The 97,414-nt window shown below is 70.8% G+C and carries 111 protein-coding genes and 2 pseudogenes (1 of these 113 only partly in view); 74 read left to right on the forward strand and 39 right to left on the reverse strand.

The window, feature by feature from the left end; genetic code table 11:
- Positions 1-1,983, forward strand: the 3' portion of a protein-coding gene (locus MRBLMG1_RS32135; RefSeq protein WP_367827677.1) for a DNA-directed RNA polymerase subunit beta'. It extends 1,917 nt beyond the left edge of the window; the window shows 1,983 of its 3,900 coding nt (coding positions 1,918-3,900); its start codon lies beyond the left edge, outside the window; its stop codon occupies positions 1,981-1,983.
- A gap of 77 nt (positions 1,984-2,060) precedes the next feature.
- On the opposite strand, the gene MRBLMG1_RS32140 is transcribed toward MRBLMG1_RS32135, so the two are convergent.
- From MRBLMG1_RS32140 to MRBLMG1_RS32205, 14 genes are all read right to left on the reverse strand, one after another.
- Positions 2,061-2,324, reverse strand: a complete 264-nt coding sequence (locus tag MRBLMG1_RS32140) for a hypothetical protein (RefSeq protein ID WP_056651295.1) — start codon at positions 2,322-2,324, stop codon at positions 2,061-2,063.
- Positions 2,311-2,544, reverse strand: a complete 234-nt coding sequence (locus MRBLMG1_RS32145) for a hypothetical protein (protein ID WP_367827678.1) — start codon at positions 2,542-2,544, stop codon at positions 2,311-2,313. The genes MRBLMG1_RS32140 and MRBLMG1_RS32145 overlap by 14 nt, the downstream gene beginning before the upstream one ends.
- 22 nt (positions 2,545-2,566) lie before the next feature.
- The gene (locus MRBLMG1_RS32150; RefSeq protein WP_367827679.1) at positions 2,567-3,478 is read right to left on the reverse strand and encodes a peptidoglycan-binding protein; all 912 of its coding nucleotides are present in this window, start codon (positions 3,476-3,478) and stop codon (positions 2,567-2,569) included.
- A gap of 63 nt (positions 3,479-3,541) precedes the next feature.
- Positions 3,542-3,937 carry an ATP-binding protein gene (locus MRBLMG1_RS32155; RefSeq protein WP_367827680.1) on the reverse strand — a complete coding sequence of 132 codons (396 nt, stop codon included), beginning with the start codon at positions 3,935-3,937 and terminating at the stop codon, positions 3,542-3,544.
- 43 nt (positions 3,938-3,980) lie between these two features.
- Complete coding sequence (locus tag MRBLMG1_RS32160) at positions 3,981-4,565, reverse strand: hypothetical protein (RefSeq protein ID WP_367827681.1); 585 nt, start codon at positions 4,563-4,565, stop codon at positions 3,981-3,983.
- Positions 4,565-5,671, reverse strand: a complete 1,107-nt coding sequence (locus tag MRBLMG1_RS32165; RefSeq protein ID WP_367827682.1) for a hypothetical protein — start codon at positions 5,669-5,671, stop codon at positions 4,565-4,567. The genes MRBLMG1_RS32160 and MRBLMG1_RS32165 overlap by 1 nt, the downstream gene beginning before the upstream one ends.
- Positions 5,672-5,682: 11 nt before the next feature.
- Complete coding sequence (locus MRBLMG1_RS32170; RefSeq protein WP_367827683.1) at positions 5,683-6,819, reverse strand: hypothetical protein; 1,137 nt, start codon at positions 6,817-6,819, stop codon at positions 5,683-5,685.
- A gap of 32 nt (positions 6,820-6,851) precedes the next feature.
- Positions 6,852-8,042, reverse strand: a complete 1,191-nt coding sequence (locus MRBLMG1_RS32175; protein ID WP_367827684.1) for a hypothetical protein — start codon at positions 8,040-8,042, stop codon at positions 6,852-6,854.
- Between the two features lie 64 nt (positions 8,043-8,106).
- Positions 8,107-9,303, reverse strand: a complete 1,197-nt coding sequence (locus tag MRBLMG1_RS32180) for a hypothetical protein (protein ID WP_367827685.1) — start codon at positions 9,301-9,303, stop codon at positions 8,107-8,109.
- A gap of 118 nt (positions 9,304-9,421) precedes the next feature.
- Positions 9,422-10,345, reverse strand: coding sequence for a phage distal tail protein (locus MRBLMG1_RS32185; protein WP_367827686.1), 924 nt, complete (start codon positions 10,343-10,345; stop codon positions 9,422-9,424).
- Between the two features lie 66 nt (positions 10,346-10,411).
- Positions 10,412-11,662 carry a tape-measure protein gene (locus MRBLMG1_RS32190; RefSeq protein ID WP_367827687.1) on the reverse strand — a complete coding sequence of 417 codons (1,251 nt, stop codon included), beginning with the start codon at positions 11,660-11,662 and terminating at the stop codon, positions 10,412-10,414.
- Positions 11,659-12,870: a phage tail protein gene (locus MRBLMG1_RS32195; protein WP_367827688.1), complete on the reverse strand. Its 1,212-nt coding sequence runs from the start codon at positions 12,868-12,870 to the stop codon at positions 11,659-11,661. Before MRBLMG1_RS32195 ends, MRBLMG1_RS32190 begins: the two co-directional genes overlap by 4 nt.
- Before the next feature lie 28 nt (positions 12,871-12,898).
- Complete coding sequence (locus tag MRBLMG1_RS32200; RefSeq protein WP_367827689.1) at positions 12,899-13,975, reverse strand: hypothetical protein; 1,077 nt, start codon at positions 13,973-13,975, stop codon at positions 12,899-12,901.
- 92 nt (positions 13,976-14,067) lie between these two features.
- Positions 14,068-14,280 (reverse strand): hypothetical protein, encoded by a 213-nt coding sequence (locus MRBLMG1_RS32205; RefSeq protein WP_367827690.1) that lies wholly within the window; start codon positions 14,278-14,280, stop codon positions 14,068-14,070.
- A 304-nt stretch (positions 14,281-14,584) separates the two neighbouring features.
- Here MRBLMG1_RS32205 and MRBLMG1_RS32210 point away from each other — a divergent pair, with 304 nt between their 5' ends.
- Positions 14,585-15,466: a hypothetical protein gene (locus tag MRBLMG1_RS32210; RefSeq protein ID WP_367827691.1), complete on the forward strand. Its 882-nt coding sequence runs from the start codon at positions 14,585-14,587 to the stop codon at positions 15,464-15,466.
- A gap of 27 nt (positions 15,467-15,493) precedes the next feature.
- Here MRBLMG1_RS32210 and MRBLMG1_RS32215 read toward each other — a convergent pair whose 3' ends face one another.
- The 4 genes from MRBLMG1_RS32215 to MRBLMG1_RS32230 all read right to left on the reverse strand — a co-directional run bounded on the left by MRBLMG1_RS32215 (position 15,494) and on the right by MRBLMG1_RS32230 (position 17,590).
- Positions 15,494-15,805, reverse strand: coding sequence for a hypothetical protein (locus MRBLMG1_RS32215; RefSeq protein ID WP_367827692.1), 312 nt, complete (start codon positions 15,803-15,805; stop codon positions 15,494-15,496).
- A 113-nt stretch (positions 15,806-15,918) separates the two neighbouring features.
- Entirely contained in the window at positions 15,919-16,209 is a 291-nt protein-coding gene (locus MRBLMG1_RS32220; RefSeq protein ID WP_367827693.1) for a hypothetical protein, read from the reverse strand.
- A gap of 88 nt (positions 16,210-16,297) precedes the next feature.
- Entirely contained in the window at positions 16,298-16,909 is a 612-nt protein-coding gene (locus MRBLMG1_RS32225; protein ID WP_367827694.1) for a phage tail protein, read from the reverse strand.
- A gap of 270 nt (positions 16,910-17,179) precedes the next feature.
- Positions 17,180-17,590, reverse strand: coding sequence for a hypothetical protein (locus MRBLMG1_RS32230; RefSeq protein ID WP_367827695.1), 411 nt, complete (start codon positions 17,588-17,590; stop codon positions 17,180-17,182).
- A 377-nt stretch (positions 17,591-17,967) separates the two neighbouring features.
- Here MRBLMG1_RS32230 and MRBLMG1_RS32235 point away from each other — a divergent pair, with 377 nt between their 5' ends.
- The gene (locus MRBLMG1_RS32235; RefSeq protein ID WP_367827696.1) at positions 17,968-18,795 is read left to right on the forward strand and encodes a hypothetical protein; all 828 of its coding nucleotides are present in this window, start codon (positions 17,968-17,970) and stop codon (positions 18,793-18,795) included.
- A gap of 55 nt (positions 18,796-18,850) precedes the next feature.
- Here MRBLMG1_RS32235 and MRBLMG1_RS32240 read toward each other — a convergent pair whose 3' ends face one another.
- The 3 genes from MRBLMG1_RS32240 to MRBLMG1_RS32250 are packed head-to-tail and all read right to left on the reverse strand — an operon-like array spanning position 18,851 to position 20,122.
- Complete coding sequence (locus MRBLMG1_RS32240) at positions 18,851-19,063, reverse strand: hypothetical protein (protein WP_017239567.1); 213 nt, start codon at positions 19,061-19,063, stop codon at positions 18,851-18,853.
- Positions 19,057-19,854, reverse strand: coding sequence for a hypothetical protein (locus MRBLMG1_RS32245; protein WP_367827698.1), 798 nt, complete (start codon positions 19,852-19,854; stop codon positions 19,057-19,059). Before MRBLMG1_RS32245 ends, MRBLMG1_RS32240 begins: the two co-directional genes overlap by 7 nt.
- Complete coding sequence (locus MRBLMG1_RS32250; protein WP_367827699.1) at positions 19,847-20,122, reverse strand: WhiB family transcriptional regulator; 276 nt, start codon at positions 20,120-20,122, stop codon at positions 19,847-19,849. Before MRBLMG1_RS32250 ends, MRBLMG1_RS32245 begins: the two co-directional genes overlap by 8 nt.
- 255 nt (positions 20,123-20,377) lie before the next feature.
- Here MRBLMG1_RS32250 and MRBLMG1_RS32255 point away from each other — a divergent pair, with 255 nt between their 5' ends.
- The 5 genes from MRBLMG1_RS32255 to tuf all read left to right on the forward strand — a co-directional run bounded on the left by MRBLMG1_RS32255 (position 20,378) and on the right by tuf (position 25,475).
- Positions 20,378-20,827, forward strand: coding sequence for a helix-turn-helix domain-containing protein (locus MRBLMG1_RS32255; protein WP_367827700.1), 450 nt, complete (start codon positions 20,378-20,380; stop codon positions 20,825-20,827).
- Between the two features lie 289 nt (positions 20,828-21,116).
- The gene (rpsL, locus tag MRBLMG1_RS32260) at positions 21,117-21,488 is read left to right on the forward strand and encodes a 30S ribosomal protein S12 (protein ID WP_003948652.1); all 372 of its coding nucleotides are present in this window, start codon (positions 21,117-21,119) and stop codon (positions 21,486-21,488) included.
- A gap of 2 nt (positions 21,489-21,490) precedes the next feature.
- Complete coding sequence (rpsG, locus tag MRBLMG1_RS32265; protein WP_351213415.1) at positions 21,491-21,961, forward strand: 30S ribosomal protein S7; 471 nt, start codon at positions 21,491-21,493, stop codon at positions 21,959-21,961.
- 39 nt (positions 21,962-22,000) lie between these two features.
- Positions 22,001-24,130: an elongation factor G gene (gene fusA / locus MRBLMG1_RS32270; RefSeq protein WP_367827701.1), complete on the forward strand. Its 2,130-nt coding sequence runs from the start codon at positions 22,001-22,003 to the stop codon at positions 24,128-24,130.
- A 151-nt stretch (positions 24,131-24,281) separates the two neighbouring features.
- Positions 24,282-25,475 (forward strand): elongation factor Tu, encoded by a 1,194-nt coding sequence (gene tuf, locus MRBLMG1_RS32275; RefSeq protein WP_026058274.1) that lies wholly within the window; start codon positions 24,282-24,284, stop codon positions 25,473-25,475.
- 116 nt (positions 25,476-25,591) lie between these two features.
- Here tuf and MRBLMG1_RS32280 read toward each other — a convergent pair whose 3' ends face one another.
- Positions 25,592-27,661 (reverse strand): PIG-L family deacetylase, encoded by a 2,070-nt coding sequence (locus tag MRBLMG1_RS32280; RefSeq protein ID WP_414721689.1) that lies wholly within the window; start codon positions 27,659-27,661, stop codon positions 25,592-25,594.
- Positions 27,662-27,847: 186 nt separating this feature from the next.
- On the opposite strand from MRBLMG1_RS32280, the gene MRBLMG1_RS32285 reads away from it, so the two are divergent.
- The 33 genes from MRBLMG1_RS32285 (at position 27,848) to truA (ending at position 47,069) form a co-directional block, all read left to right on the forward strand.
- Positions 27,848-28,210: a YciI family protein gene (locus MRBLMG1_RS32285; RefSeq protein ID WP_367827703.1), complete on the forward strand. Its 363-nt coding sequence runs from the start codon at positions 27,848-27,850 to the stop codon at positions 28,208-28,210.
- The gene (locus MRBLMG1_RS32290; protein ID WP_367827704.1) at positions 28,207-29,448 is read left to right on the forward strand and encodes an RNA polymerase sigma factor; all 1,242 of its coding nucleotides are present in this window, start codon (positions 28,207-28,209) and stop codon (positions 29,446-29,448) included. Before MRBLMG1_RS32285 ends, MRBLMG1_RS32290 begins: the two co-directional genes overlap by 4 nt.
- 442 nt (positions 29,449-29,890) lie before the next feature.
- Positions 29,891-30,199, forward strand: a complete 309-nt coding sequence (gene rpsJ, locus MRBLMG1_RS32295; RefSeq protein ID WP_003948644.1) for a 30S ribosomal protein S10 — start codon at positions 29,891-29,893, stop codon at positions 30,197-30,199.
- An 11-nt stretch (positions 30,200-30,210) separates the two neighbouring features.
- Positions 30,211-30,855, forward strand: coding sequence for a 50S ribosomal protein L3 (gene rplC, locus MRBLMG1_RS32300; RefSeq protein ID WP_017239574.1), 645 nt, complete (start codon positions 30,211-30,213; stop codon positions 30,853-30,855).
- Between the two features lie 7 nt (positions 30,856-30,862).
- Positions 30,863-31,513 (forward strand): 50S ribosomal protein L4, encoded by a 651-nt coding sequence (gene rplD, locus MRBLMG1_RS32305; protein WP_367827705.1) that lies wholly within the window; start codon positions 30,863-30,865, stop codon positions 31,511-31,513.
- Positions 31,513-31,836 (forward strand): 50S ribosomal protein L23, encoded by a 324-nt coding sequence (rplW, locus tag MRBLMG1_RS32310; protein WP_015035575.1) that lies wholly within the window; start codon positions 31,513-31,515, stop codon positions 31,834-31,836. Before rplD ends, rplW begins: the two co-directional genes overlap by 1 nt.
- A gap of 40 nt (positions 31,837-31,876) precedes the next feature.
- Entirely contained in the window at positions 31,877-32,713 is an 837-nt protein-coding gene (gene rplB, locus MRBLMG1_RS32315; RefSeq protein ID WP_017239576.1) for a 50S ribosomal protein L2, read from the forward strand.
- A 12-nt stretch (positions 32,714-32,725) separates the two neighbouring features.
- Positions 32,726-33,007: a 30S ribosomal protein S19 gene (rpsS, locus tag MRBLMG1_RS32320; protein WP_015035577.1), complete on the forward strand. Its 282-nt coding sequence runs from the start codon at positions 32,726-32,728 to the stop codon at positions 33,005-33,007.
- Positions 33,008-33,049: 42 nt separating this feature from the next.
- Positions 33,050-33,397 (forward strand): 50S ribosomal protein L22, encoded by a 348-nt coding sequence (gene rplV / locus MRBLMG1_RS32325; RefSeq protein ID WP_004571827.1) that lies wholly within the window; start codon positions 33,050-33,052, stop codon positions 33,395-33,397.
- A complete protein-coding gene (gene rpsC, locus MRBLMG1_RS32330) occupies positions 33,397-34,245 on the forward strand; it encodes a 30S ribosomal protein S3 (protein ID WP_033201982.1) in 849 nt (282 codons plus the stop codon). The genes rplV and rpsC overlap by 1 nt, the downstream gene beginning before the upstream one ends.
- 5 nt (positions 34,246-34,250) lie before the next feature.
- Positions 34,251-34,670: a 50S ribosomal protein L16 gene (gene rplP / locus MRBLMG1_RS32335; protein ID WP_017239579.1), complete on the forward strand. Its 420-nt coding sequence runs from the start codon at positions 34,251-34,253 to the stop codon at positions 34,668-34,670.
- Positions 34,670-34,894, forward strand: a complete 225-nt coding sequence (gene rpmC / locus MRBLMG1_RS32340; protein ID WP_017239580.1) for a 50S ribosomal protein L29 — start codon at positions 34,670-34,672, stop codon at positions 34,892-34,894. The genes rplP and rpmC overlap by 1 nt, the downstream gene beginning before the upstream one ends.
- A complete protein-coding gene (gene rpsQ, locus MRBLMG1_RS32345) occupies positions 34,894-35,175 on the forward strand; it encodes a 30S ribosomal protein S17 (protein ID WP_015035582.1) in 282 nt (93 codons plus the stop codon). Before rpmC ends, rpsQ begins: the two co-directional genes overlap by 1 nt.
- A 100-nt stretch (positions 35,176-35,275) precedes the next feature.
- On the forward strand, positions 35,276-35,644 hold the full coding sequence (rplN, locus tag MRBLMG1_RS32350) for a 50S ribosomal protein L14 (RefSeq protein WP_003956455.1): 369 nt from the start codon (positions 35,276-35,278) through the stop codon (positions 35,642-35,644).
- Between the two features lie 2 nt (positions 35,645-35,646).
- Positions 35,647-35,958 carry a 50S ribosomal protein L24 gene (gene rplX, locus MRBLMG1_RS32355; RefSeq protein ID WP_015035583.1) on the forward strand — a complete coding sequence of 104 codons (312 nt, stop codon included), beginning with the start codon at positions 35,647-35,649 and terminating at the stop codon, positions 35,956-35,958.
- Positions 35,955-36,512 carry a 50S ribosomal protein L5 gene (gene rplE, locus MRBLMG1_RS32360; protein ID WP_026058276.1) on the forward strand — a complete coding sequence of 186 codons (558 nt, stop codon included), beginning with the start codon at positions 35,955-35,957 and terminating at the stop codon, positions 36,510-36,512. The genes rplX and rplE overlap by 4 nt, the downstream gene beginning before the upstream one ends.
- A gap of 5 nt (positions 36,513-36,517) precedes the next feature.
- Positions 36,518-36,703 carry a type Z 30S ribosomal protein S14 gene (locus MRBLMG1_RS32365; RefSeq protein ID WP_003948630.1) on the forward strand — a complete coding sequence of 62 codons (186 nt, stop codon included), beginning with the start codon at positions 36,518-36,520 and terminating at the stop codon, positions 36,701-36,703.
- Positions 36,704-36,911: 208 nt separating this feature from the next.
- Entirely contained in the window at positions 36,912-37,310 is a 399-nt protein-coding gene (rpsH, locus tag MRBLMG1_RS32370; protein WP_015035585.1) for a 30S ribosomal protein S8, read from the forward strand.
- Between the two features lie 21 nt (positions 37,311-37,331).
- Entirely contained in the window at positions 37,332-37,871 is a 540-nt protein-coding gene (gene rplF, locus MRBLMG1_RS32375) for a 50S ribosomal protein L6 (protein ID WP_367827706.1), read from the forward strand.
- 3 nt (positions 37,872-37,874) lie between these two features.
- The gene (gene rplR, locus MRBLMG1_RS32380; RefSeq protein WP_033201980.1) at positions 37,875-38,258 is read left to right on the forward strand and encodes a 50S ribosomal protein L18; all 384 of its coding nucleotides are present in this window, start codon (positions 37,875-37,877) and stop codon (positions 38,256-38,258) included.
- A 45-nt stretch (positions 38,259-38,303) separates the two neighbouring features.
- Complete coding sequence (rpsE, locus tag MRBLMG1_RS32385; RefSeq protein ID WP_017239585.1) at positions 38,304-38,906, forward strand: 30S ribosomal protein S5; 603 nt, start codon at positions 38,304-38,306, stop codon at positions 38,904-38,906.
- Positions 38,906-39,088 carry a 50S ribosomal protein L30 gene (gene rpmD, locus MRBLMG1_RS32390; protein ID WP_015035589.1) on the forward strand — a complete coding sequence of 61 codons (183 nt, stop codon included), beginning with the start codon at positions 38,906-38,908 and terminating at the stop codon, positions 39,086-39,088. The genes rpsE and rpmD overlap by 1 nt, the downstream gene beginning before the upstream one ends.
- A 1-nt stretch (position 39,089) precedes the next feature.
- Complete coding sequence (gene rplO, locus MRBLMG1_RS32395; protein WP_030318646.1) at positions 39,090-39,545, forward strand: 50S ribosomal protein L15; 456 nt, start codon at positions 39,090-39,092, stop codon at positions 39,543-39,545.
- Positions 39,546-39,758: 213 nt separating this feature from the next.
- The gene (secY, locus tag MRBLMG1_RS32400) at positions 39,759-41,078 is read left to right on the forward strand and encodes a preprotein translocase subunit SecY (RefSeq protein ID WP_367827707.1); all 1,320 of its coding nucleotides are present in this window, start codon (positions 39,759-39,761) and stop codon (positions 41,076-41,078) included.
- Positions 41,078-41,725 carry an adenylate kinase gene (locus tag MRBLMG1_RS32405; protein ID WP_367827708.1) on the forward strand — a complete coding sequence of 216 codons (648 nt, stop codon included), beginning with the start codon at positions 41,078-41,080 and terminating at the stop codon, positions 41,723-41,725. The genes secY and MRBLMG1_RS32405 overlap by 1 nt, the downstream gene beginning before the upstream one ends.
- Positions 41,726-41,822: 97 nt before the next feature.
- Positions 41,823-42,674: a type I methionyl aminopeptidase gene (gene map / locus MRBLMG1_RS32410; RefSeq protein ID WP_367827709.1), complete on the forward strand. Its 852-nt coding sequence runs from the start codon at positions 41,823-41,825 to the stop codon at positions 42,672-42,674.
- A gap of 213 nt (positions 42,675-42,887) precedes the next feature.
- Positions 42,888-43,109, forward strand: coding sequence for a translation initiation factor IF-1 (gene infA, locus MRBLMG1_RS32415; protein WP_003956442.1), 222 nt, complete (start codon positions 42,888-42,890; stop codon positions 43,107-43,109).
- A gap of 63 nt (positions 43,110-43,172) precedes the next feature.
- Positions 43,173-43,286 carry a 50S ribosomal protein L36 gene (gene rpmJ / locus MRBLMG1_RS32420; RefSeq protein WP_003956441.1) on the forward strand — a complete coding sequence of 38 codons (114 nt, stop codon included), beginning with the start codon at positions 43,173-43,175 and terminating at the stop codon, positions 43,284-43,286.
- 203 nt (positions 43,287-43,489) lie between these two features.
- On the forward strand, positions 43,490-43,870 hold the full coding sequence (gene rpsM / locus MRBLMG1_RS32425) for a 30S ribosomal protein S13 (protein ID WP_017239590.1): 381 nt from the start codon (positions 43,490-43,492) through the stop codon (positions 43,868-43,870).
- 66 nt (positions 43,871-43,936) lie between these two features.
- Positions 43,937-44,341 carry a 30S ribosomal protein S11 gene (gene rpsK, locus MRBLMG1_RS32430; protein WP_003956432.1) on the forward strand — a complete coding sequence of 135 codons (405 nt, stop codon included), beginning with the start codon at positions 43,937-43,939 and terminating at the stop codon, positions 44,339-44,341.
- Between the two features lie 128 nt (positions 44,342-44,469).
- Positions 44,470-45,492, forward strand: a complete 1,023-nt coding sequence (locus tag MRBLMG1_RS32435; protein WP_003966937.1) for a DNA-directed RNA polymerase subunit alpha — start codon at positions 44,470-44,472, stop codon at positions 45,490-45,492.
- 172 nt (positions 45,493-45,664) lie between these two features.
- Positions 45,665-46,129 carry a 50S ribosomal protein L17 gene (rplQ, locus tag MRBLMG1_RS32440; RefSeq protein WP_017239591.1) on the forward strand — a complete coding sequence of 155 codons (465 nt, stop codon included), beginning with the start codon at positions 45,665-45,667 and terminating at the stop codon, positions 46,127-46,129.
- Positions 46,130-46,211: 82 nt separating this feature from the next.
- On the forward strand, positions 46,212-47,069 hold the full coding sequence (gene truA / locus MRBLMG1_RS32445) for a tRNA pseudouridine(38-40) synthase TruA (protein ID WP_367827710.1): 858 nt from the start codon (positions 46,212-46,214) through the stop codon (positions 47,067-47,069).
- Here truA and MRBLMG1_RS32450 read toward each other — a convergent pair.
- A complete protein-coding gene (locus MRBLMG1_RS32450; protein ID WP_367827711.1) occupies positions 47,040-48,056 on the reverse strand; it encodes a hypothetical protein in 1,017 nt (338 codons plus the stop codon). The genes truA and MRBLMG1_RS32450 overlap by 30 nt on opposite strands.
- 56 nt (positions 48,057-48,112) lie before the next feature.
- On the opposite strand from MRBLMG1_RS32450, the gene MRBLMG1_RS32455 reads away from it, so the two are divergent.
- From MRBLMG1_RS32455 to glmM, 4 genes are all read left to right on the forward strand, one after another.
- A complete protein-coding gene (locus MRBLMG1_RS32455) occupies positions 48,113-49,735 on the forward strand; it encodes an ABC-F family ATP-binding cassette domain-containing protein (protein ID WP_414721690.1) in 1,623 nt (540 codons plus the stop codon).
- Between the two features lie 294 nt (positions 49,736-50,029).
- Positions 50,030-50,473, forward strand: a complete 444-nt coding sequence (gene rplM, locus MRBLMG1_RS32460) for a 50S ribosomal protein L13 (protein WP_189511777.1) — start codon at positions 50,030-50,032, stop codon at positions 50,471-50,473.
- 44 nt (positions 50,474-50,517) lie between these two features.
- Positions 50,518-51,030 (forward strand): 30S ribosomal protein S9, encoded by a 513-nt coding sequence (gene rpsI, locus MRBLMG1_RS32465; RefSeq protein ID WP_015035601.1) that lies wholly within the window; start codon positions 50,518-50,520, stop codon positions 51,028-51,030.
- Positions 51,031-51,145: 115 nt separating this feature from the next.
- A complete protein-coding gene (gene glmM, locus MRBLMG1_RS32470) occupies positions 51,146-52,504 on the forward strand; it encodes a phosphoglucosamine mutase (RefSeq protein ID WP_367827713.1) in 1,359 nt (452 codons plus the stop codon).
- 207 nt (positions 52,505-52,711) lie between these two features.
- Here glmM and MRBLMG1_RS32475 read toward each other — a convergent pair whose 3' ends face one another.
- Positions 52,712-53,662 (reverse strand): DUF389 domain-containing protein, encoded by a 951-nt coding sequence (locus tag MRBLMG1_RS32475; RefSeq protein WP_367827714.1) that lies wholly within the window; start codon positions 53,660-53,662, stop codon positions 52,712-52,714.
- Between the two features lie 18 nt (positions 53,663-53,680).
- A complete protein-coding gene (coaA, locus tag MRBLMG1_RS32480; RefSeq protein WP_367827715.1) occupies positions 53,681-54,703 on the reverse strand; it encodes a type I pantothenate kinase in 1,023 nt (340 codons plus the stop codon).
- A 185-nt stretch (positions 54,704-54,888) separates the two neighbouring features.
- Here coaA and MRBLMG1_RS32485 point away from each other — a divergent pair, with 185 nt between their 5' ends.
- Complete coding sequence (locus tag MRBLMG1_RS32485; protein ID WP_367827716.1) at positions 54,889-55,659, forward strand: hypothetical protein; 771 nt, start codon at positions 54,889-54,891, stop codon at positions 55,657-55,659.
- Here the strand turns inward: MRBLMG1_RS32485 and MRBLMG1_RS32490 are convergent.
- Positions 55,620-55,907, reverse strand: a complete 288-nt coding sequence (locus MRBLMG1_RS32490; protein WP_367827717.1) for a hypothetical protein — start codon at positions 55,905-55,907, stop codon at positions 55,620-55,622. The genes MRBLMG1_RS32485 and MRBLMG1_RS32490 overlap by 40 nt on opposite strands.
- Positions 55,908-55,918: 11 nt before the next feature.
- Here MRBLMG1_RS32490 and glmS point away from each other — a divergent pair, with 11 nt between their 5' ends.
- The 8 genes from glmS (at position 55,919) to MRBLMG1_RS32530 (ending at position 65,155) form a co-directional block, all read left to right on the forward strand.
- On the forward strand, positions 55,919-57,766 hold the full coding sequence (glmS, locus tag MRBLMG1_RS32495) for a glutamine--fructose-6-phosphate transaminase (isomerizing) (protein WP_367827718.1): 1,848 nt from the start codon (positions 55,919-55,921) through the stop codon (positions 57,764-57,766).
- 8 nt (positions 57,767-57,774) lie between these two features.
- The gene (locus MRBLMG1_RS32500; protein WP_367827719.1) at positions 57,775-58,143 is read left to right on the forward strand and encodes a holo-ACP synthase; all 369 of its coding nucleotides are present in this window, start codon (positions 57,775-57,777) and stop codon (positions 58,141-58,143) included.
- A 416-nt stretch (positions 58,144-58,559) separates the two neighbouring features.
- Positions 58,560-60,002 (forward strand): NAD(P)H-hydrate dehydratase, encoded by a 1,443-nt coding sequence (locus MRBLMG1_RS32505; RefSeq protein WP_367827720.1) that lies wholly within the window; start codon positions 58,560-58,562, stop codon positions 60,000-60,002.
- 1,163 nt (positions 60,003-61,165) lie between these two features.
- Positions 61,166-61,984 (forward strand): L,D-transpeptidase, encoded by an 819-nt coding sequence (locus MRBLMG1_RS32510; RefSeq protein ID WP_367827760.1) that lies wholly within the window; start codon positions 61,166-61,168, stop codon positions 61,982-61,984.
- A gap of 20 nt (positions 61,985-62,004) precedes the next feature.
- Positions 62,005-63,153: an alanine racemase gene (gene alr, locus MRBLMG1_RS32515; protein WP_367827721.1), complete on the forward strand. Its 1,149-nt coding sequence runs from the start codon at positions 62,005-62,007 to the stop codon at positions 63,151-63,153.
- Positions 63,154-63,164: 11 nt separating this feature from the next.
- Positions 63,165-64,358, forward strand: coding sequence for an alpha/beta fold hydrolase (locus MRBLMG1_RS32520; RefSeq protein ID WP_367827722.1), 1,194 nt, complete (start codon positions 63,165-63,167; stop codon positions 64,356-64,358).
- Between the two features lie 10 nt (positions 64,359-64,368).
- A complete protein-coding gene (gene tsaE / locus MRBLMG1_RS32525) occupies positions 64,369-64,869 on the forward strand; it encodes a tRNA (adenosine(37)-N6)-threonylcarbamoyltransferase complex ATPase subunit type 1 TsaE (RefSeq protein ID WP_367827723.1) in 501 nt (166 codons plus the stop codon).
- A gap of 124 nt (positions 64,870-64,993) precedes the next feature.
- Positions 64,994-65,155, forward strand: coding sequence for a hypothetical protein (locus MRBLMG1_RS32530; RefSeq protein WP_367827724.1), 162 nt, complete (start codon positions 64,994-64,996; stop codon positions 65,153-65,155).
- Positions 65,156-65,294: 139 nt separating this feature from the next.
- On the opposite strand, the gene MRBLMG1_RS32535 is transcribed toward MRBLMG1_RS32530, so the two are convergent.
- Complete coding sequence (locus MRBLMG1_RS32535; RefSeq protein ID WP_367827761.1) at positions 65,295-65,837, reverse strand: L,D-transpeptidase; 543 nt, start codon at positions 65,835-65,837, stop codon at positions 65,295-65,297.
- A gap of 166 nt (positions 65,838-66,003) precedes the next feature.
- On the opposite strand from MRBLMG1_RS32535, the gene tsaB reads away from it, so the two are divergent.
- The 8 genes from tsaB (at position 66,004) to MRBLMG1_RS32575 (ending at position 72,028) form a co-directional block, all read left to right on the forward strand.
- Complete coding sequence (gene tsaB, locus MRBLMG1_RS32540; protein ID WP_367827725.1) at positions 66,004-66,660, forward strand: tRNA (adenosine(37)-N6)-threonylcarbamoyltransferase complex dimerization subunit type 1 TsaB; 657 nt, start codon at positions 66,004-66,006, stop codon at positions 66,658-66,660.
- Positions 66,661-66,692: 32 nt separating this feature from the next.
- Positions 66,693-67,157, forward strand: coding sequence for a ribosomal protein S18-alanine N-acetyltransferase (rimI, locus tag MRBLMG1_RS32545; RefSeq protein WP_367827762.1), 465 nt, complete (start codon positions 66,693-66,695; stop codon positions 67,155-67,157).
- A complete protein-coding gene (tsaD, locus tag MRBLMG1_RS32550; protein ID WP_367827726.1) occupies positions 67,157-68,266 on the forward strand; it encodes a tRNA (adenosine(37)-N6)-threonylcarbamoyltransferase complex transferase subunit TsaD in 1,110 nt (369 codons plus the stop codon). The genes rimI and tsaD overlap by 1 nt, the downstream gene beginning before the upstream one ends.
- On the forward strand, positions 68,263-68,517 hold the full coding sequence (locus tag MRBLMG1_RS32555) for a hypothetical protein (RefSeq protein WP_367827727.1): 255 nt from the start codon (positions 68,263-68,265) through the stop codon (positions 68,515-68,517). The genes tsaD and MRBLMG1_RS32555 overlap by 4 nt, the downstream gene beginning before the upstream one ends.
- Before the next feature lie 57 nt (positions 68,518-68,574).
- A complete protein-coding gene (locus MRBLMG1_RS32560; protein ID WP_367827728.1) occupies positions 68,575-69,444 on the forward strand; it encodes a polysaccharide deacetylase family protein in 870 nt (289 codons plus the stop codon).
- 99 nt (positions 69,445-69,543) lie between these two features.
- A complete protein-coding gene (locus tag MRBLMG1_RS32565) occupies positions 69,544-69,909 on the forward strand; it encodes a YciI family protein (RefSeq protein WP_367827729.1) in 366 nt (121 codons plus the stop codon).
- A 61-nt stretch (positions 69,910-69,970) separates the two neighbouring features.
- The gene (locus MRBLMG1_RS32570; RefSeq protein WP_414721692.1) at positions 69,971-71,212 is read left to right on the forward strand and encodes an RNA polymerase sigma factor; all 1,242 of its coding nucleotides are present in this window, start codon (positions 69,971-69,973) and stop codon (positions 71,210-71,212) included.
- A 147-nt stretch (positions 71,213-71,359) separates the two neighbouring features.
- Positions 71,360-72,028 carry a hypothetical protein gene (locus MRBLMG1_RS32575; RefSeq protein ID WP_367827732.1) on the forward strand — a complete coding sequence of 223 codons (669 nt, stop codon included), beginning with the start codon at positions 71,360-71,362 and terminating at the stop codon, positions 72,026-72,028.
- Here MRBLMG1_RS32575 and MRBLMG1_RS32580 read toward each other — a convergent pair.
- The gene (locus tag MRBLMG1_RS32580) at positions 71,967-73,157 is read right to left on the reverse strand and encodes a class I SAM-dependent methyltransferase (protein ID WP_367827733.1); all 1,191 of its coding nucleotides are present in this window, start codon (positions 73,155-73,157) and stop codon (positions 71,967-71,969) included. The genes MRBLMG1_RS32575 and MRBLMG1_RS32580 overlap by 62 nt on opposite strands.
- 130 nt (positions 73,158-73,287) lie before the next feature.
- Here MRBLMG1_RS32580 and MRBLMG1_RS32585 point away from each other — a divergent pair, with 130 nt between their 5' ends.
- From MRBLMG1_RS32585 to groL, 4 genes are all read left to right on the forward strand, one after another.
- Positions 73,288-74,211, forward strand: coding sequence for a polysaccharide deacetylase family protein (locus tag MRBLMG1_RS32585; RefSeq protein ID WP_367827734.1), 924 nt, complete (start codon positions 73,288-73,290; stop codon positions 74,209-74,211).
- A complete protein-coding gene (locus MRBLMG1_RS32590) occupies positions 74,208-74,561 on the forward strand; it encodes a hypothetical protein (protein WP_367827735.1) in 354 nt (117 codons plus the stop codon). Before MRBLMG1_RS32585 ends, MRBLMG1_RS32590 begins: the two co-directional genes overlap by 4 nt.
- Positions 74,562-74,707: 146 nt before the next feature.
- On the forward strand, positions 74,708-75,016 hold the full coding sequence (gene groES, locus MRBLMG1_RS32595; protein ID WP_015035628.1) for a co-chaperone GroES: 309 nt from the start codon (positions 74,708-74,710) through the stop codon (positions 75,014-75,016).
- Between the two features lie 139 nt (positions 75,017-75,155).
- The gene (gene groL, locus MRBLMG1_RS32600; RefSeq protein WP_367827736.1) at positions 75,156-76,784 is read left to right on the forward strand and encodes a chaperonin GroEL; all 1,629 of its coding nucleotides are present in this window, start codon (positions 75,156-75,158) and stop codon (positions 76,782-76,784) included.
- Positions 76,785-76,871: 87 nt separating this feature from the next.
- Here groL and MRBLMG1_RS32605 read toward each other — a convergent pair whose 3' ends face one another.
- From MRBLMG1_RS32605 to MRBLMG1_RS32630, 6 genes are all read right to left on the reverse strand, one after another.
- On the reverse strand, positions 76,872-77,570 hold the full coding sequence (locus MRBLMG1_RS32605; protein ID WP_367827737.1) for an ester cyclase: 699 nt from the start codon (positions 77,568-77,570) through the stop codon (positions 76,872-76,874).
- Positions 77,571-77,656: 86 nt separating this feature from the next.
- Complete coding sequence (locus MRBLMG1_RS32610; protein ID WP_367827738.1) at positions 77,657-78,676, reverse strand: hydroxyacid dehydrogenase; 1,020 nt, start codon at positions 78,674-78,676, stop codon at positions 77,657-77,659.
- An 18-nt stretch (positions 78,677-78,694) separates the two neighbouring features.
- Positions 78,695-79,546 carry a carbohydrate ABC transporter permease gene (locus MRBLMG1_RS32615; protein WP_367827739.1) on the reverse strand — a complete coding sequence of 284 codons (852 nt, stop codon included), beginning with the start codon at positions 79,544-79,546 and terminating at the stop codon, positions 78,695-78,697.
- The gene (locus tag MRBLMG1_RS32620; RefSeq protein ID WP_367827740.1) at positions 79,543-80,499 is read right to left on the reverse strand and encodes a carbohydrate ABC transporter permease; all 957 of its coding nucleotides are present in this window, start codon (positions 80,497-80,499) and stop codon (positions 79,543-79,545) included. Before MRBLMG1_RS32620 ends, MRBLMG1_RS32615 begins: the two co-directional genes overlap by 4 nt.
- Before the next feature lie 4 nt (positions 80,500-80,503).
- Positions 80,504-81,820: an ABC transporter substrate-binding protein gene (locus tag MRBLMG1_RS32625; RefSeq protein ID WP_367827741.1), complete on the reverse strand. Its 1,317-nt coding sequence runs from the start codon at positions 81,818-81,820 to the stop codon at positions 80,504-80,506.
- Between the two features lie 165 nt (positions 81,821-81,985).
- Positions 81,986-83,074, reverse strand: a complete 1,089-nt coding sequence (locus tag MRBLMG1_RS32630) for a substrate-binding domain-containing protein (RefSeq protein ID WP_367827742.1) — start codon at positions 83,072-83,074, stop codon at positions 81,986-81,988.
- A gap of 164 nt (positions 83,075-83,238) precedes the next feature.
- On the opposite strand from MRBLMG1_RS32630, the gene MRBLMG1_RS32635 reads away from it, so the two are divergent.
- A complete protein-coding gene (locus MRBLMG1_RS32635; protein ID WP_367827743.1) occupies positions 83,239-85,125 on the forward strand; it encodes a DUF2264 domain-containing protein in 1,887 nt (628 codons plus the stop codon).
- Positions 85,126-85,130: 5 nt separating this feature from the next.
- Here MRBLMG1_RS32635 and MRBLMG1_RS32640 read toward each other — a convergent pair whose 3' ends face one another.
- Positions 85,131-85,904 carry an SDR family NAD(P)-dependent oxidoreductase gene (locus tag MRBLMG1_RS32640; protein ID WP_367827744.1) on the reverse strand — a complete coding sequence of 258 codons (774 nt, stop codon included), beginning with the start codon at positions 85,902-85,904 and terminating at the stop codon, positions 85,131-85,133.
- A 29-nt stretch (positions 85,905-85,933) separates the two neighbouring features.
- Positions 85,934-86,656 (reverse strand): MOSC domain-containing protein, encoded by a 723-nt coding sequence (locus MRBLMG1_RS32645; protein WP_367827745.1) that lies wholly within the window; start codon positions 86,654-86,656, stop codon positions 85,934-85,936.
- An 81-nt stretch (positions 86,657-86,737) separates the two neighbouring features.
- Between MRBLMG1_RS32645 and MRBLMG1_RS32650 the strand changes: the two genes are divergently transcribed.
- Positions 86,738-87,631 carry a LysR family transcriptional regulator gene (locus MRBLMG1_RS32650; protein WP_367827746.1) on the forward strand — a complete coding sequence of 298 codons (894 nt, stop codon included), beginning with the start codon at positions 86,738-86,740 and terminating at the stop codon, positions 87,629-87,631.
- Between the two features lie 138 nt (positions 87,632-87,769).
- Here the strand turns inward: MRBLMG1_RS32650 and MRBLMG1_RS32655 are convergent.
- Positions 87,770-88,099 (reverse strand): annotated as a pseudogene (locus MRBLMG1_RS32655) (WhiB family transcriptional regulator); the annotation flags it as partial.
- A 436-nt stretch (positions 88,100-88,535) separates the two neighbouring features.
- Here MRBLMG1_RS32655 and MRBLMG1_RS32660 point away from each other — a divergent pair.
- The 4 genes from MRBLMG1_RS32660 (at position 88,536) to MRBLMG1_RS32675 (ending at position 92,868) form a co-directional block, all read left to right on the forward strand.
- A complete protein-coding gene (locus tag MRBLMG1_RS32660) occupies positions 88,536-89,147 on the forward strand; it encodes a response regulator transcription factor (RefSeq protein ID WP_003948568.1) in 612 nt (203 codons plus the stop codon).
- Between the two features lie 244 nt (positions 89,148-89,391).
- Positions 89,392-89,994, forward strand: coding sequence for a sigma-70 family RNA polymerase sigma factor (locus tag MRBLMG1_RS32665; protein ID WP_026058283.1), 603 nt, complete (start codon positions 89,392-89,394; stop codon positions 89,992-89,994).
- A 140-nt stretch (positions 89,995-90,134) separates the two neighbouring features.
- Positions 90,135-91,637, forward strand: coding sequence for an IMP dehydrogenase (gene guaB, locus MRBLMG1_RS32670; protein ID WP_367827747.1), 1,503 nt, complete (start codon positions 90,135-90,137; stop codon positions 91,635-91,637).
- 106 nt (positions 91,638-91,743) lie between these two features.
- Entirely contained in the window at positions 91,744-92,868 is a 1,125-nt protein-coding gene (locus MRBLMG1_RS32675; protein WP_367827748.1) for a GuaB3 family IMP dehydrogenase-related protein, read from the forward strand.
- A gap of 67 nt (positions 92,869-92,935) precedes the next feature.
- Here MRBLMG1_RS32675 and MRBLMG1_RS32680 read toward each other — a convergent pair whose 3' ends face one another.
- Both MRBLMG1_RS32680 and MRBLMG1_RS32685 read right to left on the reverse strand, forming a co-directional pair.
- A complete protein-coding gene (locus MRBLMG1_RS32680) occupies positions 92,936-93,427 on the reverse strand; it encodes a hypothetical protein (RefSeq protein ID WP_367827749.1) in 492 nt (163 codons plus the stop codon).
- Positions 93,428-93,672: 245 nt separating this feature from the next.
- Positions 93,673-94,914: a nucleotide sugar dehydrogenase gene (locus MRBLMG1_RS32685; RefSeq protein WP_367827750.1), complete on the reverse strand. Its 1,242-nt coding sequence runs from the start codon at positions 94,912-94,914 to the stop codon at positions 93,673-93,675.
- Positions 94,915-95,180: 266 nt separating this feature from the next.
- Here MRBLMG1_RS32685 and MRBLMG1_RS32690 point away from each other — a divergent pair, with 266 nt between their 5' ends.
- Both MRBLMG1_RS32690 and MRBLMG1_RS32695 read left to right on the forward strand, forming a co-directional pair.
- Positions 95,181-96,887: a glycerol-3-phosphate dehydrogenase/oxidase gene (locus MRBLMG1_RS32690; RefSeq protein WP_367827751.1), complete on the forward strand. Its 1,707-nt coding sequence runs from the start codon at positions 95,181-95,183 to the stop codon at positions 96,885-96,887.
- A gap of 233 nt (positions 96,888-97,120) precedes the next feature.
- Positions 97,121-97,414 (forward strand): annotated as a pseudogene (locus MRBLMG1_RS32695) (serine/threonine protein kinase); the annotation flags it as partial.

Raw genomic sequence — 97,414 nt, forward strand, 5'->3', positions numbered from 1 at the left:
GTTCCCCCGGTCACCGAGGAGGGCGAGCCGGAGTGGCAGCAGGGTGACTCGTTCCGTCTGCGGACGACCCTGGGCCGCGCGCTCTTCAACGAGCTGCTGCCCGAGGACTACCCGTTCGTCGACTACTCCGTCGGCAAGAAGCAGCTCTCCGAGATCGTCAACGACCTCGCCGAGCGCTACCCCAAGGTCATCGTGGCGGCGACGCTCGACAACCTGAAGGCGGCCGGCTTCTACTGGGCGACCCGTTCCGGCGTCACCGTGGCCATCTCCGACGTCGTCGTTCCCGAGGCGAAGAAGGAGATCGTCAAGGGCTACGAGGCGCAGGACGAGAAGGTCCAGAAGCAGTACGAGCGCGGTCTCATCACCAAGGAAGAGCGCACGCAGGAGCTCATCGCGATCTGGACCAAGGCGACCAACGAGGTTGCCGAGGCGATGAACGCGAACTTCCCGCGGACGAACCCGATCTTCATGATGGTCGACTCGGGTGCCCGAGGAAACATGATGCAGATGCGTCAGATCGCGGGTATGCGTGGTCTGGTGTCGAACGCCAAGAACGAGACGATCCCGCGTCCCATCAAGGCGTCGTTCCGCGAGGGCCTCACCGTCCTCGAGTACTTCATCTCCACGCACGGTGCCCGTAAGGGTCTGGCTGACACCGCCCTGCGTACCGCCGACTCGGGTTACCTGACCCGTCGTCTGGTGGACGTCTCGCAGGACGTCATCATCCGCGAGGAGGACTGTGGCACCGAGCGCGGTCTGAAGCTGCGGATCGCGGCCAAGGACGAGGCCGGTGTCCTGCGCAAGACGGACGACGTCGAGACCTCCGTGTACGCGCGGATGCTCGCCGAGGACGTCGTCGTCGACGGCAAGGTCATCGCGCCGGCCAACGTCGACCTGGGTGACGTGCTCATCGACGCCCTGGTCAACGCGGGCGTCGAGGAGGTCAAGACCCGCTCGGTCCTGACCTGTGAGTCCGCCGTCGGTACCTGTGCGTTCTGCTACGGCCGTTCGCTCGCCACCGGCAAGCTGGTCGACATCGGTGAGGCGGTCGGCATCATCGCCGCCCAGTCCATCGGTGAGCCCGGTACCCAGCTGACGATGCGTACCTTCCACACCGGTGGTGTGGCCGGTGACGACATCACCCAGGGTCTGCCCCGTGTCGTCGAGCTCTTCGAGGCGCGTCAGCCCAAGGGTGTCGCCCCGATCTCGGAGGCGGCCGGCCGCGTCCGCATCGAGGAGACCGAGAAGACCAAGAAGATCGTCGTCACCCCGGACGACGGCACCGACGAGACGGCGTTCCCGATCTCGAAGCGTGCCCGTCTGCTCGTGGGCGAGGGCGACCACGTCGAGGTGGGCCAGAAGCTCACCGTGGGTGCCACCAACCCGCACGACGTGCTCCGGATCCTCGGTCAGCGCGCGGTCCAGGTCCACCTGGTCGGCGAAGTCCAGAAGGTCTACAACTCGCAGGGCGTGTCGATCCACGACAAGCACATCGAGATCATCATCCGGCAGATGCTGCGCCGCGTGACGATCATCGAGTCCGGCGACGCGGAGCTCCTGCCGGGCGAGCTGGTCGAGCGGTCGAAGTTCGAGACCGAGAACCGTCGTGTGGTCACCGAGGGCGGTCACCCCGCCTCCGGCCGTCCGCAGCTGATGGGTATCACCAAGGCCTCGCTCGCCACCGAGTCGTGGCTGTCGGCGGCGTCCTTCCAGGAGACGACCCGAGTCCTGACGGATGCGGCGATCAACGCCAAGTCCGACAGCCTCATCGGCCTCAAGGAGAACGTCATCATCGGTAAGCTCATCCCGGCCGGTACGGGTCTGTCCCGCTACCGCAACATCCGGGTCGAGCCGACCGAGGAGGCCAAGGCCGCGATGTACTCGGCCGTCGGCTACGACGACATCGACTACTCGCCGTTCGGCTCGGGCTCCGGCCAGGCCGTTCCGCTGGAGGACTACGACTACGGTCCGTACAACCAGTAAGAGTAAGTAGTGCGAAACCGAAGGGCGGTCACCCCGTGTGGGGTGGCCGCCCTTCGGCGTTCCTCCGGACGGAGGGATCAGCGCGCGGCCAGTTCCCAGACCGCGACGAGGACGCCGGCGCTCGCCGTCAGCGCGGCGATGCTGGCCAGCGGCCAGCGGGCGCGTTCCAGGGCGTCGAGGCGGGCCTCGTGGTCGGCGAGCTGCTTGTCGGTCTGGTCGCTGCGCTGGACGAGCAGCGCGAGCGATCCGTCGACGCGGGCGAAACCGGCCTCCAGCGTGCCCCGGAGCCGTTCCAGTTCGAGGGCGACGGCGACGGGGTCGTTCGGATCAGACTCGGTCATCGGCACCGCCCGGGGTGCTGCGCAGCCAGGAAGGCAGCAGGGTCTGCACCAGGTCGAGGGCCATCACCCGCGCCAGCCCGCCGGCGACGGCCAGCGCCCCCGCGACCCAGGGGAGGGTCGCGGGGATGCCGGAGGCGTCGACGATCGCGGGCAGGACGACGGCGATGCCGACGGCGGACTGGAGGACGGTGCGGGCCGTGCGCTTGGCGGCATCGGACATCGGTGTGCTCCTTGGTGGGGGGTTACTTCGTGTACGGGACCTTCAGCGCGTTCCACGAGGCGGCGCCGGGGACGCCGTCGGCGTCGGAGCCGCGGAAGCCGAGCTTGTGCTGCCACTTCGCGTAGCTGAGCCGGTCGGCCTCGCCCCAGCGGGGGCTGGGGCCGACGGTGTACGCGGAGCAGCCCTCGGCGACGAGGCGGCGGCCCATGGCCGTGATGATCGGGGAGCTCGTCTCCTTGCGGAAGAACGAGGAGCCCGGGAACGGCTGGAGGCGGGGGGCGGCCGGCTTGCCGGCGGCGGGGGCGTTCTTGACGGGTGCCTTGCCGAGACGGGCCTGGACCCGGTCGCGCATCGTCGGCATCCCGAAGCCCTTGGGGTCGCTCTTCCAGTCGGACCACTCCAGGTGGCCGATGACGGACTTGGCGCCCCAGGTGTGGGCCCGGCAGAGGGCGGCGGAGACCCGTTCGATGGCTTCGAGCTGGGCGGCCGGCCAGGGGTCGGTGCCGTTGCCGAGGTTGATGCACTCGAAGCCGTAGAAGCGGGCGTTGCCGTCGACGGCGTTGCTGCTGCCCTGGTGCTCGCGCGGGGCGGGCGGGCGGTCGCCGTACGTCTCGGTCACGACGGCCTGGAGGACCGACGGGTCGCCGCCGCCGGCGTGGTTGGCCCGGCCGGAGGCGACCAGGTGGACGCTGCCGTCCTTGGCGATGACACCGTGGCAGAGCGGTCCGGGCAGCCCCTCGTAGCCGTTGTAGCAGAGCTCGACGGAGGAGGCGGTGCCGCTGGAGACGGTGTGGTGGATCATGACTCCGACCACCGGTCCCCAGGTGCCGACGTGGTTGCGGTTGTGGGTGCGCCAGCCGGGATGTTCGACGACGTTGACGCCTTCGGCGCGGAGTGCGGCGAGGAACCGGTCCGCGGACAGGGGAGTGGCCATCTGGTGTCCTCCAGGCATGAAAAAAGCCCGCGCTGCGGCGGGCGTACGGGTGGGACAGAGGGGTTACGGGGCCGGCTCGGGCTCCGGGGCCGGCGGCGTGGCCGGGACCCAGGTGGCGCAGAGCGCGGCGTAGGCCGAACGGCGGGCCTCGAAGTCGGCGAGCGCGGCGGAGACGGCCCGCTGGACGGCGGTCGGGTCGGGCACGGCGGGGACGCCGTCCCGCGCCGCGACGATGACCAGGCCGTGGCCGCGCAGGGTGGCGTCACCCGTGCCGGTCCGGGAGAACTCCGCGCTGACCTGCACCGACGGGTACTCGCCGGTGAACGGGTCGCGCTCCAGGGTGTAGCCGAGACCGTTGTCGTAGACGCGTACGGAGAGGGTGTGGCCGTTCTCGGTGACGGTGGCGCGGCCGGCGTAGTCGATGGCCACGCCCCAGGGCTGGGTGGGGTCGATGTTCATGGTGTGCTCCTCGACGGCCTCGTCGGCCGGGTTGGGCGGACGGTCAGGTCTGGGTGCCGTACATGCTGACGGTCTGGGCGTACACCGTGCCGCCGGCGCTGGTGACCACGGCGTGGATCTCGACGGTCATGACCTTGCCGAACTTGGTCGGCAGGTCGACCGGGAGCAGACCGGTGTAGTCGAAGTTCTGTCCGGCGTTCACGGTGGGGCCGAACTGCTGGCCGTCGACCATGACCTTGACCTGGCCGGCCGCGCCGCTGGACACCTTCGTGTACATCATCAGCCGCATCTTGGGCTGCCAGACCGGGTTGAAGGACCGGCCGATGGCGGTGAAGGCCGTGCTCGTGGTGGACGGCCAGTTCGCCACGTTCAGGTGGTCCACCGGCGGCATCAGCTGCAGCCACGGCCTGGCGAGGCCGCCCGTCGCGATGTCGTCCGCGAAGAGCTCGTGGTTGTAGCCGTCGAAGACCCGGAGGACCGGCTTGGTCGGGGTCGGGGCCCCGGGCGGGAGCGGGAGGGGCCGGATCTCGTTGAGAGGAGGACGGGTGTTGACCGCTGTGGACAGGGCCTGGATCCGGCGCTCCATCTGGATCAGCCGGTCGATGATGTTCTCGGGCAGCAGGGCCATCAGCTCTCCTCGAGGGCCAGGTCGGCGGTGTCGGGTCGGCCTCGCTCGGCCGGCCGGACCTTGACGCCGACGATGCGGTAACGGGCGTCGAGGCCCGTCGGGTGCCATTCGTCGGTGATGCGGATGCGTGCGGTGCGCCCGAGGAGCGTCGGGGGGACGATTCCGGCGAGCCGGATGCTGATCTCGGGGATCTGCACGGAGCCCCACGGCATGTCGACCGCCGCCTGGGCGAGCGCGTTCAGCGTGGCCTTGTCGCTGATGTCGTTGTGGTCCTCGGACACGTCGATCTGGGGCCAGATGTCCGGCAGCGGCTTCGTCGGCACCCGGAGGTCGGACATGGTGGGCCTGGACTCGGTGCCCGCGTTGCTGTTGGTCGAGGCGCCGCGGGCCAGGGCCTGGGTCCCGCCGCGGGTGGCGTCGTCGGGGATGGAGTACGACAGGATCGCGCCGGGCCGGTCGAAGATCATGTCGGTGGCGCCGGTGCGGATGGGCGAGCCGAGCTTGAGCTGGCGGACCCGCTTGCCGTCGTCCGGATCGCGGTAGACCAGGATCTGGTACTCCAGGCCCTGGGCGATGAGCTGGTCGAGGGCCTCCTGGTAGGCGGTCTCGTCGCCGTACCGCCAGGAGGCCGTGCGCAGGACGCCGGACTCCTCCGCCGCGTCGCCGACGTCGATCCCGCTGACGCCCAGGCCGTCCGACAGGCTGCTCCAGAGGCTGCGGGCGATGGTGAACTGGTCGGTCGGCTGGGTGAACCGGCTCTCGAACTCGTTCGTACGGATGCGCCGCCGGGTCGCGTACGAGTCGAAGGTGGAGGCCTGGATCCCGAGGGTCAGCACGCCTCGGCCGCTGGACTGGAGGTTGGTGGTCCAGACGATGCCGCCCCACCACAGGTCTCCGCCGCGCTCCAGGTAGACCGTGGTGCGGCCCGGCTTGATCCGGTGGGCCCGTTCGGCGAGGGCGCGGTCGGGGATGGGGATGGTGCCGGACAGCGAGCCGGCCCGGCCGATGTAGTCCTCGAACGACACGTCCCGCAGCGGCAGGATGTCGAGGGTGATGTCGGTCCAGAGGTCACAGAAGATGGCCCGGTAGGGCGTGTCGATTGCCATGGACAGCCCCCTTACAGGACGTAGGTCGCGGAGATCCGCACGGTGCGGCCGGTGGTGAGGGCGCCGTTCGGGGACCAGGTGCGCAGGTTGATCTGTCCGCTGGGCGCGATGTACGCGGCACCGCTGGCGAAGCCGTCGCAGGCGGAGGCCTCGTAGTCGAAGGCGGGGCGCCACCCGGCGGGCAGGGTGCACAGCGGTTCGTCGTTGATGTTGCCGGCGCTGTTGGCGTTGATGTCGGCGCCGTTGCGCATGACCGTGACGAGGACGGTCGCGAGGCCCCGGCTGCGCCGGGCGGCGAAGGCCACGACCGTCCAGCCGGTCAGCGGCGTCGTGCCGGTCGTGGTGGTCTCCACCTCGACCGGCGCCTGGTAGTTCGCCCAGGCGGTGCCGTTCCAGCGCTGGAGGACGCCGTTGTTGTCGCGGAACTGGCCGACGTAGCCGCCGGTCGACAGGGTGCCGCTGGGGGCGACTCCGCCGATCTCCTTCGGGTACGCGACCCAGGCGGTGCCGTCCCAGCGCTGGAGGAGGTGGGCGTTGTCGTTGTCCTGGTACTGGCCCGGGTAGGAGCCGGGGACCCCGGCGTTGTTGTAGACGGGCAGGATGCCGCCCACGCCGACGAGGGTGGTGCGCAGGTCGGTCGAGGCGCCGCCCACCCAGTCGATGCCGCCGGTGCCGGCCGAGGCTCCGGCCTTCACCTTGACGGAGAAGAGGACGAGGGAGAGCGGGGGCGCGGCCGGGGCTTCCGGCTGGGCCTTCGGCTGGCCCTTGACGATTTCGAGGACGGCCTCGTTGCGGGTGAGGCTGTCGAACTCGTCGTCGTACACGCGCAGGACGACGAGGTCGATGCGCGGGTTGAGCGGGTCGCCGTCGCCGAAGGTGAGGACGGTGTCCGCGTCGAGGGTGACGGGGTAGGCGCCCTGGTTGTTCGGGCCCTGGATGACGGCGCGCCCGGCGTAGACGGTCGCCGTCATCGGGCCGCTGGAGCTCATCCAGAGGCCGCCGACCCGGAACTTGCCGTCGAACGTGCCGGGCAGGATGCCGGAGCGCGAGGCGAGCGGGTTGACCGGGGTGGTGGCGCCGTGGGCGGTGAGGCGGGTGGTGACACGGGTCTGGCCGGTCGGGGGAAGCCAGCCGCTGCGCAGTGCCATGGTGTTCTCCTGTCGGGTGGGTGGAGCGCGGACTACGGCAGCGGGTCGACCTTGATGAAGGTGTTGTCGAAGCCGGCCTTGAGGGTGAGGGTGTTGGTGATCACCCGGAAGAACGCGGTGAGCGTGTACGTCGCGCCCGCGGTCAGGCCGGAGTAGCGCCGCGTGTTGGACGCCGAGATCATGTTCTGGGTGGCGGCGATCACCGCGTAGTCGTCCTCGAGGTCGTTGACGACCGTGGCGCCCTGGGTGAGCTTGAGCGCCATGTACGCGTAGTGGTCGACGCTCCCCGACCGCATCTTGGCGCCGAAGCCGACGGCGACGGACCGCGAAGGCGGGGCGACGAAGCTGACCGTGAGCGGGTTCGTGACGCGGCCCGCGAGCGTCGAGGTGTAGGTGGTCGAGGTGGTGTCGCCGTAGTCGCCGTTGTCGACGAAGGCGCCGACGGGCACGGACGGGATCCACGCCGCGCCGTTCCAGCGCTGGAGCTGGCCGCTCGCCGTGTCGCGGTACTGGCCGGTGTAGCTCGCCGGCGTGGCCGAGGCGGTGTTCGGGATGATGCCGCCGAGCGCCGCCGGGTACGGCACCCACTTGGAGCCGTCCCAGCGCTGGAGCGTGTTGGCCGCGTCCTGGTACTGGCCCGGGTAGGCGCCAGGACCGCTCGCTCCCTCGGCCGGGAGGATGCCGCCGAGCGAGACGACCGTGGTGCGCAGGTCCTTGAGCGCGGTGTTCCACGGGATGCCGCCGTTGCCCGCGCTGGCGCCGGCCGGGACGGTCACCTCGTACAGCGGCAGGCAGCGCGCCGGGATGAGCGGGGCCTTCGGGGTCTGCTCCGGGGTGCCCTGGATGACCTCGAGCTTCGCCTCGGTCTTCGTCGAGGAGTCGTAGAGGGTGTCGTAGATCTTCAGGACGATCACGTCGATGCGGGCGTACTGGGCGTTGCCCGGCACGAAGGTGACGGCCTCCGAGGTCGGCAGCGTCACCGGGTAGGCGCCCTGGGTGATCTCGCCCTGGATGACGGCCCGGCCCTCGGAGACCGTGGCCGTCATGGCGCCGGAGCCGAAGGTCCAGAAGCCGGCCAGCCGGAACGTGCCGTCGTACGAGCCGGGCAGGATGCCGGAGCGGACCTGGACGGGGTTGGACATCGTGGTGACACCGGTCTGGGTGAGCCGGGTGTCCTCGCGGGTCTGGCCGGTCTCGGCGACCCAGCTGCTGCGCAGGTTCATGGGGTTTCTCCGATCGAGGAGTCGAGGCGGGGGAGGAACGGGAGCGGGAGTCGATCCGGTGGAGTCAGGACCTGATCCACTCGGCCGAGAGGTTGCAGGAGTAGCCGCCGCCGCCGAGGGTCCGTACCGCGGTCGGGTTCGTCTGGTACGCGGAGAGCTGGACCGTGCTGCCGGCGGTGAGCTTGATGAGGCCCTGGCCGCCGACGACGACGGGGCCGCCGCCCGCGGGCGTGAGCCAGGTCATCCGGGGGACGCCGACGCCGCCGACGACGATCCGGGTGCCGCGCATGCCCTCGTAGGAGTCGCTGCTCCAGGCGGTGTGGCCGGAGACGCGCCACCAGCCGGTGCGCGGCACGGTGAAGGTGTCCGTGCCGTTCCAGCCGGTGAAGTCGTCGATGTCGACGGTCTGGAGGACGACCGGGGTCCATACGGCGAACGGGATGGACTGGTACGCCGTCTGCGAGGCGCTGAACAGGATCGTCGCCTTGCCCTCGGCGTACTGCCAGGCGGTGCCGTCCCAGCGCTGGAGCACTCCGGCGTTGTCCCGGAACTGGCCGGTGTACGTACCGGTCGTCACCGTGCCGTGCGGAGCGATGCCGCCGATCGCCTTGGGGTACGAGACCCAGTTGCCCGTGCCGCTGCTGTCCCAGCGCTGCAGCAGCCCGGCGGTGTCCCGGTACTGGCCGGTGTACGCGCCCTTGAAGCCGCTGGTGGGCATGATCCCGCCGAGGGCGACCACCGACCAGTGCTGGGTGGTGACGGCGGTGCTCCACGGCACGCCGCCGGTGCCGGCCGAGGCGCCCTTCTGGACCCGGACCGTGTACAGCGGGAGCGTGCTGCCGGCGCCGCTCACCGGGGCGACGGGGTTGGCCGAGGGCGTGCCCTTGACCAGGCGCACCACGGCCTCGGTGGTGCCGCCCTGGTCGAAGGAGCCGTCCACGACGGCCAGTTCGATCAGGTCGATGCGGTCGTACTGCGGGTCGCCGTCCCCGAGCGTGAAGCTCTCCGGCGCGGTGACGGCGACGAGGTAGGCGCCCTGGGCCGTGTCCTTGCCCTGGACGATCGCGCGACCGGTGCCGATGGTGCACTGCATCGGTGTGCTGCCGGTCAGGACGAAGCCGCCGGGCACGATGCCCGACCGCGAGCGCAGCGGCGTCTCCTCGGGGCTCTGGCCGCTGGGGGTGAGCAGGGCGGCGAGGGTCAGACGGGTGTCCTCGCGGGTCTGGCCGGTGGACTGGAGCCAAGCGGCGCGTACGGTCATGGGGTCACCTCTCCGGAAGGGGGCGGGTCGGTCGGGGTGGAGGAACGGCTCGGGGCCGGCGGTGACCACGCGTGGCGTGCTCTCCGCCGGCCCCGAGGGGACGGTCAGCGTGCGGCGGTCACCATTCGGCGCTGCGCCAGCGGACCGTCATCAGGGAGGCCGCGGTGCCCTCCTCGGGCCGGAAGGACAGGTCGGTCCGGCCGGGCTCCAGCACGAACAGCTCCTCCGGGGTGGAGTCGGCCATCGCGGTGTGCAGGCGGGAGGCCGAGTTGTTGAGCATGACCGTGCCCGCGCGCGTGTCGACGGTGAGCTCGTCGCCGGCGGCCAGGTCGATCGCGTACCGGAGCCGGCGCCTGGTGACGCGTTCGGTGACGGCCGGCATGGAGCACGGGCCGCGGAAGACGATCACCGGGTGGCAGGCGGCCGAACCGGTGTTGTCGATGACGACGTCACCGGTGCTCGTCGCCTTGCCCCAACTGAGCGGCCAGGTCAGCGGCCAGGTCAGGCCCGACTCCGGCTGCGGGGGAGTGGTCTCGGCGATCTGCTCGTCGACGGCGTAGCGGCGCGGGTCGGACGCCAGCCACTGGACGGACATGCGGGAGCTGCCCTGGGTGGCGAAGCCCTGGTCGGCGGGGACCACGCGCTGGGCGATCCGGGCGCGGACGGCGAGCAGTTCGCCGTGCAGCCGGACGGTGAGCCAGCGCTCCTCGTCGAGGAGGGCGAGCGCCTGCCGCAGCGCGCGGACGGCACCAGCCGTGCCGCTGTACTCCGGCATCAGCACGATCGTGCCGCCCACCTTGCGGGGCTTGGCGAACCGGGCGCCCGGCCAGGCGCCGTGCGAGGTGGGGCGGTCGGCGTCGGAGGCGTCGTATTCGGGCAGGTCCTCCCAGCCCGACAGGCCGGACTTGTCGACGGCGAAGGGGGTGCCGGGCCCGATCAGGAGCCCGGCCCACTGCATCTGCCCGTCCTGGGTGATGAGCGAGCCGGGCGGGAGGTCGGCGATGTAGGTGTTTCCGGCGTACGGGGTCGTGGTCTCGGCCATGGGGCCGTCACCTCACTTGGGATGGGGTCGGCGGTGGGCGGACGGGCGCGGGTCGAAGCGCGGGCGTCAGCGGTGGGCGGTCGCGAGGAACAGCAGGTCCTCGGCGGTCGACCGCGGGCTCGCGCCGGGCTCCTCGTGGAAGTCCCGGATGCGGTGCGGCGAGGGAAGCGGCTCGGCGAGCGCGGGGACGCGACGGTTCTCCAGCTGGGAGAGCGAGTCGATGCGGTAGTCGTCCGCGCTTCCGGGCGAGACGATGCCGCCCTCGGCGAGCATCGGGAGCTTGTCGAGTTCGACGCCGAACTTCTTGCCGGTGAGCGGGATCTCGAAGCTGAGCTTGTTGAGCCCGTCGATGATCCAGTTGGCGAAGGCGATGAGACCGTTGATCGGCCCCTTCACGACACCGATCACCGCGCTCAGGGCGCCCTTGACCAGGTCCCCGATGCCGCCGAGGGCCTTGCTCACCGCGTCCTTGGCGGTCCGGAAGAAGCCCGGGATCTTGTCGGTGATCCAGTTCACGACCGGCTGGACGGCGTCCCTGACACCGCCGATGGTGCGGGAGGCGATGCCGCGCAGCGCGTTCGACGCGGAGGACACGGCGGAGCCGATCTTCGAGATCCCGCCGATCACCGATCCGACGATCTTGAGCCCCGTCTTGAAGACGGTCAGATACGCCCTGAAGTACGTGCCCACGGCCTCGCCGAGGGCCTTCATGAACGGCTGGATGAACTTCCAGACCGCCTGGAAGCCCTTCAGCGCCTGCTGGAGCACCTGCTTGATGATCCGCTGACCGGTCTCGGAGTTGACGGCCAGTTCGATCAGGTAGGCGGCGATGGGCACGATCAGGCCGACGAGGAAGCCGAGCGGGTTGGCCCGCATGGCGACGTTGACGGCTGTCATGGCGATCGAGGCGATGGTCATCACGACGCCGAAGGTGTCCATCAGGCCGGAGATGACGTCCGTGATGGGCAGCAGCGGCAGCAGGATGCCGAGGATCATCCCGGCGCCGGAGCCGATCTTCCCGGCGGCGATACGGGCCTTGCCGGCGGCGGTCCCGATCCGCTTGACCCTGGTGGGCGCGGTGGACCGCTTGATCCTGGTGACGGCGGTGGCGGCGCCGGACGCGTTCTGGCCGAGGGTGCGCAGGGAGGTGCCGGAGTCCTTGACCGCGGTGGCCAGGGCGCCGACACCCGCCGAAGCGCGCTGGACGTCCTGCTTGAGGCGGCCGAGCGCGCCGCCGGCGTCACCGAGCCCCCGCCGCAGGCTGCCCATCGGCGCGATGACCGCGCCGAACCGCGGCATGACGAGCGCGGCACTCATGCGCGTGCTCCACGCGCCTTCACGAGGTACATGAGCGCGTCGGCGGTGGTGTGCGGGTCACTGTTCCGGGCCGCGTGGTAGTGCTCGATGTGCAGCCCGGGACCGGTGGCCCCGCCCTGGTCGCCGCCCTGGCCCGTGCGGGCCCGGCGGGCCGTGAGGGCGAGCAGCCGGTCCAGCTTGGACAGCGGCAGGACGGCCTCGGCCTCGCCGGCCTCGGCGAGGATCGCCGGGACACCGCCGTGGCGGGGCATGACGACACCACCGGTGGCGAGCATCGGGATGGTCGGGATGTTGACGCCGAACGTCTTGCCGCCGACGACCGGGACCCAGCCGGGGACGCTGACCTTGACGCGGTTGAGGCTGCCGATCATCGAGTTGATGAGGCCGATGACCGCGTTGATCGGGCCCTTCACACCGCTCTTGATGCCGTCGAACGCCCGGGACGCGATGTCCTTGAGGCCGTTCCAGATGGACGACATCTTGTCCTTGACCGCGCTGAACGCGTTCGGGATCGCGGACTTGATCCAGTTCACCACCGGGGTGATGACGGCCTTGATGCCGTTCCAGACGGCGCTGATGACGCTCTTGATCGCGGTCATCACCGTGGTGATGACCGTCTTCCAGATCTTCACGTACGTCTTGATGACCGTGGCGACGGCCTTCACGACGGTGGAGATCGCCTTCTTGATGCCGTTCCAGACCGTCTTGATCAGTGCGCCGGCCTGCTTCATGATCGGGCCGATGGCCTTCATGACCGAGCTGATCACGGTCTTGATGGCGCTGAACGCCTTCTTCATGACCGTCTGCATCGTCTTCGAGCGCATCGCCATCTCGACGATCGTCTCGATGAGCGGCATGAAGAGTTCGAGCAGCCGGACCAGGAAGTTGCCCTTCATGGACTTGTTGAGCTTGTCCTGGCCCTTGGCGGCCTTGCCGGCGCCGGACTCGTACTTGCCGAGCTTCCCGCCGGCCGACTGAGCGGTGTCACCGGCCTTCTTCATGGCCCGCTCGGCCTGCTCCGAGGCCGTCTTCAGGTTCTTGAGCTGGGTGTTGGAGCCCTGGGCGGCGGTCTTCAGGTTCTTGAGCTGACCGTCCGCCGCCTTTCCGGCGTCGCCGACCTTCTTGACCGAGGTGCCGGCGCCGGACGCCTGGGTCTTCAGGTTGCCGAGAGCGGTGGACGCGTTCTTGAGGTTTCTTACGAGAGACATGGGTTACCTCCTTTCGGGGTGAAAGTGATCAGGCCGGGTTCATCTGGCTGTTGAGCTCGCGGACCGCGTCCGCGAACCCGCGCATGTTCCCCGTCAGGGTCGTGGTGTGCCGGGCGAGTTCCCCCGCCTTCTGGGCGGCGGGACCCAGGGCCGCGGCCGTGGGGACCTTGTCCGGGTCGAAGTTGTTCATGGCGAGCTTGAGCTTGCCGATGGCCTTGGCGAACGCCATGGTCTTCTTGGGGTCGGAGTAGGTCACCCCTTCGTTGATCTTGCCCAGGGCCTTGGCGATGAGCGGCGTCTGCGTCGGGTCGACGGCCTCGCCGAGCTTCTTGACCGCATCGGCGATCTTCGTCGCCTTGGTCAGGCTCGGCATGCCGCGCAGGTTGCGCTTGAAGTCCGGCGCGTGCCTGTTGAACTTCTCCAGTTCGGGGTTCAGGCCGGCGAGCTGGCCGCGCAGTGCGTCGAAGTTGGTGCCCGCGGGGATGTCGGCGATGCCGCCGGCGCCTTCCCACTGCCGCCTCTCGCGTGCCTCGACCTGGCCGATCTGCTGCCTGTTCCAACCGCCGTTGTCGTTCCTGCTCAAGATGAGACGCTGTTCGCGTGGTATATGAGCGTTTCCGGCGCGGTCGAAGGTCTGTATCTTCCGCGCGAGGTTGACGGCCAAGCCCTTGATGGCGGGGAGCAGCACGAGCAGGACGCCGCCCACGATGGCCGCGAGCAGCCACTGCCACCACTTGACCTGACCGTCCTCCTTGCTCTCGAACCACTTCTCGAGGGCGGGGGCGAAGGCGCCGAGGGGTGTGGCCTCCAGGAACTCGGTCCACGGGTTCTTGGTGGCCTCGGTGTGGATGTCCTTGATCTGCTTGAGGGCCTCGGCGAAGAAGCTCCGGATGAAGTTCTCCGTGGTGATTCTCGGGTCGTCGTTGATGAGGTGCCGCTTGAGCTCGGAGCCCACCTCCTTCGCCGTCGTCTCGACGAAGGGTGTCTTCTCGGCCTCGTCCTTCTTCGGGTTGGGGACCTGGTACTTGAGTTCCTCGGTCTTCTTGAGCAGGGAGTTTTTGAACTCGGTGATCTCCTTGGAGAGCTCCGGGATCGTTTCTGCCATGGGTTGCTCCGCTTCCGGCCCGTGAGGGCCAAGCGCCGAAAAGCCCCTGCCGGTGGCGGCAAGGGCTCGTTCGTGCGGGGGCAGCCGGCGCGCTAGGCGTCCTCGCCCCGGCGGGTTCCGCGGCGCGTCGTCGCGAGGGCGTCGTTCCAGCCCGCGGTGTACGCGAGGGTCTCGCAGCGGGAGACCTCGGCGTACAGCGTGCCGAGCAACGCTCTCTTGTCGAGGGCGACGGGTCCGTCGAGGAGCTGGCGGAGGCGGTCCTGAAGAGGGATCTGCGGTCGCGATGCCTCGGCCTGCTGGGTCATGGACGCCTGCCTTCCGGTTGCTTGCCCGTGCGTGTGTGGCGGCGCCGCGGAGTGAGGAGCGGGGGCACCACGTGTTCGAACTGCTGTGCGAACAGAGTGTGGAACATCTGTTCGATGTTTGTCGAGCGGGAAACGCCTGACGGTGTGTCTTCTTGCGCGTTTTCCGAACGTGTTGGCGGCTGAAACGGCCGTGAGTTCGACCGGGTAACCTGGAGGACGCGTTCCCCGGACCGGACCACCCAGGGGGACGAGGGGCGCGAGGGGCGCGCGGGGACCCCAGGGGGCTGGAAGGCAGTACTGACGCATGGATACGGAGCCGGGCGCTGGCCGCCGGGAGCGGGTCGTCGACTGGCTCGCGGCCCACCCCGATCTGCCCCACCTCTTCGCCTACCTCTCGGAGCTCGTCCACGTCTCCGGGCACGCCCCCGACGAACTCGTCGTGATCCCCAGAGCCGAGGTCGACCGCCGAGAGACGGCCGCGTTCACCGCCGGCTGGGCCGAGGCCGTTTCGGACGAACTCCCGCGCATCCGCAGGGAGTACGAGAAGCGCGTGGCCGACGCCTACGCCCAGGGGCAGGGTGACGCGCGTGGAATCCGCCGCCCCCAGCGCCGTACGGACGCGGGCCAGGAGGGCGGCGCCCGCGTCATCGCGCTGCCCTTCGCCCGGCTCCTCGAACCGCCCGCGGCCGTCGTCGAGGCCGAGGAGCGCGTCCGCAGGGAACGCGAGCTGTTCGAACAGCGGGCCGAGAACGGACGGCGGAACGACCCCGAAGCGGCGCCGACGCCCACCGGGCAGCGGCCCGACGACGAACAGCGCCCCGCGCCCCGGCAGCGGTCCGCAGCAGGGCAGCGGCCGGAGTCCGAGCCGGAACCCGAGCACCAGAAGGAACCCGAGCCCGACCCGGAGCCGGACGTCCTCGTGACCGCCCAGGAGAGCCGGGCCCGCCGGAACGTCCAGCCGGTGCGGAAGGTCATGCGCGGCAAGGGCGGCCGGCCGATCGTGCCGCCACTGGCCGGGGTGCCCGGCCAGGCCGGGCCGTCCGTGGACCGTCGCGACGCCGACCCGGCCGAGCCGGACGCGCGCGCGAGCAGGGGGCGGAGGCTGTCCGACCGGGCCAGGGCCCTGGAGAAGGACATGACCGCCGAACGAGCACGGGAAGAAGCGCCCCCGGAGCCCTCTCCCTGACGGGAAGGGGCTCCGGGGGCCGCGGGATCACCCGAAGAACCGGGCGATGGCCTGGTGCGACGGCGCTTCGACCGTCTCGGCGGACTCGTGCCCGCCGTGGTCCGCGTCCTCCGTGCCGTCCTCATCCTCGGCTGTGCCGCTCGGACGGGGAACGGGCGTCGGAGCTTCCGGCGGATCGGAGTCCTCGCCTGTGTTGACACAGGCGAACATCCAGTTCGACATCGCCAGATGATCCACCGTGGCCGCGAGCAGATGGTCGGTGACCGACCACTCGGCGGCCTCGCCGTGCAGTTCTCGCTGTACGGCGCTGTCCCGCGGCAGGTGCTTGATCAGCACCATGGCGCGACGGCTGGAGAGCTCGCCGCGGTGCCAGTCGAGCAGGTCGGTGGAGTAGTAGCGGAGGAAGTCCGCCTCAAGGGCCTCGGCGTGTTCGTCGACGAACTCGACGAGGCTCAGTCTTCCCCCAGGCCGAGCCCGGTCTCCTTGCCGTAGGCCTCCAGGATGGCGGCGATGTCCTGCATGGTGACGTCGTGCTCCTCGAAGCGGGAGAACTGCTCCTCACCCATCAGGAGTGCGAGCAGGCCGTCCACGTCGTTGTCGTCGAGCTTGCGCAGCGCCTTGGCGGTACCGCGGCTGAGCTCCGTCGGAAGGGTGTAGGCCTCGCCGTCCAGCTCGAAGGACCACTTGCGACCGTGGGCCTCCTGTCGCTGGGCGCGGGCGGCGTTGACGTCGAAACGGGCCATGGTGATGCGTACTCCTTGTTCGGATGCGTGAAGAGGAGAGGGGTGGGGCGGGACGGCGGTGGGCCGTCCCGCCCCGGGAGGAGAGGGATCAGACGGTCGCGGAGTACTGGCTGTCCTTCATGAGGAAGGTCGCCAGCGGCTTGCCGTCGCCCTTCGACATCGCGCTGAAGGTGACGCCCAGCTGGGACGCCGCCTTGCGGGCCAGCTTGATGTCGTCGGTGGCGGTGACCTGACCGCGCGGGATGATGAAGCGGTAGCGGACCGCGGTCGTGCCACCGGCCTTGACGTCGGTGAACTCCAGGCCGAGGGCACGCACGTCGGCGAACGGGCGCTCGGCGATCTCGTAGCGGTAGGTGTCGACGGCCGGCGTCGGCTCCGCCTTGACGGCGTCGCCGCCCATGAAGAAGGGCAGCGTGTCCTCGTTGAACTGGAGCAGCGAGAACTTCAGCGAGAGGTCACGGCTCGAGTAGATGTAGTGGATCGGGGAGACCGACTGCCACGAGTCGATGGCCTCCAGCTTGTCCTTCTTGGAGAAGGTGACGCCGTCGCCGGAGGTGAAGCCGAGGTCCTTCCAGCCCGCGCCGGACCAGTCGGTGGCGGAGTCCGTGCCGAAGGTGGCGGGGGCGGAGGTGCCGGCGTCGGCCACGTAGAGCTTGCCGGTACCTGCGACGCGGATCTCGGCAGAGTTGTTTCCAGCCATGGTGGGTTTCTCCTTGGGTTGGGATGGGTTGCACCGCCCCGGACGTCGGGTCCGGGTACGGCAAAGGCCCCGCCGGACGGCGAGGCCTGGTCTGTGGGCGAGCGCCCGTGAGGGAGCGAGCCGTGAGGGCTCGGGGGCGCTCGGAGGGTGAGCGGGTCGTGAGTCGCTCGGAGGGCGAGCGGCTCGTGGGTCGCTCAGGAGGCCCGAGCGGCTCGTGGTTCGCTCAGGAGGTCCGAGCGGCTCGTGGTTCGCTCAGGAGGTCCGAGCGGCTCAGAAGACGCTCAGGGAGAGGCGGATGACGCAGAGGTAGCGGTTCGCGCCCCGGTAGAGGTAGTCGGGCAGCCAGCGCGGCCCGTCCTGCTCCTCGACGTCGTGCACGACGTTGTTGGCGCCGAGCTGCTTGCCGATGGTGGCGAGCAGCGCCCGCCGGGCGCCGTTGGCGAGGACGTGGGCGGCGGTCTTGCTCGGCCCGTACACCTCGAACTCGATCAGCGGCATGTCGACGTGCTGGTCGCCGATCCAGGCGCCGCCGCGGCGGTTGACCAGGACGGCGCTCTGGGTGCCGTCGAAGCCGGCCGGCGCGTTGACGGCGATGGTGGCGCCGGCGAGGGCGGGGTCGGCCTTGAGGACGTCGACGACCAGCTTCTCGACGTCCGGGAAAGCACTCGGGGGAGTGGTCATGACGGTTCTCCTCGGGAGAGGGGACGGGTGCGGGACGGGGTGCCGTCCGGGGCGCTCCGGCGGGAGGGGGCGGGGCGCGGCAGCGCTCCCGGACGGCGAACGGCGGAGGCTGCTGCCCGTCCTGCGGGCGCAGCTCTGCCGCTGCACCAACTGTGACAGAGAGCGTGCGCGCACGCAACTAGTTCTGGGTGCCGTGCTCCCCGCCCTGGGAATCACCGCCCCCCACCTTGGGAAACAGCCGCCCCCAGCTTGGGAAACAGCCGCCCCCACCTTGGGAAATGCCGCCCCCCACGCCTGGGATACGCCGCCCCACACCCTGGAAATCACCGCCCGGGACCCCTCGATAGGTTGGCCCCACCGAACTGAGGGAGCCGCCCGTGTCCGCCGACCGCGCCCGCCTGCTGTACGTGACCGACCTCGCCTACCCGGCCAAGGGGCGGCGGTACTGCGACGAGGACATCCAGCTGACCGCCCGGCTGCGGGCCGACTTCGACCTGGCCCTGTGCCACCCGCTGGACGCGGCCGCGCTCATGACGGGCTTCGACGCCGTCGTCGTGCGCAACAGCGGCCCGGTCCTCGGCTACCGGAAGGAGTACGACGCCTTCCGCGAGCGGGCCACCGCCCTCGGCACCCGCGTCTACAACCCGCTGCACGGCCGCGGCGACATGGCCGGCAAGCAGTACCTGCTCGACCTGACGGCCGCCGGGTACCCCGTCATCCCCACCGTGGACCGGCCCGAGGACCTGCACCTGCTGCCCGAGGCCGAGCAGTACGCGGTCAAGCCCAAGGCGGGCGCCGACTCCATAGGCCTGCGGTTCCTGCCGTACGGGGAACTCGCCGGCCTCGCCCACGGCGACCTCCTGGTGCAGCCCCGCGTGGACTTCCGGTACGAGGTCTCCTTCTACTTCGTCGACGACGGCTTCCAGTACGCCCTGTACGCCCCCGACCCCGAGCGCCGCTGGGTCCTCGAACCGTACGAACCGACCGCCGAGGACCTCGCGTTCGCCCGCCGCTTCGTCGCCTGGAACACCCTCGACCACGGCATCCAGCGCGTCGACGCCTGCCGCGCCCCCGGCGGGGAACTGCTCCTCGTCGAGCTGGAGGACCTCAACCCGTACCTCTCCCTCGACCGCGTGCCCCAGCCCGTGCGGGAACGGTTCGCCGACGACCTCGTCCGCTCCCTGCGCGCCTTCCTGGTGGCATGACGAAGCGCCCCGCGTCCGGAGGGGACGCGGGGCGCTTCGCAGGGGGAGGGGAGGGTCAGGCGGTACGGGGGCGGCGGCGGGCCAGCCGCTCCGCCGCGAAGACGTCCTCAAGGCGGAAGAGCTGGGCCCGGCCGGCCCGGCCCGCCGCCCGCAGATGGCCCAGCTGGACCCACTTGCGGATCGTGGCGGGCGCGACGCCCGCCTCCTCGGCGGCGAGCGGCCCGGGGATCAGCGCGGGCAGCACGGGCAGTGCGGGCGAGCTCAGCATGAGGTCTCCTTCGTGTCGTCCATCGCCGCCTCGATCTCCTCGGTGCCGGTCCCCGAGGCCTCCGACAGCTCCTCCCACTGCGCTTCGGCCCACAGGTGCCGGTACGCGGGGTCGTCCTGGCAGCCGCACGCCGTGTCCGTGCAGACGCACGCCGGGTTCACGCACAGCACCGCCCGGCGGTCGGGGAACGCCCGCAGCGACACCGAGTCGCACCAGGGGCAGCGGCCCGTCACCCGCACGACCGTCTCCGCGTCGCCGAGCGTCCGGGCGCAGCGGCGGGCCATCCGCCGGATCTCGTCCCGGACGTGCCGGGCGAGGTCCGGGTGCCCGGCGACGGCGTCGAGCAGCCCGACGATCCGGCGCAGCCGCTCGATCACCCCGGCCCGGCGCGGCCGCGGCAGCGTGAGCCGGGCGCAGACCGCCTCCTCCAGCTCGACCACGCCGTCGGTGATGTCCCGGATGGCGTCGGAGATGTGCAGCCGGATGGGGGCGGCGCCGTGCCCGGGGACGGACAGGCCGTGCCGCTGTTCGAGCAGCAGGGCCTCGCGCCGCTCCTCGCGGATCAGCTCGTCGCGGCCCGGGTGCGGCGCGGTGGGCGCGGTGCCGGCGGGGGAGCGGCGGCCGGGCGCCAGCTCCTCGGACAGCTCGGGGAACTGCCGTACGAGGGAGGCGGTCCAGAGCGCGATGTCGCGCAGGACGAGCTCGACGGTCCGGCCGGCGGCGGTCGGGGCGGTCGGGTCGGGGCGGTGGGCGCGGGCGGAGTCGCCCGTGTTCCCGGTGGAGTCAGCCACGGCGACCGCTCCCCACCAGCGCGACGGCCTTCGCGACGCGCTGGGCGTCGGCGGGGCGGCCGTTGCGCCAGAGGCGGCCCGCGCAGACGCCGTCGAAGTAGCTCTCGGCCGGGGCCACCGCCGCCTCGCACTCACGGCGTACGGGGCAGTCGGCGCAGGCCCGCAGAGCCGGGGCCGCCTCTTTGGCGCGGCGGGCGAAGACGACGGACGGGGAGAGGCCGGCGCACGCGGCGGAGGCCTGCCAGGGGGACGGGTCGGGCTGGAACAAGGGAGTTTCTCCACGGTCCGGGGCCCGCCGGGGCTCCATGGGGCCGGTGGGGCTCCTGGGGCTCAGGGGGCCGACGAGTGCGGCGGCGAGCCAGACTTACACGTTGCGTGCGAGCGCGCAACAAAAAACGCCACCGTTGTGAACTGCCCTTCACCGATTCGACACGATTGCGTGCCCGAAAGCACGTAATTCCGTGCGCGCAAGCACGCTAAGGTATGGGATCCGGAGGGTGGGGGAGCGAGGAGCGGTAACGACATGAGCACTCAAGGGCTCGACGAGTTCGCAGGCTGGGTCGAAGGCCTGATGCGGGCGCGCGGATACGACATCGACAGCCCCCGTGGTGGCGGGAAGTCCCGCATCGCGGACGAGGCCGGAGTGCACCGCGCGGCCGTCACGCGGCTGCTGCAGCGGCAGAGCATGCCGGACCTGGAGACGATGCGCCGGATCGCCCCCCTGCTCGGGGTGTCCGTCCGCGACATGCTGATCCGGTCGGGCCGGGTGTCCCCCGAGGAACTCCCGCTGGCGGCGGACCTGCTGCCGCCCAGCGACTGGCAGCCGACGATGGAGGACTTCGCCCGCTGGCTCGGCGTGCCCGACGAGCGTCTCGGCGTCTTCGTCAAGGTCGTGAACCAGTTCCTGGAGCCCGACGCCGAGGGCGCCGACGCCCCCGCGGCCGTCGAGCCGAGGCGCACCGCCCGCGACTGACCGCCACCGCCCGTGACCGGCGGCCCTCCCCGGGGCCGCCGGGTCTCCGCGCGCGTGGCCATTTGTTTTGACCGGAGTCCATGCGATAGGTACGCTCATGCCTTGTGCCTGGGGTGTGCCTGGGCTCGCGTGCGTGTCTTCAACCGCACAGCGAGTCATATATCGGCCACCGTGATCCGCGCCTTTTCCGCCTCGTGCGGAGGTCCGCGAGGTCCGACACACCCGACCGCGTGGGTCGGTGAATGTTTCAGGTTAGTTTTACCGACGGCACACAGAAACCGGAGAAGTAGTGCCTACGATCCAGCAGCTGGTCCGTAAGGGCCGGCAGGACAAGGTCGAGAAGAACAAGACGCCCGCACTCGAGGGTTCCCCTCAGCGCCGCGGCGTCTGCACGCGTGTGTTCACGACCACCCCGAAGAAGCCGAACTCGGCGCTCCGTAAGGTCGCGCGTGTGCGTCTGACCTCCGGCATCGAGGTCACGGCCTACATCCCGGGTGAGGGTCACAACCTGCAGGAGCACTCCATCGTGCTCGTGCGCGGTGGCCGTGTGAAGGACCTGCCGGGTGTTCGTTACAAGATCATCCGCGGTTCCCTCGACACGCAGGGCGTCAAGAACCGTAAGCAGGCTCGCAGCCGCTACGGCGCCAAGAAGGAGAAGTAAGAATGCCTCGTAAGGGCCCCGCCCCGAAGCGCCCGGTCATCATCGACCCGGTCTACGCATCTCCTCTTGTCACCTCGCTGATCAACAAGATCCTGCTGGACGGCAAGCGCTCCACCGCCGAGCGCATCGTCTACGGCGCCATGGAGGGCCTCCGCGAGAAGACCGGTGCTGACCCGGTCATCACGCTGAAGCGCGCTCTCGAGAACGTCAAGCCGGCTCTTGAGGTCAAGTCCCGCCGTGTCGGTGGCGCCACCTACCAGGTGCCGATCGAGGTCAAGCCGGGCCGCGCGTCCACGCTGGCCCTCCGCTGGCTCGTCGGTTACTCCCGCGCCCGTCGCGAGAAGACCATGACCGAGCGCCTCATGAACGAGCTCCTCGACGCCTCGAACGGCCTCGGTGCGGCCGTCAAGAAGCGTGAGGACACGCACAAGATGGCCGAGTCCAACAAGGCCTTCGCGCACTACCGCTGGTAGTCGCAACCCACATCGAGACCGAGAGAAGACTGAGCCGATATGGCTACCACTTCGCTTGACCTTGCCAAGGTGCGCAACATCGGCATCATGGCTCACATCGACGCGGGCAAGACGACCACCACCGAGCGGATCCTGTTCTACACCGGTGTCTCGTACAAGATCGGTGAAGTCCACGACGGCGCTGCCACGATGGACTGGATGGAGCAGGAGCAGGAGCGCGGCATCACGATCACGTCCGCCGCGACGACCTGCCACTGGCCGCTCGAGAATGTCGATCACACGATCAACATCATCGACACGCCGGGTCACGTCGACTTCACCGTCGAGGTGGAGCGTTCGCTGCGCGTGCTCGACGGTGCTGTCACCGTGTTCGACGGTGTGGCCGGTGTCGAGCCCCAGTCCGAGACTGTCTGGCGTCAGGCGGACCGCTACGGCGTGCCGCGTATCTGCTTCGTCAACAAGCTCGACCGTACGGGCGCCGAGTTCCTCCGCTGCGTCGACATGATCGTGGAGCGCCTCGGCGCCGTCCCGATCGTCATGCAGCTCCCGATCGGCGCCGAGATGGACTTCCAGGGCGTCGTCGACCTCGTCCGCATGAAGGCCCTCGTCTGGTCCGCCGAGGCCAGCAAGGGCGAGATGTACGACGTCGTCGACATCCCGGCCTCGCACACCGAGCTCGCCGAAGAGTGGCGCGCCAAGCTGGTCGAGACCGTCGCCGAGAACGACGAGGAGCTCATGGAGCTCTTCCTCGAGGGCGTCGAGCCCACCGAGGAGCAGCTCTACGCTGCCGTCCGTCGCATCACCATTGCCTCCGGCAAGGGTGGCGGCGAGAAGACGGTCACCCCCGTCTTCTGTGGCACCGCGTTCAAGAACAAGGGCGTCCAGCCCCTGCTCGACGCGGTCGTGCGCTACCTCCCCTCCCCCCTGGACGTCGAGGCCATCGAGGGCCACGGCGTGAAGGACCCGGAGGAGGTCGTCAAGCGCAAGCCGTCCGACGACGAGCCGCTGTCGGCCCTCGCGTTCAAGATCGCGAGCGACCCGCACCTCGGCAAGCTCACCTTCGTCCGGATCTACTCCGGTCGCCTGGAGGCCGGCACCGCGGTGCTGAACTCCGTCAAGGGCAAGAAGGAGCGCATCGGCAAGATCTACCGCATGCACGCGAACAAGCGTGAGGAGATCGACTCGGTGGGCGCCGGCGACATCGTCGCCGTCATGGGCCTCAAGCAGACCACCACCGGTGAGACGCTGTGCGACGAGAAGAACCCGGTCATCCTGGAGTCCATGGACTTCCCGGCGCCGGTCATTCAGGTCGCCATCGAGCCCAAGTCCAAGGGTGACCAGGAGAAGCTGGGTGTCGCCATCCAGCGTCTCGCGGAGGAGGACCCCTCCTTCCAGGTGCACTCGGACGAGGAGACCGGCCAGACCATCATCGGTGGTATGGGCGAGCTTCACCTCGACATCCTCGTCGACCGCATGCGTCGCGAGTTCAAGGTCGAGGCGAACGTCGGCAAGCCGCAGGTCGCGTACCGCGAGACGATCCGCAAGGCCGTCGAGCGACTTGACTACACCCACAAGAAGCAGACCGGTGGTACCGGTCAGTTCGCCAAGGTGCAGATCGCGATCGAGCCCATCGAGGGCGGCGACGCCTCGTACGAGTTCGTGAACAAGGTCACCGGTGGCCGCATCCCGAAGGAGTACATCCCTTCGGTCGACGCGGGTGCGCAGGAGGCCATGCAGTTCGGCATCCTGGCCGGCTACGAGATGACTGGCGTCCGCGTCATCCTTCTCGACGGTGGCTACCACGAGGTCGACTCCTCCGAGCTGGCGTTCAAGATCGCCGGTTCGCAGGCCTTCAAGGAGGCCGCGCGGAAGGCTTCGCCGGTCATCCTCGAGCCCATGATGTCCGTCGAGGTCACCACGCCCGAGGACTACATGGGTGAGGTCATCGGCGACATCAACTCCCGCCGTGGCCAGATCCAGGCCATGGAGGAGCGCAGCGGCGCCCGCGTCGTGAAGGGCCTCGTGCCCCTCTCGGAGATGTTCGGCTACGTCGGCGACCTCCGCAGCAAGACCTCGGGTCGCGCAAGCTACTCGATGCAGTTCGACTCCTACGCCGAGGTTCCGCGGAACGTCGCCGAGGAGATCATCGCGAAGGCCAAGGGCGAGTAACTCTCCCGAGTTCACGCTTTAGGCTTGACACCAGTCGCGGGGCCCAGCCCCCGAAACCCGAGGGAATCGGGCCCCGTCGACTGGCATCCCAGCAAAGATCACCTGGCGCCGATGAAGCAAGGCGTACAGAACCACTCCGCAGGAGGATCAAGTGGCGAAGGCAAAGTTCGAGCGGACTAAGCCGCACGTCAACATCGGCACCATCGGTCACATCGACCACGGTAAGACGACCCTCACGGCCGCCATTACCAAGGTGCTGCACGACGCGTACCCGGACCTGAACGAGGCCTCGGCCTTCGACCAGATCGACAAGGCTCCCGAGGAGCGCCAGCGCGGTATCACGATCTCGATCGCGCACGTCGAGTACCAGACGGAGTCGCGTCACTACGCGCACGTCGACTGCCCGGGTCACGCTGACTACATCAAGAACATGATCACGGGTGCCGCGCAGATGGACGGCGCCATCCTCGTGGTCGCCGCCACCGACGGCCCGATGCCGCAGACCAAGGAGCACGTGCTCCTGGCCCGCCAGGTCGGCGTTCCGTACATCGTCGTCGCCCTGAACAAGGCCGACATGGTGGACGACGAGGAGATCCTGGAGCTCGTCGAGCTCGAGGTTCGTGAGCTCCTCTCCGAGTACGAGTTCCCGGGCGACGACCTTCCGGTCGTCCGCGTCTCGGCGCTCAAGGCGCTCGAGGGTGACAAGGAGTGGGGCGAGAAGCTCCTCGGCCTCATGCACGCGGTGGACGAGTCCATCCCGCAGCCCGAGCGTGACGTCGACAAGCCGTTCCTGATGCCGATCGAGGACGTCTTCACGATCACCGGTCGTGGCACCGTCGTCACCGGTCGTATCGAGCGCGGTATCCTCAAGGTCAACGAGACCGTCGACATCATCGGCATCAAGACCGAGAAGACCACCACCACGGTCACCGGTATCGAGATGTTCCGCAAGCTGCTCGACGAGGGCCAGGCCGGTGAGAACGTCGGTCTGCTCCTCCGTGGCATCAAGCGCGAGGATGTCGAGCGCGGCCAGGTCATCATCAAGCCGGGTTCGGTCACGCCGCACACGAACTTCGAGGCCCAGGCCTACATCCTGTCGAAGGACGAGGGTGGCCGTCACACCCCGTTCTTCAACAACTACCGCCCGCAGTTCTACTTCCGTACCACGGACGTGACCGGCGTCGTGACCCTCCCCGAGGGCACCGAGATGGTCATGCCGGGCGACAACACCGCCATGAGCGTTGAGCTGATCCAGCCCATCGCCATGGAGGAGGGCCTCAAGTTCGCCATCCGTGAGGGTGGCCGGACCGTCGGCGCCGGCCAGGTCGTCAAGATCACTGCCTGATCTTGAACTGACCTGGTAGCTCCTACGAGCTGCTGAGCAGTAAGGGAAGGCCCCGCACCGAAAGGTGCGGGGCCTTCTCGCGTTCCCGGCCGTTCCAGGGGGTGCCCGGAGAGGACCTACGGCCTCCAGCTCCAGGGGTGCCCGTCCGGGCCGAGGCCCACCACCGTCGTCCCGCGCCCGCCGAGGTGGAGCGCGGCCGCGACCGCCGTGTCGACGGCCGTGCGGGTGTGCAGCCGGCCGCCGGCCCGCACCTGGAGGCGGCCGCGCAGGTCCGTGCCGAGCAGCACCGTGCCGAGCGCCGGCGAACGGGCGGCGACCACCTCCCCGTAACCGTCGAGCCCGGCGTCACCCGCGGGGCCGAGCAGCCCTGCGGACGCCGGCGGCCGGTGGAACAGCTCGCCGCCGACCGTCGCCACCGTCGACCCGGAGAGCGGCAGCCGGTCCGACCGGTCCGCCCCGTCCACCCAGTGCCGTACGGAATCCCGCCCCGCCGCGTAGACGTGCACCCGGCCGGCCGCGTCCAGGGAGACGGCCAGGCCGTCCTGGACCTCCGCGTCCCCGGGGAGTGCCCGCCAGGGCCCCCAGGACCCGTCCGAGGCCGCCCGGACGCGGGTCGACACGCCCTTGCCGGCGTTCCGTACGAAGAGGTGGACCCGGCCGTCCGGGGCCGTGACGGCCACCGGGGCGCCGATCCGGCGCCCGCGGTCGTCGGAGCGCTCCGGGTTCCCGAGCCCGCGCCACGCGAGGAACGGGCCGCCGGGGGAGCGCTGCTCCAGGAGCACCACCTCGCGCCGGTTCGGCCCGCCATGGCCGTCGAGCGCGGCGAACCGGACCGCGAACAGCAGCACCCGGCCGTCGTCGAGCACCGCCGAGCCGAGCGCCGGGGCGAGCGGCCCGCCGCCGAGGTCCTCCGGCTCGCCCCAGCCGGCACCGGCGGGCGCCGACGCGCCCCGCGTGCCGCCGGGCGGCCGGGTGCCCGTACCGGCGCCCGGCGCCGACTCCCGCCAGCGGACCGCGCGCAGACCGAGGACGCCGTACGCGGTGAGGCGGCCGTCCGCATCCTCGGTGACCGCGGGGCGCGCGCCGGGCCAGCGGTGGTGCGTGGAGCGGACCCAGCCCTTGCGGTTGGTGAGCGGCCGGTCGCCGCCGACGCCGTAGTCGCCGCAGCCGGAGGGGTTCCCGCACTGCCAGGACGGGTCGCCGCCGTACGGGACGAGCCGCGCGGCCTTCTCCGCGAGGACCTCCGGAGGGAGGTTCTTGGGCCAGTGCCGGTTGTAGTAGCCGCGGAACGCGCGCGTCGTGAACGCCGGTACCGGGCCGCCGTCCCGGACCGCGTCGGTGACCCAGCGGCCCAGCGCGGCCCAGGTGAAGCAGGCGACGGCCGTGTGGTCGCCGTGGTCCGCGTACCCCGGCTGCTCGGAGTCCCGCCGCCGCGTGGCCTCGTCGCCGTGCTGGACGTCCGGGTCGGGGTCCAGGGTGTGCACCACCGTCGGCCGGTAGCGCCGCAGCAGGTCGGCGAGGGCGCCGACGAGACGGTCGTAGTCGTACGTGTCCGAGCGGGTCACCGGCGAACCGGCCGACAGATGGGTCCGCAGTTCGAGGGCCCGGTCGTGCCAGAGCGCCGGCAGGGCCATGTACCGCCGGGTGGTGTGCATCGGCAGGTTCAGGAAGACCAGCTCCACCCGGCGCGCGCCGCGCGTGAGCGTGTCGGCCTCCGCCCGCAGGCCGCCGGGGAGCGTCAGCACCTCGCGCCGCCAGGGCGTGAACCGCGGAAGCCCGAGCGCCTCGGCGTACGCCTGGCGCAGGCCCTGGTGGCGGGCGGCCGAGTAGGCGGCGCGGTCCGGCGGAGTGTCGGGCATCCCCGCGATCCGGTTCCGGCCGGTGTGCTCGCCGGCCGTCACGTACACCGAGACCAGCGGCACCCCGGAGTCCAGCAGCCGCTGCGTGTCCGGGTTCATGAAGTACAGGTCGTCGTCCGGATGCGCGGAGAACTGCATCAGCAGCGCCCGCCGCTCCCCGGCCGTCGCGATCGGCTTCCCCGGCGCCGGATCGGCCGTCGGCGCCGTCCGCCGGGGTTCCGGTACGGAACAACCGGCGGCGGCCGCGGTGACCGCGAGGGCGACGGCGAGCACCGTCCGTCGGCGGGGGGCTGTGGTCACGAGCGGGATCCGTTCCCTTCGGGTCATCGGTCCTCTGCAAGACGGATATCCGGCACTCGTGGTTGTGTACGGATCGGCGCTCCCGCTGCGAGGATGCACCGCGGAAAAGATCTTCGAAATCGTCCGCGGCCGGATGTCGAGCACGCGCCGCGGGCTCCGACCCCTGGGTGACAGCACGCCGCAGGGGCGCGCGGTACGAGGAGGACACCCGAGATGAAGTACGTCGCGATGATCTACGGCAACCAGGCCAAGTGGGACGCCTTCCCCGCCGAGGCCTGGCCCGAGGCGATCGCCCGGCAGGAGGCCTTCAACCGCAAGTACCGGGAGAGCGGCGAACTGATCGGCGCCTACGGCCTCGCCGACGCGGCCGCCGCCCAGCTGGTACGCCGCGAGGGCGGCGCCCCCGCGGTCACCGACGGCCCGTACCTGGAGACCAAGGAGTACCTGGCCAGCTTCTACCTGCTCGACTGCGCGAGCCTGGAGCGCGCCCAGGAGATCGCCGCGGACATGCCGTTCGCGGACGTCGACCCCGTCGAGCTGTGGCCGGTCCTGCACGAGTCCGCGGCGGACGTGTGACCGGCCCGCACGAGGTCGAGGACCTGCTGCGCGCCCACGCGCCGCGGGTCCTCGGCGCGCTCGTCCGCCGGTACGGCGACTTCGACCTGTGCGAGGACGCCGTCCAGGAGGCCCTGATCGCCGCCGCCCAGCAGTGGCCGCAGGACGGCGTCCCCGACCACCCGCGCGGCTGGCTCCTCACCGTCGCCGCCCGGCGGTACGTCGACCTGGTGCGCAGCGAGTCCGCGCGCAGGCGCCGCGAGGACGCCGTCGCGCTCGCCACCCCGGACTCCGAACTCCTCGCCCGCGCCGCGGACGACACCCCGGGGAGCGACCGGGACGACTCCCTGTCCCTGCTCTTCCTCTGCTGCCACCCGGACCTGTCGCCGCCCAGCCGGATCGCGCTCACCCTGCGCGCCGTCGGCGGCCTCACCACCGCGCAGATCGCCGCCGCCTTCCTGGTGCCCGAGTCGACGATGGCGCAGCGGATCAGCCGGGCCAAGCAGACCCTCAGGACCGGCGGATGGTCCCTGGCGCTGCCCGAGGGCGCGGACCGCACGGAGCGCCTCGCCGAGGTGCGGCACGTGCTCTACCTCGTCTTCAACGAGGGCTACACGGCCAGCGGCGGCGACGCGCTCACCGCGCCCGAGCTGTCCACGGAGGCGATCCGGCTCGCCCGGCTGCTGCACCGGCTCGTCCCCGACGACACCGAGACCGCCGGCCTGCTCGCCCTCATGCTGCTGACCGACGCCCGCCGCCCGGCCCGCACGGGCCCGCACGGCGAGCTGGTCCCGCTCGCGGAGCAGGACCGGGGGAGCTGGGACGGCCGGCTCATCGCCGAGGGCGTCGAGCTGATCAGCCGCACCCTGCCCCGCGGCCGGGTGGGCCCGTACCAGCTCCAGGCGGCCATCGCGGCCGTCCACGACGAGGCCGGGTCGGCCGACACCACGGACTGGCCGCAGATCCTCGCGCTGTACGAGCTCCTGGAGCACACCGGGCCGAACCCGATGATCACCCTCAACCGCGCGGTCGCGGTGGCGATGGTCCACGGCCCGCAGGCCGGCCTCGACCTCCTGGCCGACCTGGCGGGGGACGGCCGTCTCGCCCGGAACCACCGCCTCCTCGCGACCCGCGCGCACCTCCTCGAACTCCTCGGCGACAAGGAGTCCGCGGCCGGCGCCTACCGCGAGGCCGCCCGCCACACGACGAGCGCGCCCGAACGCAGGCACCTGACGGAGCGCGCGCGGCGGCTCGGCTGACGGGGGAGGGGCGGGTCCGGCGGGCGCTCGCCCGCGCCGGCGCGGGCGCCTCGCGCTGACCCGGACGTGACGTGGGGTACAGTCTTCGATCCCGATTGGCGGCGAGAAGGCCACGTATGGCAGACTGTCGGGGTTGCTCGGTTGAGTGCCGATGCTGCGCGCCTCCCGTCGGGAGGACCGGAAGCGAGTCCCACAGTACTCGTCGACCCCTCGGGTCGGACGTACGGGAATCTTCTGGGAAGCGTCAGCGGGGTGCCGGCCAGGCTCCCGGTGGGTGTTCCACCCCCGATTCGCGGTCATGGTGACCGCACCCCCTTGGTTGGGAAATCCTCTGGGATTTCTGCGTAGAGGGAGTGCGACACGCCCGACCGCGTGGGTCGGAGGTAGGACGCGAACCGACCGTGGAGCCAGAGCGTTACGAGACAAAGGACTACTAGTAGCCATGGCGGGACAGAAGATCCGCATCCGGCTCAAGGCCTACGACCACGAGGTCATCGACTCCTCGGCGAAGAAGATCGTCGAGACGGTGACCCGCACTGGTGCGTCGGTCGCGGGCCCGGTGCCGCTGCCCACTGAGAAGAACGTGTACTGCGTCATCAAGTCGCCGCACAAGTACAAGGACTCGCGCGAGCACTTCGAGATGCGCACGCACAAGCGCCTCATCGACATCCTCGACCCCACGCCGAAGACGGTTGACTCGCTCATGCGCCTCGACCTCCCGGCGGGCGTTGACATCGAGATCAAGCTCTGAGGGCGCGCGAGATGGCTAAGAACATCAAGGGCATCCTGGGCGAGAAGCTCGGCATGACGCAGGTCTGGGACGAGAACAACCGGGTCGTCCCGGTGACCGTCGTCAAGGCCGGCCCCAATGTCGTGACCCAGGTGCGTACGAACGACGTCGACGGTTACGAGTCGGTCCAGATCGCCTTCGGCGAGATCGACCCGCGCAAGGTGAACAAGCCCCTCAAGGGCCACTTCGCCAAGGCCGACGTCACCCCGCGCCGCCACCTGGTGGAGCTCCGCACCGCTGACGCCTCCGAGTACACGCTCGGCCAGGAGATCACCGCCGAGCTCTTCGAGGCCGGCGTGAAGGTCGACGTCACCGGTAAGAGCAAGGGCAAGGGCTTCGCCGGTGTCATGAAGCGCCACAACTTCCGTGGTGGCAAGGCTTCGCACGGTGCCCACCGCGTGCACCGCAAGCCCGGTTCGATCGGTGGCTGCGCCACCCCGGGCCGTGTCTTCAAGGGCATGCGCATGGCCGGTCGCATGGGCAACGAGCGTGTGACCACCCAGAACCTGACCGTCCACGCCGTTGACGCCGAGAAGGGTCTGCTGCTCATCAAGGGCGCCGTCCCCGGCCCCAACGGTGGCCTCGTCCTGGTCCGCACCGCGGCCAAGGGGGTTTGAGGAACCGATGAGCACCATTGACATCCTTTCGCCGGCAGGCGACAAGGCCGGGACCGTCGAGCTCCCCGCGGAGATCTTCGGCGCCAAGGTCAGCGTTCCGCTGATCCACCAGGTCGTCGTCGCGCAGCTGGCCGCGGCCCGTCAGGGCACGCACAAGACCAAGACCCGTGGCGAAGTCCGCGGTGGTGGCAAGAAGCCTTACCGCCAGAAGGGCACCGGCCGCGCCCGTCAGGGTTCGACCCGCGCCCCGCAGTTCGCCGGTGGTGGCGTCGTCCACGGCCCGCAGCCGCGTGACTACTCGCAGCGGACCCCGAAGAAGATGAAGGCCGCCGCCCTCCGCGGTGCCCTCTCGGACCGGGCCAACCACTCCCGCATCCACGTCGTCACCGGCGTGGTCGAGGGTGAGGTCTCCACCAAGGCCGCGAAGACGCTGTTCGGCAAGATCTCGGAGCGCAAGAACCTGCTCCTGGTCGTCGAGCGCTCCGACGAGGCCGCGTGGCTGTCCGCTCGTAACCTGCCCCAGGTGCACATCCTGGAGCCGGGCCAGCTCAACACGTACGACGTGATCGTCTCCGACGACGTGGTCTTCACCCAGGCCGCCCTCGAGTCTTTCGTGTCTGGCCCCCAGACCGCTGAGACCGAAGGGAGCGACGCCTGATGACTGAGGCCGTCGTCACCAGCAAGACCTTCTCGGACCCGCGCGACATTCTCATCAAGCCGGTCGTCTCGGAGAAGAGCTACGCCCTGCTGGACGAGAACAAGTACACGTTCATCGTCGCGCCTGGCTCCAACAAGACCCAGATCAAGCAGGCCGTCGAGGCGGTCTTCTCGGTCAAGGTCACCGGGGTCAACACGATCAACCGCCAGGGCAAGCGCAAGCGCACCAAGGCCGGTTTCGGCAAGCGCAAGGACACCAAGCGCGCCATCGTGACCCTTGCCGAGGGCAACCGTATCGACATCTTCGGCGGTCCGACCGCCTAACGGCGGTCTGGATCGTCCGGAATCGGACGAGGACTGAGAAATGGGAATCCGCAAGTACAAGCCGACTACGCCGGGCCGCCGTGGCTCCTCCGTAGCCGACTTCGTCGAGATCACGCGGTCCACGCCGGAGAAGTCGCTGGTCCGCCCCCTGCACAGCAAGGGCGGCCGTAACAACACCGGTCGGATCACGGTTCGACACCAGGGTGGCGGCCACAAGCGCGCCTACCGCGTGATCGACTTCCGTCGTCACGACAAGGACGGCGTGCCGGCCAAGGTCGCTCACATCGAGTACGACCCCAACCGCACCGCGCGCATCGCGCTGCTCCACTACCTGGACGGCGAGAAGCGCTACATCATCGCCCCCAAGGGTCTGACGCAGGGTGACCGCGTCGAGAACGGCCCCGGCGCTGACATCAAGCCCGGCAACAACCTGGCGCTCCGCAACATCCCGGTCGGTACCACGATCCACGCGATCGAGCTCCGTCCCGGTGGCGGCGCCAAGTTCGCGCGCTCGGCTGGTGCCTCCGTGCAGCTGCTGGCGAAGGAGGGCACGATGGCCCACCTTCGTATGCCGTCCGGTGAGATCCGTCTCGTCGACGCCCGCTGCCGCGCCACCATCGGCGAGGTCGGCAACGCCGAGCAGTCGAACATCAACTGGGGCAAGGCCGGCCGTAAGCGCTGGCTGGGCGTTCGCCCGACCGTTCGCGGTGTGGCGATGAACCCGGTCGACCACCCGCACGGTGGTGGTGAGGGCAAGACCTCCGGTGGTCGTCACCCGGTCTCCCCGTGGGGTCAGAAGGAGGGTCGTACTCGCTCGCCGAAGAAGGCTTCGAGCAAGTACATCGTCCGCCGCCGCAAGACGAACAAGAAGCGCTAGGAGCGGGTTTAGATGCCGCGCAGTCTCAAGAAGGGACCCTTCGTCGACGGCCACCTCGTCAAGAAGGTGGACGCCCAGAACGAAGCCGGTACCAAGAACGTCATCAAGACCTGGTCCCGTCGCTCGATGATCATCCCGGCCATGCTCGGCCACACGATCGCGGTGCACAACGGCAAGACCCACATTCCGGTGTTTGTCACCGAGTCGATGGTCGGCCACAAGCTCGGCGAGTTCTCGCCGACGCGCACCTTCCGGGGTCACGTGAAGGACGACCGGAAGTCGAAGCGCCGCTAGTAGCGGGGTGGAATGACCATGACAGACACTGGAAGGACAACCATGGAAGCCAGGGCCCAGGCGCGGTACATCCGCGTCACGCCCATGAAGGCCCGCCGCGTGGTGGACCTTATCCGTGGCATGGACGCCACGGAGGCTCAGGCGGTCCTGCGTTTCGCCCCGCAGGCCGCGAGCGTGCCGGTTGGCAAGGTGCTTGACAGCGCCATTGCCAACGCCGCGCACAACTACGACCACACCGACGCCTCTTCGCTGGTCATCAGCGAGGCGTACGTGGATGAGGGCCCGACCCTGAAGCGGTTCCGTCCGCGTGCTCAGGGCCGTGCCTACCGGATCCGTAAGCGGACCAGCCACATCACCGTGGTCGTCAGCAGCAAGGAAGGAACCCGGTAATGGGCCAGAAGGTTAACCCGCATGGGTTCCGGCTCGGCATCACCACGGACTTCAAGTCCCGCTGGTACGCCGACAAGCTGTACAAGGACTACGTCAAGGAAGACGTCGCCATCCGTCGGATGATGACGTCCGGCATGGAGCGCGCCGGCATCTCGAAGGTTGAGATCGAGCGCACCCGTGACCGCGTGCGGGTGGACATCCACACCGCGCGTCCCGGCATCGTCATCGGCCGCCGTGGCGCCGAGGCCGACCGCATCCGCGGCGACCTCGAGAAGCTCACGGGCAAGCAGGTCCAGCTGAACATCCTCGAGGTCAAGAACCCCGAGATGGACGCTCAGCTGGTTGCTCAGGCCGTTGCCGAGCAGCTCTCCTCCCGCGTCTCCTTCCGTCGCGCCATGCGTAAGAGCATGCAGGGCACGATGAAGGCCGGCGCCAAGGGCATCAAGATCCAGTGTGGCGGTCGTCTCGGCGGCGCCGAGATGTCCCGCTCGGAGTTCTACCGCGAGGGTCGTGTGCCGCTGCACACGCTCCGCGCGAACGTGGACTACGGCTTCTTCGAGGCCAAGACGACCTTCGGTCGCATTGGCGTCAAGGTCTGGATCTACAAGGGCGACGTCAAGAACATCGCCGAGGTCCGCGCCGAGAACGCTGCGGCCCGTGCGGGTAACCGCCCGGCCCGTGGCGCCGGCGCTGGCGACCGCCCGGCCGGCCGTGGTGGCCGCGGTGGCGAGCGTGGCGGCCGCGGCCGCAAGCCGCAGCAGCAGTCCGCGCCGGCTGCCGAGGCCCCCAAGGCCGAGGCTCCCGCCGCCGCTGCCGCTCCGGCTGAGAGCACCGGAACGGAGGCCTGACCGAAATGCTGATCCCCCGTAGGGTCAAGCACCGCAAGCAGCACCACCCGAAGCGCTCCGGCGCGAGCAAGGGTGGTACGCAGGTTGCGTTCGGCGAGTACGGCATTCAGGCCCTCACGCCGGCGTACGTGACCAACCGCCAGATCGAGGCGGCCCGTATCGCGATGACCCGCCACATCAAGCGTGGCGGCAAGGTCTGGATCAACATCTACCCGGACCGCCCGCTGACGAAGAAGCCCGCCGAGACCCGCATGGGTTCCGGTAAGGGTTCTCCGGAGTGGTGGATCGCGAACGTCAAGCCGGGTCGGGTGATGTTCGAACTGTCCTACCCGAACGAGAAGATCGCGCGCGAGGCCCTGACCCGTGCGGCCCACAAGCTGCCGATGAAGTGCAAGATCGTGAAGCGCGAAGCAGGTGAGCTGTGATGTCGGCCGGTACCAAGGCGTCCGAGCTGCGCGAGCTGGGCAACGAGGAGCTTCTCAACAAGCTCCGCGAGGCCAAGGAAGAGCTGTTCAACCTCCGCTTCCAGGCGGCGACGGGTCAGCTCGAGAACCACGGTCGGCTCAAGTCCGTCCGTAAGGACATCGCCCGGATCTACACCCTGATGCGTGAGCGTGAGCTGGGCATCGAGACGGTGGAGAACGCCTGATGAGCGAGAGCAACGTGACTGAGAAGACCGAGCGCAACGCTCGCAAGGTCCGCGAGGGCCTGGTCGTCAGCGACAAGATGGACAAGACCGTCGTCGTCGCTGTCGAGGACCGCGTCAAGCACGCGCTGTACGGCAAGGTCATCCGCCGTACGAACAAGCTCAAGGCTCACGACGAGCAGAACGCTGCCGGCATCGGCGACCGCGTCCTCCTGATGGAGACCCGGAAGCTGTCCGCCACGAAGCACTGGCGCGTCATCGAGATCCTCGAGAAGGCCAAGTAATTCTTGTAGGGGTAACCCTTCAAGTTCGTTCCGCCAGGCTCGGCCGGGGCTTCCTCGTGAAGCCCCGGCCGGGAACCGGCAGACAAATCAGGAGATAGACGTGATCCAGCAGGAGTCGCGACTGCGTGTCGCCGACAACACTGGTGCCAAGGAGATCCTTTGCATCCGTGTTCTCGGTGGCTCGGGTCGCCGCTACGCGGGCATCGGTGACGTCATCGTCGCCACCGTCAAGGACGCGATCCCCGGTGGCAACGTGAAGAAGGGTGACGTCGTCAAGGCGGTCATCGTTCGCACCGTCAAGGAGCGCCGCCGCCAGGACGGCTCGTACATCCGCTTCGACGAGAACGCCGCTGTCATTCTCAAGAACGACGGCGACCCTCGTGGCACCCGTATCTTCGGCCCGGTGGGCCGTGAGCTGCGCGAGAAGAAGTTCATGAAGATCATCTCGCTCGCGCCGGAGGTGCTGTAAGCATGAAGATCAAGAAGGGCGACCTGGTCCAGGTCATCACCGGTAAGGACAAGGGCAAGCAGGGCAAGGTCATCACGGCCTTCCCCCGCGAGAACCGCGTCCTGGTCGAGGGTGTCAACCGGGTCAAGAAGCACACCAAGGCCGGCCCGTCGCAGGCCGGTGGCATCGTCACGACCGAGGCTCCGGTCCACGTCTCCAACGTCCAGCTGGTCGTGGAGAAGGACGGCAAGAAGGTCGTCACGCGTGTCGGTTACCGCTTCGACGACGAGGGCAACAAGATCCGCGTTGCCAAGCGGACGGGTGAGGACATCTGATGGCTACCACCACTCCGCGTCTCAAGACGAAGTACCGCGAGGAGATCGCGGGCAAGCTGCGTGAGGAGTTCTCCTACGAGAACGTCATGCAGATTCCCGGCCTCGTGAAGATCGTGGTCAACATGGGTGTCGGCGACGCCGCCCGTGACTCGAAGCTCATGGACGGTGCCGTCCGTGACCTGACCACCATCACCGGTCAGAAGCCGGCCATCACCAAGGCCCGCAAGTCCATCGCGCAGTTCAAGCTGCGCGAGGGTCAGCCGATCGGTGCGCACGTCACCCTCCGTGGCGACCGCATGTGGGAGTTCCTCGACCGCACCCTGTCGCTCGCGCTTCCGCGCATCCGCGACTTCCGTGGTCTGTCCCCCAAGCAGTTCGACGGGCGTGGCAATTACACCTTCGGTCTCACGGAGCAGGTCATGTTCCACGAGATCGACCAGGACAAGATCGACCGTGTCCGGGGTATGGACATCACCGTGGTGACCACGGCGACCAACGACGACGAGGGCCGTGCCCTTCTGCGTCACCTCGGCTTCCCGTTCAAGGAGGCGTAAGCGAGATGGCGAAGAAGGCTCTCATCGCGAAGGCTGCCCGCAAGCCCAAGTTCGGCGTGCGCGGCTACACGCGCTGCCAGCGCTGTGGTCGTCCCCACTCCGTGTACCGCAAGTTCGGCCTGTGCCGCGTGTGCCTTCGTGAGATGGCTCACCGTGGCGAGCTGCCGGGCGTGACCAAGAGCTCCTGGTAATCCCTTAGTTGGGATGACCGGAGTCTCTCGGTAAGCACTGGGTCGGCGGAGGCCCACCCCTGCATGCCTTAGGCTTGTGGGGTTGGGCGTCCGCCGCCCGTACGACTTACTACGCCGTAGGTCCCCGCGCCGCACCCGTCCCGCCCCTGTGTGGGGAGAGGGATGGCGCATACAGGAAACCCCGGCGAGAGAGGCCGAAGGCCAATTCATGACCATGACTGATCCGATCGCGGACATGCTGACTCGTCTGCGTAACGCGAACTCGGCATACCACGACTCCGTGACGATGCCGCACAGCAAGATCAAGTCTCACATCGCGGAAATCCTCCAGCAGGAGGGCTTCATCACGGGCTGGAAGGTCGAGGACGCCGAGGTCGGCAAGAACCTCGTCCTCGAGCTCAAGTTCGGTCCGAACCGTGAGCGCTCCATCGCGGGCATCAAGCGGATCTCGAAGCCCGGCCTCCGGGTTTACGCGAAGTCCACCAACCTGCCGAAGGTCCTCGGCGGCCTGGGCGTGGCGATCATCTCCACGTCCCACGGTCTCCTGACCGGCCAGCAGGCAGGCAAGAAGGGCGTAGGTGGGGAAGTCCTCGCCTACGTCTGGTAGTCGGGAACGGAGGAATAGCTAATGTCGCGTATTGGCAAGCTGCCTATCCAGGTTCCCGCCGGCGTGGACGTCACCATCGAGGGCCGCACGGTCACGGTGAAGGGTTCCAAGGGCACCCTGAACCACACCGTCGCCGCGCCGATCGAGGTCGCTAAGGGCGAGGACGGCGTTCTCAACGTCACCCGCCCGAACGACGAGCGTCAGAACAAGGCCCTCCACGGCCTGTCCCGCACGCTGGTGGCCAACATGATCACCGGTGTGACCCAGGGTTACGTGAAGGCGCTCGAGATCAGCGGTGTCGGTTACCGCGTGGCCGCGAAGGGCTCCGCTCTGGAGTTCCAGCTCGGCTACAGCCACCCGATCCTGATCGAGGCGCCCGAGGGCATCTCGTTCAAGGTCGAGTCGCCGACCAAGTTCTCGGTCGAGGGCATCGACAAGCAGAAGGTCGGCGAGGTCGCGGCGAACATCCGCAAGCTGCGGAAGCCCGACCCGTACAAGGCCAAGGGCGTCAAGTACGCCGGCGAGGTCATCCGCCGCAAGGTCGGAAAGGCTGGTAAGTAAGCCATGGCATACGGTGTGAAGATCGCCAAGGGCGACGCTTACAAGCGTGCCGCCAAGGCGCGCCGCCACATCCGCATCCGCAAGAACGTGTCGGGTACGGCGGAGCGTCCGCGCCTCGTCGTGACGCGTTCGAACCGCGGTATCACCGCTCAGGTCATCGACGACCTCAAGGGTCACACCCTTGCGTCGGCGTCGACCCTGGACGCGTCGATCCGCGGCGGCGAGGGTGACAAGTCCGCGCAGGCCAAGCAGGTCGGTTCCCTGGTCGCCGAGCGCGCCAAGGCCGCCGGCGTCGAGGCTGTCGTGTTCGACCGTGGTGGCAACAGGTACGCCGGGCGCATTGCCGCTCTGGCTGACGCCGCCCGCGAAGCCGGGCTGAAGTTCTAAGCCCCGGTTCCGGGACTAACGGACGTAACAGAGAGAGGTAATCCAATGGCTGGACCCCAGCGCCGCGGAAGCGGTGCCGGTGGCGGCGAGCGGCGGGACCGGAAGGGCCGCGACGGTGGCGCTGCCGCCGAGAAGACCGCGTACGTTGAGCGCGTTGTCGCGATCAACCGCGTCGCCAAGGTTGTCAAGGGTGGTCGCCGCTTCAGCTTCACCGCGCTGGTCGTGGTGGGCGACGGTGACGGCACCGTAGGTGTCGGTTACGGCAAGGCCAAGGAAGTTCCCGCGGCCATCGCCAAGGGTGTCGAGGAAGCCAAGAAGAACTTCTTCAAGGTTCCCCGCATCCAGGGCACCATCCCTCACCCGATCCAGGGCGAGAAGGCCGCGGGCGTCGTCCTGCTCAAGCCGGCTTCCCCCGGTACCGGTGTTATCGCCGGTGGCCCGGTGCGCGCCGTGCTCGAGTGCGCCGGCGTTCACGACATCCTGTCGAAGTCGCTCGGCTCCGACAACGCGATCAACATCGTGCACGCGACCGTGGCGGCCCTCAAGGGCCTGCAGCGTCCCGAGGAGATCGCGGCTCGCCGTGGTCTGCCCCTCGAGGACGTCGCCCCCGCGGCTCTGCTCCGTGCGCGTGCTGGGGCGGGTGCGTAATGGCTCGCCTCAAGGTCACGCAGACGAAGTCGTACATCGGCAGCAAGCAGAACCACCGCGACACCCTGCGTTCGCTTGGCCTCAAGAAGGTCAACGACGTGGTTGTCAAGGAGGACCGCCCCGAGTTCCGCGGAATGGTTCACACCGTCCGCCACCTCGTGACGGTCGAGGAGGTTGACTGACATGGCGGAGACCAACCCGCTGAAGGCCCACAACCTCCGTCCCGCCCCCGGCGCCAAGACCGCGAAGACCCGTGTGGGTCGTGGTGAGGCGTCGAAGGGTAAGACGGCCGGTCGTGGTACCAAGGGCACGAAGGCCCGTTACCAGGTTCCGCAGCGCTTCGAGGGTGGGCAGATGCCCCTCCACATGCGTCTGCCGAAGCTCAAGGGCTTCAAGAACCCGTTCCGCACCGAGTACCAGGTCGTGAACCTGGACAAGCTCACCGCGCTCTACCCGCAGGGTGGCGAGGTCACGGTGGCCGATCTGGTCGCCAAGGGTGCGGTTCGCAAGAACCAGCTCGTCAAGGTGCTCGGCACCGGCGAGATCACCGTGGCGCTGCAGGTGACGGTTGACGCCGTCTCCGGCTCCGCCAAGGAGAAGATCGCCGCTGCCGGCGGCACCGTCACCGAGCTCGTCTAAGACGACTCGATGGCTTGAACATCCGATCGGGGATGCCTCTCAAAAGGGGCATCCCCGATTGGTCGTTCCTAGGGGGGCACGGTCGCCGGTAAGGTGGCGTGCACTGTCTAGGCTCCGTGCGGTATGCCCGCACGGAATTGATGACCGATACCCAATCGTCGAACCTCAAGACCGTCACCCTTGACGCATAGCGCGGGGGTCGCAGGAGGCACCGTGCTCACCGCGTTCGCCCGGGCGTTCAAGACGCCCGACCTGCGCAAGAAGCTGCTCTTCACGCTCGGCATCATCGTGCTGTACCGCCTCGGGGCCCACATCCCGGTCCCCGGCGTCAGCTACGAGGCCGTCCAGCAGTGTGTCAAGCAGGCCAGCGAGGGCAACAACAGCCTGTTCGGCCTGGTCAACATGTTCAGTGGCGGGGCGCTGCTCCAGATCACCATCTTCGCGCTCGGCATCATGCCGTACATCACGGCGAGCATCATCCTGCAGCTGCTGACCGTCGTGATCCCCCGCCTTGAGGCCCTCAAGAAGGAGGGCCAGTCCGGTACTGCGAAGATCACGCAGTACACCCGTTACCTGACGGTGGCCCTCGCGGTGCTGCAGGGCACCGGTCTCGTCGCCACGGCCAAGAGCGGTGCGCTCTTCAGCGGCTGCTCCGTGGCCGACCAGGTCGTGCCGGACCCGTCGATCTTCACCATCGCCACCATGGTCATCACGATGACCGCCGGTACCTGCATCGTCATGTGGCTCGGCGAGATCATCACGGACCGCGGCATCGGCAACGGTATGTCGATTCTCATGTTCATCTCGATCGCCGCCGGCTTCCCGGGTGCCCTGTGGGCCATCAAGGAGAGCGGAAAGCTCGCCAAGGGCTGGATCGAGTTCGGCACCGTCATCCTCATCGGCTTCGTGATGGTGGCCCTCGTGGTCTTCGTCGAGCAGGCCCAGCGGCGCATTCCCGTGCAGTACGCGAAGCGCATGATCGGTCGACGCTCCTACGGCGGAACGTCCACTTACATCCCGTTGAAGGTGAATCAGGCAGGTGTGATTCCTGTCATCTTCGCGTCGTCGCTGCTCTACATCCCGGCCTTGGTCGCGCAGTTCTCGAACTCCACGGCGGGGTGGAAGACCTGGATCGAAGCCCACTTCGTCAAGGGTGACCACCCGTATTACATCGCCGCGTACTTCCTCCTGATCGTGTTCTTCGCCTTCTTCTACGTGGCGATCTCGTTCAACCCCGAGGAAGTTGCCGACAACATGAAGAAGTATGGTGGCTTCATCCCGGGTATCCGGGCTGGTCGACCTACTGCCGAGTACCTGAGCTACGTGCTCAACCGGATCACTTGGCCGGGCTCGCTGTACTTGGGTCTGATCGCTCTTGTGCCGACGATGGCGTTGGCAGGCTTCGGTGGCGCCAATGCCAACTTCCCCTTCGGTGGGACGAGCATCCTCATCATCGTGGGTGTGGGGCTGGAGACCGTGAAGCAGATCGAGAGCCAGCTCCAGCAGCGCAATTACGAAGGGTTCCTCCGCTGATGCGAATCGTCCTCGTCGGACCGCCCGGTGCCGGGAAGGGAACGCAGGCCGCGTACCTTGCCAAGAACCTGGACATCCCGCACATCTCCACGGGTGACCTGTTCCGTGCCAACATCTCGCAGGGCACGGCGCTGGGCCTGGAGGCGCAGTCGTACATGAAGGCCGGCCAGCTGGTTCCGGACTCCGTGACGATCGGGATGGCCAAGGACCGTATGGAGCAGCCGGACGCCGTGAACGGCTTCCTGCTCGACGGGTTCCCGCGCAACGTGGCCCAGGCTGAGGCCCTGGACGAGATCCTCAAGGCCGGTCACGTCCAGCTGGACGCCGTCCTTGACCTCGAGGTCCCCGAGGACGAGGTCGTGAAGCGGATCGCGGGTCGCCGCATCTGCCGCAACGACAGTGCGCACGTCTTCCACGTGACGTACAACGCTCCGAAGACCGAGGGCGTCTGCGACGCCTGCGGCGGCGAGCTCTACCAGCGCGACGACGACTCCGAGGAGACCGTCCGTCGGCGCCTGGAGGTCTACCACACGGAGACCGAGCCGATCATCGACTACTACCGGGCGCAGAACCTGGTGTCGACGATCTCGGCGCTCGGCAAGGTGGACGAGGTCACCGCCAAGGCGATGGACGCGCTCAAGAAGTAACCCCTGGTTCGTGCGATACGGCCGCGGTGCCCCTCAGGGGCGCCGCGGCCGTATCGTTGTTCTGTTCCCCGTATTCGAAGGAAAGGCCGCGGCCACGATGGTGCAGATCAAGACCCCCGAGCAGATCGCGAAGATGCGCGAGGCGGGGCTGGTCGTCGCCGCCATCCACGCGGCGACCCGCGACGCGGCCGTGCCGGGCGCCACGACGAAGGACCTGGACGAGGTCGCGCGGAAGGTCATCGCCGACCACGGGGCGAAGTCGAACTTCCTCGGGTACGGCGGCTTCCCCGCGACGATCTGCACCTCGGTGAACGAGGTCGTCGTCCACGGCATCCCCGACGACAAGACCGTCCTCAAGGACGGCGACATCATCTCCATCGACGCCGGCGCGATCATCGACGGCTGGCACGGTGACGCGGCCTACACGGCCTTCGTGGGCACCGGGCACGCGCCCGAGCTCGTCGAGCTCTCCCGGGTCACCGAGGAGTCGATGTGGGCCGGCATCGCGGCCATGAAGCTCGGCAACCGCCTGGTCGACATCTCGAAGGCGATCGAGACGTACATCAAGCGCCAGCCCCGCCCCGCGGTCGGCGACCACAGCCTCGGTCGCTACGGGATCATCGAGGACTACGGCGGCCACGGCATCGGCACCGAGATGCACATGGACCCGCACCTCCTGAACTACGTCTCCCGCAAGCGCGGCAAGGGCCCCAAGCTCGTCCCCGGCCTCTGCCTCGCCATCGAGCCCATGGTCTCCCTCGGCACCCCCCACACCGAGGTCCTCAAGGACGACTGGACCGTCATCACCACCGACGGCACCTGGTCCTCCCACTGGGAGCACTCCATCGCCCTCACCGAAGAGGGCCCCCTCGTCCTCACCGCCGTCGACGGCGGCAAGGCCAAGCTCGCCGAACTCGGCGTCACGGCGGCACCGGACCCGCTGGCGTAGGCGCGGCCCGGGCTCCGGGCGTGCTGGCGTAGGTGAGGGGGAGGTCCTGGGACTTCGGGGTGGGGCTTGCGTAAGGATCTCCGCGCGTGGGCAGACTTCTCGATTCGTCTTTTCCTGGGGCCTGACGTAGACTGATGCGTCGGCTCTCGTGTACCCGTGTGTCCTCATGCGGCGGCGAGAGTCGATCAAGGTAGCCGATTCGAAAGGCGAAGCGTGGCCAAGAAGCAAGGTGCCATCGAAATCGAGGGCACCGTGATCGAGTCCCTCCCGAACGCCATGTTCAAGGTGGAGCTCCAGAACGGTCACAAGGTCCTCGCGCACATCTCCGGCAAGATGCGGATGCACTACATCCGAATCCTTCCGGACGACCGGGTCGTGGTGGAGCTTTCTCCCTATGACCTGACGCGTGGCCGGATCGTCTACCGGTACAAGTAGATCTTGCCCGCACCCCGCCTTCGCGCGCGGGTGGTGGCACTGACCCGGAGAACCTCACATCCCATGAAGGTCAAGCCGAGCGTCAAGAAGATCTGCGACAAGTGCAAGGTGATCCGCCGTCACGGTCGGGTCATGGTCATCTGCGACAACCTGCGCCACAAGCAGCGCCAGGGCTGACGCACGCCGACCGACCTGCATTTCGCAGTTCTTCGCGCGACGCATAGCAATACGTACATACGCAGAGCCCGTCGGGCCGTGTTCCACGGTTGACGGCACCTCCGGCGGGGGCCGGGGACCCGGACGTACCACTGCTCCGACAGGAGCGGTCGGCGGTCGGGAGCGGTTCTGCAGCAGACCCCCGAGAACACAGGAGCCATTGAATGGCACGCGTTTCCGGTGTTGACATCCCGCGCGAAAAGCGTGTGGTGGTCGCACTCACCTACGTCTTCGGCATCGGGCGTACCCGGTCCGAGGAGATCCTCGCCTCGACCGGTGTGAACCCGTCCACCCGTGTCCGCGACCTTGCCGAGGAAGACCTCGTCAAGATCCGCGAGTACGTGGACGCCAACCTCCAGACCGAGGGTGACCTCCGTCGCGAGATCGCCGCCGACATCCGCCGCAAGGTCGAGATCGGCTGCTACCAGGGCCTCCGCCACCGTCGTGGCCTGCCCGTTCGCGGCCAGCGCACCAGCACGAACGCTCGTACCCGCAAGGGCCCGCGTCGCGCCATCGCCGGCAAGAAGAAGCCGGGCAAGAAGTAGTCCTCAGCGGACGCTTGACCAAGCGGTCTTCGCTGTAGGACCGACCACCTCCCGTAGGAGTTATAGATGCCCCCCAAGGGTCGTCAGGGCGCTGCCAAGAAGGTGCGCCGCAAGGAAAAGAAGAACGTCGCTCACGGCCACGCGCACATCAAGAGCACGTTCAACAACACGATCGTCTCGATCACGGACCCCTCGGGCAACGTGATCTCCTGGGCCTCCGCCGGCCACGTCGGCTTCAAGGGCTCGCGCAAGTCCACCCCGTTCGCCGCGCAGATGGCCGCCGAGTCGGCCGCTCGCCGCGCGCAGGAGCACGGCATGCGCAAGGTCGACGTCTTCGTCAAGGGTCCGGGCTCCGGCCGCGAGACCGCGATCCGCTCCCTCCAGGCCACGGGCCTCGAGGTCGGTTCGATCCAGGACGTCACCCCCACGCCGCACAACGGCTGCCGTCCCCCCAAGCGCCGCCGCGTCTGACGCACGGCTGCTTGTTCAGGACTTCGGGCGGTACGGCTCTTCGGACCGTGCCGCCCGTACCCTTGCAGTACAGAAGTGATCCGTCGGGCGTCAAATAGTGGGCGTCCACGACTGAAGGACAAAGAGACATGCTGATCGCTCAGCGTCCGTCGCTGACCGAAGAGGTCGTCGACGAGTTCCGCTCCCGGTTCGTGATCGAGCCGCTGGAGCCGGGCTTCGGTTACACCCTCGGCAACTCCCTCCGCCGTACCCTCCTCTCCTCGATCCCGGGTGCCGCTGTCACCAGCATCCGCATCGACGGTGTCCTGCACGAGTTCACCACCGTGCCGGGCGTCAAGGAGGACGTCACCGACCTCATCCTGAACATCAAGCAGCTGGTCGTCTCCTCGGAGCACGACGAGCCCGTCGTGATGTACCTGCGCAAGCAGGGCCCGGGTCTGGTCACCGCCGCCGACATCGCGCCCCCGGCCGGTGTCGAGGTGCACAACCCCGACCTCGTCCTCGCCACGCTCAACGGCAAGGGCAAGCTGGAGATGGAGCTGACCGTCGAGCGCGGTCGCGGCTACGTCTCCGCCGTGCAGAACAAGCAGGTGGGCCAGGAGATCGGCCGTATCCCGGTCGACTCCATCTACTCGCCGGTGCTCAAGGTCACGTACAAGGTCGAGGCGACCCGTGTCGAGCAGCGCACCGACTTCGACAAGCTGATCGTCGACGTCGAGACCAAGCAGGCCATGCGCCCGCGTGACGCCATGGCGTCCGCCGGCAAGACCCTGGTCGAGCTGTTCGGTCTGGCGCGCGAGCTCAACATCGACGCCGAGGGCATCGACATGGGCCCGTCCCCCACGGACGCCGCCCTTGCCGCCGACCTGGCGCTGCCGATCGAGGAGCTCGAGCTCACCGTTCGTTCGTACAACTGCCTCAAGCGCGAGGGCATCCACTCCGTGGGTGAGCTCGTGGCGCGTTCCGAGGCCGACCTGCTCGACATCCGCAACTTCGGTGCGAAGTCGATCGACGAGGTCAAGGCGAAGCTGGCCGGCATGGGCCTGGCCCTCAAGGACAGCCCGCCCGGATTCGACCCGACCGCCGCCGCCGACGCCTTCGGCGCCGACGACGACGCGGACGCCGGTTTCGTCGAGACCGAGCAGTACTGAGAGCTCGGGCCTCACGGTCCGTACCCGGGTGCGGGAACTGTGCTTGATCGCGCAGTTCCCCGCGCCCCTCTCCGGGCCCCTCACGGGGCCCGGATCTCCGACGGGTGACCGCCCGCTCGGACACTGACACCGGTACCTCATACGGCCGGTGCAGATCACAAGGAGAATCACCATGCCGCGTCCCGCGAAGGGTGCCCGCCTCGGCGGTTCCGCCGCGCACGAGAAGCTGCTGCTCGCCAACCTGGCGAAGTCGCTGTTCGAGCACGGCCGCATCACCACCACCGAGGCCAAGGCCCGTCGCCTGCGTCCGGTCGCCGAGCGCCTGATCACCAAGGCGAAGAAGGGCGACATCCACAACCGTCGCCTGGTGCTGCAGTCGATCACCGACAAGGGGATCGTCCACACCCTCTTCACCGAGATCGCCCCGCGTTACTCGGAGCGTCCGGGTGGCTACACCCGTATCACCAAGATCGGCAACCGTCGTGGCGACAACGCCCCGATGGCCGTGATCGAGCTGGTCGAGGGCGAGATCGCCAAGAAGGCGACCGTCGCCGAGGCCGAGGCCGCCACCGTGCGCGCCGTCAAGGAGGCCGACGCGGCCGCCGAGGCTCCGGCCGAGGAGTCGAAGGACGCGTAAGCGTTTTTCCGACGTTTCTCGTGAGCGGGCCCGTACCCCCTGGGGTGCGGGCCCGTTCCCGTGTGTTTGAGAGGATTTCCGCGTGAGCGATGACGTGCAGGACGGGTTCGTACGGGTACGCCTTGACCTTTCGTACGACGGCCGGGACTTCTCCGGCTGGGCCAAGCAGGCCCAGGGGCAGCGGACCGTGCAGGGGGACATCGAGGCGGCCCTGCGAACCGTGACCCGGTCCACGGAGACGTACGAGCTGACCGTCGCCGGCCGGACCGACGCGGGGGTGCACGCGCGCGGCCAGGTCGCGCACGTCGACCTGCCGGTGGAGCTGTGGGAGGAGCACCGGGACAAGCTGCTGCGGCGGCTCGCCGGGCGGCTCTCCCACGACGTCCGGGTGTGGAAGGTCGAGGAGGCGCCCGCCGGCTTCAACGCCCGGTTCTCCGCGATCTGGCGCCGGTACGCCTACCGGGTCACCGACAACCCCGGCGGCGTCGACCCGCTGCTGCGCGGGCACGTCCTGTGGCACGACTGGGCCCTCGACATGGACGCCATGAACGAGGCGGCCACCGCGCTCGTCGGCGAGCACGACTTCGCCGCGTACTGCAAGAAGCGCGAGGGCGCGACCACCATCCGCACGCTCCAGGTGCTGCGGTGGGAGCGGCGCGCCGACGGCATCCTGGAGGCGACCGTCAAGGCGGACGCCTTCTGCCACAACATGGTCCGCTCGCTGGTCGGCGCGATGCTGTTCGTCGGCGACGGGCACCGGCCGGTGGACTGGCCGGGCAAGGTGCTCGCCGCCGGGGTCCGGGACTCGTCCGTGCACGTCGTACGGCCGCACGGGCTGACGCTCGAAGAGGTCGGCTACCCGGCCGACGAGCTCCTGGCCGCCCGCAGCGTGGAGGCCAGGAACAAGCGGTCACTCCCGGGGAGCGCCGGCTGCTGCTGAGGCCTGGGAGCGGCCGCGGGCGTAGATCTGGTTGAAGGCGAAGGTGCCGAGGTCGTCGCTGGCCTGGAAGACGGGCGTGTCGGCCTTGGTGACCTTCTTGCCGTCGGCGAAACCGGCCTGGGTGAAGTACGCGTACCGGCCGATCGAGTTCGCGCGGCGCAGGCAGACCGTGGCGTGGCAGAAGTCACGCACGCCCGCGCCGACCAGCGGGGCGATGCCTCCGGTGGCCTGGCCCTTCGCCTTCAGGGCCGCGGCCTCGGACGGGAAGACGGCGACGCCGACGGTGATCGCGACGCCGTCCTTGACGTAGGTGGCGCGGAGCACGTGCTGGCAGCCGTTCTGCTTCAGGACGGTGCCGAGGCCGCCCTGGGTGACGGACGCGCAGTTCGTCGTGGCGGAGGTCGCGCCCTTCTTGTACGCGCGCTTGTTCATGGACATCTGCTTGCCCGGGAAGAGGCCGTCGGCGGTGAGCGGGGCCTTGTCCTTCTTCGGGTCCGAGATGTAGTCCATCGGGTTCGGCGGGGGCGGCGGCGCCACCGACGAGAACGTCGGCTCGGGGGTGGGCGTGCCGGTGGGGGAGACGGCGCCGGTGGGGCCCCCGCCGCCGTTCTTCGCCGTGTCGTTGCTCTTGTTCGTGGTCACGACGGCGGTGGCGACGATCGCACCCACCGCGAGCGTGGCCAGTGCCCCGCCGCCGATCAGCAGCCAGCGCTTGCGGCGGCTGCGGCTGGCGGAGGCGGCGGCGAGAGCGCCCCAGTCAGGGGTCTGACCGCCGCCCTGGGCGCCCGGGAAGGGATCCGGTGCGCCCGGGAAGGGGTTCGGCTGCCCGGCCGGCTGCCCGGCCGGCTGCCCTGTCGGCTGCCCGAAGCCCTGCGGGCCGCCGTACGGCTGCTGCGGTCCGTAGCCCGGCTGCTGCCCGTGCCCGGGCTGCTGTCCGTACCCCTGCTGCTGCGGCTCCTGCGGCCACTGCGGTCCCCCAAAGCTCATGCCGCGCATCCTAAACCGGTTGGGCGCAGCGGACGCGGGCGGCGACAATGCACCCCATGGGACATGTCGAGGCCGCGCATCTTGAGTACTACCTTCCGGACGGCAGGGTCCTCCTCGGGGACGCCTCCTTCCGGGTCGGGGAGGGCGCCGTCGTCGCCCTCGTCGGGGCCAACGGCGCCGGCAAGACCACACTGCTCCGGCTGATCGCCGGGGAGCTCCAGCCGCACGGCGGCACCGTCACCGTCAGCGGCGGACTCGGCGTGATGCCGCAGTTCGTCGGCTCCGTGCGGGACGAGTCCACCGTCCGCGACCTGCTGGTCTCGGTCGCCCAGCCCCGGATCCGCGAGGCCGCGAAGGCGGTCGACGCGGCCGAGCACCTGATCATGACCGTCGACGACGAGGCCGCGCAGATGAAGTACGCGCAGGCCCTCAGCGACTGGGCCGAGGTGCAGGGCTACGAGGCGGAGACCGTCTGGGACATCTGCACCATGGCCGCGCTCGGCATGCCGTACGAGAAGGCCCAGTTCCGGCAGGTGCGGACGCTCTCCGGCGGCGAGCAGAAGCGGCTCGTCCTGGAGTCGCTGCTGCGCGGCCCCGACGAGGTGCTGCTCCTCGACGAGCCGGACAACTACCTCGACGTGCCCGGCAAGCGGTGGCTGGAGGAGCGGCTGCGGGAGACCCGCAAGACCGTGCTCTTCATCTCCCACGACCGGGAGCTGCTCTCCCGGGGCGCGCAGAAGATCGTCGCGGTCGAGCCCGGCCCGGCCGGCTCGGACGTGTGGGTGCACGGCGGGGGCTTCGACACCTTTCACGAGGCGCGCCGGGAGCGGTTCGCCCGCTTCGAGGAGCTGAAGCGGCGCTGGGAGGAGAAGCACGCCCAGCTGAAGAAGCTGGTCCTCAACCTGCGGCAGGCGGCGGCGGTCAGCCACGACATGGCCTCGCGGTACGCGGCGGCCCAGACCCGGCTGCGGAAGTTCGAGGAGGCGGGTCCGCCGCCGGAGCCGCCGCGCGAGCAGGACATCAAGATGCGGCTGCGCGGCGGCCGTACCGGCGTGCGTGCCGTGACCTGCGAGAACCTTGAGCTGACCGGCCTGATGAAGCCGTTCTCGCTGGAGATCTTCTACGGGGAGCGGGTCGGCGTCCTCGGCTCGAACGGCTCCGGCAAGTCGCACTTCCTGCGGCTGCTCGCGGGGGACCCCTCGGTCGCCCACACGGGCACGTGGAAGCTCGGCGCGCGGGTCGTGCCGGGGCACTTCGCGCAGACCCACGCCCACCCGGAACTGGCCGGGCGGCCGCTCGTCGACATCCTGTGGACGGAGCACGCCAAGGACCGGGGCGGGGCCATGTCGGTCCTGCGGCGGTACGAGCTGGAGCGCCAGGGCGACCAGCCCTTCGACAAGCTCTCGGGCGGCCAGCAGGCCCGCTTCCAGATCCTGCTCCTGGAGCTCGCGGGGACGACGGCCCTCCTCCTCGACGAGCCGACGGACAACCTCGACCTGGAGTCGGCGGAGGCCCTCCAGGACGGCCTGGAGTCGTACGACGGGACCGTGATGGCCGTCACCCACGACCGGTGGTTCGCGAAGAGCTTCGACCGGTTCCTGGTCTTCGGCTCGGACGGGGTCGTACGCGAGACGACCGAGCCGGTGTGGGACGAGCGGCGGGTCGATCGGGCGCGGTGACCTCGTGCGGTCGGCGGTCGGCGGGGGCGTCGGGCTGGGACGAGCGGCGGGTCGATCGGGCCCGCTGACCTGCTGTCTCGCGGCGTTTTGACCCGTCGGGGGTGGCGCGGGTACTGTTGCGGTTTGTTATGCGTATTGGCTTCGTGGTTCTCACGCGAGCGGCCCTTACGCAGGTTCCCTGGAGCAGTTACCAGTGGCTCGCATACGGGCGGTGTCCCGGCAGTGCAGGCCCCAGCTGCATGATCGCTTCAGGTGTGTCTGGACTCCATCCACTGAAGAAGCGAAGGCTACGAAGTGCGTACGTACAGCCCCAAGCCCGGCGATGTCACTCGCCAGTGGCACATCATCGACGCGCAGGACATCGTCCTGGGCCGTCTGGCGACGACGGCTGCGAACCTCCTGCGAGGCAAGCACAAGCCCGTCTACGCGCCCCACATGGACATGGGCGACTTCGTCATCATCATCAATGCTGACAAGGTCCACCTGTCCGGCAACAAGAAGACCCAGAAGCTGGCCTACCGCCACTCCGGCTTCCCGGGTGGTCTGCGCTCCGTCCGCTACGACGAGCTGCTGGCCAAGAACCCCGAGAAGGCCGTCGAGAAGGCCATCAAGGGCATGATCCCCAAGAACACCCTGGGCCGTCAGATGATCTCGAAGCTGAAGGTCTACGCGGGCGAGAACCACCCGCACGCTGCGCAGCAGCCGGTTCCGTTCGAGATCACCCAGGTCGCGCAGTAGTTCCGGCCACACCCCCTAAGAACGAAAGAAATCTGAGGAGAATCGTGGCCGAGACCACCCCCGAAACCCCCGTCGACGAGTTCGAGGGCGTTGAGGAGTACACCACCGAGACCGAGCTCGTCGAGGGTGAGTACACCTCCGAGTCGCTCGCGTCCCGCTTCGGCGACCCGCAGCCGGCCGCCGGCCTGGGCCGTCGCAAGAACGCCATCGCCCGCGTCCGGATCGTTCCGGGCACCGGCAAGTGGAAGATCAACGGTCGCACCCTTGAGGACTACTTCCCCAACAAGGTGCACCAGCAGGAAGTCAACGAGCCCTTCAAGGTGCTCGAGCTCGACAACCGCTACGACGTCATCGCCCGCATCGCGGGTGGCGGTGTCTCCGGCCAGGCCGGCGCCCTGCGCCTCGGTGTGGCCCGTGCGCTGAACGAGGCGGACGTCGAGAACAACCGCCCGGCGCTGAAGAAGGCCGGCTTCCTCTCCCGCGACGACCGTGCGGTCGAGCGCAAGAAGGCCGGTCTCAAGAAGGCCCGTAAGGCCCCGCAGTACAGCAAGCGTTAATCGCCTGCTCGGACTGTTTGTCGTACGCCCCGGCGGCACTGCCCGTGCCGTCGGGGCGTACGTTTTTTCATAACCTCTTTCATCAGCTTGGGCACGTATTTCTCGGAGGACAGCTGTGGGACGACTCTTCGGCACGGACGGCGTACGCGGCGTCGCCAACGCGGATCTGACGGCGGAGCTCGCGCTCGGCCTCTCGGTGGCGGCGGCGCACGTGCTGGCAGAGGCGGGCACCTTCGAGGGGCACCGGCCGACCGCCGTCGTCGGCCGTGACCCCCGCGCCTCCGGAGAGTTCCTCGAGGCCGCCGTCGTGGCCGGACTCGCCAGCGCCGGCGTCGACGTGCTGCGCGTCGGCGTGCTGCCCACCCCGGCCGTGGCCCACCTGACCGGCGTCCTCGGCGCCGACCTCGGCGTGATGCTCTCCGCCAGCCACAACGCCATGCCCGACAACGGCATCAAGTTCTTCGCGCGCGGCGGCCACAAGCTCGCCGACGACCTCGAGGACAAGATCGAGGCCGTGTACGAGGAGCACCGCACCGGCGCCCCCTGGGAGCGCCCGACCGGTGCCGGCGTCGGCCGGGTGCGCGACTACGACGAGGGCTTCGAGACGTACGTCTCCCACCTGATCTCCGTCCTGCCCAACCGGCTCGACGGCCTCAAGATCGTCCTCGACGAGGCCCACGGCGCCGCCGCCCGCGTCTCGCCCGAGGCCTTCACCCGGGCCGGCGCCCAGGTCGTCACCATCGGCGCCCAGCCCGACGGCCTCAACATCAACGACGGTTGCGGCTCCACCCACCTGGGCCTGCTCCGCGCGGCCGTCGTCGAGCACGGCGCCGACCTGGGCATCGCCCACGACGGCGACGCCGACCGCTGCCTCGCCGTGGACGCCGCGGGCGACGAGGTCGACGGCGACCAGATCCTCGCCGTCCTCTCCCTCGCCATGCGCGAGGCCGGCACGCTCCGCGGCGACACCGTCGTCGCGACCGTCATGTCGAACCTGGGCTTCAAGCTCGCCATGGAGCGCGAGGGCCTCAACCTCGTCCAGACCGCGGTCGGCGACCGCTACGTCCTGGAGTCCATGAAGGAGAACGACTACGCGCTCGGCGGCGAGCAGTCCGGGCACGTCATCGTGCTCGACCACGCCACCACCGGTGACGGCACCCTCACCGGCCTGATGCTGGCCGCCCGCGTCGCGGCCACCGGCAAGTCCCTCGCGGACCTCGCCGGCGTGATGGAGCGGCTGCCGCAGATCCTCATCAACGTCAAGGACGTCGACAAGTCGCGGGTGACCACCTCCGGCGAACTCGCCGCTGCCGTCACCGAGGCCGAGCGCGAGCTGGGCTCCACCGGCCGCGTCCTGCTGCGCTCCTCCGGCACCGAGCCGCTGGTCCGCGTCATGGTCGAGGCCGCCGACATCGAGCAGGCCCGCGCGGTCGCGCAGCGCCTCGCAGACGTCGTGAAGTCCGCGCTGGGCTAACCTTTCTGAGGCACCGTCATGCATGCGTGTGAGGGCCCGCCGCACCGGACTCCGGTGCGGCGGGCCCTTTCGTACGTGGGGCTCCGGCCGTTCGTGCGGGGAGCCCCCGGGGGTTCGTGCGAGGGGCCCCCGGCCGTTCGTGCGAGGAGTCCCCGGCCCTTCGCACGTGGGGCCCCGGCCGTTCGTACGGGGAGCCCCCGGTCGGGGTCAGCCCCTCCGCAGTCGGCGCTTGAGGCGCCCGCGCTGGGTCCGCCACAGCCGCTGCTGAAGGGACAGGGTCGCGGTACCCGCCAGCATGATCCCCAGCAGGTTGAGCAGCAGCTGCCCGATCGACCCGCCCATCTGCCCGAGCTCGCCGTAGCCCAGCGCCACCGCGGCGTTCGCCGCCGCCGGGACCGTCGTCACCGAGATCGCCACGCCCACCAGGGCGCCCGACTTGGACGAGGTCAGGGACAGGGTGCCGGCCGCTCCCGCGAGGAGCGCCACCACGAAGGAGAACAGGTCGGGCTGCCAGATGAAGCTGGTCTGCGGACGGTCCGCGTCGAGCATGGACTGGCTGAACAGGTCCAGCCAGTCCATGAGCAGACTGAACAAGGTCGTCGCCAGGATCGCCGTCGCGAAGCCGATGAGCAGCGCCGTCAGCGAACGGGCCGCCAGCCTGGGCGCCCGCTGCACGATGGCCGTGCACACCCCGGCGAGCGGGCCGAACTCCGGGCCGACCGCCATGGCGCCCACGATCAGGATCGCGTTGTCCAGGACGACGCCACAGGCCGCGATCATCGTCGCGAGCCCCATGAAGGACAGATAGGTGAAGGAGAGCGTCGACTCCTCGTGGGTCGCCTCCGCCAGCTGCTCCCAGATCACGGCGTCCGCGCCCTCGCCCGGAGCCTCCTCCTCGGCCGTGTCCGCCCGCGTGGACATCGACAGGTCGATGGTCTCCACCGCGATCGACCCGTCCTGATCGATCCTCATGTCGCGGAGCCCGTGCAGCAGTTCGTCCGCCGACTCCCGCGCCATGTCGCACATGACCAGGTCGCCGACCGGGTCCCTCGCCGCGCCCGGCAGCACCACGAGATGCGTGGTGCCGACCGTCGCCTCGATCAGCTCGACCGCGGCCTTGGTCCGGTCCGTCGGGACGATCATCCGCAAATGCAACATCCCCCGAGCTTACGGATGTCAGAGCTTCCGGAGGCTCAGCCGCTGCACCTTGTGGTCCGGTCCCTTCCGGACCACGAGCGTCGCGCGGCCGCGGGTCGGAGCCACGTTCTCCAGCAGGTTGACCTTGTTGATGGTCCGCCACATGGTGCGGGCGTAGTCGAGTGCCTCCTCCTCGGAGACCTGGGTGTAGCGCTGGAAGTACGAGGACGGGTTCTGGAACGCGGTGTCCCGGAGCTTGCGGAAGCGGTTGAGGTACCACCGCTCGATGTCCTCCGCCCGCGCGTCCACGTACACCGAGAAGTCGAAGTAGTCGGCGAGACCCACCCGGGTGCGGCCGTCCTTGCCGGGCAGGGCCGGCTGGAGGACGTTCAGCCCCTCCACGATGAGGATGTCGGGGCGGCGGACGACCAGCCGCTCGCCGGGCACCCGGTCGTAGATCAGGTGCGAGTAGACCGGGGCCGTGACCTCCTCCTTGCCCGCCTTGATGTCCGCGACGAACCGGGTCAGCGCCCGGCGGTCGTACGACTCGGGGAAGCCCTTCCGGGACATCAGGCCGCGCGCCTTCAGCTCCTCCATCGGGTAGAGGAAGGCGTCCGTCGTCACCAGCTCCACCCGCGGGTGCTCCGGCCAGCGGGCGAGCAGCGCCTGGAGGAGGCGGGAGACCGTCGACTTGCCGACGGCCACCGAACCGGCGACCCCTATGACGAACGGGGTGCCCCGCTGCTCGGCGCTCTCGCCGAGGAAGGTGTTGAGGGCGCCGCGCAGGCCGCTGGTCGCCTGCACGTACAGGTTGAGCAGCCGGGACAGCGGCAGATAGACGTCCCGGACCTCGTCGAGGTCGATGACGTCGCCCAGGCCGCGCAGCCGCTCGACCTCGTCGGCGGTCAGCGGCAGGGGCGTCTTGTCGCGGAGGTCGCTCCACTCGGCCCGGGTGAAGTCGACGTACGGGGTCGCCTCGGACGGCCGGCGGGAGCTGGTGCCGCTCCCGGTGCCGTTGCGGGGACCGTCTCCGTTGGAGCTTCGTGGCGGCGAAGTGATCACCCCGCCATTGTCGGGGGTCGCGGGCGTCCGTGGGCCGTGGGGTCGGTCACGCGACAAATGCCGTTGTCCGACCTCTCCTCTAGGGTGATCATGCTGATGCCGCGTGGGCTCGTGCGCTTCACGCGGGGGGAGCCGCCACGGGGCGGCACGAAGCCACCACGAAGAGAAGCCGAGAGCCACCTCAGATGCGTACGCCCATCCGAAGCACCGCCGTCGCCGTCACCGCCGTCTCCCTCGCCCTGCTCGTCACCGCGTGCGGCGGCGGGGGGAAGAGCGACGACGCCAAGGACGTCGGCAAGACCGCCGCGCCCAGCGCCACCGCCTCCGCCACCAGCGAGCCCCCGGCCGAGGCGCTCACCGCCGCCGAGCTGGACGAGCTCATCGTCGAGCAGGCGGACCTGCCCGGCTACCAGGTGCAGAAGGCCAAGGCCGCGGACCTCGTGAAGTCCGACGCCGTCTCCACCGACAAGCCCTCCTGCAAGCCGATCGCCGACGGCATGTCGTCCGTCGCCGCCGGGAAGGCGGCCGTGTCCGCCCAGCGCAAGGCCATCGAGGTGCCCAAGGCCGGAGGCGCCACGGCCTCGCCCGCGGACGCCCTCGGCGCGCTCTCCGCCCCGGTCACCAGCGTGACGCTCGGCTCGTACGACGGACAGGGCGCCCAGGAGGCCTTCGCCTCCTACAAGACCGCCGCCACCGACTGCGCCGGCGGCTTCACCCTCATCGGCGGCGGCGAGAAGACGAAGATCACGAAGGTCGCGCCGGAGACGGTGTCCGCGGGCGACGAGGCGCTCGCCTGGACGATCACCACCGACATGGACGGCGAACCGTTCGTCACCAAGCTCGTCGTCCTCCGCAAGGGCAACACGCTGGCCTCCTTCTCCACCCTCAGCCTCGGCGGCACCGTCAAGGCGCTGCCTCAGGCCGTGATCGACGCGCAGGCCACGAAGCTCGGCTGAGAGCTGGTACCGAGGTCGGGCGAGGCGGTGGCGGGGTCGACCGCCGGGTCGGCCGGACCGGTGCCGGGGTGGGCCGCCGAGGTCGGTCGACCCGGTACGGGGGTGAGGGCGACGAGCTCGGTCGACCCGGTGCCGGTGTCGGCCGCCGAGTCGGCCGGTCCCGGTTCCGGCGGCCGGTCCGGAGAGCGGCGCGACACGGTCGTCGACGCGTGCCGCCCGACTCCGGCCGGTGGGCCCGGTTCGGCCATAGGCTGCCGCCATGTGCGGAATCGTGGGATATGCCGGCGGGCAGTCGGCACTTGATGTGGTGGTCGCGGGCCTCAAGAGGCTCGAATACCGGGGCTACGACTCGGCCGGTGTCGCCGTGCTCTCCGACGGGGGGCTGGCCGCGGCCAAGAAGGCGGGCAAGCTCGTCAACCTGGAGAAAGAGCTCGTGGAGCGGCCGCTGGCCGGCGGCTCCGTCGGCATCGGACACACCCGCTGGGCCACCCACGGCGGGCCGACCGACGCCAACGCGCACCCCCACCTGGACAACGCCGGGCGCGTCGCCGTCGTCCACAACGGCATCATCGAGAACTTCGCCGCCCTGCGGGAGGAACTCGCCGAGCGCGGCCACGACCTGCGCTCCGAGACGGACACCGAGGTCGTCGCCCACCTCCTCGCCGAGGAGTTCTCCTCCGCCGGAGACCTCGCCGAGGCCATGCGGCTCGTGTGCCGCCGCCTCGACGGGGCGTTCACCCTGGTCGCCGTCCACGCCGACCAGCCGGACGTGGTCGTCGGCGCCCGCCGCAACTCGCCCCTCGTCGTCGGCGTCGGCGAGGGCGAGAACTTCCTCGCCTCCGACGTGTCCGCCTTCATCGCCCACACCCGCTCGGCGATCGAACTCGGCCAGGACCAGGTCGTCGAACTCACCCGCGACGGCGTCACCGTCACCGACTTCGACGGCTCGCCCGCCGACGTACGGGCCTACCACGTCGACTGGGACGCCTCCGCCGCCGAGAAGGGCGGCTACGACTACTTCATGCTCAAGGAGATCGCCGAGCAGCCCAAGGCCGTCGCCGACACCCTCCTCGGACGGATCGACACCACCGGCCGGCTCACCCTCGACGAGGTGCGCATCCCGGCCGCCGTCCTCCGCGAAGCCGACAAGGTCGTCATCATCGCGTGCGGCACCGCCTTCCACGCCGGGATGATCGCCAAGTACGCCATCGAGCACTGGACCCGGATCCCCTGCGAGGTCGAGCTCGCCAGCGAGTTCCGCTACCGCGACCCGATCCTCGGCCAGCGCACCCTGGTCATCGCGATCTCCCAGTCCGGCGAGACCATGGACACCCTGATGGCGCTCCGGCACGCCCGCGAACAGGGCGCGAAGGTGCTCGCCGTCTGCAACACCAACGGCTCGACCATCCCGCGCGAATCCGACGCCGTGCTCTACACCCACGCCGGACCCGAGGTCGCCGTCGCGTCGACGAAGGCCTTCCTCACCCAGCTCGTCGCCTGCTACCTCCTCGCGCTCTACCTCGGGCAGGTACGCGGCACCAAGTGGGGCGACGAGATCCACGCCGTCGTCCGCGAGCTCGCCCGCATCGGAGACGAGGTCGAACGCGTCCTGGAGACGATGGAACCCGTCCGGGCCCTCGCCCGCTCGCTCGCCCACAAGGACACCGTCCTCTTCCTCGGCCGGCACGTCGGCTACCCGGTGGCCCTGGAAGGCGCCCTCAAGCTCAAGGAACTCGCGTACATGCACGCCGAGGGCTTCGCCGCGGGAGAGCTCAAGCACGGACCGATCGCGCTCATCGAGGAGGACCTCCCCGTCGTCGTGGTCGTCCCCTCGCCCAAGGGCCGCTCCGTCCTCCACGACAAGATCGTCTCCAACATCCAGGAGATCCGCGCCCGCGGCGCCCGCACCATCGTCATCGCGGAAGAAGGGGACGAAGCGGTCGTCCCGTACGCCGACCACCTCATCCGCATCCCGGCCACGCCTACGCTGCTCCAGCCGCTGGTCTCCACGGTGCCGCTCCAGGTCTTCGCCTGCGAGCTCGCCACCGCGCGGGGCAACGAGGTGGACCAGCCGCGCAACCTGGCCAAATCAGTGACCGTGGAGTGAGGTAACACATGATCATCGGGGTGGGGATCGACGTGGCGGAGATCGACCGCTTCGCCGTCTCGATCGAGCGCACGCCCGGGCTGCTCCAACGCCTCTTCGTCGAGCGCGAAATGCTGCTCCCGAGCGGCGAACGGCGCGGCCCCGCCTCGCTCGCGGTGCGGTTCGCCGCGAAAGAGGCCCTGGCGAAAGCGCTCGGAGCACCCGGCGGACTCCTCTGGACGGACGCCGAGGTGTACGTCGAAGGCACCGGGCAACCCCGCCTTCGGGTCCGCGGAACCGTCGCCGCACGCGCCGCCGAGCTGGGCGTGAAGAACTGGCACGTCTCCCTCAGCCACGACGCCGGCGTCGCCTCGGCGGTGGTCATCGCCGAGGCCTGACCGAAGCGGGCAGCCGCGCCTGACTCCTTTCGGGTACGGGGCGGGGCCTCGGTGCTCGTACGGGTCGGGGCCCGGCTGCCGGAGGGCGGCCGGGCCTTTCGTGTGGGGGGGCGGTTGTCCGGTGGGGGGCGGGGTGAGGGCGTGGCCCCGCCGTGCGGGTCCGGGGCCCGTCGTCGGCGGGCGGGCCTTGGTGTGTGGGTGCGGGAGCTCGGTGGGGCGGAGGCGTCGGGGCCTCGCCCCCACACGGAAGGTTGCCGGGCCTTCGGGGTGTGAGGCGGTTGTCCGGTGGGGGCGGGGTGGGGCGTGGCCCTGGCGTGTGGGTCGGGGATCGCGTCGGGTTCCGGGCCTTCGGTGTGTGGGGCGGGGCTCGCGTCGGGTTCCGGGCGGGGGCAGGGGGACTGCGGCAGACTGCGGGCATGCGAACCGCTCACCGCGCCGAGACCGTACGGGCCGCCGAAGCCGCCCTCAAGGCCCGCCTGCCGGAGGGCGCGCTGATGCAGCGGGCCGCCGCCGGACTCGCCGCCGCCTGCTGCTCCCTGCTCGGCAAGGGACGCGTGTACGGGGCCCGGGTCGTCCTGCTCGTCGGCAGCGGCGACAACGGCGGCGACGCGCTGTACGCCGGCGCACGGCTCGCCCGGCGCGGAGCAGGCGTCACGGCCGTCCTGCTCGGCACGCGCGCCCACCCCGGCGGACTCGCGGCCCTCCGCGCCGCCGGCGGGCGGATCGCCGACGACCCCTTCGACGCGCTCGCCGTCGCCGACCTCGTCCTCGACGGCATCACCGGCATCGGCGGACGCGGCGGACTCCGGCCCGACGCCGTCCCCGTCGCCCGCGCCGCCCGCGGCTCGGGCGCCGTCGTCGTCGCCGTCGACCTCCCCTCCGGCGTCGACGCCGACAGCGGAGAGGTCACCGGAGAGGCGCTGCGCGCCGACGCGACGATCACCTTCGGCACGTACAAGCCCGGACTGCTCGTCGACCCGGCACGCGAGTACGCCGGGGCGCTCCGGCTCGTCGACATCGGCCTCGCCCCGGTCCTCCCCGGCGTGCCCGACGTCGAGGCGCTCCAACACCAGGACGTGGCGTGGCTGCTGCCCGCCCCCGGCGCCGAGAGCGACAAGTACCGGCGCGGGGTCCTCGGCGTCGTCGCCGGCTCCGCCCGCTACCCCGGCGCGGCGGTCCTCGCCGTCGCCGGGGCGCTGAGGGGCGGTGCCGGCGCCGTCCGGTACGTCGGACCCGCGGCCGACGCGGTCATCGCCGCCCACCCCGAGACCCTCGTCCACGCCGGGCCCCCCGCGAAGGCAGGACGGGTCCAGGCCTGGGTCGTCGGCCCCGGACTCGGCGACGCGCCCTCCCTCGTCACCGAGGTCCTCGCCTCCGACGTACCCGTCCTCGTCGACGCCGACGGGCTGCGCGGGCTCGACCCCGCGGCCGTACGGGCCCGCACCGCCCCCACCCTCCTCACCCCGCACGCGGGAGAGGCGGCGGCGCTGCTCGGCGTCGCGCGCGAGGCCGTCGAGGCGGGGAGGCTCGCCGCCGTCCGCGAACTGGCGGCACGCTTCGGCGCGACGGTCCTCCTCAAGGGCTCCACGACCCTGGTGTCCGGGCCCGACGGCGGCCCCGTACGGGTCAACCCGACCGGCACCCCCTGGCTCGCCACCGCCGGCAGCGGCGACGTCCTCTCCGGCCTCGCCGGCTCCCTCCTCGCCGCCGGCCTCCCCGCCCTCGACGCGGGCTCCTGCGGGGCCTACCTCCACGGCCTCGCCGCGCGCCGGGCCTTCCCCGGCGGCGCCCCCCTCACCGCGACCCAGGTCGCGGACTCCCTCCCCACCGCCTGGCACGACGTCACGACGCCCTCCTAGCCCCCGCCTTCGATTCCCCCCACCCCACCCCTTCCCGAAACCCTGCCGGGGGCCGCTGCGGGTGAAGCTGAGCAAATTCCCGGGGGCTGCGCCCCCGGGCCCCCTTTGGGGCTGTGCCCCCGGGCCCCCCTTTGGGGCTGTGCCCCCGGGCCCCCCTTTGGGGCTGTGCCCCCGGGCCCCCCTTTGGGGCTGCGCCCCCGGGGGGCTGTTGCGCCGGCTTCGCGGCGCGTCGCGGGGCGGTGCTTGCGAGGCCTCTCTGGGGCTGTGCCCTCGGGCCCCTCGGCGTCGGCTTCGCGGCGCGGTTACGGGTCGACCCCCGGGGCTCCTCTGGGGCTGTGTCGTCCTCGGGCCCCTCTGCGCTGGCTTCGCGGCGCGGGCACGGGGCGGCGCCGGGCCGCCGCCGCGGCTGTGCCCTGGCGCCGTCTCGGCTGCGGGGCGGTTGTGCCCCGGCCTTGGCACGCGCCCGCGTCCTGCACTCGGAGCGGCTGTGACCCCACCTTGCCCCGCCCGGGGCGCGGTTGCGCCCCGCCCTCGTCCCCCGCTTCCGCGCGGTTGCGCCTCGCCTTCGCCTTCGCCTCGCTTCCCGCGCGGCTGCGCTCGGCCTCACCCCCGCCCGCGTCCTGCACTCGGTGCGGCTGTGGCCCCACCTTGCCCCGCCCGAGGCGCGTGCCCTGCCCTGGCCTTGTCCCCGCCCGCGCGGCGCTTGCGCCCTGGCCTCCCCCTCCCGCCGGGCTGCGCGCCGCCCTTGTCCCGGCTGCGCTCCGGCTTCGTCCGGCACTCCGCGCGGCTGCGCTCCGGCTTCGTCCGGCACTCCGCGCGGCTGCGCTCCGGCTTCGTCCGGCACTCCGCGCGGCTGCGCTCCGGCTTCGTCCCGCACTCCGCGCGGCTGCGCCTCCGGTCTAGCTCCCCGCCCGCGGCGCCTCTGCGCCCCGCCCGGGGCGCGCCCCCGTCCCGCCCCCGGCTCCCGCCCCGCCTCTGGCGCTCCCGCCCCCGCCCCCGCCTCCGGCGCGGCTGCGCCAGGCGGCGGAGTGGGCGGGGTGGGGGTACGGGGTGGCCCGGTTGGTGGAAATTGTTGGGCCAGGGGTGGGGTTGGGCGCGCTGGGGGAGCGGGGTGGGGATTGGGTGGGTGGGTGATCAATTGGAGAAGTGGGTCGGTGGCGGTGGTGTTGGTGGTGGCGGCTTCGCTGGGGGGTGGGGCGGTGGCGGCGGAGGTGCCGGAGCCGGGGGAGGTCTTGGTGCCGGGGGTGGTGGGTGGGGGGAGGGCGGAGTATCCGATGGATACGCCGGACCAGGTGTTGCCGCCGTTGCAGCCGGAGGGGGAGGTGCCGGTGCCGGAGCCGGAGGAGGAGGAGGGGGAGGGGGCGGTGGAGTGGGTGCCGCGGAGTGCGGTGGCGGAGGCGTGTACGGCGCGGACGGGGACGTATCAGCGGCGGGTGGAGCGGCTGCTGGGGCTGAGGGTGGACGGGCGGCAGTCGGTGGGGGACTGCAGGGCGATCAGGGCGTTCCAGGTGAGGGAGAAGATCAAGCCGGCGAGCGGGTACGCGGGGCCGGTGACGTGGGCGCGGGCGGAGTTGCTGGCGGCGCGGAAGTCGCTGGACCCGGGGAAGCGGTGTCCGGTGAAGAAGTACGTGGTGGCGTGCGTGGACCTGGACCGGCAGCTGATGTGGGTGCAGAAGGGGAAGAAGGTGACGTACTCGGTGGTGAACGTCCGGAGCGGGCGTGTCGGGTACGCCACGAGGACGGGCTGGCACGACGTGTACTGGCGGCACAGGAACCACTGGTCGACGATCTACGACACGCCGATGCCGTTCGCGCAGTTCTTCAGCGGCGGGCAGGCGTTCCACGCGGTGTACGGGCAGCTCGCCACGCCGACGGGGAGTCGGGGATGCGTGAATCTGAGCTACCGGAACGCGGAGAAACTGTGGGGGGTGCTCCGCAAGGGTGACAGGGTCTACATCTGGGGGAAGCGGCCCGGTAGCTGACACCTGAGAGACTGGGCGCGATGACTGAGACACCGCCGCCCCGCAGAGCCCGCGCCGAGATCGACCTTGGCGCGCTGCGTGCGAACGTCCGCACGCTGCGCGCCCGTGTCGCGCCCCATGTCCGGATCATGGCCGTGGTGAAGGCCGACGCGTACGGACACGGCGCGCTGCGCTGCGCCCGCGCGGCCCTGGACGCGGGCGCGGAGTGGCTGGGGACGGCGACTCCGCAGGAGGCGCTGGCGCTGCGGGCGGCGGGGATCACGGACGTGCCGGTGATGTGCTGGCTGTGGACCCCGGGGGACCCCTGGGACCAGGGCGTCGAGGCGGGCCTGGACATGTCCGTGAGCGGGATGTGGGCGCTGCGGGAGGTCGTGGCGGCCGCGGAGGCGGTCGGCAAGCGCGCGCGTGTCCAGCTGAAGGCCGACACCGGTCTGGGGCGGAACGGGTGCCAGCCGGCCGACTGGCCCGAGCTCGTCACGGAGGCGCTGAAGGCGGAGGCGCAGGGGCTGGTGAAGGTGACCGGGCTCTGGTCGCACTTCGCGTGTGCCGACGAGCCGCACCATCCGTCGATCGCGGCTCAGCTGGACGTGTTCCGTTCGATGCTCGACTTCGCGGAGAAGGCGGGTGTCGAGCCCGAGGTCCGGCACATCGCGAACTCGCCGGCCACGCTGACGCTGCCCGAGACGCATTTCGACCTCGTGCGCCCCGGCATCGCGATGTACGGCGTGTCGCCGAGTCCCGAGCTGGGGACCTCCGCCGAGCTGGGGCTGCGGCCGGTGATGTCGCTGAAGGGGAGCGTCGCGCTGGTCAAGCGGGTGCCGGCCGGGCACGGGGTGAGTTACGGGCACCACTACGTGACCTCGGAGGAGACGACGCTCGGCCTGATCCCGCTGGGGTACGCGGACGGGGTTCCGCGGCACGCCTCGGGTCGGGGGCCGGTCCTCGTCGGGGACCGGGTGCGCACGGTCGCCGGGCGGGTCGCCATGGACCAGTTCGTGGTCGACCTGGGCGGCGACAGCCCCGAGCCGGGCACCGAGGCGGTGCTGTTCGGGTCCGGGGAGCGGGGCGAGCCGACCGCGGAGGACTGGGCGGTGGCGGCCGACACCATCGCGTACGAGATCGTGACCCGTATCGGCGCGCGCGTACCGCGTGTCTATCTGGGCGAGTAAGAGGGGGCGGCGTGGGCGAGTCGAGGAGCTGGCGGCGGGCCGGGTTCGCCGGGGCCGCGATAGGTGTCCTCGCCGCCGGTGCGGCGGCGGGGGTGGCCGTCGAGCGGTTGACCGTCGGCCGTTCCGTACGGGAGAAGGCGCGGCTCGCGCTGGACGCCACCGGCCCGTACGGCGGGCTGCGCGGCACTCCGGGCAGGGTCTCCGCGGACGACGGGACGGTGCTGTACTACGAGGTGGACGAGGTCGAGCCGGATCCGTCGTCCGGTCGTCGCAGGCGGCTCTTCGGGCGGAAGGAACCCGCCCCGGTGACCGTCGTGTTCAGTCACGGGTACTGCCTCAACCAGGACTCCTGGCACTTCCAGCGGGCGGCGCTGCGCGGTCTCGTCCGGAGCGTGCACTGGGACCAGCGCAGCCACGGCCGCTCCGGGCAGGGGGTCTCCCAGGCCGGTCCCGGCGGGGTGCCCGTCTCCATCGACCGGCTGGGCCGTGATCTGAAGGCGGTGCTCGACGCGGCCGCGCCCGAGGGCCCGCTGGTGCTGGTGGGGCATTCGATGGGCGGCATGACGGTGATGGCGCTCGCCGAGCGGTATCCGGAGCTGATCCGCGACCGGGTGGTGGGCGTCGCCTTCGTCGGCACGTCGGCGGGGAAGCTGGGCGAGGTGTCGTACGGGCTGCCGATCGCGGGGGTCAACGCCGTCCGGCGGGTCCTGCCAGGGGTGCTCCGGGCGCTCGGGTCGCAGGCGGAGCTGGTCGAGCGGGGACGCCGGGCGACCGCCGACCTGTTCGCCGGGCTGATCAAGAAGTACTCGTTCTCGTCGAGGGACGTGGATCCGGCGGTGGTCCGGTTCGCGGAGCGGATGATCGAGTCGACGCCGATCGACGTGGTCGCCGCCTTCTATCCGGCGTTCGCCGAGCACGACAAGTCGGCCGCCCTCGCCGCCTTCCACGACCTTCCCGCGCTCGCCCTCGCCGGCGACAACGACCTGGTGACGCCCAGTTCCCACACCGAGGCCATCGGCGACCTCCTGCCGGACGCCGAACTGGTGATCGTTCCCGACGCGGGGCACCTGGTGATGCTGGAGCACCCCGAGGTGGTCACCGACCGGCTGGCCGACCTCCTGGTGCGGGCGGGTGCCGTGCCGGAGCCGGATGCGCGGGCGACGGCGACGACGGCCGTGACGAGGACGGACGGCCGCAAGGGCTAAGTTGGCGGGTATGGAAGCAGCGCACCCGCCCGTGTCCGGCGCGACCCTCTCGGTCGACTCCCCCCAGCAGATGCAGGAACTGGGCCGCCGGCTCGCGAAGATCCTCCGTCCCGGGGACCTCGTCATGCTCACCGGCGAGCTCGGCGCCGGGAAGACCACGCTCACCCGGGGCCTCGGCGAGGGGCTCGGGGTGCGGGGCGCGGTCACGTCCCCGACGTTCGTCATCGCCCGGGTCCATCCGTCGCTGGTCGGCGGCCCGGCCCTGGTGCACGTGGACGCGTACCGCCTCGGCGGGGGGCTGGACGAGATGGAGGACCTGGATCTCGACGTCTCGCTGCCCGAGTCGGTGGTGGTCGTCGAGTGGGGCGACGGCAAGGTCGAGGAGCTGACCGACGACCGGCTCCACCTGCTGATCCACCGGGTGACCGGCGACACCGACGACGACCGGCGGACGGTCGTGCTGCGCGGGATCGGGGCGCGCTGGGCCGACGAGGAGCTGGGCGCGCTCTGAGCGGCCGCGGCCGCCGGTACGTAGGTTCCGACAACGTGTCGGGAAGGTGTTGCGTGGGTCGTACGCGCCGTGGTCACATGGATGCACGAGCTGGTTAGGTGTACCTAACCTACGGGAGGCATGCATGGCGACGCCCGAGCGCGCGGAACCCGGCCGGGACCACGTACCGATGAGTGAGCTGCTGGCGTCCTGCGCCGCCGCACGGGCCCTCTCCACCCCGCCGCGGCCCCGGCCCGAGGAAGACGAAGAGGCGCCGGAACCGGTCGTGCGGGACGAGGCGGCGTGAGGCTGCCTGAGGCGGTCTGAGGCTGTCTGAGGCGGTCTGGGTCCCGCTCCTGCGGATCGCGGCCGGGGACGCCGGCAGCGCGGTGCTTCAGTCGGCGGCGACGACGGTCATGCCGATCACCGCGAAGGCGCGCGGCGCCTCAGGCGACGACGACGACCTTCGCGCCGATCACCGCGAAGGTCCACAGCGCGTCGCCGTCGGCGCGCTTCATGCGGACGCCGCCGGTCTTCTTCGTCGGGTCCGGGGTCGGCGTCGAGCCGTCCACCGCCGCGCTGAAGCCGATCGCCACGTCCTGGTTGCTCGCGAAGCGCACCACGTGCTCGATCTGCACGCCGTCCGAACCGCGGACCGAACCCGAGCGCGAGGTCACCTTGTACGCCCCCGGCAGCGGGTCGACCGTGCTCGGCATCACGGAGAACGTACGGGTCGCCTTTCCCTTGCCGTCGACCAGCCACACCCGGCGGTCGGCCAGCGCGTACACCACCCGCTCGCCGGTGCCGGAGTTCGCCGGCACCGCCAGCGGGTCGGCGGCGGGCTTCCTCGCGCCGCCGCTCGGCGAGACGGACGGGACGGCGGTGCCGGAGGTACGGGGCTTCGCCGACAGGTCGGAGGGGGCGCTCGCCGAGGCCTGGTAGGCGAGGAACGCGACCGCGGCGACGGCCGCCGCCGTGAGCCCGGCCACGAATCCCGAGCTGCTCCGTGCCACCGTGCCCACCTCTCGTACGAACGTATCGAAGGGTGACGGTAGCAGCCGCGGGACCGAGGTCCGGGGCGCCGTGCCCGGGGCGGCACCCGGCCGGGCCCGGGCGGCGGGGCGGCACCCGGCCCGGGAGCCGTAGGCTGTTCGCGTGCTGTTGCTCGCCATGGATACCGCCACCCCCGCCGTCACCGTCGCCCTGCACGACGGCGACGCCGTCGTCGCCTCGTCGAGCCAGGTCGACGCCCGCCGCCACGGGGAGCTGCTGATGCCCGCCGTCGACCGGGTCCTCAAGGAGGCCGGTCTCAAGCTCGACGCGGTCACCGGGATCGTCGTCGGCGTCGGCCCCGGCCCGTACACCGGACTGCGCGTCGGCCTCGTCACGGCCGCGGCGTTCTCCTCCGCGCTCGGCGTGCCGGTGCACGGACTGTGCACCCTCGACGGCCTCGCGTACGCCGCCGGGTTCGACGAGCCCTTCGCCGTCGCCACCGACGCGCGGCGCAAGGAGGTCTACTGGGCGCGGTACGACGACTCCCGTACCCGGGTGACCGACGCGGCCGTCGACCGGCCCGCCGACATCGCCGAGCGGCTGGCCGGCCTCCCGGTCGTCGGCGCGGGCGCCCGCCTCTACCCCGACGCCTTCCCCGACGCCCGCGACCCCGAGCACCAGTCGGCGGCCGCGCTCGCCGGGCTCGCGGCGGAGCGGCTGGCCGCGGGCGGGGACGGCTTCCTCGACCCGCTGCCGATGTACCTGCGGCGCCCCGACGCGCAGGTGCCGAAGAACTACAAGGTGGTCACCCCCAAGTGACCGCCGCCGTGACCGGGGCCGTGCTGCGCGGGATGCGCTGGTGGGACATCGAGACGGTGCTCGCCCTCGAAGCCGAGCTGTTCCCCGAGGACGCCTGGTCGGAGGGGATGTTCTGGTCCGAGCTCGCGCACGCCAGGGGTCCGCGGGCCACCCGTCACTACATCGTCGCGGAGGACCCGGCCGACGGCCGTCTCGTCGGGTACGCCGGGCTCGCCGCCGCCGGCGGACTCGGCGACGTGCAGACGATCGCCGTCTCCCGCGACCAGTGGGGCACGGGCCTCGGCGCCCGGCTCCTCACCGACCTGCTCAAGGAAGCCACCGCCTTCGAGTGCGAGGAGGTCCTCCTCGAAGTGCGCGTGGACAACACCCGGGCCCAGAAGCTCTACGAGCGCTTCGGCTTCGAGCCCATCGGTTTCCGGCGCGGCTACTACCAGCCGGGCAATGTCGACGCGCTCGTGATGCGACTGATCGTTCAAGGAACTGGGACTGAGATCTGATGGCTGCTGACGAACCGCTGGTACTCGGCATCGAGACGTCCTGCGACGAGACCGGCGTCGGCATCGTGCACGGCACCACCCTCCTCGCGGACGCCGTCGCCTCCAGCGTCGACACCCACGCCCGCTTCGGCGGCGTCGTGCCCGAGATCGCCTCCCGCGCCCACCTGGAGGCGATGGTCCCGACGATCGAGCGCGCCCTGAAGACGGCCGGGATCTCCGCGAAGGACCTCGACGGCATCGCCGTCACCGCGGGCCCCGGCCTCGCGGGCGCGCTGCTCGTCGGCGTCTCGGCGGCCAAGGCGTACGCGTACGCCCTCGGCAAGCCGCTCTACGGCGTCAACCACCTGGCCTCGCACATCTGCGTCGACCAGCTGGAGCACGGCAAGCTGCCCGAGCCGACGATGGCCCTGCTGGTCTCCGGCGGCCACTCCTCACTGCTGCTCTCCTCGGACATCACCTCCGACGTGCGGCCGATGGGCGCCACCATCGACGACGCGGCCGGCGAGGCCTTCGACAAGATCGCCCGCGTCCTCGACCTGGGCTTCCCCGGCGGCCCGGTCATCGACCGGCTCGCCAAGGAGGGCGACCCCGCGGCCATCGCGTTCCCGCGCGGTCTGAGCGGCTCCCGCGACCCCGCGTACGACTTCTCCTTCTCCGGCCTCAAGACCGCGGTCGCCCGCTGGATCGAGGCGAAGCGGGCGGCCGGCGAGGACGTGCCCGTACGGGACGTGGCCGCGTCCTTCCAGGAGGCGGTCGTCGACGTGCTCACCCGCAAGGCCGTCCGGGCCTGCAAGGACGAGGGCGTCGACCACCTGATGATCGGCGGCGGCGTCGCCGCCAACTCGCGGCTGCGGGCCCTCGCCCAGGAGCGCTGCGAGCGGGCCGGCATCCGGCTGCGGGTGCCCCGGCCGGGCCTGTGCACCGACAACGGCGCGATGGTCGCCGCCCTCGGCTCCGAGATGGTCGCCCGCAACCGGCCGGCCTCCGACCTGGAGCTGTCGGCGGACTCGTCCCTGCCGGTGACCGACCCGCACGTCCCCGGGGCGCACGGCCACGACCACTCCCACGACCACGTGCACGAGGTCAGCAAGGAGAACCTGTACTCGTGAGGCTCACCCTCATGTGGGAGGCGCGGGCCGCCCGGGGCCGGGGCGCCGAGCTCCTGGAGTGGGCGCGGGCGCAGGTCCTCGTCCGCGAGCCGGTCCGCCGGGAGATCCTCCGGGCGCCCCAGGACCGGGTCCTCGTCCTCACCTGGTGGGAGGCGGACGCCTTCGACGCCGAACTCCCCGAGCTGCCGGAGCCGGACGCGGAGCTGATCACCCGTCCGGTCCACCGCTGGCGCTTCGAATCGATCGAATAGGCGACAAGCGAGCGAAAGGAGAGCAACCTTTCGACTCCGGCGGGCATCCCACAGCTCGTGAAGAAGACGATCACGCTGTGGGCGGTGCTGACCGCCGTCGTCCTCCTGGTGACCGGCTGCGCGGCGCAGGACCCCGCCACCGCACCGGTACCCGAACGGGCGACCGAACCCGCGACCCCGCCGGCGGACGCGCCCACCGCGGGGCACGGGGCGCCCGAAGCGCCCGCGGCCCCGGGGGCCGCCGCTGCCGCCGCGTACCGGAAATGGGGCCTGAAGCCCTTCCCGGCCGCGCCCGCGCCGCCCGCGGCCAAGCCGGTCGCACGCCGGCCCGGCGACCCCGTCCCGGTCATCAGCGAGATCCCCACCACCGAGAGGATCGTGTTCCTCACGATCGACGACGGGGCCGAGAAGGACCCCGGGTTCGTCACGATGATGGACGAGCTCAAGGTCCCCTTCACGATGTTCCTGACCGACTCCGCCATCCGCGCCGACTACGGGTACTTCACCCCGCTCGCCGCCCAGGGCCACGGCGTCGCCAACCACACCCTCACCCACCCGAACCTGCGGACCCTCTCCCAGGACGCCCAGCGCCGGGAGATCTGCGGCCAGCAGGAGCAGCTGGCACGGCGGTACGGCACGACCCCCCGCCTCTTCCGCCCGCCCTACGGCAACTGGAACGAGGCCACGCGCGCGGCGGCCGGACAGTGCGGCGTCGACGCGATCGTCCTGTGGCGCGAGTCCATGCAGATCAAGAACATGCAGTACCAGCGCGGCGACCGGAAGCTCCACCCCGGCGACATCATCCTGGCCCACTTCCGCGGCCCGTCCGAGCTCAAGGGCCGCACGATGACCGAGATGACGGCCACCATGCTGCGCCGCATCCAGGAGCAGGGCTTCACGGTGGCCCGCCTGGAGGACTACGTCTGAGATTCCCCCGGGCGCGGTGTCGATGCGGGCGACGCCCGTTCGACGTATGAGTGAGAGGCGGGGAACAGCCCCCGCCACCCGCACCACCGAGGAGTCCTCATGCCCCGCTTCCTGTCCCTCGTCCGCATCGAGGAGAACACCATCGACATGGAGAGCGCCGACCCCGGCTTCGAGGCGCGGATGGGCGCGCTCTTCGAGGAGATCAACAAGGCCGGCGCCATGCTGGACACGGCGGGGCTCAAGCCGACCGCCGAGGCCACCCGGATCACCTGGTCGGACGGGAGCCTGTCGTACACCGACGGTCCTTTCACCGAGACCAAGGAGGTCGTCGGCGGCTACGCCATGCTCCAGTGCAAGGACATGGCCGAGGCCGTCGAGTGGGGGAAGCGCTTCCTCGCCGTCCACCCGCCGCACTGGAAGGTCGGCCTCGAGGTCCGCGAGGTCGAGGAGATGCCGGGCGCCTGACGCGCGGTGTGCTGTCATGTGAGCCGTGACGGTGCAGAGCACGCTGGAGACGGTCTTCCGGATGGAGTCCGCGCGGATCATCGCGACGGTCGCGCGGATCGTCCGCGACGTCGGCATCGCCGAGGAGATCGCCCAGGACGCGCTCGTCTCCGCCCTTGAGCAGTGGCCGAGGTCAGGCGTCCCGGAACGGCCGGGCGCCTGGCTCACGGCCACCGCCAAGCACCGCGCCGTCGACCTGGTGCGGCGGCGCGAGACGTACGCCCGGAAGCTCGCCGAGGTGGGCAGGGAGCTCCCGGAGGAGTCGTACGACCCGGAGCCCCCGGGCCCCGGCGACATCGACGACGACGTCCTGCGGCTGATCTTCACCGCCTGCCATCCGGTGCTCTCCGCCGGGGCGCGGGCCGCGCTGACGCTGCGGCTCGTCGGCGGGCTCCGCACGGACGAGATCGCCCGCGCCTTCCTCGTGCCGGAGGCGACCGTCGCGGCCCGGATCACCCGTGCCAAGCGGACGCTCGCGAAGGCGGGCGTCGAGTTCGAGGTGCCGTACGGGGAGGAGCGGGCGGCCCGCCTCGGCTCGGTCCTCGAAGTCGTCTACCTGATCTTCAACGAGGGGTACGCGGCCACCGCGGGAGACGACCTGCTGCGGCCCGGCCTGTGCGAGGACGCGCTGCGGCTCTCCCGGGTGCTCGCCGCCCTCGTGCCGGCGGAGGGCGAGGCGCAGGGCCTCGCCGCGCTCCTGGAGCTCCAGGCGTCCCGGACGGCGGCCCGCACCGGACCCGACGGGCGGCCGGTGCTGCTCGCCGAGCAGAACCGGCGGCGCTGGGACCGGCTGCTGATCCGGCGCGGGTTCGCCGCCCTGGAGAGGGCCGGGGACGGGCGCTCCTACGGGCCGTACGCCCTCCAGGCCGCCATCGCCGCCTGCCACGCGCGGGCGGCCTCGTACGAGGAGACGGACTGGGCGACGATCGCCGCGCTCTACGGGCGGCTCGGCGCCCTCGCACCCTCGCCGGTCGTCGAACTGAACCGCGCCGTCGCCGTGTCGATGACCGAGGGCCCGGCCGCCGCCCTCCCGATCGTCGACGCCCTCGCCGCCGAACCGGCCCTGTCCCGCTACCACTTGCTCCCCAGCGTCCGCGGCGACCTGCTGGCCCGCCTCGGCCGGACCGCGGAGGCCCGCGCCGAGTTCGAGCGGGCCGCGGCCCTCACCAGGAACGAGAGCGAGCGGGGGCTGCTGAGGGCGCGGGCGGGGGAGTTGGGGGACGGGGACGCGGGGGAGCGGAGCGCGGGGGATCCGGAGGGCTAGGGGCCAGGGGAGCCGGATGTCCAGGGCTCCGGGGGCTGGGGCCAGGGGGCTCGGGGGAGTCGGACGCGGGGGCTTCGGGCGGTCGGAGGGGCTCGGAGGTGGGAGGCCCGTCGTCGGGTCGGGACCGTGACGCTTAGGGTGCTCGGCATGTCCCCGCGTATGCCGCTGCCTCCGCCGCCCCCGCCCGCCGAGCTCCAGAGCTGGCCCGACCGGGAGGCGCGGATCGCCGACCGGGCGCTGGCGCTCGACGAGTTGGGGCGGCGGCTGCTCGGCCCGGGACGGCTGGTGATGTTCCTGGTGTGGTGCGCGCTCCTCCAGTTGGGCTGGGGCCTGGTCGGGGTGCTGCTGACGTCGCTCGGCGGGCCGATGCGCGACCCGCTCACGGTGCTGACCGGGGTCTTCGCGACGGCCCTGGGCGTCGGCATCCTCATCCCCGCCGGGTGGCTGACCGTGCGGAGCCTGCGGCGCGACCGGACCGTCCGGGAGCTCCTGACCCGGTGGGCGGCGCTCGACCGGCACGGTCCGACGGACGCCCGGCTGCGCGCCCCGGCCCTCTCCGCCTGCTGGCTGCTGCTGTCCTTCGCGATGTGCGGGGTCGGCCTCTGGCTGGGCTTCGCCGTGCCCGCGGGCGCCCGTTGGGAGGACGGCGGCTACGGCCTCGTCGCGTACGGCATGGGCGCCGCGCTGATCCTCTGGGTCACGGGGCTCACCGGCCTGGCGAAGGCCGTCGGCCACTACCGCTTCGCGGTGCGGCTCACCGGCCCCCGCCGGCCGGCCGGCCGATCAGCATCGTCGGGGCTCCCGCGACCCGAGTGAGCAGCACCGTCGCGGAGTTGGGGCCCTTCGGCTTCACCTTGCGCCGGATCTCCTCGGGTTCGACCGCCGAGCCGCGCTTCTTCACGGTCAGGGTGCCGACCTCGCGCTCCCGCAGCAGAGCCTTCAACTTCTTGAGGTTGAAGGGCAGTTCGTCGGTGATCTCGTAGGCGGCGGCGTACGGGGTGGGGGAGAGCGCGTCCGCCGTGACGTAGGCGATCGTCTCGTCGATCAGGCCCCCGTCCAGCTCCTCCGCGACCTCGGCGACGAGGTGCGCGCGGATGACGGCGCCGTCCGGCTCGTACAGGTAGCGGCCGACCGGCCGGACCGCCGGGTCGGGCAGCCCCCGGCCGGTGAGCCCGGCGCCGGAGGGCAGCAGGGTGGCGCGGCGGGCGCCCGGCTCCGTGCCGAACCACAGCACGGCCTCCTTCACGTCCCCGCCGTCCGAGATCCATTCGGCCTCGGCGTCCTCGGGGACGGCCTCGTGCGGGATGCCCGGCGCCACCTTCAGGGCGGCGCGCGGGGCCTTGCGGGCCGCCTCGACGGCCCAGGACAGCGGCGGGGAGTACGCCTCCGGGTCGAAGATCCTGCCCCGGCCGCCGCGCCGCGCCGGGTCGACGAACACCGCGTCGTACGGGCTGGTGTCGATCTCGGTCACGTCGGCGCAGCGGACCTCGATCAGCTCCGCGAGGCCGAGCGCCTCGGCGTTGGCGCGGGCCACCTCGGCGGTCAGCGGGTCGCGGTCGACGGCGAGGACGGAGATCCCGGCGCGGGCGAGGGCGATGGCGTCGCCGCCGATCCCGGAGCAGAGGTCGGCGACGCTGCGGACGCCGAGCTCCCTCATGCGGCCGGCCCGGTAGGTGCCGACCGAGGCGCGGGTCGACTGCTCGACGCCGTGGGGCGTGAAGTACATCCGGTACGCGTCCTCGGCGCCGAACTTCGCCACCGCCCGCTGCCGCAGTCGCGCCTGGCCGAGCGCCGCCGTGACGAGCTCGGCGGGGTGGTCGCGGCGCAGCCGGGAGGCGACCGCCAGTTCCCGGGCGGGGTCGTAGTCGCGCAGGGCGGTGAGGAGCGTCTGACCCTCGGGGCCGAGCAGGGGGGCGAAGGAGGCGAGGTCGGTCACCCGTCCCATTGTGGGCCCTGCGCCGCTGTGGGCCGGCCGGGGGACGGTGGGGCGGTGCGGTGGTGTCGCGGCCCGGAATGTCGCCCCCGCGCTGACAGGATGCGGCGCCATGCAACTCGTACGACAAAAGGAAGAATCTATGGTGATCGGCGCGCCCCCTTCCCGTCGGACCCTCGGGGCCGCCCTCCTCGTCGCCGCCCTCGCCGCCCTCGCCACGGCCTGCTCCGGCGCCGCCGCACCGGACGACACCCCGCCGGCCCCCGCCGCCGGCCGGCAGGCCCAGGCCGGCGGCGGCGCGTCCGGCGCGCTCAACGCCTACCTCGACCGCGTCCGCCAGGAGCGCGCCGCCCGCGTCCTCGCCGCCAGGAAGTGGGGCCTCGCCCGCCCGCCGCTCGAAGCGCCCGCCCCGCCCGCCGTCAAACCGAAGATCACCACCCGCAAGGGCTTCGAGACCGACGGCACGGGCCTCCCTCCCGTCTTCACCACCGTGCCGACCAAGCAGAAGGTCGTCTTCCTCACCATCGACGACGGTGCCGAGAAGGACCCCGACCTGCTGCGGATGATGAACGACCTCCGCGTCCCCTACAGCGCCTTCCTCAGCGACTACGTCGTCAAGGACGACTACGGCTACTTCGCCCGGATGCAGACGTCGCAGAAGTCCGGGATCTCCCTCCACAACCACACCCTCAACCACCGCTACCTGCCCGGACTCTCGTACAAGCAGCAGGAGCGCGAGATCTGCGGCATGCAGGACGTCATCGAGAAGCGGTTCGGCAAGCGGCCCCCGCTCTTCCGCCCGCCGTACGGCAACTACAACGAGGACACCCTGCGCGCCGCCAAGTCCTGCGGCGTCAAGGCGGTCCCGCTGTGGGCCTCCGAGGCCTTCCCCGACCACATGGAATGGCGCGAGTGGGACCGGGACCTGCACCCCGGCGACATCGTGCTCACCCATTTCCGGGGCAGGGAGGACTGGAAGGGCTCCATGCCGGACATGATCCGCAGGGTGATGAACGTGATCACGGCGAAGGGCTACGCCGTCGCGAAGCTAGAGGACTACGTGTGAGAACCCGGGCGCGGCGCCTGACCGCCGCTCTGGCCGTCACCGGCGCCCTCCTCGCCCTCCCCGCCTGCGCCTCCTCGGTCGACCCGATCGAACGGCTGGGGCGCAAGGCGGCGGAACGGGTGAGCCCCCATCCGTCGCCGGCACGGGAAGCGCGGGGGACGGCGGAGGACGCGAAGGGCTGCGGGGAGTGGGCCGGGGACGCGGCGAGGGTGCGGGCCGGGGACGTGGCCGAGGACCGGGCCGGGGACGCGGCGAAGGACCCGGCCGCGGTCCGGGTCGCGGCCCGGACCGAACCCCTCCCCGTCACGCCACGGAGCGATGAATTGGCACTCCGCTTGACCGAGTGCTAATCGCGGTCATAGTCTCGCTTCTGGCACTCCCCACTGGAGAGTGCCAACACAGCGACGGGCAGGTCCGGCACCCGCGACGACGGATCCACCTGGTCGCCACCTCAGACAGTTAGCCCCGTGAGATCTCCGAAGGGGGAGGTCGGATCGTGACGACCACCAGCTCCAAGGTTGCCATCAAGCCGCTCGAGGACCGCATTGTGGTCCAGCCGCTCGACGCCGAGCAGACCACCGCCTCTGGCCTGGTCATTCCGGACACCGCCAAGGAGAAGCCCCAGGAGGGCGTCGTCCTTGCCGTTGGCCCGGGTCGCTTCGAGAACGGCGAGCGTCTGCCGCTCGACGTCAAGACCGGCGATGTCGTGCTGTACAGCAAGTACGGCGGCACCGAGGTGAAGTACAACGGCGAGGAGTACCTCGTCCTCTCGGCTCGCGACGTGCTCGCGATCGTCGAGAAGTAATTCACCGAAGTACCGAAGTACCGAAGTACCGAAGTACCGAGCACTGAAGCAGATGCTCTGAGCTGCGCCCCGAGGCCCCTTCCAGGCGCCCCGGGGCGCAGTTCGTTCCACCAGAATCCGAGAGGGCTGAACCGCTCCCATGGCGAAGATCCTGAAGTTCGACGAGGACGCCCGTCGCGCCCTTGAGCGCGGCGTCAACAAGCTTGCCGACACGGTCAAGGTGACGATCGGCCCCAAGGGCCGCAACGTCGTCATCGACAAGAAGTTCGGCGCCCCCACCATCACCAACGACGGTGTCACGATCGCCCGCGAGGTCGAGCTCGACGACCCGTACGAGAACCTCGGCGCCCAGCTGGTGAAGGAGGTGGCGACCAAGACCAACGACATCGCGGGTGACGGCACCACCACCGCCACCGTGCTCGCCCAGGCCCTGGTCCGCGAGGGTCTGCGCAACGTCGCCGCCGGCGCCTCCCCGGCCGCCCTGAAGAAGGGCATCGACGCCGCCGTCAAGGCCGTCTCCGAGGAGCTGCTCGCCACCGCGCGCCCGATCGAGGACAAGTCCGACATCGCCGCCGTCGCCGCGCTCTCCGCGCAGGACCAGCAGGTCGGCGAGCTCATCGCCGAGGCCATGGACAAGGTCGGCAAGGACGGTGTCATCACCGTCGAGGAGTCCAACACCTTCGGCCTGGAGCTCGACTTCACCGAGGGCATGGCCTTCGACAAGGGCTACCTGTCCCCGTACATGGTGACCGACCAGGAGCGTATGGAGGCCGTCCTCGACGACCCGTACATCCTGATCAACCAGGGCAAGATCTCCTCGATCCAGGACCTGCTGCCCATCCTGGAGAAGGTCATCCAGGCCGGCGCCAGCAAGCCGCTGCTGATCATCGCCGAGGACGTCGAGGGCGAGGCCCTGTCGACCCTGGTCGTCAACAAGATCCGTGGCACCTTCAACGCCGTGGCCGTCAAGGCCCCCGGCTTCGGCGACCGCCGCAAGGCGATGCTCGGCGACATGGCCACCCTCACCGGTGCCACCGTCATCGCCGAGGAGGTCGGCCTCAAGCTCGACCAGGCCGGTCTGGACGTGCTGGGCACCGCCCGCCGCGTGACCATCACCAAGGACTCCACCACCATCGTCGACGGTGGCGGCAACTCCGAGGACGTCGCGGGCCGCGTCAACCAGATCAAGGCCGAGATCGAGTCCACGGACTCCGACTGGGACCGCGAGAAGCTCCAGGAGCGCCTCGCGAAGCTGGCCGGCGGCGTGTGCGTGATCCAGGTCGGCGCCGCCACCGAGGTGGAGCTGAAGGAGAAGAAGCACCGTCTGGAGGACGCCATCTCCGCGACCCGCGCCGCGGTCGAGGAGGGCATCGTCTCCGGTGGTGGCTCCGCTCTGGTCCACGCCGTCAAGGTCCTCGAGGGCAACCTCGACAAGACCGGCGACGAGGCCACCGGTGTCGCGGTCGTCCGCCGCGCCGCCGTCGAGCCGCTGCGCTGGATCGCCGAGAACGCCGGCCTCGAGGGCTACGTCATCACCTCCAAGGTGGCGGAACTCGACAAGGGCCAGGGCTTCAACGCCGCCACCGGCGAGTACGGCGACCTGGTCAAGGCCGGCGTCATCGACCCGGTCAAGGTGACGCGCTCCGCCCTGGAGAACGCCGCCTCCATCGCCTCCCTCCTCCTCACCACCGAGACCCTCGTGGTGGAGAAGAAGGAAGAGGAGCCGGCGGACGCGGGCCACGGCCACGGCCACGGTCACTCCCACTGAGGCACCTGACCGACCGCCGAGGCCCGGTGCTCCCGTCGCGGGAGCACCGGGCCTCGGTGTTGCCTCGGTGATCTTTCGGGGGAGCGGCTAGCCCTCCACGGCGCCGAGCCTCTCCATCAGCCCGAGCCTGTCGTACTGCCACCACCCCTCGACGATCTTCCCGTCGTCCCGGAACCGGTGGATGACCGTCCCCGTCATCGAGACCTCCATCCCGCTGGGCTGAATGCCCATGAAGTCACCGGTGTGGGTCCCCTTCCACGTCCACCGCGTGCACACCCGGTCGCCCTCCGCGATCTGGTCGTCGATGGCGAAAGCGAAGTCGAAACCGCCCCGCCACGACTCGACCTCGCGCCGCACCGCGTCCATCCCGATCACGTCCTGGTCGTTCATCGGATCGTGGTCGTGATAGCCCTCCGCCAGCACCTCGTCCAGCAGCGCCAGCTCCTGCTCGGTCGCCAGCATCTCCATCAGCCGCCGCGCGTTGTTCTTGTACAACGCCTCGTCCCGCACCACGTCCAGGTCCGTGAACGTCGGCATCTCGTCACAGAGCGCGACCATCTCCCGGAAGATCCGGTCCGTCTCCGGCAGCTGCGAATTCCGCATCGCCACGTCGTACGACGGGAACTCGACGATCTCCACGACGTGCGAAGCGTCCGACCTGTCCTTCCCCACGATGTTGTGGGTCGCGGTCCGCTTGCCCTTGGTCTGCTCCACCCACTCATCCATGAGCCGGTTCAGGTCGTCGACCCGGCTGGTCTTGCAGTCGATGATCTGTACGAAAGTCATGACGCCTCCCGACCGCGCTGGGAACCCTTTCAGTCTAGGTCCGGCGCGCCGGGATGCCCTGGCAGCATGCTGGGCGTCGCGGCGGGTCAGGCCGAGCGGGTCAGGTCGGCGGCGTGGACCTCGTCGGCGAACGGTTCGCCGATGGTGTAGCGGGTGATCTCCGCGAGGGCCTCGTCCGTCATGCGGTGGAGTTCGTTGCCGAGGGAGCCGGCGACGTGGGGGGTGAGGAGGACGTTGGGGAGGGTCCAGAGCGGGGAGTCGGGCGAGGGGAGTTCGGGGTCGGTCACGTCGAGGACCGCGTGGAGGCGGCCCGAGACGAGGTGGGGGAGGAGGGCGGTCTCGTCGACGAGGGAGCCGCGGGCGGTGTTGATCAGGGTGGTGCCGTCCGGCATCGCGGCGAGTTGCGCGGGGCCGATCATGCGGTACGTGGACGGCAGTTGGGGCGCGTGGACGGAGATGACGGTGCTGCGGGCGCAGAGGTCGTCGAGGCCGACGAGTTCGGTGCCGGGGGGCGCGGTCGTCACGTACGGGTCGTAGAGGAGGACTTCGCAGTCGAAGGGGCGGAGGAGTTCGATGACGCGTCGGCCGATGCGGGAGGCGCCGATGATGCCGATGGTGCGGTGGTAGTTGCCCCAGGGGGCGGACTCGGTGAGCCAGGAGTCGTCGGTGCGGTGCCGGGCGTAGCGCTGGGCGGAGCGGAGGACGCCCTTTCCGGCGAAGAGGATCGCGGCGAGGGCGTATTCGGCGACGGGGAGGGCGTTGGCGGCGGCGGCGGAGGTGACGCGGAGGCCGCGGTCCCAGCAGGCGTCGGTGATGTGGTGCTTGACGGAGCCGGCGGCGTGGACGACGGCTTTGAGCCGGGGGGCGCGGTCGAGGACGTCGGCGGTGAGGGGGGTGGCTCCCCAGCAGGTGAGGAGGAGTTCGGCCTCGGCGAGGGCGGCGGCGACGCGGGGGCCGGGGGCGGCGAGGTCGTGGGCGACGAGGTGCGGGTCGGTGCGGGTGAGGGCGGCGAGTCGGTCGCGGTGGGCGCCGGTGAGCAGCCGGTCGGCGATGCCGGGGCCCATCGCGAGGAGGAGGGTGGGGCGGCTGTCAGTGGCGGGGTGCATCGTGGGTACCGGCCTTCCTCACTTGACGCTGCCGGCGGTGAGGCCGGCCTTCCAGTGGCGCTGGAGGGAGACGAAGGCGACGACGAGCGGGACGACGGCGAGGAGGGACCCGGTGACGACGAGGGGGTAGAAGTCGGGTTCGGCGTGGGCGTTGCTGTTCCACGCGTACAGGCCGAGGCTCAGCGGGTAGAGCTTCTGGTCGGACAGCATCACCAGGGGGAGGAAGAAGTTGTTCCAGACGGCGGTGAACTGGAAGAGGAAGACGGTCACGAAGCCGGGCATGACCATGCGCAGTCCGATGGACCAGAAGACGCGCAGTTCGCCGGCGCCGTCGATGCGGGCGGCTTCGAGGGCCTCGTCGGGGATGTAGCCGGCGCAGAAGACCCGGGAGAGGTAGACGCCGAACGGGTTGACGAGGACGGGGATCAGGACGGCCCAGTAGGTGTTGACGACGCCGATCTCGCTGGCGAGGAGGTACATCGGCAGGGCGAGCGCGGTGGTGGGGACGAGCACGCCGAGGAGGACGAGGCCGAAGAGCTTCTCCTTGCCCCGGAAGTCGTAGACGTGGAAGGCGTATCCGGCGGCGACGCTGACGAGGGAGCAGGCGAGGGCGCCGAGGCCGGCGTAGAGCAGGCTGTTGGCGTACCAGCGGAAGTAGACGCCGTCGTTGTAGGCGGCGAGCCGGCTGAGGTTGCCGCCGAGGTCGAAGCCCTCGAAGGAGAAGGCGTTGCCGGCGAGGAGGCCGCCGGCGTCCTTGGTGGCGGCGGTGAGCAGCCACACGAGGGGGAAGAGCATGTAGACGACGGCGAGGAGGAGGGAGCCGTTGACGGCCGTCTTGGACAGCCAGCGGTGGGGGGAGCGGTTACTCATGCCGTCTGCTCCTTCCGTGCCGTGCCCGCCTTGCGTCGCGCGGTGTGTGCCGTGCTCGCCGCGCGTGCCGTGCCCGCCTTGCGCCGGCCGGTGAGGCGGGTGACCGCGAAGGAGAGCAGGGCGGCCGTCAGGGCGAGGAGTACGGAGGCCGCGGCGGCGAGCCCGTAGTCGTTGCGGTCGAAGGCCGCGGTGTACGCGTACATGTTGGGCGTCCAGGTGGAGGTGACGGCGGATCCGGTGCCCTTGTTGAGGATCAGCGGTTCGGTGAAGAGCTGGAGGGAGCCGATGATCGTGAAGAGGCCGACCATGGCGAGGGAGGCCTTGACGAGCGGGATCTTGATGGCGAAGGCGATCCGCCAGGCGCCGGCCCCGTCGACGGTGGCCGCTTCGAGGACGGAGCGGTCGATGGCCTGGAGGGCCGCGTAGAAGATGACCATGTTGTAGCCGAGCCACTCCCACAGGGCGATGTTGACGACGGAGGGCAGGGTGCCTTCGGGGGAGAAGAAGTCGAAGCCGACGCCTCCGGCGTCCATCGCCTGGACGACCGGGCTGAGCTGGGGCGTGTAGAGGTAGACCCAGATCAGGGCGGCGATGATGCCGGGGACGGCGTGCGGCAGGAACAGCGCGAGCTGGAAGAAGCGGCGGGCGCGGGCGAGTGCCGAGTCGAGCAGGAGGGCGAGGCCGAGGGCTCCGGCGAGCAGCAGCGGGATGTAGAGCAGGCAGTATCCGAGCAGGACGCCGAAGCCCTCGCGGAAGGCCCGGTCACCCAGCGCCGCGGTGTAGTTGTCGAGGCCGGTGAAGACGGTCTCGGTGCCGCCGAAGCCCAGTCCGGACTGCTTCTCGGTGAAGAGGCTGAGCCAGACCGCGTAGCCGATCGGCACCACCATCACCGCGGTGAACAGGAGGAAGAACGGGGTCAGCAGGATCGCCGCGGCGCGGGTTCGGGCCTTCATGCGGTCAGCCCTCGACCTTCAGGCCGCGCTTGGTGAGTTCGGCGACGGTGGCGTCGTGGCCGGCCTTGACGGCGTCGGCGATGCCGGGGCCGCCCTGGGCGATCTTGCCGAAGTGGTCCTTGATCGTGGTGTTGGTGGTGCCGGTGGTGGGGCCCCAGGACCAGTTGGGGTTGATGGAGGCGCCGGCGGCCTCGAAGAGGGCGTAGATGTCCTGGCCGTCGTAGTAGCCGGCGTCGAAGGCCTTCTTGGCGACCGGGCGCAGGGCGGCGGCGGCGGGGAAGGCGGAGGAGGTGCCGGAGGCGATCCGGGCCTTCACGCCGTCCTCGGTGGTGGACATCCACTCGGCGAAGGTGACGGCCGCGTCCTTCTTCTTGCTGTCCTTGGTGACGGCGAAGGAGGTGCCGCCGAGCATGCCGCTTGCGGGCTTCCCGTCCCAGGTGGGGATCGGGGCGACGGCCCACTTGCCGCTCAGTTCGGGCACGTTGCCCTTGAGGACGCCGGCGCCCCAGGAGGCGCCGAGGTAGCCGATGGTGGTGCCGTTCTTGAGGGAGCCGACCCACTCGGGGCTGAAGGAGGCGTCCTTGTGGACGAGGTCGGCGTCGAGGAGGCCCTGCCAGTAGGCGGTGACCTTGGTGGTGGCCGGGTCGGCGGTGTCGATCTTCCAGGTGTCGTTCTCGGCCTTGAACCACTGGGCGCCGGCCTGCCAGGCCATGGCCTCGAAGGTCGTCGGGTCGTCGGGGAAGAAGGTGGCGAGCCGGGCCTTGGCGTCGGCCTTCTTGACCTGTTCGGCGGCCTTCTTGAAGTCGTCCCAGGTCGCCGGGGTCTGGATCTTGTACTTGGCGAACAGGTCCTTGCGGTAGAAGAAGGCCTGCGGGGCGGCGTCGAAGGGGACGGCCCAGGACTTGCCGCCGAGGGTGGTGAGTTCGACGGACTGCGGGAGCAGCTTGGCGCGGTCGGCCTCGGTGAACTGGTCGCCGATGTCCTGGAGGGCGCCGGAGCTCACGAACTCCGGGAGCGAGGAGTACTCGATGGAGACGAGGTCGGGGGCGTTGCCGGCCTTCACCGCGTTGGAGATCTTCGCGTAGCCGCCGGCTGTGCCGGAGGGGATCTCCTCGAACTTCACCTGGATGTCGGTGTGGGAGGCGTTGAAGGCGTCCACGACGTCCTTCGAGCCCTTGGCCCAGCCCCAGAAGGTGATGGTCTCGGGCCCGGTCGACTTGCTCGCGGTGTCGTCACCGCCGCCGCCGCAGGCCGTGAGGACGGCGAGGGCGGTGGCGGTGCCGGCTATGACGCGGGACGTTCTGCTCCAACTACGGGTCACGGCTCGACTCCTGGGGGCGGGGCGGCTGGGAGGTTGTGGCCGTGATCCTGTGACCGTTCATGACCGAAGTCAAGAGCGAAAGATTGATTGATCGAAAAAAGAACAGATCGATCGCCCGTGGGGCTGTCCGCCGGCGCCGCCCGCCGGCGCCGGTCGCCGCGCCCGTCAGTCGTGCCGCGCCCCGCAGGAGTCCCGTACCCGCAGCCTCGGCAGCAGGCTCAGATGGCGTCGGGCGGCGTCCTCGTCGGGGCTCTCGGTGAGCCGCTCCACGAGGAGCTCCGTGGCGTGCCGCCCCACCTGCCGCTTCGGCGGCGCGACCGCCGTCAGCGGGGTGTCGGCGAGGGCGGCGACCTCGTCGTCGTAGGCGATCAGGGCCAGGTCCTGCGGCACGCGTACGCCCAGCTCGGCGAGGCGCTGCACGATCTCGATCGCGTCCACGTCGTTGTGGACCAGGGCCGCGTCCGCGAGGTCCGAGCGGACCGCGTCGTGCAGGGCCCGTACGGCCCGCTCGAAGCCCTCCGGATCCGCCTCGGCCGGTACGGAGTCGATGACCGGGCGCGGCTCCTTCAGGCCGAGCGTGCCGAGCGCCTCGGTGTACCCCGCGCGCACCGCGAGCGCGGTGGGGGAGTCCCGCCGGGCCACGAGCAGCGGTGTGGCGTGGCCGAGGGAGAGTAGGTGGCGCAGGGCGAGCAGGACGCCGTGGCCGTGGTCGGAGACGACCCGGTCGAGGTCGTCGAGGGGGCTGCCGGGTTCGGCCCTGCGCTCCAGGAGCACGGCAGGCACCGGGAGTTCCGCCAGCCAGTCCCCGTACGCGAGGCGGTCCTCGGGGCCCCGCCAGCCCGGCGCCACGAGCACGCCCTCGGCGCCGGCGGCGAGGAGTCCCTCGGTGCGGGCGCGGTCCTCCTCGGGCCGGTAGTCCGAGATGCGCAGCACGAGCCGGGCGCCGGCCCGCGCCGCCGCCTCGTGGGCGCCGCGGATGACCTCGGCGAAGTAGTACGTGGCGGAGGGGGCGAGCAGGCCGAGCACCAGGCCCTCGCCCGGCCGTCCGGCGCCTGGGGCGCTCTGTCCCCGCGGCCAGGACACCTGGCCGTGCACGCGGTCGAGCAGCCCCTGCCCGGCCAGCGCCTCGACGTCCCGGCGGGCGGTGACGGGGGAGACCCCGAGGCGCTCGGCCAGTTCGGAGACGCGGGCGGTGCCGCGCTCGCGCACCAGGGCCAGCAGTCGGTCGTGTCGTTCGGCAGCACTCTCGCGCACGGCGCAGTTCCCCCTCGCGGTGGTCGTGTTCTCCGACCCTAGCCCAGAAATGATCGAACGACGGGAGTTTCGATCATTCGCTCCGATCGTCTTGACGTTCGATCGGAGTCTGTCCAGGATTCCCCGCGAGGCAGACGTCACCGCAGGGAGTCCCAGGGAGCATCATGCCCACGCCACCCGAGAACCGTGAGCTCAGCCCGTACACCGGCTGGACCCGTACCCACTGGGAGGCCGCGGCCGACCGACTCCTCCTCGCCGTCCGCCCGTACGCCTCGCCGGGACGTGCGCTGATCGACCTCCCTGGCCCCCGCCCCAGCTGGTCGGGGGCCCGCTCCGACGGCCTGGAGGGCTGGGCCCGCACCTTCCTTCTCGCCGCCCTCCGCACCGCGGGCGCAGGGGGCGAGGACCCGCACGGCCACCTCGACCGGTACGCGGAAGGCCTCGCCGCCGGAACCGCGCGGCCCGGACGGGCGGACCCGGACTCCTGGCCCCTGATGGCCGACACCCGCCAGGCGGTCGTCGAATCCGCCTCGGTCGCCCTCGGCCTCCGCCTCACCCGCCCCTGGCTCTGGGACCGCCTCGACGACGGCACCCGGCAGCGGGTCGCCGAGTGGCTCCTGCCCGCGCTCGGCCCGTCGCCCGTCGACAACAACTGGTGGCTCTTCGGCCTCACCGTCGCCGGCTTCCTCCAGGACGCCGGCGTCGAGACCGACCGCGCCGCCGCCACGATCGACCGCTCCCTCGCCCGGATCGAGGACTGGTACCTCGGCGACGGCTGGTACAGCGACGGCGACAACCGCGCCTTCGACCACTACAACGCCTGGGCCCTGCACTTCTACCCCGTCCTGCACGCCCACCTCGGCGACGACCGGAAGCTCCTCGACCACTACGGGCCCCGCCTCCGCGCCCACCTCGACGACTACGTCCACCTCTTCGACGCGAACGGCGCCCCCCTCCCGTACGGGCGCTCCCTGATCTACCGCTTCGCCGCGGCCGCCGCCCCATGGCTCGGCACCCTCACCGGCCACACCCCGCTCACCCCCGGCGCCACCCGCCGCCTCGCCTCCGGCACCCTGCGCTACTTCCTGGACCGAGAAGCCACCGACGACCGCTGCGCCACCGACGACCGAGAAGCCACCGACGACCGCGGCGCCACCGACGACCGCTGCGCGACCGGCCGGCCCCGCGCCACCGACGACCGCGGGCTCCTCACGCTCGGCTGGCACGGCCCGTACGCCCCCCTCGTCCAGGAGTACTCGGGACCCGGCTCCCCCTACTGGGCCTCCAAGGGCTTCCTCGGCCTCCTCCTGCCCGCCGGCCACCCGGCCTGGACCGACCCCGAGGAACCCCTGCCGGCCGAACGCGCCGACACCGTCCGTCCCGTCGCCCCGGCCGGACTGCTCGTCCAGACCACCGCCGCCGACGGGCTCGTACGCCTCCACAACCACGGCACCAACCACGTGCGGAGCGGGGAAAGGGGGGAGGACGACCCCGGGTACGCCCGCCAGGCCTACTCCACCCGTACGGGACCCACCGCCGCGCCCGACCCCGCCGACAACCACTTCGCCCTGATCGCCGACGGGGAGCCCACGCGGCGCGGCCCCGCCACCCCGGCCGGTACGGGACCCGGCTGGGCCGCCTCCCTGCACCGTCCATTGCCCGGCGTGCGAGTCGTGTCGGCGACCCTCGCGCACGGCCGCGCCGAGGTCCGCGCCCACCTCGTCCTCGGCGCCCCGGAAGGGACGCCCGTACGGCAGACCGGTTGGGCCGCGCACGCCGACGGGCCCGTCTCCCAGCTCCACCCGGTCCACGGCTACGGCCCCGGGACCGTCGAACTGCCCACCGGAGCAACCCTCCAGGGCCCGGGCCCCACCCGTACCCCCGCGCTGCACGGCGTCACGCACGGTCCGGAGAGCCTCTTCGTCGCCCTCGCGTCCCTCACCGCCGAGGCCGCCCCCGCTCCGGTGTCCGGCCTCGCGGACGTCCGGGTCGCCGGCCGCACCCTGCACGTGACCTGGCAGGACGGCGAGACCGTGCGACTCCCTCTGTAACAGGCCTACTTCGGCCCGTACTTGCGGCCCGCCTTGGAGGAGACGCCGCCGAGCAGACCGCGCGGCGCCAGCTTCGCCACGCCCATGAGGGCCTTGTAGCGGGGGTCGGGGATGGACAGGGTCTTCCCCCGTTCCAGGTCCGAGAGCGCCGCGGACACGAGCTTGTCCGCGTCGAGCCACATCCAGCCGGGGATGTTGTCCGTCCCCATCCCCGCGCGCTCGTGGAACTCGGTGCGGACGAAGCCCGGGCAGAGCGCCATGAGCCGGACCCCGCTGCCCGCGAGGTCCCGCGCCGCGCCCTGGGTGAACTGGACGACCCAGGCCTTGGAGGCGCCGTAGGTGCCGCGGGGCACGAAGGCCGCCACCGAGGCGACGTTCACGACGGCGCCCCGGCGCCGCTCCCTCATCGAGGCGGCGGCGGCCGAGGTCAGCCGCAGCACCGCCTCGCAGTGCACCGTGAGCATCTTGAGCTCGTCGGCCATGGAGACTTCGAGGAAACGGCCCTTGTTGCCGAAGCCGGCGTTGTTCACGAGCAGGTCCACCGGCCGCTTCGGGTCCGAGAGGCGGGCCTCGACGGAGGCGATGCCCTTCTCGTCGGCGAGGTCCGCGGAGAGCACCTCGGCCTCGATGCCGTGCCGGTCGTGCAGCTCGGTGGCCTGCTCCCGGAGCCGCTTCATGTCCCTCGCCACCAGCACGACATCGTGGCCGTCCGCCGCGAGTCTCCGTGCGAAGGCGGCTCCGATGCCCGCGGTGGCGCCTGTGATCAGTGCAGTCGTCATACGGGCACGGTAGTGCCCCCGCCGAGCGGCTACGGAGCGGCGTCCGCCCCGCTGCCCCCACCACCGTCCGCCCCGCCCCGCCCGTCGCCGTACGCGTCCGCGTACCGGCGTGCCAGCGCGAGCAGCCCCGACTCCATCCACTCGGCGGCGGCCAAGGTCTCGGGCAGCAGGGTGCGTTCGGCGGTGGCGGCGTGGTGCAGGAGCGCGACGGTGACGTGGTGGTCGGGCCGGTGCACGACCGTGATCGGGTCGCCGGCCCGCACCTCGCCGGGCTCGATCACCCGCAGCAGCGCGCCGGGTCCGGCCGTCGACTGCGTGAACCGCTTGACCCACCCCTTCTCCCCGAGGAAGCCCGCGAACGTACGGCAGGGGATGCGGCCGCCGGTGACCTCGAGGACCACGTCGTCGCCGATCCGCCAGCGCTCGCCGATCAGGGCCCCGTTGACGTCGAGGCCGAGGGTGGTGAGGTTCTCGCCGAAGGAGCCGTTGACCAGGGGGCGGCCGAGTTCGGCCTCCCACCGGTCCAGGTCCTCGCGGGCGAAGGCGTACGCGGCCCGGTCGCGGCCGCCGTGGAAGCGCAGGTCGCAGACGCTGTCCCCGGCGACGCCGCCGGCGCCGACACCGGGCGGCCCGGGGTCCTCGATCCGTACGGGTCCGTCGACGGGGCGCTTGTCGATGCCCGTCGTACCCGACGCGGAGTCGGTGTACTCCACCGCCCGGGCACGGCCCACATTCACACTCAGCAAGGTCATGGCCGCACCTTAAGGGCATCCAACCCAAAGTCGTGGTCGAATATTCTCCGCTGCACCCAAGATTCGCTTATGCTTGGGCGCATGATCGAGGCACGCCACCTCCGCGTCCTGCGCGCCGTCGCCGCCACCGGCTCCTTCTCGGCCGCCGCGCGCGAACTCGGCTGCACCCAGCCCGCCGTCAGCCAGCAGATGAAGGCCCTCGAAGCCTCCGCCGGCACCCCGCTGCTGATCCGTACGGGACGCGAGATGCGCCTCACCCAGGCCGGCGAGGTCCTGGTGCGGCACGCCTCCGGCATCCTGGCCGGGCTCACCGCCGCCGAGGAGGAGGTCGCCGCCATCGCGGGGCTCCGGGCCGGCCGCGTCCGTCTCGTCTCCTTCCCGAGCGGCAGCTCCACGCTCGTCCCCACCGCCTTGGCCGCGCTGCGGGCCGCGCACCCCGGCACCCGGGTCTCCCTCGTCGAGGCGGAACCGCCGCGCTCCATCGAGATGCTCCGCGAGGGCGACTGCGACGTGGCCCTCGCCTTCCGGTACGGCGCCGGGCAGGCCGAGTGGGACGACCTCGTCGTGCGGCCGCTGCTCGCCGACCGGCTCGTGGGCCTGGTGCCCGAGGGGCACCGGCTCGCCGGGGCGGACGCGGTCGGCATCGCGGAACTCGCCGACGAGTCCTGGATCGCCGGCTGCCCGCGCTGCCGCCGCCAGCTCGTGGACGTCTGCGAGGAGGCGGGCTTCACCCCCCGCATCGACTTCGCCACCGACGACTACCCGGCGGTGGTGGGCCTGGTCGGCGCCGGCCTCGGCGTGGCCGTCCTGCCGGAGCTGGCCATCGAGTCCGTACGCCCCAAGGGCGCGCGGACGGTCACCGTCGAGCCGGCCGTGGAGCGCGAGATCGTGGCCCTCACGCTGCCCGACCTTGCTCAGGTCCCGGCCGTCGCCGCCACGCTGGACGAGCTGACCCGGGCCGCCACGCGCGCGTAGGTGCCGCCCGACGCGCGCGTGGGCGTGGCCGCCGGATCGGGGCCTAGTTGAAGAAACGTTCCTTCACATGTGCTCCGCGGTCGGCCGGCCCGCGGCCGCCGATGTCGTCATGGCTGTCATGGGAGTCATGGGCGCCGTGCCCGTGGCCGACGTGACCGACGCGGTCGTCGGCGCCGCCGAGATCAGGCGGTTCCGTGCGCGTCCCATGAGCTCTTCGCGTTCGTCCTCGGTGAGGCCGCCCCATACACCGTAGGGCTCCCGCACGGCGAGTGCGTGTGCCGCGCACTCCGCGCGTACCGGGCACCGCATGCAGACCTCTTTCGCCGAGTTCTCACGCGCACTCCGTGCCGCGCCGCGCTCTCCCTCGGGGTGGAAGAACAGGGAGCTGTCGACTCCGCGGCAGGCCGCGAGCAGTTGCCAGTCCCACAGGTCGGCGTTGGGTCCGGGAAGGCGGGAGAAATCTGCCATTGCGCTTGTCCCCTTGAAACCGTGTCGAACGGATAGGTGGGCGGGTGGATGGCTGATCGACGGGGCTCCTTCGGGTCCCCGTCAGGTCTGGGTCGGTACACCTACTGTCGAAGTAGATGTAAATATGACTCATTGCGAATCTAGCCACAGACACTACGAAAAGGGAAGAAAACCCGCTAAATGGGGCATAGCTTTCGAAGTGGGGGCAGATACCCTGTGGCGCTCTCCTCCGTGTGCAGGCCCTCACGTAGAGTGCCGAAGGCCTCCGTCCGACCCGTAACTCTTTCGAGTGACCGTCGTTGAGAGTGCGGAGGCGGTTGAAGGAAGAAGCGATCGGGCAGGTGTCCGAGAGCGTCAATCGCACAGGTGACGATTACGTACAGCCCTGGAGGCTCAAGGTGACGCGCTACAGCTGCGAGAGCCGCGGAGGTCACGCATGACATCCGTCCTCGTCTGCGACGACTCCCCGCTTGCCCGAGAGGCGCTCCGCCGCGCGGTCGCGACCGTGCCCGGTGTCGAGCGCGTGACCACCGCGGCCAACGGCGAGGAAGTCCTCCGCCGCTGGGGCGCGGACCGCTCGGACCTGATTCTGATGGACGTACGCATGCCCGGTCTGGGCGGCGTGGAGACCGTCCGCCGGCTGCTCTCCGCGGACCCCGGCGCCCGCATCATCATGCTCACGGTCGCCGAGGACCTCGACGGCGTCGCCCTCGCGGTCGCCGCGGGTGCCCGTGGCTATCTGCACAAGGACGCCTCGCGCGCCGAACTGCGGGCCACCGTCACCCAGGCGCTCGCCGACCCGACCTGGCGGCTCGCCCCGCGCCGCCTCCGTTCGGCCGAGATGGGCGCCGCGCCCACCCTCACCGCGCGCGAGATCCAGGTCCTCGAAGGCATGAGCCACGGCCGGTCCAACGCGGAGATCGGGCGCGAGCTCTTCCTCTCCGAGGACACGGTCAAGACGCACGCCAGGCGCCTCTTCAAGAAACTGGGCGCCTCCGACCGGGCCCATGCCGTCGCGCTCGGATTCCGCTGGGGCCTGGTCCGCTGAAACCCCAGGTCACCCGCCATGTCCCCGTCCGAGTCCGCGTCCGTCGCGGGGCGGACGGGGTCGGCTTGTGTCACTTCCCCGCCGGATGACGCATCCTTGAGATGTGGAGTTCCTCGGGGACGAGTCGATCGAGCGGGAGGGGAGGGCGCGGGAGATGAGTTCCGGCGCACCTGCTCATAACGCTTCGGTGCACAACTACGGACGCGGTGCCGCGGACGCGGAAGCGTCGGGGCACCATGGAGCGATGCGCGACGACGAGACCGTGAGGTCCCCCATGCCTGCCGGGCAGGGGGAGATCGGCGCGCTCGTCGGCCGCGCGGTCGACGGCGACGCGCAGGCGACGCACGACCTGCTCGCACGGGTGCACCCGCTCGCCCTGCGGTACTGCCGCACCCGCCTCAACCGGCTGCCGGGCGACGCCCGCCATTTCGTCGAGGACCTGGCCCAGGAGGTCTGTGTCGCCGTCCTGATGGCGCTGCCGCGCTACAAGGACACCGGCAGGCCCTTCGAGGCCTTCGTCTTCGCCATCGCCGGACACAAGGTCGCCGACCTCCAGCGGGCCGCCATGCGGCACCCGGGGTCCACGGCCGTGCCCTCCGACGAGATGCCCGAGCGGCCCGACGACTCCCTCGGCCCCGAGGAGCGCGCGCTGCTCAGCGACGACGCCGAGTGGGCCAAGAAGCTGCTCGCCAACCTTCCGGAGAACCAGCGCGAACTGCTGGTGCTCCGGGTCGCCGTCGGGCTGACCGCCGAGGAGACCGGGCAGATGCTCGGCATGTCCCCGGGAGCCGTCCGGGTCGCGCAGCACCGCGCGCTCAGCAGGCTGCGGGCCCTGGCCGAGCAGTAAGACTCGCCGGGGCTTGTCGTCCCTTTCGTACACGTGTGAACGTCCAAAGCTTTCCACCGATCTTGATCGTGGAATGAGACACGGCTCAAGCCCGTTAGCATGGACATCCCGCACCGATCAAGGCCATTTGGGAAGGTGTCATGACTGCCAACGTCGACGGAGTGCCCGAGAAATTCGCGACACTCGGGCTGACCTACGACGACGTGCTGCTCCTGCCGGGCGCGTCCGAGGTCCTCCCGAACGCGGTCGACACCTCGTCCCGCATCTCGCGCAACGTCCGTGTCAACATCCCGCTGCTCTCGGCGGCGATGGACAAGGTCACCGAGTCCCGCATGGCGATCGCCATGGCCCGCCTCGGCGGCGTCGGCGTGCTGCACCGCAACCTGTCCGTCGAGGACCAGGTCAACCAGGTCGACCTCGTCAAGCGGTCCGAGTCCGGCATGGTCACCGACCCCATCACGGTGCACCCGGAGGCGACGCTCGCCGAGGCCGACGCCCTGTGCGCCAAGTTCCGCATCAGCGGTGTCCCGGTCACCAACCCGGACGGCAAGCTGCTCGGCATCGTCACCAACCGCGACATGGCCTTCGAGAGCGACCGCAGCCGTCAGGTCCGCGAGGTCATGACGCCGATGCCGCTGGTCACCGGCAAGGTCGGCATCTCCGGCGTCGACGCGATGGAACTGCTGCGCCGCCACAAGATCGAGAAGCTGCCGCTGGTCGACGACGAGGGCGTCCTCAAGGGCCTCATCACCGTCAAGGACTTCGTCAAGGCGGAGAAGTACCCGAACGCCGCGAAGGACGCCGAGGGCCGCCTGCTCGTCGGTGCCGCCGTGGGCGCGAGCCCCGAGGCGCTGGAGCGCGCCCAGGCGCTCGCCGCCGTCGGCGTGGACTTCCTGATCGTCGACACCTCGCACGGTCACAACAGCAACGCCCTCGGCTGGATGGCGAAGATCAAGTCGAGCGTGAACGTCGACGTGATCGGCGGCAACGTCGCCACGCGTGACGGCGCGCAGGCCATGATCGACGCCGGCGTCGACGGCATCAAGGTCGGCGTGGGCCCCGGCTCGATCTGCACCACCCGCGTGGTCGCCGGCATCGGCGTCCCGCAGGTCACCGCCATCTACGAGGCCTCCCTCGCGGCGCGCGCCGCCGGCATCCCGCTGATCGGCGACGGCGGCCTGCAGTACTCCGGCGACATCGGCAAGGCGCTGGCCGCCGGCGCCGACACCGTGATGCTCGGCAGCCTCCTCGCGGGCTGCGAGGAGTCGCCCGGTGAGCTGATGTTCATCAACGGCAAGCAGTTCAAGTCGTACCGCGGCATGGGCTCGCTCGGCGCCATGCAGTCCCGCGGCCAGGGCAGGTCGTACTCGAAGGACCGCTACTTCCAGGCGGAGGTCACCTCGGACGACAAGCTCGTCCCCGAGGGCATCGAGGGCCAGGTGCCGTACCGCGGCCCCCTGTCCAACGTGCTGCACCAGCTCGTCGGCGGCCTGCGCCAGACCATGGGCTACGTCGGTGCCGCCACCGTCGCGGAGATGGAGTCCAAGGGCCGGTTCGTCCGGATCACCTCGGCGGGCCTCAAGGAGAGCCACCCGCACGACATCCAGATGACGGTCGAGGCACCGAACTACAGCAGGAAGTAACACAGCGCGACGCGTGGGGGCGGTTCCGGCATGTGGCCGGAGCCGCCCCTCACGCTTGTGTCGGGGATACTGGTAGGCGCAGACGTAGAGGGAAAGGCCACACATCGTGACTGAGATCGAGATCGGGCGCGGCAAGCGCGGCCGCAGGGCGTACGCGTTCGACGACATCGCCGTCGTCCCGAGCCGGCGCACCCGGGACCCGAAGGAGGTCTCGATCGCCTGGCAGATCGACGCCTACCGATTCGAGCTGCCGTTCCTGGCCGCTCCGATGGACTCGGTCGTGTCGCCGCAGACCGCCATCCGGATCGGCGAGCTGGGCGGCCTCGGCGTCCTGAACCTGGAGGGTCTCTGGACCCGGTACGACGACCCGCAGCCGCTGCTCGACGAGATCGCCGAGCTGGACGAGGCGAACGCGACCCGCCGTCTGCAGGAGATCTACGCCGCGCCGATCAAGGAAGAGCTGATCGGGCAGCGCATCAAGGAGGTGCGCGACTCCGGTGTCGTGACCGCCGCCGCGCTCTCCCCGCAGCGCACCGCGCAGTTCTCCAAGGCCGTCGTCGACGCCGGCGTGGACATCTTCGTCATCCGCGGCACGACGGTCTCCGCCGAGCACGTCTCCGGCGCGTCCGAGCCGCTGAACCTCAAGCAGTTCATCTACGAGCTCGACGTCCCGGTCATCGTCGGCGGCTGCGCCACGTACACCGCGGCCCTGCACCTGATGCGCACCGGCGCCGCGGGTGTCCTCGTCGGCTTCGGCGGCGGCGCCGCGCACACCACCCGCAACGTGCTGGGCATCCAGGTCCCGATGGCGACCGCCGTCGCCGACGTGGCCGCGGCCCGCCGCGACTACATGGACGAGTCCGGCGGCCGGTACGTGCACGTCATCGCCGACGGCGGTGTCGGCTGGTCCGGCGACCTGCCGAAGGCCATCGCCTGCGGCGCCGACTCGGTCATGATCGGCTCCCCGCTCGCCCGCGCCACCGACGCGCCCGGCAAGGGCCACCACTGGGGCATGGAGGCCGTCCACGAGGACGTGCCGCGCGGCAAGCTCGTCGACCTGGGCATCGTCGGCACCACCGAGGAGATCCTCGCGGGCCCGTCGCACAGCCCCGACGGCTCCATGAACTTCTTCGGCGCCCTGCGCCGCGCCATGGCCACCACGGGCTACAGCGAGCTCAAGGAGTTCCAGCGCGTCGAGGTCACCGTCGCGGACGCCCAGCACAAGCGCTGACCCGCTCCGCACACGACCGAGGGGCCCCGCACCGATCCGGTGCGGGGCCCCTCGGCGTGTACGCGGGTTATCCGGCGGCCTTCTTGGCGCCGGAGTACGCGGCGAACGCGGCGAGCGCGAAGAACAGGAAGGTCAGCGGGTCCTTGTCCGCGTTCCACGCCTCCGTCAGCGCTCCGAACTCGTTGAAGAACAGGTCCGTGGCGGAGAGGTGCAGCTCCTTGGCCCCCAGGATCGCGATGCCCACCAGCTGGCCGAGGTAGACGGCCCCGAGCGAGAGCACCGCGCTCGCGATCGGCAGGGCGGGGTTGCGGCCGCCGGCCTTCCCGGCCGCCAGGCCGACGAGGAAGCCGACGCCGACGGCGGCCCACCCGATCTCGCGCTCGATGCCGCCGATCAAGGCTCCGTACACCCCGCCCGCGACGAGCGCCGCGACGAGCGCGGCCACCAGGCCGAGCGCCACGTTGTTCCGGGCGGGCGCGGGCGGCGGCGCCATCGGGTACTGCTGCGGGGCGGCGCCGTCGGCGAACGGGTTGCCGGGCGGCGGAACGGGCTGAGACATGTGGTGATCCCCCAGGGAACGGTGAAGTGCGGTCGGTCGTGAACGGCGTCAGCCGAGGAGTGCCGCGATCGGCGGCGCGAGGATCAGCCCGAAGCCGATCAGGGCCCGTGCCCCGCCGACCACACGATGGCGAAGAACACGAAGGGCCCCCGGGACGGTGCGCGCGTGGAACGGTGCGCGCGGTGGTCCCGGAGGCTAGCAGCCGCATGTGACGGCGGCATAGGGATTTCCGGCCGGAGCCGTCCTCAGAGCCGGTGGGCCGCGCCGGCGGGGGTGGCGCCCCGGGTGTCGAGGAGGAGTTGGGCTTTGACGGAGAGGCCTTGGAGGTCGTAGGTGCGGTGGTGCTGGAGGAGGATCGTCAGGTCGGCGTGGGCGGCGGCCTCGTAGAGGGAGTCGGCGCGGGGGACGGGGAGTTCCCGGACGCGCCAGTCGGGGACGTGGGGGTCGTGGTAGCTGACGGCCGCGCCGAGGTCCATGAGGTGGCGGGCGATCTCGTCGGCGGGTGAGCCCTGCCGGTCGGGGAGGTCGGGCTTGTACGTGATGCCGAGGAGGAGGACGCGGGCGCCGCGGGCCGACTTGCCGTGCTCGTTCAGGAGGGTGGCGGCGCGCTGGACGACGTATCGCGGCATGCGCTCGTTGACCTGGCCGGCGAGTTCGACGAGGCGGAGCGGGCGGTGGGCGCCGATGGTGTCGACGGGGGCGCCGTGGCCGCCGACGCCGGGGCCGGGGCGGAAGGCCTGGAAGCCGAACGGCTTGGTCTCGGCGCAGCGGATGACGTCCCACAGGTCGACGCCGAGCTCGTTGCAGAGGACCGCCATCTCGTTGACGAGGGCGATGTTGACGTGCCGGAAGTTGGTCTCCAGGAGCTTGACCGTCTCCGCCTCGCGGGGGCCGCGCGCGCGTACCACCTTGTCGGTGAGCCGGCCGTAGAAGGCGGCGGCGGACTCGGTGCAGGCGGGGGTGAGACCGCCGATCACCTTGGGGGTGCCGGCGAAGCCGTGGGTGCGGCGGCCGGGGTCGAGGCGGCCGGGCGAGTACGCGAGGTGGAAGTCGCGGCCGGCGCGGAGGCCCGAGCCGGTTTCGAGGACGTCGCGGAGGAGGCCCTCGGTGGTGCCCGGCGGCACGGGGGACTCCAGGAGCACGGTGGTGTGGGGGCGCAGCCGGGCGGCGAGCGCGCGGGCCGCCTCGGTGACGGCGGTGAGGTCGAGGGTGCGGTCGGGGCCCAGGGGCGTCGGGGCGCAGAGGACGGCGGTGCGGACCCGGCCGAGTTCGGCGGGGTTGGTGGTCGGCCGGAAGCTTCCCGAGAGCATGCGGCGGATCTCGGGGGCGGTGAGGGAGCCGTCGACCGGGGAGCGGCCGGCGGCGAGTTCGGCGACGGGGCGTGGGTCGGTGTCGTAGCCGATGGTGTCGATGCCTGCGGCGGTGGCGGCCTGGGCGAGGGGGAGTCCGTGGTGGCCGAGGCCGATGACGGCGAGATCAGCGGGCATGGGGGGTGGGCCGTCCTTCCCAGTAGCCGGAGGGGACGCGACGCGCAAGCCCGGTGGACAGAACGGGTCGAGCGCAATGTCAGACTAGGCGTAAATATGACCGATATGCGGCATTGTGCGCCTCAAGGTCGCCGAGTGTTATCCACAGGGTGGCGGCGAGGCGGTGGCTGAAGTCACCGGACCGGGACAGAATCAAGTCTGTGAGCCGGGCCACACACGGGTCCGGTTCGTGCGGAACAGACGGGGGACGACGGGAGGCAGCAGCCGTGAGGACAGCGACACTGGGACCCGCCGAGCGCGTCGAGGCGCTCGCGGCCATGGCCGAGCGCGAGCTCGACGTACTGGTGGTCGGCGCCGGAGTGGTCGGCGCAGGAACCGCGCTCGACGCCGTCACGAGAGGGCTCTCGACCGGCATCGTCGAGGCCCGCGACTGGGCCTCCGGCACCTCCAGCAGGTCCAGCAAACTCATCCACGGCGGCCTGCGCTACCTGGAGATGCTGGACTTCGCCCTCGTGCGGGAGGCGCTCAAGGAGCGCGGACTCCTCCTGGAGCGGCTCGCACCCCACCTGGTGAAGCCCGTCCCCTTCCTCTACCCGCTCCAGCACAAGGGCTGGGAGCGGTTCTACGCCGGCTCGGGCGTCGCGCTGTACGACGCGATGTCCCTCTCCTCCGGCCACGGGCGGGGCCTCCCCGTCCACCGGCACCTCTCCCGCCGCAACGCCCTGCGGGTCGCGCCCTGCCTGAAGAAGGACGCCCTCGTCGGCGCCCTGCAGTACTACGACGCCCAGATGGACGACGCCCGCTTCGTCACCACCCTCGTCCGCACCGCCGCCTCCTACGGCGCCCACGCCGCCAGCCGGGCCCGCGTCATCGGCTTCCTCCGCGAGGGCGAGCGGGTCGTCGGCGCCCGCGTCCAGGACGTCGAGGCCGGAGCCGCGTACGAGATCCGGGCGAAGCAGATCGTCAACGCCACCGGGGTGTGGACGGACGACACCCAGGCCCTCATCGGCGAGCGCGGCCAGTTCCACGTCCGCGCCTCCAAGGGCATCCACCTGGTCGTGCCCAAGGACCGCATCCACTCGACCAGCGGACTCATCCTGCGCACCGAGAAATCCGTGCTGTTCGTCATCCCCTGGGGGCGCCACTGGATCGTCGGCACCACCGACACCGACTGGGACCTCGACAAGGCGCACCCCGCCGCGTCGAGCGCCGACATCGACTACCTCCTGGAGCACGTGAACACCGTGCTCGCCACCCCGCTCACCCGGGACGATGTCCAGGGCGTCTACGCCGGCCTGCGCCCCCTCCTCGCCGGCGAGTCGGACGCCACGAGCAAGCTCTCCCGCGAGCACACCGTCGCCCACCCGGTCCCCGGCATGGTCGTCGTGGCCGGCGGCAAGTACACGACGTACCGCGTCATGGCCAAGGACGCGGTCGACGAGGCCGTGCACGCGCTCGACCAGCGCGTCGCCCCCTGCGTCACCGAGGACACCCCGCTGCTCGGCGCCGAGGGCTACCGCGCCCTGTGGAACGCGCGCGCCAGGATCGCCGCCCGCACCGGCCTGCACGTCGTCCGCATCGAGCATCTCCTCAACCGCTACGGCTCCCTGACGCAGGAGATCCTCGACCTCGTCGCCGAGGATCCCGGCCTCGGCGAGCCGCTCGCCGCCGCCGACGACTACCTGCGCGCCGAGATCGTCTACGCCGCCTCGCACGAGGGCGCCCGCCACCTGGACGACGTCCTCACCCGGCGGACCAGGATCTCCATCGAGACCTTCGACCGGGGCACGCTCAGCGCCCGCGAGTGCGCGGAACTGATGGCGCCGATCCTCGGCTGGGACGCCCACCAGATCGAGAAGGAGGTGGAGCACTACGACAAGAGGGTGGAGGCGGAGCGCGAGTCGCAGCGGCAGCCCGACGACCTGACGGCCGACGCCGCACGCCTCGGCGCGCCGGACATCGTGCCGATCTGACATCCGCCCGCCGTCGAAGGGTGGCGAGCCGCGCCCATCTGACAGGACGTCCGGGTCGTCCCCGCTCCGGCGGGAACCTCGGGGGTGCCCGAACGCGTCGTCATCCCGGAGTACGGACCCGGGGGCGCCGCCCGTCCCGAGGTGAGGGACAATGGGCTCTCTTCCAGGGCGGGTTACCGCATCGCGCGGGAAGCGGCAGACGCGGCGAATTTCAGGGATCGCAGAGGGGACGCATGTCGGAGGCGGAGCAGTCGCGGAACACGGCGAAGGACCCCGGGCGGGACGTCGCCGCGGGGGCCGCGACCGACGGCGCCCCAGGGGCGGTCCCGGCCGCGCGCGAACCGGGGCGGGACGAGCAGGACGCGCAGGTCGGACGGGGTGCGCAGGCCCCCGAGGACGCGCGCCCCGGACAGGACGCGCAGCGCGCCGAGGACGCCGGGGACGACGCCGGGCGCGTCGCGGGCGGTGTCGGGGACGCGCGGGCCGCACAGGGTTCCGAAGGCGCGGCGTCCGCCGCGGCTCCGGGG

This window comes from Streptomyces sp. LMG1-1-1.1, from assembly GCF_040815545.1.
Taxonomy (GTDB): Bacteria; Actinomycetota; Actinomycetes; order Streptomycetales; family Streptomycetaceae; genus Streptomyces.

Bases quoted from the DNA above. Each gene is read 5' to 3' on its own strand.
- MRBLMG1_RS32660 (WP_003948568.1), top strand. From the start codon at position 88,536: ATGACATCCGTCCTCGTCTGCGACGACTCCCCGCTTGCCCGAGAGGCG.
- MRBLMG1_RS32640 (WP_367827744.1), bottom strand. From the start codon at position 85,904: ATGACGACTGCACTGATCACAGGCGCCACCGCGGGCATCGGAGCCGCC.
- MRBLMG1_RS32280 (WP_414721689.1), bottom strand. From the start codon at position 27,661: ATGACCCGAAGGGAACGGATCCCGCTCGTGACCACAGCCCCCCGCCGA.
- MRBLMG1_RS32205 (WP_367827690.1), bottom strand. From the start codon at position 14,280: ATGACCCAGCAGGCCGAGGCATCGCGACCGCAGATCCCTCTTCAGGAC.
- MRBLMG1_RS32225 (WP_367827694.1), bottom strand. From the start codon at position 16,909: ATGGCTGGAAACAACTCTGCCGAGATCCGCGTCGCAGGTACCGGCAAG.
- MRBLMG1_RS32190 (WP_367827687.1), bottom strand. From the start codon at position 11,662: ATGAGTGCCGCGCTCGTCATGCCGCGGTTCGGCGCGGTCATCGCGCCG.
- MRBLMG1_RS32530 (WP_367827724.1), top strand. From the start codon at position 64,994: ATGGCGACGCCCGAGCGCGCGGAACCCGGCCGGGACCACGTACCGATG.
- guaB (WP_367827747.1), top strand. From the start codon at position 90,135: ATGACTGCCAACGTCGACGGAGTGCCCGAGAAATTCGCGACACTCGGG.
- rplF (WP_367827706.1), top strand. From the start codon at position 37,332: ATGTCGCGTATTGGCAAGCTGCCTATCCAGGTTCCCGCCGGCGTGGAC.
- rplW (WP_015035575.1), top strand. From the start codon at position 31,513: ATGACTGAGGCCGTCGTCACCAGCAAGACCTTCTCGGACCCGCGCGAC.
- MRBLMG1_RS32215 (WP_367827692.1), bottom strand. From the start codon at position 15,805: ATGGTGCTGATCAAGCACCTGCCGCGGGACAGCGCCGTACAGCGAGAA.
- MRBLMG1_RS32665 (WP_026058283.1), top strand. From the start codon at position 89,392: ATGCGCGACGACGAGACCGTGAGGTCCCCCATGCCTGCCGGGCAGGGG.
- MRBLMG1_RS32165 (WP_367827682.1), bottom strand. From the start codon at position 5,671: ATGGCAATCGACACGCCCTACCGGGCCATCTTCTGTGACCTCTGGACC.
- MRBLMG1_RS32195 (WP_367827688.1), bottom strand. From the start codon at position 12,870: ATGTCTCTCGTAAGAAACCTCAAGAACGCGTCCACCGCTCTCGGCAAC.
- MRBLMG1_RS32580 (WP_367827733.1), bottom strand. From the start codon at position 73,157: ATGGGACGGGTGACCGACCTCGCCTCCTTCGCCCCCCTGCTCGGCCCC.
- rpsG (WP_351213415.1), top strand. From the start codon at position 21,491: ATGCCTCGTAAGGGCCCCGCCCCGAAGCGCCCGGTCATCATCGACCCG.
- rpsM (WP_017239590.1), top strand. From the start codon at position 43,490: ATGGCACGCGTTTCCGGTGTTGACATCCCGCGCGAAAAGCGTGTGGTG.
- rpsJ (WP_003948644.1), top strand. From the start codon at position 29,891: ATGGCGGGACAGAAGATCCGCATCCGGCTCAAGGCCTACGACCACGAG.
- rplC (WP_017239574.1), top strand. From the start codon at position 30,211: ATGGCTAAGAACATCAAGGGCATCCTGGGCGAGAAGCTCGGCATGACG.
- MRBLMG1_RS32685 (WP_367827750.1), bottom strand. From the start codon at position 94,914: ATGCCCGCTGATCTCGCCGTCATCGGCCTCGGCCACCACGGACTCCCC.
- MRBLMG1_RS32285 (WP_367827703.1), top strand. From the start codon at position 27,848: ATGAAGTACGTCGCGATGATCTACGGCAACCAGGCCAAGTGGGACGCC.
- rpsQ (WP_015035582.1), top strand. From the start codon at position 34,894: ATGAGCGAGAGCAACGTGACTGAGAAGACCGAGCGCAACGCTCGCAAG.
- rpsC (WP_033201982.1), top strand. From the start codon at position 33,397: ATGGGCCAGAAGGTTAACCCGCATGGGTTCCGGCTCGGCATCACCACG.
- MRBLMG1_RS32585 (WP_367827734.1), top strand. From the start codon at position 73,288: ATGGTGATCGGCGCGCCCCCTTCCCGTCGGACCCTCGGGGCCGCCCTC.
- MRBLMG1_RS32455 (WP_414721690.1), top strand. From the start codon at position 48,113: ATGGGACATGTCGAGGCCGCGCATCTTGAGTACTACCTTCCGGACGGC.
- MRBLMG1_RS32615 (WP_367827739.1), bottom strand. From the start codon at position 79,546: ATGAGTAACCGCTCCCCCCACCGCTGGCTGTCCAAGACGGCCGTCAAC.
- MRBLMG1_RS32150 (WP_367827679.1), bottom strand. From the start codon at position 3,478: ATGGCCACTCCCCTGTCCGCGGACCGGTTCCTCGCCGCACTCCGCGCC.
- MRBLMG1_RS32490 (WP_367827717.1), bottom strand. From the start codon at position 55,907: ATGGCCGAACCGGGCCCACCGGCCGGAGTCGGGCGGCACGCGTCGACG.
- MRBLMG1_RS32255 (WP_367827700.1), top strand. From the start codon at position 20,378: ATGAGCACTCAAGGGCTCGACGAGTTCGCAGGCTGGGTCGAAGGCCTG.
- MRBLMG1_RS32240 (WP_017239567.1), bottom strand. From the start codon at position 19,063: ATGCTGAGCTCGCCCGCACTGCCCGTGCTGCCCGCGCTGATCCCCGGG.
- MRBLMG1_RS32160 (WP_367827681.1), bottom strand. From the start codon at position 4,565: ATGGCCCTGCTGCCCGAGAACATCATCGACCGGCTGATCCAGATGGAG.
- rplX (WP_015035583.1), top strand. From the start codon at position 35,647: ATGAAGATCAAGAAGGGCGACCTGGTCCAGGTCATCACCGGTAAGGAC.
- MRBLMG1_RS32210 (WP_367827691.1), top strand. From the start codon at position 14,585: ATGGATACGGAGCCGGGCGCTGGCCGCCGGGAGCGGGTCGTCGACTGG.
- fusA (WP_367827701.1), top strand. From the start codon at position 22,001: ATGGCTACCACTTCGCTTGACCTTGCCAAGGTGCGCAACATCGGCATC.
- MRBLMG1_RS32575 (WP_367827732.1), top strand. From the start codon at position 71,360: ATGTCCCCGCGTATGCCGCTGCCTCCGCCGCCCCCGCCCGCCGAGCTC.
- MRBLMG1_RS32620 (WP_367827740.1), bottom strand. From the start codon at position 80,499: ATGAAGGCCCGAACCCGCGCCGCGGCGATCCTGCTGACCCCGTTCTTC.
- rplV (WP_004571827.1), top strand. From the start codon at position 33,050: ATGGAAGCCAGGGCCCAGGCGCGGTACATCCGCGTCACGCCCATGAAG.
- MRBLMG1_RS32505 (WP_367827720.1), top strand. From the start codon at position 58,560: ATGCGAACCGCTCACCGCGCCGAGACCGTACGGGCCGCCGAAGCCGCC.
- MRBLMG1_RS32220 (WP_367827693.1), bottom strand. From the start codon at position 16,209: ATGGCCCGTTTCGACGTCAACGCCGCCCGCGCCCAGCGACAGGAGGCC.
- rplQ (WP_017239591.1), top strand. From the start codon at position 45,665: ATGCCGCGTCCCGCGAAGGGTGCCCGCCTCGGCGGTTCCGCCGCGCAC.
- rpmD (WP_015035589.1), top strand. From the start codon at position 38,906: ATGGCTCGCCTCAAGGTCACGCAGACGAAGTCGTACATCGGCAGCAAG.
- alr (WP_367827721.1), top strand. From the start codon at position 62,005: ATGACTGAGACACCGCCGCCCCGCAGAGCCCGCGCCGAGATCGACCTT.
- MRBLMG1_RS32200 (WP_367827689.1), bottom strand. From the start codon at position 13,975: ATGGCAGAAACGATCCCGGAGCTCTCCAAGGAGATCACCGAGTTCAAA.
- rplD (WP_367827705.1), top strand. From the start codon at position 30,863: ATGAGCACCATTGACATCCTTTCGCCGGCAGGCGACAAGGCCGGGACC.
- MRBLMG1_RS32405 (WP_367827708.1), top strand. From the start codon at position 41,078: ATGCGAATCGTCCTCGTCGGACCGCCCGGTGCCGGGAAGGGAACGCAG.
- MRBLMG1_RS32145 (WP_367827678.1), bottom strand. From the start codon at position 2,544: ATGTCCGATGCCGCCAAGCGCACGGCCCGCACCGTCCTCCAGTCCGCC.
- MRBLMG1_RS32610 (WP_367827738.1), bottom strand. From the start codon at position 78,676: ATGCACCCCGCCACTGACAGCCGCCCCACCCTCCTCCTCGCGATGGGC.
- MRBLMG1_RS32140 (WP_056651295.1), bottom strand. From the start codon at position 2,324: ATGACCGAGTCTGATCCGAACGACCCCGTCGCCGTCGCCCTCGAACTG.
- MRBLMG1_RS32645 (WP_367827745.1), bottom strand. From the start codon at position 86,656: ATGACCTTGCTGAGTGTGAATGTGGGCCGTGCCCGGGCGGTGGAGTAC.
- MRBLMG1_RS32170 (WP_367827683.1), bottom strand. From the start codon at position 6,819: ATGGCACTGCGCAGCGGCTGGCTTCCCCCGACCGGCCAGACCCGTGTC.
- groL (WP_367827736.1), top strand. From the start codon at position 75,156: ATGGCGAAGATCCTGAAGTTCGACGAGGACGCCCGTCGCGCCCTTGAG.
- MRBLMG1_RS32365 (WP_003948630.1), top strand. From the start codon at position 36,518: ATGGCGAAGAAGGCTCTCATCGCGAAGGCTGCCCGCAAGCCCAAGTTC.
- rpsK (WP_003956432.1), top strand. From the start codon at position 43,937: ATGCCCCCCAAGGGTCGTCAGGGCGCTGCCAAGAAGGTGCGCCGCAAG.
- MRBLMG1_RS32435 (WP_003966937.1), top strand. From the start codon at position 44,470: ATGCTGATCGCTCAGCGTCCGTCGCTGACCGAAGAGGTCGTCGACGAG.
- MRBLMG1_RS32605 (WP_367827737.1), bottom strand. From the start codon at position 77,570: ATGACTTTCGTACAGATCATCGACTGCAAGACCAGCCGGGTCGACGAC.
- rplB (WP_017239576.1), top strand. From the start codon at position 31,877: ATGGGAATCCGCAAGTACAAGCCGACTACGCCGGGCCGCCGTGGCTCC.
- rpsS (WP_015035577.1), top strand. From the start codon at position 32,726: ATGCCGCGCAGTCTCAAGAAGGGACCCTTCGTCGACGGCCACCTCGTC.
- MRBLMG1_RS32185 (WP_367827686.1), bottom strand. From the start codon at position 10,345: ATGGCCGAGACCACGACCCCGTACGCCGGAAACACCTACATCGCCGAC.
- MRBLMG1_RS32180 (WP_367827685.1), bottom strand. From the start codon at position 9,303: ATGACCGTACGCGCCGCTTGGCTCCAGTCCACCGGCCAGACCCGCGAG.
- rpsH (WP_015035585.1), top strand. From the start codon at position 36,912: ATGACCATGACTGATCCGATCGCGGACATGCTGACTCGTCTGCGTAAC.
- tsaD (WP_367827726.1), top strand. From the start codon at position 67,157: ATGGCTGCTGACGAACCGCTGGTACTCGGCATCGAGACGTCCTGCGAC.
- rplR (WP_033201980.1), top strand. From the start codon at position 37,875: ATGGCATACGGTGTGAAGATCGCCAAGGGCGACGCTTACAAGCGTGCC.
- MRBLMG1_RS32155 (WP_367827680.1), bottom strand. From the start codon at position 3,937: ATGAACATCGACCCCACCCAGCCCTGGGGCGTGGCCATCGACTACGCC.
- rimI (WP_367827762.1), top strand. From the start codon at position 66,693: ATGCGCTGGTGGGACATCGAGACGGTGCTCGCCCTCGAAGCCGAGCTG.
- MRBLMG1_RS32450 (WP_367827711.1), bottom strand. From the start codon at position 48,056: ATGAGCTTTGGGGGACCGCAGTGGCCGCAGGAGCCGCAGCAGCAGGGG.
- MRBLMG1_RS32680 (WP_367827749.1), bottom strand. From the start codon at position 93,427: ATGTCTCAGCCCGTTCCGCCGCCCGGCAACCCGTTCGCCGACGGCGCC.
- rplO (WP_030318646.1), top strand. From the start codon at position 39,090: ATGGCGGAGACCAACCCGCTGAAGGCCCACAACCTCCGTCCCGCCCCC.
- MRBLMG1_RS32650 (WP_367827746.1), top strand. From the start codon at position 86,738: ATGATCGAGGCACGCCACCTCCGCGTCCTGCGCGCCGTCGCCGCCACC.
- MRBLMG1_RS32500 (WP_367827719.1), top strand. From the start codon at position 57,775: ATGATCATCGGGGTGGGGATCGACGTGGCGGAGATCGACCGCTTCGCC.
- rpsE (WP_017239585.1), top strand. From the start codon at position 38,304: ATGGCTGGACCCCAGCGCCGCGGAAGCGGTGCCGGTGGCGGCGAGCGG.
- rpmC (WP_017239580.1), top strand. From the start codon at position 34,670: ATGTCGGCCGGTACCAAGGCGTCCGAGCTGCGCGAGCTGGGCAACGAG.
- MRBLMG1_RS32635 (WP_367827743.1), top strand. From the start codon at position 83,239: ATGCCCACGCCACCCGAGAACCGTGAGCTCAGCCCGTACACCGGCTGG.
- MRBLMG1_RS32485 (WP_367827716.1), top strand. From the start codon at position 54,889: ATGCGTACGCCCATCCGAAGCACCGCCGTCGCCGTCACCGCCGTCTCC.
- glmS (WP_367827718.1), top strand. From the start codon at position 55,919: ATGTGCGGAATCGTGGGATATGCCGGCGGGCAGTCGGCACTTGATGTG.
- MRBLMG1_RS32570 (WP_414721692.1), top strand. From the start codon at position 69,971: ATGGAGTCCGCGCGGATCATCGCGACGGTCGCGCGGATCGTCCGCGAC.
- MRBLMG1_RS32175 (WP_367827684.1), bottom strand. From the start codon at position 8,042: ATGAACCTGCGCAGCAGCTGGGTCGCCGAGACCGGCCAGACCCGCGAG.
- rpmJ (WP_003956441.1), top strand. From the start codon at position 43,173: ATGAAGGTCAAGCCGAGCGTCAAGAAGATCTGCGACAAGTGCAAGGTG.
- MRBLMG1_RS32475 (WP_367827714.1), bottom strand. From the start codon at position 53,662: ATGTTGCATTTGCGGATGATCGTCCCGACGGACCGGACCAAGGCCGCG.
- MRBLMG1_RS32565 (WP_367827729.1), top strand. From the start codon at position 69,544: ATGCCCCGCTTCCTGTCCCTCGTCCGCATCGAGGAGAACACCATCGAC.
- MRBLMG1_RS32230 (WP_367827695.1), bottom strand. From the start codon at position 17,590: ATGACCACTCCCCCGAGTGCTTTCCCGGACGTCGAGAAGCTGGTCGTC.
- tsaE (WP_367827723.1), top strand. From the start codon at position 64,369: ATGGAAGCAGCGCACCCGCCCGTGTCCGGCGCGACCCTCTCGGTCGAC.
- rplP (WP_017239579.1), top strand. From the start codon at position 34,251: ATGCTGATCCCCCGTAGGGTCAAGCACCGCAAGCAGCACCACCCGAAG.
- map (WP_367827709.1), top strand. From the start codon at position 41,823: ATGGTGCAGATCAAGACCCCCGAGCAGATCGCGAAGATGCGCGAGGCG.